Annotated in this window: 99 protein-coding genes, 4 tRNA genes, 3 pseudogenes and 1 riboswitch (2 of these 107 only partly in view); of the genes and pseudogenes, 49 read left to right on the top strand and 57 right to left on the bottom strand. The window is 63.8% G+C overall.

Features of this window, described 5'->3' with window-relative positions:
• The 5 genes from HU738_RS00780 to HU738_RS00760 form a co-directional block, all read right to left on the bottom strand.
• A protein-coding gene (locus tag HU738_RS00780; protein WP_186602065.1) for an ABC transporter ATP-binding protein crosses the window boundary here: on the bottom strand, positions 1-323 show its start. It extends 1,510 nt beyond the left edge of the window; 323 of the gene's 1,833 nt are visible here — the first part of the coding sequence; the start codon lies at positions 321-323; the stop codon falls past the left edge of the window.
• The gene (locus HU738_RS00775; RefSeq protein WP_186602067.1) at positions 316-948 is read right to left on the bottom strand and encodes a DsbA family protein; all 633 of its coding nucleotides are present in this window, start codon (positions 946-948) and stop codon (positions 316-318) included. Before HU738_RS00775 ends, HU738_RS00780 begins: the two co-directional genes overlap by 8 nt.
• A gap of 3 nt (positions 949-951) precedes the next feature.
• On the bottom strand, positions 952-1,884 hold the full coding sequence (trhO, locus tag HU738_RS00770) for an oxygen-dependent tRNA uridine(34) hydroxylase TrhO (protein WP_176507389.1): 933 nt from the start codon (positions 1,882-1,884) through the stop codon (positions 952-954).
• 109 nt (positions 1,885-1,993) lie between these two features.
• A complete protein-coding gene (locus HU738_RS00765) occupies positions 1,994-2,290 on the bottom strand; it encodes a BolA family protein (protein WP_176507390.1) in 297 nt (98 codons plus the stop codon).
• Between the two features lie 10 nt (positions 2,291-2,300).
• Positions 2,301-2,825, bottom strand: a complete 525-nt coding sequence (locus HU738_RS00760; protein WP_027918170.1) for a DUF2059 domain-containing protein — start codon at positions 2,823-2,825, stop codon at positions 2,301-2,303.
• A gap of 152 nt (positions 2,826-2,977) precedes the next feature.
• Between HU738_RS00760 and HU738_RS00755 the strand changes: the two genes are divergently transcribed.
• Complete coding sequence (locus tag HU738_RS00755) at positions 2,978-4,372, top strand: class II fumarate hydratase (RefSeq protein WP_186602068.1); 1,395 nt, start codon at positions 2,978-2,980, stop codon at positions 4,370-4,372.
• A 71-nt stretch (positions 4,373-4,443) separates the two neighbouring features.
• On the opposite strand, the gene HU738_RS00750 is transcribed toward HU738_RS00755, so the two are convergent.
• On the bottom strand, positions 4,444-5,397 hold the full coding sequence (locus tag HU738_RS00750) for a DMT family transporter (RefSeq protein ID WP_186602070.1): 954 nt from the start codon (positions 5,395-5,397) through the stop codon (positions 4,444-4,446).
• A gap of 117 nt (positions 5,398-5,514) precedes the next feature.
• Positions 5,515-7,008: a polyphosphate:AMP phosphotransferase gene (gene pap, locus HU738_RS00745; RefSeq protein WP_099814765.1), complete on the bottom strand. Its 1,494-nt coding sequence runs from the start codon at positions 7,006-7,008 to the stop codon at positions 5,515-5,517.
• Positions 7,009-7,114: 106 nt separating this feature from the next.
• On the opposite strand from pap, the gene mnmC reads away from it, so the two are divergent.
• From mnmC to HU738_RS00720, 5 genes are all read left to right on the top strand, one after another.
• Positions 7,115-9,082: a bifunctional tRNA (5-methylaminomethyl-2-thiouridine)(34)-methyltransferase MnmC2/FAD-dependent 5-carboxymethylaminomethyl-2-thiouridine(34) oxidoreductase MnmC1 gene (gene mnmC / locus HU738_RS00740; RefSeq protein WP_186602072.1), complete on the top strand. Its 1,968-nt coding sequence runs from the start codon at positions 7,115-7,117 to the stop codon at positions 9,080-9,082.
• 230 nt (positions 9,083-9,312) lie between these two features.
• Entirely contained in the window at positions 9,313-11,100 is a 1,788-nt protein-coding gene (locus HU738_RS00735) for an N-acetylglutaminylglutamine amidotransferase (protein ID WP_176507165.1), read from the top strand.
• Positions 11,101-11,103: 3 nt separating this feature from the next.
• Positions 11,104-12,849, top strand: a complete 1,746-nt coding sequence (ngg, locus tag HU738_RS00730) for an N-acetylglutaminylglutamine synthetase (protein WP_186602074.1) — start codon at positions 11,104-11,106, stop codon at positions 12,847-12,849.
• 122 nt (positions 12,850-12,971) lie between these two features.
• Complete coding sequence (locus HU738_RS00725; RefSeq protein WP_186602075.1) at positions 12,972-14,156, top strand: osmoprotectant NAGGN system M42 family peptidase; 1,185 nt, start codon at positions 12,972-12,974, stop codon at positions 14,154-14,156.
• Between the two features lie 55 nt (positions 14,157-14,211).
• Positions 14,212-14,439 carry a YheU family protein gene (locus tag HU738_RS00720; RefSeq protein ID WP_054886405.1) on the top strand — a complete coding sequence of 76 codons (228 nt, stop codon included), beginning with the start codon at positions 14,212-14,214 and terminating at the stop codon, positions 14,437-14,439.
• A 153-nt stretch (positions 14,440-14,592) separates the two neighbouring features.
• Here HU738_RS00720 and csrA read toward each other — a convergent pair whose 3' ends face one another.
• Together csrA and HU738_RS00710 are read right to left on the bottom strand one after the other, a co-directional pair.
• Positions 14,593-14,775, bottom strand: a complete 183-nt coding sequence (csrA, locus tag HU738_RS00715) for a carbon storage regulator CsrA (protein ID WP_099814771.1) — start codon at positions 14,773-14,775, stop codon at positions 14,593-14,595.
• Between the two features lie 128 nt (positions 14,776-14,903).
• Positions 14,904-15,713 carry an SDR family oxidoreductase gene (locus tag HU738_RS00710; RefSeq protein WP_186602077.1) on the bottom strand — a complete coding sequence of 270 codons (810 nt, stop codon included), beginning with the start codon at positions 15,711-15,713 and terminating at the stop codon, positions 14,904-14,906.
• A 250-nt stretch (positions 15,714-15,963) separates the two neighbouring features.
• Between HU738_RS00710 and HU738_RS00705 the strand changes: the two genes are divergently transcribed.
• Entirely contained in the window at positions 15,964-16,116 is a 153-nt protein-coding gene (locus tag HU738_RS00705; protein WP_012271016.1) for a DUF3309 family protein, read from the top strand.
• 53 nt (positions 16,117-16,169) lie between these two features.
• Here HU738_RS00705 and HU738_RS00700 read toward each other — a convergent pair whose 3' ends face one another.
• The 3 genes from HU738_RS00700 to HU738_RS00690 all read right to left on the bottom strand — a co-directional run bounded on the left by HU738_RS00700 (position 16,170) and on the right by HU738_RS00690 (position 19,273).
• Positions 16,170-17,834, bottom strand: a complete 1,665-nt coding sequence (locus tag HU738_RS00700) for a cation acetate symporter (RefSeq protein WP_054886408.1) — start codon at positions 17,832-17,834, stop codon at positions 16,170-16,172.
• Entirely contained in the window at positions 17,831-18,142 is a 312-nt protein-coding gene (locus tag HU738_RS00695; RefSeq protein WP_054886409.1) for a DUF485 domain-containing protein, read from the bottom strand. The genes HU738_RS00700 and HU738_RS00695 overlap by 4 nt, the downstream gene beginning before the upstream one ends.
• Positions 18,143-18,412: 270 nt before the next feature.
• Positions 18,413-19,273, bottom strand: a complete 861-nt coding sequence (locus tag HU738_RS00690; protein WP_186602079.1) for a glycine betaine ABC transporter substrate-binding protein — start codon at positions 19,271-19,273, stop codon at positions 18,413-18,415.
• Positions 19,274-19,469: 196 nt separating this feature from the next.
• Between HU738_RS00690 and HU738_RS00685 the strand changes: the two genes are divergently transcribed.
• A complete protein-coding gene (locus tag HU738_RS00685; RefSeq protein WP_186602081.1) occupies positions 19,470-21,035 on the top strand; it encodes a glycoside hydrolase family 17 protein in 1,566 nt (521 codons plus the stop codon).
• A 27-nt stretch (positions 21,036-21,062) separates the two neighbouring features.
• Here the strand turns inward: HU738_RS00685 and HU738_RS00680 are convergent, their stop codons facing one another.
• Positions 21,063-21,428 carry a hypothetical protein gene (locus HU738_RS00680; RefSeq protein ID WP_186602083.1) on the bottom strand — a complete coding sequence of 122 codons (366 nt, stop codon included), beginning with the start codon at positions 21,426-21,428 and terminating at the stop codon, positions 21,063-21,065.
• 189 nt (positions 21,429-21,617) lie between these two features.
• Between HU738_RS00680 and HU738_RS00675 the strand changes: the two genes are divergently transcribed.
• The gene (locus HU738_RS00675; RefSeq protein WP_176507172.1) at positions 21,618-22,916 is read left to right on the top strand and encodes an alpha/beta fold hydrolase family protein; all 1,299 of its coding nucleotides are present in this window, start codon (positions 21,618-21,620) and stop codon (positions 22,914-22,916) included.
• A 76-nt stretch (positions 22,917-22,992) separates the two neighbouring features.
• The gene (locus HU738_RS00670; RefSeq protein ID WP_371870300.1) at positions 22,993-23,736 is read left to right on the top strand and encodes an MlaA family lipoprotein; all 744 of its coding nucleotides are present in this window, start codon (positions 22,993-22,995) and stop codon (positions 23,734-23,736) included.
• Between the two features lie 109 nt (positions 23,737-23,845).
• On the opposite strand, the gene HU738_RS00665 is transcribed toward HU738_RS00670, so the two are convergent.
• A complete protein-coding gene (locus HU738_RS00665; protein WP_176507174.1) occupies positions 23,846-24,994 on the bottom strand; it encodes a patatin-like phospholipase family protein in 1,149 nt (382 codons plus the stop codon).
• 84 nt (positions 24,995-25,078) lie between these two features.
• Positions 25,079-26,014: a lipid A biosynthesis lauroyl acyltransferase gene (locus tag HU738_RS00660; protein ID WP_176507175.1), complete on the bottom strand. Its 936-nt coding sequence runs from the start codon at positions 26,012-26,014 to the stop codon at positions 25,079-25,081.
• Between the two features lie 111 nt (positions 26,015-26,125).
• Between HU738_RS00660 and minC the strand changes: the two genes are divergently transcribed.
• From minC to HU738_RS00625, 7 genes are all read left to right on the top strand, one after another.
• Positions 26,126-26,890, top strand: coding sequence for a septum site-determining protein MinC (gene minC / locus HU738_RS00655; protein ID WP_176507176.1), 765 nt, complete (start codon positions 26,126-26,128; stop codon positions 26,888-26,890).
• Between the two features lie 100 nt (positions 26,891-26,990).
• Positions 26,991-27,803 carry a septum site-determining protein MinD gene (gene minD, locus HU738_RS00650; protein WP_054886417.1) on the top strand — a complete coding sequence of 271 codons (813 nt, stop codon included), beginning with the start codon at positions 26,991-26,993 and terminating at the stop codon, positions 27,801-27,803.
• Positions 27,804-27,806: 3 nt separating this feature from the next.
• Positions 27,807-28,061 (top strand): cell division topological specificity factor MinE, encoded by a 255-nt coding sequence (gene minE, locus HU738_RS00645; RefSeq protein WP_003252572.1) that lies wholly within the window; start codon positions 27,807-27,809, stop codon positions 28,059-28,061.
• Positions 28,062-28,145: 84 nt separating this feature from the next.
• On the top strand, positions 28,146-28,781 hold the full coding sequence (locus HU738_RS00640) for an RluA family pseudouridine synthase (RefSeq protein ID WP_019472567.1): 636 nt from the start codon (positions 28,146-28,148) through the stop codon (positions 28,779-28,781).
• 44 nt (positions 28,782-28,825) lie between these two features.
• Complete coding sequence (locus HU738_RS00635) at positions 28,826-30,115, top strand: M18 family aminopeptidase (RefSeq protein ID WP_176507177.1); 1,290 nt, start codon at positions 28,826-28,828, stop codon at positions 30,113-30,115.
• A 200-nt stretch (positions 30,116-30,315) separates the two neighbouring features.
• On the top strand, positions 30,316-30,483 hold the full coding sequence (locus HU738_RS00630) for a hypothetical protein (protein WP_165837385.1): 168 nt from the start codon (positions 30,316-30,318) through the stop codon (positions 30,481-30,483).
• 44 nt (positions 30,484-30,527) lie between these two features.
• A complete protein-coding gene (locus HU738_RS00625) occupies positions 30,528-32,681 on the top strand; it encodes a mechanosensitive ion channel family protein (protein WP_186602085.1) in 2,154 nt (717 codons plus the stop codon).
• Positions 32,682-32,685: 4 nt separating this feature from the next.
• On the opposite strand, the gene HU738_RS00620 is transcribed toward HU738_RS00625, so the two are convergent.
• Positions 32,686-33,399, bottom strand: a complete 714-nt coding sequence (locus HU738_RS00620; protein ID WP_186602087.1) for a UTRA domain-containing protein — start codon at positions 33,397-33,399, stop codon at positions 32,686-32,688.
• 318 nt (positions 33,400-33,717) lie between these two features.
• Between HU738_RS00620 and HU738_RS00615 the strand changes: the two genes are divergently transcribed.
• The 6 genes from HU738_RS00615 (at position 33,718) to HU738_RS00590 (ending at position 39,019) form a co-directional block, all read left to right on the top strand.
• On the top strand, positions 33,718-34,782 hold the full coding sequence (locus tag HU738_RS00615; protein WP_186602089.1) for an ABC transporter substrate-binding protein: 1,065 nt from the start codon (positions 33,718-33,720) through the stop codon (positions 34,780-34,782).
• Between the two features lie 160 nt (positions 34,783-34,942).
• Positions 34,943-35,749 carry an alkaline phosphatase family protein gene (locus HU738_RS00610; RefSeq protein ID WP_054886423.1) on the top strand — a complete coding sequence of 269 codons (807 nt, stop codon included), beginning with the start codon at positions 34,943-34,945 and terminating at the stop codon, positions 35,747-35,749.
• Positions 35,746-36,576, top strand: a complete 831-nt coding sequence (locus HU738_RS00605) for an ABC transporter permease (RefSeq protein WP_186602091.1) — start codon at positions 35,746-35,748, stop codon at positions 36,574-36,576. Before HU738_RS00610 ends, HU738_RS00605 begins: the two co-directional genes overlap by 4 nt.
• The gene (locus tag HU738_RS00600; RefSeq protein WP_054886425.1) at positions 36,566-37,360 is read left to right on the top strand and encodes an ABC transporter permease; all 795 of its coding nucleotides are present in this window, start codon (positions 36,566-36,568) and stop codon (positions 37,358-37,360) included. Before HU738_RS00605 ends, HU738_RS00600 begins: the two co-directional genes overlap by 11 nt.
• Position 37,361: 1 nt before the next feature.
• The gene (locus HU738_RS00595) at positions 37,362-38,351 is read left to right on the top strand and encodes an ABC transporter ATP-binding protein (RefSeq protein ID WP_176507182.1); all 990 of its coding nucleotides are present in this window, start codon (positions 37,362-37,364) and stop codon (positions 38,349-38,351) included.
• A gap of 14 nt (positions 38,352-38,365) precedes the next feature.
• Positions 38,366-39,019: an HAD family hydrolase gene (locus tag HU738_RS00590; RefSeq protein WP_186602093.1), complete on the top strand. Its 654-nt coding sequence runs from the start codon at positions 38,366-38,368 to the stop codon at positions 39,017-39,019.
• Between the two features lie 61 nt (positions 39,020-39,080).
• On the opposite strand, the gene HU738_RS00585 is transcribed toward HU738_RS00590, so the two are convergent.
• A complete protein-coding gene (locus HU738_RS00585) occupies positions 39,081-40,043 on the bottom strand; it encodes an NAD(P)H-quinone oxidoreductase (protein WP_186602095.1) in 963 nt (320 codons plus the stop codon).
• Positions 40,044-40,187: 144 nt separating this feature from the next.
• Between HU738_RS00585 and HU738_RS00580 the strand changes: the two genes are divergently transcribed.
• Together HU738_RS00580 and HU738_RS00575 are read left to right on the top strand one after the other, a co-directional pair.
• The gene (locus HU738_RS00580; RefSeq protein ID WP_186602097.1) at positions 40,188-42,269 is read left to right on the top strand and encodes a carboxy terminal-processing peptidase; all 2,082 of its coding nucleotides are present in this window, start codon (positions 40,188-40,190) and stop codon (positions 42,267-42,269) included.
• Positions 42,270-42,382: 113 nt separating this feature from the next.
• Positions 42,383-43,381, top strand: coding sequence for an EAL domain-containing protein (locus tag HU738_RS00575; RefSeq protein WP_186602099.1), 999 nt, complete (start codon positions 42,383-42,385; stop codon positions 43,379-43,381).
• Here the strand turns inward: HU738_RS00575 and HU738_RS00570 are convergent.
• The 6 genes from HU738_RS00570 to HU738_RS00545 form a co-directional block, all read right to left on the bottom strand.
• A complete protein-coding gene (locus HU738_RS00570; RefSeq protein ID WP_176507187.1) occupies positions 43,363-43,731 on the bottom strand; it encodes a hypothetical protein in 369 nt (122 codons plus the stop codon). The two genes, HU738_RS00575 and HU738_RS00570, sit on opposite strands and share 19 nt — an antisense overlap.
• Positions 43,728-44,066: a helix-turn-helix domain-containing protein gene (locus HU738_RS00565; protein WP_186602101.1), complete on the bottom strand. Its 339-nt coding sequence runs from the start codon at positions 44,064-44,066 to the stop codon at positions 43,728-43,730. The genes HU738_RS00570 and HU738_RS00565 overlap by 4 nt, the downstream gene beginning before the upstream one ends.
• A gap of 101 nt (positions 44,067-44,167) precedes the next feature.
• Positions 44,168-44,608 (bottom strand): YkvA family protein, encoded by a 441-nt coding sequence (locus HU738_RS00560; RefSeq protein WP_054886433.1) that lies wholly within the window; start codon positions 44,606-44,608, stop codon positions 44,168-44,170.
• A 279-nt stretch (positions 44,609-44,887) separates the two neighbouring features.
• On the bottom strand, positions 44,888-45,643 hold the full coding sequence (gene bamJ / locus HU738_RS00555; protein WP_027918134.1) for a BamJ family beta-barrel-assembly machinery protein: 756 nt from the start codon (positions 45,641-45,643) through the stop codon (positions 44,888-44,890).
• Positions 45,644-45,959: 316 nt separating this feature from the next.
• Positions 45,960-46,892: a pca operon transcription factor PcaQ gene (gene pcaQ / locus HU738_RS00550; RefSeq protein ID WP_186602103.1), complete on the bottom strand. Its 933-nt coding sequence runs from the start codon at positions 46,890-46,892 to the stop codon at positions 45,960-45,962.
• A 10-nt stretch (positions 46,893-46,902) separates the two neighbouring features.
• On the bottom strand, positions 46,903-47,832 hold the full coding sequence (locus HU738_RS00545) for a helix-turn-helix transcriptional regulator (protein ID WP_186602104.1): 930 nt from the start codon (positions 47,830-47,832) through the stop codon (positions 46,903-46,905).
• Positions 47,833-48,126: 294 nt separating this feature from the next.
• Here HU738_RS00545 and HU738_RS00540 point away from each other — a divergent pair, with 294 nt between their 5' ends.
• The 10 genes and pseudogenes from HU738_RS00540 to HU738_RS00495 all read left to right on the top strand — a co-directional run bounded on the left by HU738_RS00540 (position 48,127) and on the right by HU738_RS00495 (position 60,357).
• Positions 48,127-49,467: an MFS transporter gene (locus tag HU738_RS00540; protein WP_186602105.1), complete on the top strand. Its 1,341-nt coding sequence runs from the start codon at positions 48,127-48,129 to the stop codon at positions 49,465-49,467.
• Between the two features lie 220 nt (positions 49,468-49,687).
• Complete coding sequence (locus tag HU738_RS00535) at positions 49,688-50,398, top strand: fumarylacetoacetate hydrolase family protein (protein ID WP_186602106.1); 711 nt, start codon at positions 49,688-49,690, stop codon at positions 50,396-50,398.
• Between the two features lie 17 nt (positions 50,399-50,415).
• A complete protein-coding gene (locus tag HU738_RS00530) occupies positions 50,416-51,174 on the top strand; it encodes an SDR family oxidoreductase (RefSeq protein ID WP_176507193.1) in 759 nt (252 codons plus the stop codon).
• Between the two features lie 24 nt (positions 51,175-51,198).
• Entirely contained in the window at positions 51,199-52,149 is a 951-nt protein-coding gene (locus HU738_RS00525) for a 2-hydroxyacid dehydrogenase (protein WP_186602107.1), read from the top strand.
• A 260-nt stretch (positions 52,150-52,409) separates the two neighbouring features.
• Complete coding sequence (locus HU738_RS00520) at positions 52,410-53,072, top strand: DotU family type IV/VI secretion system protein (protein ID WP_186602108.1); 663 nt, start codon at positions 52,410-52,412, stop codon at positions 53,070-53,072.
• A gap of 19 nt (positions 53,073-53,091) precedes the next feature.
• Positions 53,092-55,177: pseudogene (locus tag HU738_RS00515) on the top strand (type VI secretion system Vgr family protein).
• Complete coding sequence (locus HU738_RS00510; protein ID WP_186602109.1) at positions 55,174-56,088, top strand: hypothetical protein; 915 nt, start codon at positions 55,174-55,176, stop codon at positions 56,086-56,088. Before HU738_RS00515 ends, HU738_RS00510 begins: the two are co-directional and overlap by 4 nt.
• The gene (locus tag HU738_RS00505; RefSeq protein ID WP_186602111.1) at positions 56,085-59,273 is read left to right on the top strand and encodes a T6SS effector BTH_I2691 family protein; all 3,189 of its coding nucleotides are present in this window, start codon (positions 56,085-56,087) and stop codon (positions 59,271-59,273) included. The genes HU738_RS00510 and HU738_RS00505 overlap by 4 nt, the downstream gene beginning before the upstream one ends.
• The gene (locus HU738_RS25890) at positions 59,273-60,103 is read left to right on the top strand and encodes a DUF6708 domain-containing protein (RefSeq protein WP_225923367.1); all 831 of its coding nucleotides are present in this window, start codon (positions 59,273-59,275) and stop codon (positions 60,101-60,103) included. Before HU738_RS00505 ends, HU738_RS25890 begins: the two co-directional genes overlap by 1 nt.
• Positions 60,100-60,357 carry a PAAR domain-containing protein gene (locus HU738_RS00495; RefSeq protein WP_176507199.1) on the top strand — a complete coding sequence of 86 codons (258 nt, stop codon included), beginning with the start codon at positions 60,100-60,102 and terminating at the stop codon, positions 60,355-60,357. The genes HU738_RS25890 and HU738_RS00495 overlap by 4 nt, the downstream gene beginning before the upstream one ends.
• Positions 60,358-60,404: 47 nt before the next feature.
• On the opposite strand, the gene nirD is transcribed toward HU738_RS00495, so the two are convergent.
• The 3 genes from nirD to HU738_RS00480 form a co-directional block, all read right to left on the bottom strand.
• Positions 60,405-60,767 carry a nitrite reductase small subunit NirD gene (gene nirD, locus HU738_RS00490; RefSeq protein ID WP_186602113.1) on the bottom strand — a complete coding sequence of 121 codons (363 nt, stop codon included), beginning with the start codon at positions 60,765-60,767 and terminating at the stop codon, positions 60,405-60,407.
• Entirely contained in the window at positions 60,767-63,316 is a 2,550-nt protein-coding gene (nirB, locus tag HU738_RS00485) for a nitrite reductase large subunit NirB (protein ID WP_186602115.1), read from the bottom strand. Before nirB ends, nirD begins: the two co-directional genes overlap by 1 nt.
• 306 nt (positions 63,317-63,622) lie before the next feature.
• The gene (locus tag HU738_RS00480) at positions 63,623-67,423 is read right to left on the bottom strand and encodes a bifunctional nitrate reductase/sulfite reductase flavoprotein subunit alpha (protein ID WP_186602117.1); all 3,801 of its coding nucleotides are present in this window, start codon (positions 67,421-67,423) and stop codon (positions 63,623-63,625) included.
• 358 nt (positions 67,424-67,781) lie between these two features.
• Between HU738_RS00480 and map the strand changes: the two genes are divergently transcribed.
• Complete coding sequence (gene map, locus HU738_RS00475; RefSeq protein ID WP_176507203.1) at positions 67,782-68,558, top strand: type I methionyl aminopeptidase; 777 nt, start codon at positions 67,782-67,784, stop codon at positions 68,556-68,558.
• Between the two features lie 78 nt (positions 68,559-68,636).
• Here map and HU738_RS00470 read toward each other — a convergent pair.
• From HU738_RS00470 to HU738_RS00455, 4 genes are all read right to left on the bottom strand, one after another.
• Positions 68,637-68,713 (bottom strand) — tRNA-Asp (locus HU738_RS00470).
• A gap of 13 nt (positions 68,714-68,726) precedes the next feature.
• A tRNA-Val gene (locus tag HU738_RS00465) sits at positions 68,727-68,802 on the bottom strand.
• A 169-nt stretch (positions 68,803-68,971) separates the two neighbouring features.
• A tRNA-Asp gene (locus HU738_RS00460) sits at positions 68,972-69,048 on the bottom strand.
• 13 nt (positions 69,049-69,061) lie between these two features.
• A tRNA-Val gene (locus HU738_RS00455) sits at positions 69,062-69,137 on the bottom strand.
• Between the two features lie 216 nt (positions 69,138-69,353).
• Between HU738_RS00455 and rdgC the strand changes: the two genes are divergently transcribed.
• The 3 genes from rdgC to sugE all read left to right on the top strand — a co-directional run bounded on the left by rdgC (position 69,354) and on the right by sugE (position 71,791).
• Entirely contained in the window at positions 69,354-70,274 is a 921-nt protein-coding gene (gene rdgC, locus HU738_RS00450; RefSeq protein WP_099815954.1) for a recombination-associated protein RdgC, read from the top strand.
• 138 nt (positions 70,275-70,412) lie between these two features.
• A complete protein-coding gene (locus HU738_RS00445; protein WP_186602118.1) occupies positions 70,413-71,378 on the top strand; it encodes a bile acid:sodium symporter family protein in 966 nt (321 codons plus the stop codon).
• A gap of 95 nt (positions 71,379-71,473) precedes the next feature.
• Positions 71,474-71,791, top strand: coding sequence for a quaternary ammonium compound efflux SMR transporter SugE (gene sugE / locus HU738_RS00440; RefSeq protein WP_054887036.1), 318 nt, complete (start codon positions 71,474-71,476; stop codon positions 71,789-71,791).
• A 9-nt stretch (positions 71,792-71,800) separates the two neighbouring features.
• Here the strand turns inward: sugE and HU738_RS00435 are convergent, their stop codons facing one another.
• Positions 71,801-73,678, bottom strand: coding sequence for an MFS transporter (locus HU738_RS00435; protein WP_186602119.1), 1,878 nt, complete (start codon positions 73,676-73,678; stop codon positions 71,801-71,803).
• A 159-nt stretch (positions 73,679-73,837) separates the two neighbouring features.
• Here HU738_RS00435 and bglX point away from each other — a divergent pair, with 159 nt between their 5' ends.
• The 3 genes and pseudogenes from bglX to HU738_RS26235 all read left to right on the top strand — a co-directional run bounded on the left by bglX (position 73,838) and on the right by HU738_RS26235 (position 78,236).
• Positions 73,838-76,141 (top strand): beta-glucosidase BglX, encoded by a 2,304-nt coding sequence (gene bglX, locus HU738_RS00430; RefSeq protein ID WP_186602120.1) that lies wholly within the window; start codon positions 73,838-73,840, stop codon positions 76,139-76,141.
• A 175-nt stretch (positions 76,142-76,316) separates the two neighbouring features.
• A pseudogene (locus HU738_RS26240) lies at positions 76,317-77,381 on the top strand (methyl-accepting chemotaxis protein); the annotation flags it as partial.
• Positions 77,373-78,236 carry a methyl-accepting chemotaxis protein gene (locus tag HU738_RS26235; RefSeq protein ID WP_371870323.1) on the top strand — a complete coding sequence of 288 codons (864 nt, stop codon included), beginning with the start codon at positions 77,373-77,375 and terminating at the stop codon, positions 78,234-78,236. The pseudogene HU738_RS26240 and the gene HU738_RS26235, both read left to right, overlap by 9 nt.
• Positions 78,237-78,351: 115 nt before the next feature.
• Here the strand turns inward: HU738_RS26235 and HU738_RS00420 are convergent, their stop codons facing one another.
• From HU738_RS00420 to HU738_RS00410, 3 genes are all read right to left on the bottom strand, one after another.
• The gene (locus HU738_RS00420; RefSeq protein ID WP_186602126.1) at positions 78,352-79,185 is read right to left on the bottom strand and encodes an amidohydrolase family protein; all 834 of its coding nucleotides are present in this window, start codon (positions 79,183-79,185) and stop codon (positions 78,352-78,354) included.
• A 21-nt stretch (positions 79,186-79,206) separates the two neighbouring features.
• The gene (locus HU738_RS00415; RefSeq protein WP_176509491.1) at positions 79,207-80,481 is read right to left on the bottom strand and encodes an MFS transporter; all 1,275 of its coding nucleotides are present in this window, start codon (positions 80,479-80,481) and stop codon (positions 79,207-79,209) included.
• Between the two features lie 139 nt (positions 80,482-80,620).
• A complete protein-coding gene (locus HU738_RS00410) occupies positions 80,621-81,352 on the bottom strand; it encodes a GntR family transcriptional regulator (protein ID WP_176509492.1) in 732 nt (243 codons plus the stop codon).
• Between the two features lie 153 nt (positions 81,353-81,505).
• Here HU738_RS00410 and HU738_RS00405 point away from each other — a divergent pair, with 153 nt between their 5' ends.
• Positions 81,506-82,684, top strand: coding sequence for an MFS transporter (locus HU738_RS00405; protein ID WP_186602128.1), 1,179 nt, complete (start codon positions 81,506-81,508; stop codon positions 82,682-82,684).
• A gap of 216 nt (positions 82,685-82,900) precedes the next feature.
• Positions 82,901-86,377: a hybrid sensor histidine kinase/response regulator gene (locus HU738_RS00400; protein ID WP_186602129.1), complete on the top strand. Its 3,477-nt coding sequence runs from the start codon at positions 82,901-82,903 to the stop codon at positions 86,375-86,377.
• Here HU738_RS00400 and HU738_RS00395 read toward each other — a convergent pair.
• Both HU738_RS00395 and HU738_RS00390 read right to left on the bottom strand, forming a co-directional pair.
• The gene (locus HU738_RS00395) at positions 86,349-87,722 is read right to left on the bottom strand and encodes a DNA recombination protein RmuC (protein ID WP_186602233.1); all 1,374 of its coding nucleotides are present in this window, start codon (positions 87,720-87,722) and stop codon (positions 86,349-86,351) included. The two genes, HU738_RS00400 and HU738_RS00395, sit on opposite strands and share 29 nt — an antisense overlap.
• 172 nt (positions 87,723-87,894) lie before the next feature.
• Positions 87,895-88,236 (bottom strand): annotated as a pseudogene (locus HU738_RS00390) (sel1 repeat family protein); the annotation flags it as partial.
• A 954-nt stretch (positions 88,237-89,190) separates the two neighbouring features.
• On the opposite strand from HU738_RS00390, the gene HU738_RS00385 reads away from it, so the two are divergent.
• The 3 genes from HU738_RS00385 to HU738_RS00375 all read left to right on the top strand — a co-directional run bounded on the left by HU738_RS00385 (position 89,191) and on the right by HU738_RS00375 (position 91,558).
• Positions 89,191-89,415 carry a hypothetical protein gene (locus HU738_RS00385; protein ID WP_054887044.1) on the top strand — a complete coding sequence of 75 codons (225 nt, stop codon included), beginning with the start codon at positions 89,191-89,193 and terminating at the stop codon, positions 89,413-89,415.
• Positions 89,416-89,663: 248 nt separating this feature from the next.
• Positions 89,664-90,146, top strand: a complete 483-nt coding sequence (locus HU738_RS00380) for a hypothetical protein (protein ID WP_186602130.1) — start codon at positions 89,664-89,666, stop codon at positions 90,144-90,146.
• A gap of 146 nt (positions 90,147-90,292) precedes the next feature.
• A complete protein-coding gene (locus HU738_RS00375) occupies positions 90,293-91,558 on the top strand; it encodes an OmpP1/FadL family transporter (RefSeq protein ID WP_176509875.1) in 1,266 nt (421 codons plus the stop codon).
• Positions 91,559-91,722: 164 nt separating this feature from the next.
• On the opposite strand, the gene HU738_RS00370 is transcribed toward HU738_RS00375, so the two are convergent.
• From HU738_RS00370 to cobO, 15 genes are all read right to left on the bottom strand, one after another.
• Positions 91,723-92,274 carry a glutathione peroxidase gene (locus HU738_RS00370; protein WP_186602131.1) on the bottom strand — a complete coding sequence of 184 codons (552 nt, stop codon included), beginning with the start codon at positions 92,272-92,274 and terminating at the stop codon, positions 91,723-91,725.
• Positions 92,275-92,320: 46 nt separating this feature from the next.
• Entirely contained in the window at positions 92,321-92,443 is a 123-nt protein-coding gene (locus HU738_RS26095) for a hypothetical protein (RefSeq protein ID WP_264082567.1), read from the bottom strand.
• Entirely contained in the window at positions 92,440-93,642 is a 1,203-nt protein-coding gene (locus tag HU738_RS00365) for an MFS transporter (protein WP_186602132.1), read from the bottom strand. Before HU738_RS00365 ends, HU738_RS26095 begins: the two co-directional genes overlap by 4 nt.
• Positions 93,643-93,705: 63 nt before the next feature.
• Positions 93,706-94,110 carry a MarR family winged helix-turn-helix transcriptional regulator gene (locus HU738_RS00360; protein WP_186602133.1) on the bottom strand — a complete coding sequence of 135 codons (405 nt, stop codon included), beginning with the start codon at positions 94,108-94,110 and terminating at the stop codon, positions 93,706-93,708.
• A 42-nt stretch (positions 94,111-94,152) separates the two neighbouring features.
• The gene (locus HU738_RS00355) at positions 94,153-95,265 is read right to left on the bottom strand and encodes a glycoside hydrolase family 5 protein (protein WP_367616151.1); all 1,113 of its coding nucleotides are present in this window, start codon (positions 95,263-95,265) and stop codon (positions 94,153-94,155) included.
• Positions 95,266-95,477: 212 nt separating this feature from the next.
• Positions 95,478-96,206, bottom strand: a complete 729-nt coding sequence (locus HU738_RS00350) for an adenosylcobinamide-GDP ribazoletransferase (RefSeq protein ID WP_186602135.1) — start codon at positions 96,204-96,206, stop codon at positions 95,478-95,480.
• A gap of 1 nt (position 96,207) precedes the next feature.
• Positions 96,208-96,765, bottom strand: coding sequence for a histidine phosphatase family protein (locus HU738_RS00345; protein ID WP_186602136.1), 558 nt, complete (start codon positions 96,763-96,765; stop codon positions 96,208-96,210).
• Positions 96,762-97,817, bottom strand: a complete 1,056-nt coding sequence (gene cobT / locus HU738_RS00340; RefSeq protein WP_186602138.1) for a nicotinate-nucleotide--dimethylbenzimidazole phosphoribosyltransferase — start codon at positions 97,815-97,817, stop codon at positions 96,762-96,764. The genes HU738_RS00345 and cobT overlap by 4 nt, the downstream gene beginning before the upstream one ends.
• Positions 97,814-98,335 carry a bifunctional adenosylcobinamide kinase/adenosylcobinamide-phosphate guanylyltransferase gene (gene cobU, locus HU738_RS00335; RefSeq protein ID WP_186602140.1) on the bottom strand — a complete coding sequence of 174 codons (522 nt, stop codon included), beginning with the start codon at positions 98,333-98,335 and terminating at the stop codon, positions 97,814-97,816. Before cobU ends, cobT begins: the two co-directional genes overlap by 4 nt.
• A 1-nt stretch (position 98,336) precedes the next feature.
• Positions 98,337-99,791 (bottom strand): cobyric acid synthase, encoded by a 1,455-nt coding sequence (locus HU738_RS00330; protein ID WP_186602142.1) that lies wholly within the window; start codon positions 99,789-99,791, stop codon positions 98,337-98,339.
• Positions 99,788-100,780, bottom strand: a complete 993-nt coding sequence (cobD, locus tag HU738_RS00325; RefSeq protein ID WP_186602144.1) for a threonine-phosphate decarboxylase CobD — start codon at positions 100,778-100,780, stop codon at positions 99,788-99,790. Before cobD ends, HU738_RS00330 begins: the two co-directional genes overlap by 4 nt.
• Complete coding sequence (cbiB, locus tag HU738_RS00320; RefSeq protein ID WP_186602146.1) at positions 100,773-101,681, bottom strand: adenosylcobinamide-phosphate synthase CbiB; 909 nt, start codon at positions 101,679-101,681, stop codon at positions 100,773-100,775. The genes cobD and cbiB overlap by 8 nt, the downstream gene beginning before the upstream one ends.
• Entirely contained in the window at positions 101,678-102,328 is a 651-nt protein-coding gene (gene bluB, locus HU738_RS00315) for a 5,6-dimethylbenzimidazole synthase (protein ID WP_176509888.1), read from the bottom strand. The genes cbiB and bluB overlap by 4 nt, the downstream gene beginning before the upstream one ends.
• Positions 102,325-103,620 (bottom strand): cobyrinic acid a,c-diamide synthase CobB, encoded by a 1,296-nt coding sequence (locus HU738_RS00310; protein ID WP_176509889.1) that lies wholly within the window; start codon positions 103,618-103,620, stop codon positions 102,325-102,327. Before HU738_RS00310 ends, bluB begins: the two co-directional genes overlap by 4 nt.
• Positions 103,617-104,228: a cob(I)yrinic acid a,c-diamide adenosyltransferase gene (gene cobO / locus HU738_RS00305; protein ID WP_054885546.1), complete on the bottom strand. Its 612-nt coding sequence runs from the start codon at positions 104,226-104,228 to the stop codon at positions 103,617-103,619. Before cobO ends, HU738_RS00310 begins: the two co-directional genes overlap by 4 nt.
• 118 nt (positions 104,229-104,346) lie before the next feature.
• Positions 104,347-104,565, bottom strand: a riboswitch (cobalamin riboswitch).
• A gap of 166 nt (positions 104,566-104,731) precedes the next feature.
• Here cobO and HU738_RS00300 point away from each other — a divergent pair.
• On the top strand, positions 104,732-105,310 hold the full coding sequence (locus tag HU738_RS00300; RefSeq protein ID WP_186602148.1) for a hypothetical protein: 579 nt from the start codon (positions 104,732-104,734) through the stop codon (positions 105,308-105,310).
• Positions 105,311-105,386: 76 nt separating this feature from the next.
• On the opposite strand, the gene HU738_RS00295 is transcribed toward HU738_RS00300, so the two are convergent.
• From HU738_RS00295 to HU738_RS00270, 6 genes are all read right to left on the bottom strand, one after another.
• The gene (locus tag HU738_RS00295) at positions 105,387-107,936 is read right to left on the bottom strand and encodes a dermonecrotic toxin domain-containing protein (RefSeq protein WP_186602150.1); all 2,550 of its coding nucleotides are present in this window, start codon (positions 107,934-107,936) and stop codon (positions 105,387-105,389) included.
• Positions 107,937-108,032: 96 nt separating this feature from the next.
• Entirely contained in the window at positions 108,033-108,566 is a 534-nt protein-coding gene (locus HU738_RS00290; RefSeq protein WP_176509892.1) for a C40 family peptidase, read from the bottom strand.
• 136 nt (positions 108,567-108,702) lie between these two features.
• Complete coding sequence (locus HU738_RS00285) at positions 108,703-109,341, bottom strand: C40 family peptidase (RefSeq protein WP_186602152.1); 639 nt, start codon at positions 109,339-109,341, stop codon at positions 108,703-108,705.
• Positions 109,342-109,468: 127 nt separating this feature from the next.
• Positions 109,469-110,176, bottom strand: a complete 708-nt coding sequence (hda, locus tag HU738_RS00280; protein WP_008092169.1) for a DnaA regulatory inactivator Hda — start codon at positions 110,174-110,176, stop codon at positions 109,469-109,471.
• Between the two features lie 153 nt (positions 110,177-110,329).
• Positions 110,330-111,403 carry an AI-2E family transporter gene (locus tag HU738_RS00275; RefSeq protein ID WP_054885550.1) on the bottom strand — a complete coding sequence of 358 codons (1,074 nt, stop codon included), beginning with the start codon at positions 111,401-111,403 and terminating at the stop codon, positions 110,330-110,332.
• 12 nt (positions 111,404-111,415) lie between these two features.
• Positions 111,416-112,486, bottom strand: coding sequence for a DUF2066 domain-containing protein (locus tag HU738_RS00270; protein ID WP_186602154.1), 1,071 nt, complete (start codon positions 112,484-112,486; stop codon positions 111,416-111,418).
• Positions 112,487-112,741: 255 nt separating this feature from the next.
• Between HU738_RS00270 and purM the strand changes: the two genes are divergently transcribed.
• Positions 112,742-113,736, top strand: partial view of a phosphoribosylformylglycinamidine cyclo-ligase gene (gene purM, locus HU738_RS00265; protein WP_186602155.1) — the 5' portion only. The gene runs 64 nt beyond the window's last position; only the first 995 of its 1,059 coding nucleotides appear in the window; its start codon is at positions 112,742-112,744; the stop codon falls past the right edge of the window.

Raw genomic sequence — 113,736 nt, 5'->3', positions numbered from 1 at the left:
AGCGCCGCCAGGCGCAGGCACAACGTGGCCACCAGCATCAGGCCGATGTAGCCGGCCGCCACTTGCCAGGCGCTCGGCAGCAGCTGGTTCATCCATTTCAGCGCGGCGTCGCCGTGGCCCAGCAGCACTTCGTCGACCAGCAACGGCAACAGCAATGGGATCGGCACGGCACAGCAGGCTGCCAGTACGGCGACCAGGTTGGCGGCCCAGAGGTTTTTCTTGTGATGCAGGGCCAGGCGACGGATTTCCGCCCAGCTCAGGCGATCGGACACAGCGGCGGGCTTCCCTGGCACAGGGTCGGGCGACCCTGGCAGATCAAGCACAGACGGCCTGCTGTAGCCAGCGGCCAAGCAGCGGTTGCAGGCTGGCCAGCGGCTGGTAGCCGTTGGTCAGCAACGCCAGCTGGCCGTTGCGCTCAGCCAGCAGGGTGGGGAAGCCGGCGATGCCAAGGTCCTGCACCCAGCTGAAGTCGGCGCTGGTGGCGGCGCGAATATCATGGCTAGTGAACTGCTGGGCGAAGCGCTCGCGGTCGAAGCCGGCCTGTTCGGCCAGTTCGACCAGTTGCGGGGCACGCGTGACATCCACGCCTTGCTCGTAGAAAGCGCGCTGGATCAGCCCCAGCAGCGGCCAGACACGCTCGGCATCCAGCTCGCGGGCCGTGACCAGGGCGCGGCAGGCAGGCTCGGTGTCGTAGACAAAGCCGTCAGGCATGGCGCCGTCGAAACGGAACGGTTGCCCGGTGGCCTCGGCCACCGCCTGCCAGTGCTCGAGGATGTACTTGCGGGTCGAGCCATCCAGCGCGCTGCCGCCCGTGCGCAGGCCGCCCGGCACCAGGCGGGTACTGACGCCCGCCTCGGCGGCCTGTGCGATCAGGGCCGCAGCCACAGGTGCGAAACCCCAGCACCAGGAGCACATCGGGTCCATCACATAGATCAGGCGGGCGGTCATGGTTCAAGCCTCGGCTTTGTAGTTGTAACCAATCGGGTGCGGCAGGTTGCGGGCCTTGGCCAGCTCGATCTGCTTCTGCCGATCGATGGCGCTGCGGCGGGTCTTTTCGCTCAGGGTGTCCCAGCAATGCGGGCAGCTCACGCCTGGCGAATAGTGCTCCGACTCGCGGTCCTTGGCATCGACCGGGTGGCGGCAGGCATGGCACTGATCGTACTCGCCCTCGCTCAGGTCATGGCGCACCGTGACGCGGTTGTCGAAAACGAAGCAGTCGCCGTCCCAGAGGCTCTCTTCCTGAGGCACTTCCTCGAAGTATTTCAGGATGCCACCCTTAAGATGATAGACCTCCTCGAAGCCTTCACCGAGCATGTAGCTGGAGGCTTTTTCGCAACGGATGCCGCCGGTGCAGAACATCGCGACCTTCTTGTGCTTGCTAGGGTCGAAGTTGGCCTTGATGTACTCGGGGAACTCGCGGAAGGTCTCGGTCTTCGGGTCGATGGCGCCCTTGAAGGTGCCGATGGCCACTTCGTAGTCGTTGCGGGTGTCGATCAGCAGCACTTCCGGGTCGCTGATCAGGGCGTTCCAGTCCTTGGGCTCGACATAGGTGCCGACGGCCTGGTTCGGGTCGACACCCGGCACGCCGAGGGTGACGATCTCTTTCTTGAGCTTGACCTTGGTACGGTAGAACGGCTGCTCGTCGCAGTAGGATTCCTTGTGGTCGACATCGGCCAGGCGCGGGTCGTTGCGCAGCCAGGCGAGCAAGCCGTCGATGCCCTCGCGAGTGGCCGAAACGGTGCCGTTGATGCCTTCGTGGGCCAGCAGCAAGGTGCCTTTGACGCCGTTGTCGAGCATGGTCTTGAGCAGCGGCTCACGCAGCTCGACGTAATCTTCCAGGGTGACGAACTTGTACAGCGCCGCCACGACGATAGCTTGGGACATGAAATCGGTTCTCCAGGTGGTCACCCTCGTAAGGGGCGGACCGGAATGACAAATAAAAACGCGCCGGCAAGCGGCGCGTTGTGCAGTCTAACAGAATGCCGGAAAGGATTCAGTGCCCGCCGCCAGCACACACCGGCGAGGCAGGTGCCACACCCACCTTGGCCCACTCCTCGGCCGTGTAGGTGTGAATCGCCAGGGCGTGGATCTCGCCCATCAGCTCACCCATGGTGGCGTAGACCTTCTGGTGGCGCTTGACGCTGTTGAGCCCGGCGAACTGCTCGCTGACGATCACCGCCTTGTAGTGGGTTTCCTGGCCACGGCTGTGCATGTGGCTTTCGTTGTGCACTTCAAGGTGTTGCGGGGCCAGCGCGGCCAGTTGCTGCTCGATGCGGTGCTGCATGCTCATCGGGTGTTACTCACTTCTTGGCCGGGGCGGCGGCCTTGCCAGCGTTCGGGTCCAGCTCCTTGGTCATGTCGTCGAGCAGCTTGTTGACCACAGGTACCGCCGGTTCCAGGCTGGTCTGGGTCAGCTGGGCCGACTGCTGGGTGACCTTGGGCATTTCACGCAGGACTTTCTTGCCCAGCGGCGACTCGTAGAACTTGACCAGGTCCTTGAGCTCTTGCTCGGTGAAGGTCTGGGTGTACAGGTCGACCATCTTCGGTTTCAGCTTGTTCCAGCCGATGGCGTTGTCCAGGGCAGCGTTGGCCTTGGCCTGGTAGCTCTCGAGCACCGGCTGCTTGGAGGCCGGGGCCTTGGTCTGGGCGAAACGCTGGGCGAACATCTGCTGGACCTGCATGTACACCGGAGTGCCCAGCTTGTCGGCATTGGCCAGGGTCAGGAATTTCTCGGCGGCAGCATTGTGGCTGGCGGTGGCAGCGAGTACCTGGCCGCTGGCACAGGCCAGGGCGACGGCAGCACAGAGGACACGGAGACGGGTCATTGCATTTCCTTCAGGAGGGGAGGCGGTACCTCAGAGTAGAGCATTCTGCTCCCGCAGGGGCGCAGCGCTCAAGTGGCACGACGAGCGAATGAACCGCTCGCACGCATGAGGGCCTAAACTGCTGATTCTGACTGACAAGGAGTGAACGCAGCATGAGCCGTATCGAGACAGACAGCCTGGGGCCGGTCGAAGTTCCTGAGGACGCCTACTGGGGCGCGCAGACCCAGCGCTCGCTGATCAACTTTGCCATTGGCAAGGAACGCATGCCGCTCGCGGTGCTGCACGCCCTGGCACTGATCAAGAAAGCCGCCGCGCGGGTCAACGACCGCAACGGCGACCTGCCCGCCGACATCGCCCGGCTGATCGAACAAGCCGCCGACGAAGTGCTCGATGGCGAGCATGACGACCAGTTCCCGCTGGTCGTCTGGCAGACCGGCAGCGGCACCCAGAGCAACATGAACGTCAACGAGGTGATCGCCGGGCGCGCCAACGAGCTGGCCGGCAAAGGCCGCGGCGGCAAGGCGCCAGTCCACCCCAACGATCACGTCAACCGCTCGCAGAGTTCCAACGACTGCTTCCCCACCGCCATGCACATCGCCGCCGCCCAGGCGGTACACGACAAGCTGCTGCCGGCGATCACCGAGCTGTCGTCGGGCCTGGCCGAGCTGTCGGCGCGCCACAGCAAGCTGGTCAAGACCGGCCGCACGCACATGATGGATGCCACACCGATCACCTTTGGCCAAGAGGTGTCGGCCTTCGTCGCCCAGCTCGACTACGCCCAGCGCGCCATCCGCGCCACCTTGCCGGCGGTGTGCGAGCTGGCGCAGGGCGGCACCGCCGTCGGCACCGGGCTGAACGCTCCGCATGGTTTTGCCGAGGCCGTGGCCGCCGAGCTGGCCGCCCTCTCCGGCCTGCCCTTTGTCACCGCGCCGAACAAGTTCGCCGCCCTCGCCGGCCATGAGCCGCTGACCAGCCTGGCCGGTGCGCTGAAGACCCTGGCAGTGGCGCTGATGAAGATCGCCAACGACCTGCGCCTGCTCGGTTCCGGCCCGCGGGCCGGGCTGGCCGAAGTGCGCCTGCCGGCCAACGAGCCGGGCAGCTCGATCATGCCCGGCAAGGTCAACCCGACCCAGTGCGAGGCGCTGTCGATGCTGGCCTGCCAGGTATTGGGCAACGACGCGGCAATCGGCTTTGCCGCCAGCCAGGGTCACCTGCAACTGAACGTGTTCAAGCCGGTGATCATCCACAACCTGCTGCAATCGATCGAGCTGCTGGCCGATGGCTGCCGCAACTTCCAGCAGCATTGCGTGGCCGGAATCGAGCCGGATGCCGAACAGATGGCGGCGCATCTGGAACGTGGCCTGATGCTGGTGACGGCGCTGAACCCGCACATTGGCTATGACAAGGCGGCGGAGATAGCCAAGAAGGCCTACAGCGAGGGCAAGACCTTGCGTGAGGCGGCGCTGGAGTTGAAGTACCTGACCAACGAGCAGTTCGACCAGTGGGTCAGGCCGGAGCACATGCTTGCGCCTGGCGGCAAGGGCTGAATGATGTATACCCTGTGCCGGCCTCTTCGCGCTTGAACCCGCGAAGAGGCCGGCACAGGCAACCCTTCATTTCAAACCAGGCGTGCCCTTCTGGCGCGCCACCCGGCCACCAGCGAAGGCCCCAGCGCCACCAGGCTCGACCCCGCCACCACCGTCACCGCGCCGATATAGCCCAGGGTATTGATGTCTTCGGCGTGCACATACTCAGGCCACACCACGGCAGCCAGCGCCACCGCGACAAAGGTCACCAGCGGTGTCAGCGCCAGCGTGGCGCTCACCCGTGACGCCTCCCAATGCGCCAACGCCTCGGCAAACGCGCCATAGGCCACCAGGGTATTCAGGCAACAGGCCAGCAACAGCCACCCCTGCACCGGGCTCAATTGCAGCGCCTCCAGCGGATGCACCCAGGGCGTCAACAGGGCCGCACAACTCAGGTAGATGACCATCATCACCTGCTGCGAATGCCACACCGTCAGCAGCTGCTTCTGGCTCAGGGCATAGAATACCCAGATGCTGGTGGCCAGGAGAATGGTCAGCACACCCGTGGTGTAGCTGCCCAGCGAGGTCAGCAGCTCTTCCAGGCGCTGGTTGAAGAACAGGCCGAAACCGCCCAGCAGCACCAGCAGGCCAATGCCCTGCCCCAGGCTGAAGCGCTCCTTGAACACAAACACACTGGCCACCAGCAACAACACCGGGCCGATCTGCACCACCAGCTGGGCAGTGCCCGGGCTCAGCAGGTTCAGGCCGATCAGGTACAGCACATAGTTGCCCATCAGCCCGAACACGGCGACCACGATCAGGGCCTTGCCCTTGGGCGGCAGCTTGCGCAGCGACGGCAGGCGCCGCTGGGCGGCCAGCCAGGCGAACAGCACGCCGCCGGAAACCAGCAGGCGATACCAGGTGACGGTCATCGGGTCGACCACCTGCAGCACCTGCTTGAGCTTGATCGGCAGGATGCCCCAGAGCAGCGCGGTCAGCAGTGCCAGAAACAGGCCGTAGCCCCAACGGCCGGAAGTTGTGTGCATACAGTCCTCGAATGTGCCCTTGGTGGGGGTAACCGAATTCTAAGGGCTTGGAGCACCGAGCCGGAGGAAAATGCCGGGAAATAAATTCATCGGGTCATTCCTCGGCGGCATGCCTGGCTATTTCTTGTCCTTGGCGAAAGCTGCCTCCAGGGCTTGGTTGATCGTGCGCAGCACCTTCACCCGCGCCCAGCGCTTGTCGTTGGCTTCGACCAGCGTCCACGGTGCGATCTCGCTGCTGGTGCGGTCGACCATGTCGCCAACGGCCTGGGTGTAATCGTCCCACTTGTCGCGGTTGCGCCAGTCGTCCTCGGTGATCTTGTAGCGCTTGAACGGGATCTGCTCGCGCTCCTCGAAGCGCTCCAGCTGGGTCTGCTGGTCGATCGCCAGCCAGAACTTGACCACCACCACGCCGGCATTGACCAATTGCTCTTCGAAGTCATTGATCTCGCTGTAGGCACGCATCCAGTCGGCCGGCGTGCAGAAGCCCTCCACCCGCTCCACCAGCACCCGGCCGTACCAGGACCGGTCGAAGATGGTGAACTTGCCGCGCGCCGGGATGTGCCGCCAGAACCGCCACAGGTAAGGCTGCGCACGCTCTTCTTCGGTGGGCGCGGCAATCGGCACGATGCGGTACTGGCGCGGGTCCAGCGCGGCCGCCACGCGGCGGATGGCGCCGCCCTTGCCGGCGGCATCGTTGCCTTCGAACACCGCCACCAGGGCATGCCGGCGCATGCGCTTGTCGCGCAGCAGGCCGGCCAGGCGGGCTTGTTCGGTGACCAACTGCTCCTGGTAGTCTTGCTTGTCCAGGCGCACGCTCAGGTCCAGGGCACCGAGCAGGCTGCGCTGATCGATGCTCCGGCCCAGCGGAGCGACGTTGCCCTGGTGCTTGCCCTTGGGGTTGTTGGCCAGCGCCGCCTGCAGGCTTTCCAGCAGGATGCGCCCCACCGCCAGGCTGCGGTAGTTCGGGTCGACGCCTTCGACGATATGCCACGGCGCGTAATCGCGGCTGGTGCGGCGCAACACGCGTTCGCCGAAACGCACGAAACGGTCGTAGGTTTCCGATTGCTGCCAGTCCAGCGGGCTGATCTTCCAGCTGTGCAACGGGTCGTCCTTGAGCGATTTCAGGCGCGCCTTCATCTGCTTCTTGGACAGGTGGAACCAGAACTTGATGATCAGTGCGCCTTCGTCGCAGAGCATCTGCTCAAGCCGTTCGGCACCGGTGATGGCCTGGTCGAGCACGGCGTCCTTGAACTGGCCATGGACCCGCCCCTGCAGCATCTGGCTGTACCAGTTGCCGAAGAACACACCCATCCGCCCTTTGGGTGGCAACGCTCGCCAGTAACGCCAGGCCGGTGGCCGGGCCAGTTCTTCATCGGTCTGCTGGTCGAAGGTGAGCACGTCGATCATGCGCGGGTCCATCCACTCGTTGAGCAGCTTGACCGTTTCGCCCTTGCCGGCGCCTTCGATGCCATTGATCAGCACGATCACCGGGAACCGCGCCTGCTGTTTGAGTTCGTATTGCGCCTCAAGCAGCGCTTCGCGCAAGGCAGGCACTTCTGCGTCGTAGGTTTCCTTGTCGATGCTGTGACCGATTTCTGCGGATTCGAACATGCACTGGCTCCTTCATTGGATAAGCAAGACTAGCGGATTTGCGTAGCGCCTGCGCAAACCCGGCAGATGACATAAAATCCGCACATCCGCTGCAACCGAGCCAACCATGTCCACCCTCCTCCAGCATGCCCAGATCGACTGGGACGACCAGGGCCGCCCCCACTCGCGGCAGTACGACGACGTCTATTTCTCCAAGAATGAAGGCACCGACGAAACCCGCTACGTATTCCTCGAACAGACGCGCCTGGCGCAGCGCTTTGCCGCCCTGGCCCCACACGCTTGCCTGGTGATCGGCGAGACCGGCTTCGGCACCGGCATGAACTTCTTCTGCGCCTGGCAGCTGTTCACCGAACAGGCCCATGCCGATGCACGCCTGCATTTCATCAGCGTCGAGAAGTACCCGCTCGGCCGCGACGACATGGCTCGCGCCGCGCGCTTGTGGCCGGAGATGGCGGCCTTCACCGAGCCTTTCCTGGCGCAGTACGTGGCAGTGCACCCGGGCTTCCAGCAGTTCAGTTTCGACAACGGCCGGGTCACCCTGACCCTGTTGATCGGCGACGTACTGGAGCAACTGCCGCAGCTCGACGCCAGCATCGACGTGTGGTTTCTCGACGGCTTCGCCCCCGCGAAGAACCCTGACATGTGGACCCCCGAGCTGTTCGGCCAATTGGCAAGGCTGGCCCACCCCGGCACCGCGCTGGGCACCTTCACCACCACCGGTTGGGTACGCCGCGGGTTGATCGATGCGGGCTTCACCATGAAGAAGATCCCAGGCATCGGCAAGAAGTGGGAGGTGATGAGTGGCGAATACACCGGCCATCCATCGCCGGCCATCGCCACGCCCTGGTACGCCCGCCCTGCGCCTGTGGCAGGCCCGCGCCAGGCACTGGTGATCGGTGCCGGCCTGGCGGGCAGCGCCAGCGCCGCCAGCCTGGCCGCACGCGGCTGGCAGGTCACGGTGCTGGAACGCCACGCGGCGCCCGCGCAGGAGGCTTCGGGCAACCCGCAGGGTGTGCTGTACCTGAAGTTGTCCGCCCATGGCACCGCCTTGTCGCAGATGATCCTGGCCGGTTTCGGCTTTACCCGGCGCCAGCTCGAACGGTTGCAGCGTGGCCGCGATTGGGACGCCTGCGGTGTGCTGCAGCTGGCCTTCGACAGCCAGGAAGGCGAGCGCCAGGCCAAGCTTGCCGAGGCCTTCGACAGCAGCCTGCTGCGGGCGCTGGAGCAGGCTGATGCCGAAGCGATTGCCGGGGTGGCGCTGCCTGCGGGCGGCCTGTTCTACCCCGAGGGTGGCTGGGTTCACCCGCCTGCCTTGTGCCAGGCGCAGTTGCAGCACCCGAACATTCGCGTTCAACTCCATCAAGATGTGGTCGAGCTGCGCAAGGCCGACGGCCTGTGGCAGGCCTGGGATGGGGAGCGTTTGCTGGCCAGCGCGCCGCTGGTGGTGCTGGCCGGGGCCGCCGATGTGCGCCGCTTCGCGCCTTGCGCGCAATTGCCGCTCAAGCGCATTCGCGGGCAGATCACGCGCCTGCCCGCCACTGAAGCCAGCCGTGCCTTGCGCACCGTGGTGTGTGCCGATGGCTACGTCGCACCGCCCCGGGGTGATGAGCACACCCTGGGCGCCAGTTTCGACTTCCACAATGATGACCTGACACCGACCGTTGCCGAGCACCAAGGCAACCTGGCGTTGCTGGATGAGATTTCCAGCGACCTGGCCGCACGGCTGGGCGCGGAGGCACTCGACGCCGAGCAACTGCAGGGCCGGGCAGCGTTTCGCTGCACCAGTCCGGATTACCTGCCGATAGTCGGCCCGGTCGCCGACCCTGAAGTGTTTGCCCAGGCGTATGCCGTGCTCGGCAAAGATGCGCGACAGGTACCAGAGGTGGCGTGCCCGTGGCTGGATGGGCTGTATGTGAACAGTGGGCATGGCTCGCGAGGGTTGATCACCGCGCCGTTGAGTGGCGAGCTGATTGCGGCCTGGGCCAGTGGCGAACCGCTGCCGTTGCCACGGGCGGTGGCTGAGGCCTGCCACCCGAACCGGTTCATGCTGCGCCGGCTGATTCGCGGGAAGTGAGGGGCGGGCTGGGGGCGTATGGCGATGGATTTGCAGCGCCTGTGAGATCGAGCGCCGCGCGGGCGGCGCTCGATCTCACAGGCGACACAAATTTATCGGCACACACTTCAGGCCTCACCCCCGCTTATAACAGATCGATCTAAAACTCCCACAAACCGCACAGGTCAGTTCCTTACAGGGTGCCCTAATCCGGGGCACTCATTCCCCAACGGAAAAACCGGTAAGGACCTATGTGCGGATTAGCAGGAGAGTTGCGTTTCACCCCCATCGACCAGGCCCCTCGCCCAGCCGACCTGGCTGCGGTAGAGCGCATAACCCACCACCTGGCGCCCCGTGGCCCCGACGCCTGGGGCTTCCATAGCCAGGGCCCGATCGCCCTCGGCCACCGCCGCCTGAAGATCATGGACCTGTCCGACGGTTCGGCACAGCCGATGGTCGACAATACCCTGGGCCTGTCACTGGCCTTCAACGGCGCCATCTACAACTTCCCCGAGCTGCGCCAGGAATTGCAGGCGCTGGGCTACAGCTTCTGGTCCGACGGCGACACCGAGGTGCTGCTCAAGGGCTACCACGCCTGGGGCGCGGCCTTGCTGCCCAAGCTCAACGGCATGTTCGCCCTGGCCATCTGGGAGCGCGACAACCAGCGCCTGTTCCTGGCCCGCGACCGCCTGGGCGTCAAGCCGCTGTACCTGTCGCGCAACGGCGAGCGCCTGCGCTTCGCCTCGACACTGCCGGCGCTGCTCAAGGGGGGCGATATCGATCCGATGATCGACCCGGTGGCGCTCAACCACTACCTCAACTTCCACGCCGTGGTGCCCGCGCCGCGCACGTTGCTGGCCAATGTGCAGAAGCTCGAACCCGGCACCTGGATGCGCATCGACCGTCACGGCGAAGTCGAGCGCCAGACCTGGTGGCAGTTGCACTATGGCCCCAACCCGGACGAGCGCGACCTCGACCTGGAAGGCTGGACCACCCGCGTGCTCGACGCCACCCGCGACGCCGTGGCCATCCGCCAGCGCGCCGCCGTGGACGTCGGCGTACTGCTGTCTGGCGGTGTCGATTCCAGCCTGCTGGTCGGCCTGCTGCGGGAGGTCGGCGTGGACGACCTGTCGACCTTCTCCATCGGCTTCGAGGATGCCGGCGGCGAGCGCGGTGACGAGTTCCAGTATTCCGACCTGATCGCCAAGCACTACGGCACCCGCCACCACCAGCTGCGCATCGCCGAGCACGAGGTCATCGAGCAGTTGCCGGCGGCCTTCCGTGCCATGAGCGAACCGATGGTCAGCCACGACTGTATCGCCTTCTACCTGCTGTCGCGGGAAGTGGCCAAGCATTGCAAGGGCGTGCAGAGCGGCCAGGGCGCCGACGAGCTGTTCGCCGGCTACCACTGGTACCCGAAGGTGAACGGTGCCGAGGATGCCTTCGCCGCCTACCGCGACGCCTTCTTCGACCGCAGCCATGACGAGTACCGCGACACGGTCCAGGCCCCATGGCTGCTGGAGACCGACGCGGCCGGCGACTTCGTCCGCGAGCACTTCGCCCGCCCCGGCGCCCCCGAAGCCGTGGACAAGGCATTACGCCTGGACAGTACGGTAATGCTGGTCGATGACCCGGTCAAACGGGTCGACAACATGACCATGGCCTGGGGCCTGGAGGCGCGCACCCCGTTCCTCGACTACCGCCTGGTCGAACTGTCGGCACGCATTCCGGCACGCTTCAAGCTGCCCGACGGCGGCAAGCAGGTGCTCAAGCAAGCCGCGCGGCGGGTGATCCCCCACGAGGTGATCGACCGCAAGAAGGGCTACTTCCCGGTGCCCGGCCTCAAGCACCTGGAAGGCGCAACGCTCGGCTGGGTGCGCGACCTGCTGACCGACCCAAGCCAGGACCGTGGCCTGTTCAACCCGGCCATGCTTGACCGCCTGCTGAGCAATCCGCACGGCCAGCTCACCCCGCTGCGCGGTTCCAAACTGTGGCAGCTGGCGGCCCTGAACCTATGGCTCAGCGAACAAGGAATCTGACCGATGAAAACCCACGAAATCGCCTACGGTCAGCGCCTTCTGCGCGGCCAGGCGCCGTCCTACGAGCGCTTGCAGGCGCGCCTGGCCGGCGACGGCAGCGAGCCCCACGACCAGCCGCGTGTATTGCACTGCGGTTGGGGGCGTCTGCTGATCGGTCATACCTACCCGGACCCAGCCAGCCTGGCCGCCGCCTTGCAGGAGGAGCGCCCCGGCGAGCGCGATATCGCCTTGTACGTGGCCGCCCCCCAGCAGTTGCTGGCCCAGGCACCGCAGCAGCTGTTTCTCGACCCTTCCGACACCTTGCGCCTTTGGTTCACCGATTACCGCCCGGCGCAGCGGGTGTTCCGCGGCTTTCGTGTGCGCCGGGCGCAAAACCCCAGCGACTGGCAGGCGATCAATACCCTGTACCAGGCGCGCGGGATGCTGCCGGTCGACCCCGAGCTGGTCACCCCCCGCCACCTTGGTGGCCCGGTGTACTGGCTGGCCGAGGATGAGGATAGCGGCGCGGTGATCGGTAGTGTCATGGGCCTGAACCACAGCAAGGCGTTCGACGATCCCGAACACGGCAGCAGCCTGTGGTGCCTGGCCGTGGACCCTCAGTGCACCCGTCCGGGGGTTGGCGAGGTGCTGGTGCGCCACCTGGTCGAGCACTTCATGAGCCGGGGCCTGGCCTACCTCGACCTGTCGGTGCTGCACGACAACCACCAGGCCAAGCGGCTGTACGAGAAACTCGGGTTCCGTAACCTGCCGACCTTTGCGGTCAAGCGCAAGAATGGCATCAACCAGCAGCTGTTTCTCGGCCCCGGCCCGGAAGCCGGCCTCAACCCATACGCCCGCATCATCGTCGACGAGGCGTTGCGCCGCGGTATCGAGGTGCAGGTCGACGATGCCGCTGCCGGCCTGTTCACCCTCAGCCTGGGCGGGCGCCGGATCCGCTGCCGCGAGTCGCTGAGTGACCTGACCAGTGCCGTGACCATGACCTTGTGCCAGGACAAACGCCTTACCCAGCATGCCCTGCGCAACGCCGGGCTGCAGGTGCCGGCGCAGCAGCTGGCCGGCAATGCCGACGACAACCTGGCGTTTCTCGACGAGCATGGCGCGGTGGTGGTCAAGCCTGTGGACGGCGAGCAGGGCCAGGGGGTGGCGGTCAATCTCACCAGCATCGAGGAAGTGACACAGGCCGTGGAAAGCGCCCGCCGCTTCGACAGCCGGGTGCTGTTGGAGAGCTTCCATGCCGGCAGCGACCTGCGCATTCTGGTGATCGGCTATGAAGTGGTGGCGGCGGCGATTCGCCACCCGGCCCAGGTGATCGGTGACGGCAAGCACAGCATTGGTCAGCTGATCGAGGCGCAGAGCCGCCGACGCCAGGCGGCGACCGGTGGCGAAAGCCGCATCCCGCTGGACGACGAGACCGAACGCACCCTGCACAGTGCCGGGCACGGCTATGACGACGTGCTGCCCGCCGGCCAGCGCCTGGCGGTGCGTCGCACGGCCAACTTGCATACCGGTGGCACCCTGGAAGACGTCACCGAACGCCTGCACCCGGTGCTGGCAGATGCGGCAGTGCGTGCGGCGCGCGCGCTGGAAATTCCGGTGGTGGGCCTGGACTTCATGGTGCGCGATGCCGAGCAACCGGATTACGTGATCATCGAAGCCAACGAGCGGGCCGGGCTGGCCAATCATGAGCCGCAGCCGACGGCCGAGCGGTTTGTCGATTTGCTGTTCCCGCATAGCCGGCCTTTGGCGTAACACATCAATGCCCTCTTCGCGGGTAAACCCGCTCCCACAGGGGTTTCACACCCCCTGATAGCGTCGCCGTTCCTGCAGGAGCGGCTTCAGCCGCGAAGAGGCACAGGAAACGAGGAATCCCCATGTCCGATCGACTCCCCGAACCCGACCTCGACTACATGAAGCGCGTCCTGCTGGAGATGCTCGCCATCCCCAGCCCGACCGGTTTCACCGATACCATCGTGCGTTACGTGGCCGAACGCCTGGACGAACTGGGCATCCCCTTCGAACTGACCCGCCGCGGCACCATCCGTGCCACCCTCAAGGGCCGGCAAAGCTCGCCCGACCGCGCCGTCTCGGCCCACCTCGACACCATCGGCGCCAGCGTCCGCCAGTTGCAGGACAACGGCCGCCTGGCCCTGGCCCCGGTAGGCTGCTGGTCGAGCCGCTTCGCCGAGGGCAGCCGGGTCAGCGTGTTCACCGACACTGGCGTATTCCGTGGCAGCGTATTGCCGTTGATGGCCAGCGGGCATGCCTTCAACACCGCCATCGACCAGATGCCGATCAGCTGGGAACATGTCGAGGTACGCCTGGATGCTTACTGCACCACCCGCGCCGATTGTGAAACGCTGGGCATTGCCATCGGTGATTTCGTCGCCTTCGACCCACTGCCGGAGTTCACCGAAAGCGGCCACATCAGCGCCCGTCACCTGGACGACAAAGCCGGCGTGGCAGCCCTGCTGGCCGCCCTCAAGGCAGTGGTGGAAAGCGGCCGCCAGCCGCTGATCGACTGCCACCCACTGTTCACCATCACCGAGGAAACCGGCTCCGGTTCCGCCGCTGCCCTGCCCTGGGATGTCAGCGAGTTCGTCGGCATCGACATCGCCCCGGTCGCCCCCGGCCAGGCCTCCAGCGAGCATGCGGTGAGCGTGGCCATGCAGGACTCGTCCGGGCCATACGATTACCACCTGTCACGCCACCTGCTGAAACTGGCCGGCGACCAGGATGTGCCGGTGCGCCGCGACCTGTTCCGCTACTACTTCAGCGATGCCCACTCGGCCGTGACCGCCGGGCATGACATCCGCACCGCGCTGGTGGCGTTCGGCTGCGATGCCACGCATGGCTACGAACGTACCCATATCGACAGCCTGGCTGCGCTCAGCCGCCTGCTTTCGGCCTACCTGCTCAGCCCGCCCGTGTTTGCCAGCGACTCGCAACCGGCCAATGCCTCGCTCGAGCGCTTCAGCCACCAGCTGGAGCACGATGCACAGATGGAGAGCGATACCCGGGTGCCGGCCGTGGACAGCCTGGTAGGAAACAAAGGCTGATGGCCGTGGAATCGCGTAGCATGCAGACCCTCATGAACAAGACTGTGCGCTGCCCATGCTGATCCCCTACGACCAACTGCAAGCCGAAACCCTGACTCGCCTGATCGAAGACTTCGTCACCCGCGACGGTACCGATAACGGCGACGATACCCCGCTGGAGACCCGTGTGCTGCGGGTGCGCCAGGCGTTGGCCAAGGGCCAGGCGTTCATCCTGTTCGACCCGGAGAGCCAGCAGTGCCAGCTGCTGGCCAGGCATGACGTGCCCCGCGAGCTGCTCGAGTGACATCGTGCCTTGTCGCGGGTCCTGTGGGAGCGGCCTTGCGTCGCGAAAGGGCTGCAGAGCAGCCCCAGCAATCTCTGCGTAGTCGCTGATATCCTGGGGCCGCTTTGCGGCCCTTTCGCGACGCAAGGCCGCTCCCACAGAGGCCGGTGCAGGTCAATCAGCCTTGCGCGCCAGCGCAGCCTTGATCCGCCGATAGACTTCGGCCCGGTGCACCGGCACCTTGCGCGGCGCATCCACGCCAAAGCGCACCACGCCATTGCGCGTTTCCACTACCTTGATCCGAATATCATCACCAATGGTGATGACTTCACCGATTTCACGCGTGATCACCAACATGTCCCGGCCCTCTCACAACAGGAAAAGACCGGAGAGTGCTTAGGGATATTCCTCTGGACAATACTTCGCCTGCAATTCAGAGCAAGCCTACGCAGGCAGGTAATTTCTCCTACAGACAATTCCTACAATCAACGCGGCTGCGCCTTGGCCCGCATCTTCACCGCCATGTCCGCCATCTCATCGTACAGCCGCTCCGGCGCCTGGCGTTTGAGCTGCCAAGCCTCGCGCCCGGCCATATGGGGGAGGATCAGGAACTCACCCGCCGCGACTTGCTGGTGGATGTAGTCGGCGATATCCGCCGCGCTGATCGGCGAGCCTTCCAGCAGCTTGCCGACCTGGGCTTTCATCGCCGGGTTGGGCCCACGGAACGAGTCGAGCAGGTTGGTCTGGAAGAACGACGGGCACACGCAGTGCACCGCCACCTCGAGCTGGCGCAGCTCCACCAACAGGCTCTCTGAAAGAGCCAGCACCCCGGCCTTGGCCACGTTGTAGTTGCTCATGCCAGGCCCCTGCATCAGCGCCGCCATGGACGCGACGTTGATGATGCGGCCCTTGCTGCGCTCCAGCTGCGGCAGGAACGCCTTGCACCCCTTGACCACGCCCATCAGGTTGACCGCAATCTGCCAGTCCCAGTCTTCCAGCGACAGCTCGGCGAAGAAGCCGCCCGAGGCAACGCCGGCATTGTTGACGATCACATCGATGCCGCCGAACTTCTCTTCGCAGGCCTGGGCCAGGGCGGTGAGCTGGCTGTAGTCGCGCACGTCGCAACGCTGGACGAAGCCCTCGCCCCCTGCACCCCGTACCAGCGCCAAGGTTTCGCGCAGGCCCGCTTCGTTGACATCGGCCAGCGCCAGGTGCCAGCCCTCACGCGCCCAGCGCAGGGCGATCTCGCGGCCAAGGCCGGAGCCGGCGCCAGTGATCATGATGCGGTTTTGCATGGTGGCACGCCTTGTTCTGACAGGTTGTGCAGCGAGTCTAATCAAGGCTTCGGCCGGAGGCAGGATCCATCAGGATAGTGAATGGCCGGGCATGACTGTGTAGTCGGTGCCGGCCTCTTCGCAGCTTTAGCCGCGAAGAGGCCGCTACAGGCAATACACAAATGGAATCTTTCACAAGCGGCAACAGTCCGAATTTACAAGAGGCCAGCAGTCCGAGGCCCTTGACCCTCAACCACGCAAGGACTCCGTCATGACCACGATTCTCATCATCATCCTGATCCTTCTGCTGATTGGTGGCTTACCGGTCTTCCCGCACTCGCGCAGCTGGGGCTACGGCCCGTCCGGTATCGTTGGCGTGGTGCTGGTGATTCTGCTGGTGCTATTGCTGCTAGGCATGATCTAGCCGCAGCCCATGAAAAAACCGCGCCAAGGCGCGGTTTTTTCATGGCCGGTGGATCAGTGCGAAACCGCGCCGGAAGCGCCCAGGCCGGTCTGCGAACGAACGAACTGCGGGAAGAACTTGGCACGTTCGTCATCCGCTGCCTTGGACTTGTCGGTGATCGAGAAGAACCAGATCCCGATGAAGGCGATGATCATCGAGAACAGCGCCGGGTATTCATACGGGTAGATGGCTTTCTCATGGCCGAGGATCTGCACCCAGATGGTCGGGCCAAGGATCATCAGCGTCACCGCGCTCACCAGGCCCAGCCAGCCGCCGATCATGGCGCCGCGGGTGGTCAGCTTCTTCCAGTACATCGAGAGCAGCAGTACCGGGAAGTTGCAGCTGGCGGCAATGGAAAACGCCAGGCCGACCATGAAGGCGATGTTCTGCTTCTCGAACAGGATGCCCAGGCCGATCGCCAGCACGCCAAGGGCGATGGTGGTGATCTTCGACACGCGGATCTCGTCCTTGTCGTTGGCCTTGCCCTTGCGCCAGACGCTGGCATAAAGGTCGTGGGAAACCGCCGAGGCACCGGCCAGGGTCAGGCCGGCAACCACCGCCAGGATGGTGGCGAAGGCCACGGCCGAGATGAAGCCGAGGAACACGCTGCCGCCCACGGCATCGGCCAGGTGCACCGCCGCCATGTTGTTGCCGCCGATCAGGGCGCCAGCGGCGTCCTTGAAGTCCGGATTGGTGCTGACCAGCAGGATCGCGCCAAAGCCGATGATGAAGGTCAGGATGTAGAAGTAGCCGATGAAGCCGGTGGCGTACAGCACGCTCTTGCGGGCTTCCTTGGCGTCACTGACGGTGAAGAAGCGCATCAGGATGTGCGGCAGGCCAGCGGTACCGAACATCAGCGCCAGGCCCAGGGAGAACGCCGAGATCGGGTCTTTTACCAGGCCGCCCGGGCTCATGATCGCCTCGCCCTTGGCGTGCACCTTGATCGCTTCGGAGAACAGCGTGTTGAAGTCGAAGCCGACGTGTTTCATCACCATCAGCGCCATGAAGCTGGCACCGGACAGCAGCAACACGGCCTTGATGATCTGCACCCAGGTGGTGGCCAGCATGCCGCCGAACAGCACATACAGGCACATCAGGATACCCACCAGGATCACCGCGACGTGGTAATCCAGGCCAAACAGCAGCTCGATCAACTTGCCCGCGCCGACCATCTGCGCGATCAGGTAGAACGCCACTACCACCAGCGAACCGGAGGCCGACAGCGTGCGGATCTCCTTTTGCCCGAGGCGATACGAGGCAACGTCGGCGAAGGTGTACTTGCCGAGGTTGCGCAGGCGTTCGGCAATCAGGAAGAGGATGATCGGCCAGCCGACCAGGAAGCCGATCGAGTAGATCAGGCCATCGTAGCCTGAGGTGAACACCAGGGCCGAAATACCCAGGAACGAGGCCGCCGACATGTAGTCGCCGGCAATCGCCAGGCCGTTCTGGAAGCCGGTGATCTTGCCACCGGCGGCGTAGTAGTCAGCCGCCGACTTGTTGCGCTTGGAGGCCCAGTAGGTGATCCCGAGGGTGAAGGCGACGAAGGCCACGAACATGGCGATCGCGGGGACGTTCAGCGGTTGTTTCTGCACCTCGCCGGTCAGGGCATCGGCGGCCCACACGGCGGGTGCGAAGGCTCCGCAGGCCATGATGGCCAGGGCTTTGGCGTGGCGAATCATTGTTGCGCCTCCTTCAGGATGGCCTTGTTCAGCTCATCGAATTCACCGTTGGCGCGGCGCACGTAGATGGCGGTCAGGACGAATGCCGAAACGATCAGGCCGACGCCCAGGGGAATGCCCCAGGTAATCGACGAGCCAGGGCTGAGCTTGGTACCCAGAATCTGTGGACCGTAGGCGATCAGGAGGATGAAGGCGCAGTAGAGGCCAAGCATGATCGCCGAGAGAATCCAGGCGAACCGTTCACGTTTGCTGACCAGCTCCTTGAAGCGCGGGCTGTTTTGTATCGAGAGGTAAATGCTGTCGTTCATTGTTTTTGTCCTAGCAGCACAGGTAGGGGATGGAACCCACACCCTTACTTTATGCAGCTGTTGGACGCCAACCAGACGACCTTAGTCTTAGATGCAACGGTGTTTTACCGATTGCGTAACAACGTGACGGCCCATCGCGGATAAATCCGCTCCTGCCGGGCCCCTGAACTGCGCCCCTGCGGTTGGATTCTTGTCCAACCAATGGGGCGCAACTCACCCTGTAGGAGCGGATTTATCCGCGATCAATCAAAACTGGCCCAGAAGGATTGTTTACTTGCCAGTCCAGTCCTTCACCCGGTCCGGGTGCTTGGCCACCCAGTCCTTGGCCGCTGCCTCAGGCTTGGCGCCTTCCTGAATCGCCAGCATCACCTCGCCGATCTCATCCTTGGACTGCCACTGGAATTTCTTCAGGAACTCCGCGACTTCCGGCGCCTTGGTCGCCAGTTCCTTGCTGCCGATGCTGTTCACGGTCTCAGCCGCGCCATATACGCCTTTCGGGTCTTCGAGGAATTTCAGCTTCCACTTGGCGAACATCCAGTGCGGCACCCAGCCAGTCACTGCAATCGACTGCTGCTTGGCATACGCGCGGCCCAGTTCGGCGGTCATGGCCGCGCCGGAGCTGGCCTGCAACTTGTAGCCGGTCAGGTCGTAGTCCTTGATGGCCTGGTCGGTCTTGAGCATCACCCCCGAACCTGCATCGATACCGACGATCTTCTGCTTGAAGCTGGTATCGGTCTTGAGGTCGGCAATGCTCACGGCCTTGACGTACTCGGGGACGATCAGGCCGATCTTGGCATCCTTGAAGTTCGGGCCGTAGTCGACCACGTTGTCCTTGTTCTTGGTCCAGTACTCACCGTGCGTGACCGGCAGCCAGGCCGAGAGCATGGCGTCGAGCTTGCCGGTGGCCACACCCTGCCACATGATGCCGGTGGCCACGGCCTGCAGCTTCACGTCGTAACCGAGTTTCTGCTTGATCACTTCTGCGGCGACGTTGGTGGTCGCCACGCTGTCAGCCCAACCATCCACGTAACCAATGCTGACTTCTTTGGCCATGGCCTGTGCAGCGCTCATGGCCAATACCAGGGCGGTACCCACCCCCAGGAAACGGCGCATTCTTGTAAAAGTAGCCATCAAAGCATCCCCTCGTCAGGTCTTGGAGATTGCATCATCTTCCTGCAACAAAGCGCGACCTGCTCCCACTGCGACCTGTACCACACCATAGGCGACAGCACTGTGCCATTAGCGGCATCAAGCTACAGCGCCCTGCGCGATCCTTGCATGCCAAAGGTTTGGCGTCAGGCTACTATCTAACGTTTTGCGCCTGACGATGGACCGCCCGATGCCTGATGCCTCCCGCTTGCTGCCGTTGTACCTGCTCGCCTGCCTGCTCGCCCTGCTCGGGCTGGGAGCGCTCTGGTACGGGCTGGGCAAGCCGGTGCAGTTGCCCGACGCGGCCAGCCCCACGCATAAATTGCAATGTGCGTCGTACACCCCGTTCGACAAGGATCAGTCGCCCTTCGACCAGCCTTTCCGCCTGCGCCCGGCGCGCATGGATGCCGACCTGGCGTTGCTCGCCGAGCGATTCCAGTGCATCCGCACCTATTCGATGACCGGCCTTGAGGCAATCCCGGCGCTGGCGCGCAAGCATGGGCTGAAGGTCATGCTCGGCGCCTGGGTCAACGCCAACCCGGTCGACACCAACAAGGAAGTGGACGCGCTGATTGCCGCCGCCAATGCCAACCCGGACGTGGTCAGCGCAGTCATCGTCGGCAACGAGGCGCTGTTGCGCAAGGAAGTGACCGGCGAGCAGCTGGCCGCGCTGATCGCAAAGGTGAAAAGCCAGGTCAGGGTGCCGGTGACCTATGCCGATGTCTGGGAGTTCTGGTTGCAGCACCCTCAAGTGGCGCCGGCCGTGGACTTCCTGACCATCCACCTGCTGCCCTACTGGGAAGACGACCCACGCGGCATCGACGATGCCCTGGCCCATGTTGCCGACGTGCGCCAGGTGTTCGGCAACCGTTTCGCGCCCAAGGACATCTTCATCGGCGAAACCGGGTGGCCCAGCGAAGGTCGCCAACGCGAGACCGCGGTGCCCAGCCGGGCCAACGAGGCGCGTTTCATCCGTGGTTTCGTCAGCATGGCCGAGGCCAATGGCTGGCACTACAACCTGATCGAAGCCTTCGACCAGCCGTGGAAGCGCGCCAGTGAAGGCGCCGTGGGCGGCTATTGGGGGCTGTACGATGCCGACCGGCAGGACAAAGGCGTGCTCGAAGGGCCGGTCAGCAACTTGCATTACTGGCCGCAGTGGTTGCTGGCGAGCGCGCTGTTGATGGCGGCCACGCTGCTGATGGCCGGGCGCCCCGCGACACCGCTGGCAGCCCTGCTGTTGCCGGTGCTGGCCGCGTTCGCTGCGGGCTGCCTGGGCTTGTGGGGCGAGTTGATGCGCACCCATGCGCGGTTTGCCGGGGAATGGGTGTGGGCGGTGGTGCTTGCCGGGTTGAACCTGCTGGTGCTGATGCATGCGGCCCTTGCCCTCGCCCGCCGCGACGGCTGGCGTCGGCGGCTGTTCGACGCTATGCAGGCTCGGGCGGGTTGGCTGTTGCTCGCGGCCGGTTTTGCAGCGGCGGTGAGCATGCTGGCGATGGTGTTCGACCCGCGCTACCGCAGCTTCCCCAGCGTGGCGCTGGCATTGCCGGCGCTGGTGTACCTGCTGAGGCCGGTGGCGGCGCGGCGAGCGGAGGTGGCGTTGCTGGCCTTCATCGTCGGCGCCGGGGTGTTGCCGCAGCTGTATCGGGAAGGGTTGGAGAACCAGCAGGCCTGGGGCTGGGCGGTGGTCAGTGTGTTGATGACTGCAGCCTTGTGGCGGAGCTTGCGGATTACCAGCAAGCACTGAGTTTTTGTGGGAGCGGCCTTGCAGCACCTAGGCGGCAGGTTGCCGGACCAGGCGCAACCCGGCCAGCACCACCACGAACACCGCAATGCTGGCGGTATACAGCACCAGGGCAGGAATGCCGAAGAACAGCGCCAGCACCGCCAGCCACCACCCGGCACGCCGGGCAACCCACTGCGCCAGCAAGGCCAGCGCCAGCCCGGCCCAGGCCAACACCTGGAAATGAATGCCCAGCCCCAGCAGCGAACGCACCTGGCATTGCCAGTGGTCGCCCGGCGTCGAGCACAGCCCCACCCACTGGCCATCTTCCATCAGCCCATAGCGCACGCCATAACTGGCGGCGAGCCAGATGGCCAGAAACATCAGCAATAGAGCGCCCGGCAGCGATCGAGACATCCCGTTCTCCAATAGCGGTAATCGAAATCATCCATGATCGCCCAAGCCCTGTTGTAAGGCAAAATCACAACCCTGCAGCTATGTTGCAGATAACAAGCACACCAAAGGCCACCGCGCTCGGCAACTTTGCCCAGGCAACCGTGGTCCTAGCCTGCGTACCGCACGACCTTGATCTTTCTGGGGGAATACATGCTTCGATCTTGGCGCCTCGCCGCCCTACTTGGCGGCCTGCTCATGGCTGCGGCCGCTTCGGCGCGGGATATCGACGCCGCCAGCTACGGCTACCCCTTGACCAACCCGTTCGAGGCGACCATCGCCACTACGCCGCCGGAGCAGCGCCCGACCCTGCCCAGCGACGATGACATCGACCAGTCCGACTACAGCCTGAACCTGCGCCCGGAGCGCGAGTTCTCCCTGCCCGACAACTTCTGGGCAGTGAAGAAGCTCAAGTACCGCCTGGCACGCCAGGACCACGAGGCGCCGCTGATCTTTCTCATCGCCGGTACCGGTGCGCCCTACTCCAGCAGCATCAACGAATACCTCAAGAAGTTGTTCTACCAGGCCGGTTACCACGTGGTGCAGCTGTCGTCGCCGACCAGCTACGACTTCATGAGCGCCGCCTCGCGCTTCGCCACCCCCGGGGTCAGCCAGGAGGACGCCGAGGACTTGTACCGGGTGATGCAGGCCGTGCGTGCCCAACACCCGCGCCTGCCGGTCAGCGAGTACTACCTGACCGGCTACAGCCTGGGCGCGCTGGACGCTGCCTTCGTCAGCCACCTCGACGAAACCCGCCGCAGTTTCAACTTCAAGCGCGTGCTGCTGCTCAACCCGCCGGTCAATCTGTACACCTCGATCAACAACCTGGACAAACTGGTGCAGACCCAGGTCAAGGGCATCGACCGCAGCACGACCTTCTACGAACTGATGCTGGCAAAGCTCACCCGCTACTTCCAGGACAAGGGCTACATCGACCTCAACGACGCCCTGCTGTACGACTTCCAGCAGTCGAAACAGCACCTGTCCAATGAACAGATGGCCATGCTCATCGGCACCTCGTTCCGCTTCTCGGCGGCCGACATCGCCTTTACTTCCGACCTGATCAACCGCCGCGGCCTGATCATTCCTCCGAAGTTCCCGATCACCGAGGGCAGCAGCCTGACGCCGTTCTTCAAACGGGCGCTGCAATGCGACTTCGACTGCTACATGACCGAACAGGTGATCCCGATGTGGCGCGCGCGTACCGATGGCAACAGCATCCTGCAGCTGGTCAACCAGGTCAGCCTGTATGCGCTGGAAGACTACCTGCGCAACAGCGACAAGATCGCCGTGATGCACAATGCCGACGACGTCATCCTCGGCCCCGGTGATATCGGCTTCCTGCGCAAGGTGTTCGGCGATCGCCTGACCCTTTACCCCCATGGCGGCCATTGCGGCAACCTCAATTACCGCGTCAACAGCGACGCCATGCTGGAGTTCTTCCGTGGCTAACCAATTCCTCCTCGCCACCGCGCTGCTCGTCGCCGCCGGCAATGCCCTGGCAGCCGAAACCGCACCACGGGCCAGCGTGGTCGAAGCCGACCCGCAAGTCACCCAGGCGCCGCTGACACCAGAGGCCGACGGTTTCATCGACCCGCTGCGCGAATTGAAATTCAACCCAGGGCTGGACCAGCGCGAATTCGAGCGCTCGACCCTGGAAGCGCTGAACGTGTACGACCCGCTGGAGTCGGTGAACCGGCGCATCTACCACTTCAACTACCGCCTTGACCAATGGGTGCTGCTGCCGCTGGTCAGCGGTTACCAGTACGTCACGCCCAGCTTCGTGCGCACTGGGGTGAGCAACTTCTTCAACAACCTGGGTGACATACCGAACCTGTTCAACAGCGTGCTGCAGCTCAAGGCCAAACGCTCGGCGGAGATCACCGCGCGGCTGATGTTCAACACCATCATCGGCGTGGGCGGCTTGTGGGACCCGGCCACCAGCATGGGCCTGCCGCGCCAGAGCGAGGACTTTGGCCAGACCCTGGGGTTCTATGGCGTGCCGGAGGGGCCGTACCTGATGCTGCCGGTGCTCGGCCCGTCAAACCTGCGCGACACGACCGGACTGGTGGTGGACTATGCCGGCGAGCAGGCGGTCAATTACCTGAACGTGGCCGAAGCCAGCGAGCATCACCCGGAGATCTTTGCCTTGCGCGTGGTGGACAAGCGCTACACCACCAAATTCCGTTATGGGCAGCTCAACTCGCCGTTCGAGTATGAGAAGGTGCGTTATGTGTACACCCAGGCGCGCAAGCTGCAGATAGCCGAGTAAGCAGGCCCGGCCTGTTCGCGGCTGAAGCCGCTCCTGCAGGTACCGTGCTGGTCTCAGGCCTGAGGTAATCCCTGTAGGCTTTAGCTGCGAGAGGCCAGTACCGGCGACATCAAATCCCCAGGAACTGGCACAGTTCGCGCTTCTTGGCCAGGGCATCGCGCCGCCCCAGTTCGATCAGTTCGCTGCAATAACTGGCCTCGAACAGCAGATAGCTCAACACCCCTGCTCCGCTGGTCCGGGTCGCCCCCGGACCGCGCAGGAACAGGCGCAACGCCGCCGGCAACTCGCGCCGGTGCCGCGCCGCAATCTCGTCCAGCGGTTGGCTGGGCGCTACCACCAGCACCTCGATCGGCGCCAGCCCCAGGCGCCGCGCATCCAGGTGCGCCGGCAGCAGCCGGCTGAGGTGGTTGAGCCGCTGCAACAGCTCGATATCGTCCTCCAGGCTGTCGATGAACGTGCTGTTGAGCATGTGCGCGCCAATCTGCGCCAGGCTCGGCTGCTGGCCGCTGAACACGCGCTGGGTCGGCAACGGCGCCGCCGGGCGCTGCGGGTTGCCGCTGACCCCGACCACCAGCACCCGGCTGGCGCCCAGGTGCAGGGCCGGGCTGATCGGTGCCGACTGGCGCACCGCGCCGTCACCGTAGTACTCGTCGCCCAGGCGCACCGGGGCGAACAGCAGCGGGATCGCCGCGCTGGCCAGCAAGTGATCGATGGTCAACGGCGTAGGTACGCCGATGCGGCGGTGGCGCAGCCAGGCATCGATGGTGCCGCGCCCCTGGTAGAAGGTCACCGCCTGGCCGCTTTCGTAACCAAAGGCGGTTACGGCGACCGCCCGCAACTGCTCGGCGGCGATGGAATGGCCGATGCCATCCAGGTCCAGGTGCGATTGCAACAGGCCTCGCAGGGGGCTGCTGTCGAGCAGGGCGACCGGCACCTGCCCGCCCAGGCCCAACAGGCTGTGGCCGACGAAACGGCTGGCCTGGCGCACCACACCGGGCCAGTCGCTGCGGATCACCAGGTGGCTGCGGAAGTTCTGCCAGAAGGCGGTGAGGCGCTGTACGGTGTCGTTGAAACGGCTGGCACCACTGGCCAGGGTGACGGCGTTGATGGCGCCGGCCGAGGTGCCGACGATGACCGGGAACGGATTGTGCGCACCGGGCGGCAGCAGTTCGGCGATACCGGCGAGGACGCCGACCTGATAGGCGGCGCGGGCGCCACCGCCAGAGAGGATCAGACCGGTTACCGGGGATGGCGCCATGGATTCCTTCCTGGATCAGCTGTTTTCAGGCCCGGCCTCTTCGCGGGTTTACCCGCGAAAGGGGCGGCATAGGCAACAAAAGGCCTAGCGTTTTTTCTTGTCGTAAAGCCGCGGTGCACCCTCGGGCCGCGACTTGAAGCGCCGATGCGCCCACAGGTACTGCTCGGGGCATTCGCGCAGCACCCCCTCGACCCACTGGTTGATACGCAGGCAATCGGCTTCTTCGCTCTCGCCGGGGAAGTCTGCCAACGGCGGGTGGATCACCAGACGGTAGCCGCTGCCATCTTCCAGGCGCTTCTGGGTGAACGGAATCACCTGGGCCTTGCCCAGGCGGGCAAACTTGGTGGTCGCGGTGACCGTGGCTGCCGGGATACCGAACAACGGCACGAAGATGCTCTGCTTGGTGCCGTAGTCCTGGTCCGGTGCGTACCAGATCGCCCGGCCCGAGCGCAGCAGCTTGAGCATGCCCCGCACGTCATCACGTTCAACGGCCAGCGAATCGAGGTTGTGTCGCTCACGGCCACTGCGCTGGATGAAGTCGAACAGCGGGTTGCCGTGCTCGCGGTACATGCCGTCGATGGTGTGGGCCTGGCCGAGCAGCGCGGCGCCGATTTCCAGGGTGGTGAAGTGTACCGCCATCAGAATCGCGCCCTGCCCGGCCTGCTGCGCTGCCTGCAGGTGCTCGAGGCCTTCGATGTGGGCCAGGCGTGCCAGGCGGGCCTTGGGCCACCACCAGCTCATGGCCATTTCGAAGAAGGCGATACCGGTCGAGGCGAAGTTGGCCTTGAGCAGGCGCCGCCGTTCGTCGCCGGACAGCTCCGGGAAGCACAGCTCGAGGTTGCGCGCGGCAATGCGCCGGCGCTCGCCGGCCACGCGATACATCAGCGCGCCCAGGGCAGCGCCGAGCCATAGCAGGGCACGGTAGGGCAACTGCACCACCAGCCACAGCAGGCCCAGGCCCAGCCACAGGCCCCAGAATCGCGGGTGGAGGAAATAGGGTCGAAAACGCGGGCGTTCCATTGAAGCTTCCGGCAAGACAAAGGCCGAGCATTCTACATCGGATCGGCACCGGTTGCGGCCAACCGGTCTTATCGTTATAAGTCAGGGCACTTTTTTCGCAACAAGCCGTCTATGCAGACCATGAGCCCAAACCCCACACCCGACACCGCCTCCGTGTTCCAGCTCAAGGGCAGCATGCTCGCCATCACTGTGCTGGAACTGGGGCGCAACGACCTGGAAGCCCTCGACCGCCAGCTGGCGGCGAAAGTGGCCCAGGCACCGAATTTCTTCAGCAACACGCCGCTGGTGCTGGCGCTGGACAAGCTGCCCGCCAACGAAGGGGCAATCGACCTGCCCGGGCTGATGCGTATCTGCCGCCATCATGGCCTGCGTACCCTGGCGATCCGCGCCAACCGCATCGAGGACATCGCGGCGGCGATCGCCATCGACCTGCCGGTACTGCCGCCGTCCGGCGCCCGTGAGCGGCCGCTGGAGCCCGAACCCGAGGTCAAGAAGGCCGAGCCTGCGCCTGCCCCGGCACCAGAGCCTGCGCTTGTGCCAGAGGTGCGCCCGACCCGCATCATCACCGCCCCCGTGCGCGGCGGCCAGCAGATCTATGCCCAGGGTGGCGACCTGGTGGTCACCGCCTCGGTCAGCCCGGGTGCGGAACTTCTCGCCGATGGCAACATCCATGTGTACGGCGCCATGCGCGGCCGCGCCCTGGCAGGGATCAAAGGCAATACCAAGGCGCGTATCTTCTGCCAGCAGATGACCGCTGAAATGGTCTCGATCGCCGGCCAGTACAAAGTGTGCGAAGACCTGCGCCGCGACCCGCTGTGGGGCGCTGGCGTGCAAGTCAGCCTGTCCGGTGACGTGTTGAACATCACCCGTCTTTAACGGATACTTGCCGTCATTTTTAGAGCAACTTTTTCATCTGTTGCCGTTTATTTGCATATTGCTGGGACACCTGTCCCGACTTATTTAGGGGTGAAACACCTTGGCCAAGATTCTCGTCGTTACTTCCGGCAAGGGGGGTGTGGGCAAGACCACCACCAGCGCCGCCATCGGCACCGGCCTCGCACTGCGCGGCCACAAGACTGTCATCGTCGACTTCGACGTGGGCCTGCGTAACCTCGACCTGATCATGGGCTGCGAGCGCCGCGTGGTGTACGACTTCGTCAACGTGGTCAACGGCGAAGCCAACCTGCAGCAGGCCCTGATAAAGGACAAGCGCCTGGAGAACCTGTTCGTGCTGGCCGCCAGCCAGACCCGCGACAAGGACGCGCTGACCCAGGAAGGCGTGGAAAAGGTGCTGATGGAGCTGAAAGAACAGTTCGATTACGTCATCTGCGACTCCCCGGCCGGTATCGAGAAAGGCGCGCACCTGGCGATGTACTTCGCCGACGAAGCCATTGTCGTGACCAACCCTGAAGTGTCCTCGGTGCGTGACTCGGACCGCATGCTGGGCATCCTGTCGAGCAAGTCGCGCCGCTCCGAGAACGGCGAAGAGCCGATCAAGGAACACCTGCTGATCACCCGTTACCACCCCGAGCGCGTGGAAAAGGGCGAAATGCTCAGCATCGCCGACGTCGAAGAGATCCTGGCGATCAAGCTCAAGGGTGTGATCCCCGAGTCGCAGGCCGTGCTCAAGGCCTCCAACCAGGGTATCCCGGTCATCCTCGACGACCAGAGCGATGCCGGCCAGGCATACAGCGACACCGTCGACCGCCTCCTGGGCAAAGAGAAACCCCTGCGTTTCGTCGAAGTGCCGAAGCAAGGATTCTTCGCGCGCCTGTTTGGAGGCAAATAAACCATGAACCTTTTTGACTTCTTTCGTGGCAGACAGAAACAGACCAGCGCGTCGGTAGCGAAAGAGCGTCTACAGATCATCGTGGCGCATGAGCGCGGCCAGCGCAGCGAACCGGACTACCTGCCGGCGCTGCAGAAAGAACTGCTGGAAGTGATCCGCAAATATGTGAACATCGGCAACGATGATGTGCACATCGAGCTGGAAAACCAGGGCAGCTGCTCGATTCTGGAGCTGAACATCACCTTGCCTGATCGCTGATCCATACGCGTCCGGCACAGGCAAAAACCACTGGGGCTGCATTGCAGCCCCAGTGGTTTTTGTCATTTTCACAGAGAACCCGCAATGCCGCTGTCGAACATCCAGATCCTCCATGAAGACGCCGCCATCCTGGTGATCAACAAACCGACCCTCCTGCTGTCGGTCCCCGGCCGCGCCGAGGATAACAAGGACTGCCTGATCACCCGCCTGCAGGAAAACGGCTACCCGGACGCGCTGATCGTGCACCGCCTGGACTGGGAAACCTCTGGCATCATCCTGCTGGCCCGCGATGCCGACAGCCACCGCGAGTTGTCGCGCCAGTTCCATGACCGCGAAACCGAAAAGGCCTACACCGCGTTGTGCTGGGGCCAGCCCGCGCTGGACAGCGGCAGCATCGACCTGCCCCTGCGCTACGACCCGCCAACCAAGCCACGGCATGTGGTGGACCATGAACAGGGCAAACATGCACTGACGTTCTGGCGCATCGTCGAGCGGTGCGGGGATCACTGCCGGGTCGAGCTGACGCCGATCACCGGGCGCTCGCACCAGCTGCGCGTGCACATGCTGTCGATCGGCCATCCGCTGCTGGGCGACCGCCTGTATGCCAACCCCGAGGCGCTGGCGGCCCATGAACGGCTGTGCCTGCATGCCTCGATGTTGAGCTTCACCCATCCGGTCAGCGGTGAGCGATTGAAGTTCGAGTGCCCCGCCCCCTTCTGAAGGTAACTGCGCTAAACTCGCGCCACTGCTGTCTGGAGTGAGTTATGCGCGAAGCACTGAATACCGGCCTGATCGAATTCCTCAAGGCCTCCCCGACGCCCTTCCATGCCACCGCCAGCCTGGCCCAGCGCCTGGAGGCGGCCGGCTACCAGCGCCTGGACGAGCGTGACAGCTGGGCTACGGTGCCCGGTGGCCGTTACTACGTAACCCGCAATGACTCCTCGATCATCGCGATCAAGCTGGGCAAGCAGTCGCCGCTGCACAACGGCATCCGCATGGTCGGCGCGCACACCGACAGCCCTTGCCTGCGGGTCAAGCCGCAGCCTGAGTTGCAGCGCCAGGGCTTCCTGCAGCTGGGCGTGGAAGTGTACGGCGGCGCGCTGCTGGCGCCGTGGTTCGACCGCGACCTGTCGCTGGCCGGGCGCGTCACCTTCCGCCGTGACGGCAAGGTGGAAAGCCAGCTGATCGACTTCAAGCTGCCGATCGCGATCATCCCCAACCTGGCGATCCACCTGAACCGCACCGCCAACGAAGGCTGGCAGATCAATCCGCAGAATGAACTGCCGCCGATTCTCGCCCAGGTGGCCGGTGACGAGCGCATCGACTTCCGCGCCGTGCTCACCGAACAGCTGGCCCGCGAGCACGACCTCAACGCCGACGTGGTGCTGGATTACGAACTGAGCTTCTACGACACTCAGGACGCCGCGCTGATCGGCCTCAATGGCGACTTCATCGCTGGCGCACGCCTGGACAACCTGCTGTCGTGCTATGCCGGCCTTCAGGCGCTGCTCGGCGCCGACAGCGATGAAACCTGCGTGCTGGTGTGCAACGACCATGAAGAAGTCGGCAGCTGCTCGGCCTGTGGCGCCGATGGCCCGATGCTCGAACAGACCCTGCAGCGCCTGCTGCCGGACGGCGATGCCTATGTGCGCACCATCCAGCGCTCGCTGATGGTCTCGGCCGACAACGCCCACGGCGTGCACCCCAACTATGCCGACAAGCACGACGGCAACCACGGGCCCAAGCTCAACGCCGGGCCGGTGATCAAGGTCAACAACAACCAGCGCTACGCCACCAACAGCGAAACCGCCGGGTTCTTCCGGCACCTGTGCATGGCCGAGGAAGTGCCGGTGCAGAGCTTCGTGGTGCGCAGCGACATGGGCTGTGGTTCGACCATCGGGCCGATCGCCGCCAGCCATCTTGGGGTGCGCACGGTGGATATCGGTTTGCCGACCTTTGCCATGCACTCGATCCGCGAGCTGTGTGGCAGCCATGACCTGGCGCATCTGGTGAAGGTACTGTCGGCGTTCTACCGCAGCCGCGAACTGCCTTGAGCCTGATGTAGGCAGGCCTGGCCTCATCGCGGGTAAACCCGCTCCTACAGGGCCTCGACAAGGTTCAAATCCTGTGCGCCCCCTGTAGGAGGGGGCCCGCGAAAAGGCCGGGCCTGAAAACAACTGTCCAGAATCAATCCCCGGTCTGCCCAACCCGCTATGCTTGTTGTATGGCCCCCAAAGCAGAAGGACCGCTGCCCATGTCCCCCTTCCTCTCCCTGTTCGTGCCGGTGTTCCTGTTCCTGATGCTGCTGACCATCGGTTTCAGCATGCGCGAGCGCAATATCGGCGTGCTGATGATGTGGATCGGCACCCTGGGCATCTTTGGCCTCACTTGCTGGACGATCCTGGAGAAACTGCCGACATAAACCTCTACACTCGGTCAATCGTTTGACCTGAGGTAGATTTTCCGGTGCCAGCCTTCCTGCGTTGCCTAGCCCTGCTGCTGTTCATCTTCATGTCCCCGGTCCAGGCGGCGGGCTTGCCCAGCCTGCTGGGGTCCAGCGCCCCCGCCCAGCCCGAAGCCACCGAGCCACTGGGCAAATCGCTGGACGAGGTGATCAAGAATCTCGAAAACGACCAGCAACGCGCCAAGCTGCTGGCCGACCTGAAGAAACTGCGCGACGCCACCAAGCAATCGCAACCCACCGTCGAACAGGGGGTCCTGGGCCTGATCGGCGGCGCGCTGAACGACTTCGAAAAGCAGTTCAGCGGTGACTCCAGCCCGTTCTATCGCTGGTCGCAGGAAATCGAACAGGCCCAGGCCGAACTGGCCGAACTGATCGTGCCGGTGCATCAATGGCCGGCCATCCTGTTCGGCTTTGCCGCGGTCATTGCAGTGTGGAGCCTGCTGGCCTATGCCTTCAACTGGGTCGGCCACCGCGTGCGGGTGCGTTTCGGCCTGACCGAAGAGCTGCCGCAACACCCCCGTACCTGGGACCTGGTGCGCTTCGCCCTGCGCAAGCTGGGCCCGTGGCTGGTGGCCCTGATCTTCACCGTGTACCTGAGCTTTGCCCTGCCGCCGTCACTGGGCAAATCGCTGGCGATGGTGCTGGCCTATGCGCTGGTGGTCGGCACGTGCTTCTCGGCCATCTGCGTGATTGCCTTCTCGCTGCTCGACGGCCCCCATCGCCACCGCGCCCTGCACATCCTGCGCCACCAGGCCTTCCGCCCGCTGTGGCTGATCGGCAGCTTCGCCGCCTTTGGCGAGGCCATGAGCGACCCGCGCATGCTGGTCGCACTCGGTACCCACCTGGCCCACGCGCTGGCGACCCTGGCCAATGTCATCGCGGCGCTGTCGTCCGGCCTGTTCATCCTGCGCTTCCGCCGGCCGATCGCCCACCTGATCCGCAACCAGCCCCTGGCCCGGCGCCTGACCCGACGCACCCTGAGCGACACCATCGAGATCCTCGGCAGCTTCTGGTTCGTGCCGGCACTGATCCTGGTGGCCATTTCGCTGTTCGCCACCTTCATTTCCGCCGGTGACACCAGCACTGCCCTGCGCCAGTCATTGATGTGCACCGTGCTGGTGGTGGTGTGCATGGTGCTCAACGGCCTGGTGCGTCGCCACGCCGCCAACCCCAAACGGGCCAGCAAGCGTCAGGCGGTGTATGCCGAGCGCCTGCGCAACTTCGGCTACCTGCTGGTGCACCTGTTCATCTGGCTGGTGTTCATCGAACTGGGGCTGCGCGTGTGGGGCCTGTCGATGATCGGCTTCGCCGAAGGCGAAGGCCATGAAGTGAGCGTACGGCTGCTGGGCCTGGCCGGTACGCTGATCGTCGCCTGGCTGGTATGGATCCTTGCCGACACCGCCGTACACCATGCCCTGGTCCGTTCGCGCCGGGGCCTGGCCAACGCCCGTGCGCAGACCATGATGCCGCTGATCCGCAACGTGATGTTCGTGGTGATCTTCATCATTGCGGTGATCGTCGCCCTGGCCAACATGGGCATGAACGTCACGCCGCTGCTGGCCGGTGCGGGTGTGATCGGCCTGGCGATCGGTTTCGGCGCGCAGTCGCTGGTGGCCGACCTGATCACCGGCCTGTTCATCATCATCGAAGACTCACTGGCGATCGACGACTACGTCGATGTCGGCGGCCACCTGGGCACGGTCGAGGGCCTGACCATCCGTACCGTACGCCTGCGCGACATCGACGGCATCGTGCACACCATCCCGTTCAGCGAGATCAAGAGCATCAAGAACTACTCCCGTGAGTTCGGCTACGCGATCTTCCGTGTCGCCATCCCGCACAGCATGAACATCGACCAGGCCATCACGCTGATCCGCGAAGTGGGGCAGAAACTGCGCAACGACCCGCTGATGCGCCGCAATATCTGGTCGCCGCTGGAGCTGCAGGGGGTGGAGAGTTTCGAGTCAGGCTCGGCGATCCTGCGGGCACGCTTCAAGACCGCGCCGATCAAGCAGTGGGAAGTGTCGCGGGCGTTCAACCTGGCGCTCAAGCGCCAGCTCGATGAGGCCGGGCTGGACCTGGCCACGCCGCGTCTGTCGGTGCAGGTGGTGACGGCGGGTGGTGGCGGCGTGACCGGGTCAGGCGCCTCCAGCTGAGGCCCTACCCCGCCTGGGCGCGGATGCGAATGGCATCGTGGCGCCAATATTCAAGGTCACAGTCGATCAGGTGCCCATGCTGGTCGCTGTTGACCCGGGTGATATGCAACCCGGGGCTTCCCGTAGAGACCTTGAGGGCAGCAGCCGCTTCCACCGGCAAGGCGGTCGGCAGGATCTCGAAGCACACCTGCCCGTAGCGGATGCCGTAGACCCGCCCGTAGATCTCGGTCAGCGACTGCGCCAGGTCCTGCTCGAGGATCCCGGGAAAATACCTCGGGTTCAGGTAATGCTCGGCATACAGCACCGCCCGCCCATCGATGCGCCGCAACCGGCATATTCGCACCACGCTGGACAGCGCCGGCAGTTGCAGGCGCGCGCAGATCGCCGCCGAAGCCGGCTGCAGACGCGCCGAGAGCAGCTCGGTGCTGGCCTCCCGCCCCTGGTCCCGCACCATCGCATGAAAGTGGCTACGCTCGATCAGGTCGTAGGTCAGGCGTTGCGGCGCGACGAACCAGCCGCGCCGTTCTTCGCGGTAGATCAGGCCCTGGGCTTCCAGCTGCGCCAGCGCCTCGCGCAGGGTGATGCGCGTGGTGGCGAACACCTCGCTGAGCTTGCGTTCGGCCGGCAGCTTGCCGCCCGGTGCCAGCAGGCCGTGCTCGATCTGCTCCTGCAGGGCATGGCAGATGGCTGTTACCGCGCGCGGGGGCGTCGACTGCATCAAAAGGTTACCTATCTGGACTAGTCCAGCCCCATAACGAGGCCTCTGGAGAATAGTGCAAGCCTAGGCAGGGCTGATGAACATCCTGTGACAAAGGCCTCGGCCGGGTACTGCCAGAAACGCGCCAAGCCAGCATATCCGGGGCCATCGGGTGGTCTACGCTGTAGCGTCAAGGCCTGGAACAGGCTTTGCCCTACATCAAACTGTCATGCAAGCGGCCTACCTTGGCTCAAGCTTTGCTGACCTAGACCAACGGTCAGCAAAAACCGCTTCACTCATAACAACGATCGCTAAAGGCACCCACCCAAGGAGCTTCGGATGAAAAAGTTGTTCATGGCGTCACTGCTCGGTTCGGCCATTACCCTGTGCACCTCGGCGATGGCCGCAGGCCCCGACCTCAAGGCCCTGGAAGACGCCGCCCGCAAGGAAGGCAACGTCAACAGCGTGGGCATGCCGGATGCCTGGGCCAACTGGAAGGGCACCTGGGAAGACCTGGCCAGCAAGTACGGCCTCAAGCACAGCGACACGGACATGAGTTCGGCCCAGGAAATCGCCAAGTTCGAAGCCGAGAAGGACAACGCCAGCGCCGACATCGGCGACGTCGGTGCCGCCTTCGGCCCGATCGCCGCCAGCAAGGGCGTGACCCAACCCTACAAGCCAAGCACCTGGGACCAGGTGCCGGAGTGGGCCAAGGACAAGGACGGCCATTGGGCGCTGGCCTATACCGGCACCATCGCCTTCATCATCAACAAGGACTCGGTCAAGGAAGGCGATCGCCCGACCACTTGGCACGACCTGGAAAAAGGCAAGTACAAGGTCGCCATCGGTGACGTCAGCACCGCCGCCCAGGCTGCCAACGGCGTGCTGGCCGCGGCCATCGCCTACAAGGGCGATGAAAGCAACCTGGCCCCGGGCCTGCAGTTGTTTACCAAGCTGGCCCAGCAGAAGCGCCTGTCGCTGGCCAACCCGACCATCCAGACCATCGAGAAGGGCGAGGTCGAGGTTGGCGTGGTCTGGGACTTCAACGGCCTGAGCTACCGCGAGCAGATCGACCCCAAGCGTTTCGAAGTGCTGATCCCATCGGACGGTACGGTGATCTCCGGCTACACCACCATCATCAACAAGTACGCCAAGCACCCGAACGCGGCCAAGCTGGCGCGTGAGTACATCTTCAGCGACGCCGGGCAGATCAACCTGGCCAAGGGCCATGCGCGGCCGATCCGTGCCGAGCACCTGAAACTGCCGGAGGATGTGCAGGCCAAGCTGCTGCCCAACGAGCAATACAAGGCCGCGCAGCCGATCAAGAATGCCGAGGTGTGGGAAGCGACTTCGAAGAAGCTGCCGCAGATGTGGCAGGAGCAAGTGATCATCGAGATGGAATGAAGGGCTAGCTTTTGTAGTGCCTGAACAGGCCCTTTCGCGGCGGTTCGACGCCCCGACAAACTCGCGCCCACAGGAGCAGCAGATCTTCTAGGCATGTGCGATCCCTGTGGGAGCGGGTTTACCCGCGAAGACGCCAATGCGGTTCAAAACTGGAGCAATCATGCAACACAACGTCATCCTGGTCCTGCTCGACGGCCTCAACTACCAGGTCGCGCACCATGCCATGGGCCACCTGCACGCCTACGTCGAGGCCGACCGCGCCGCGCTGTACCGTATGGAATGCGAATTGCCGTCGCTGTCACGGCCGCTGTACGAGTGCATTCTCACCGGCGTGGCACCGATCGACAGCGGCATCGTGCACAACAACGTCAACCGCCTGTCCAACCAGCGCAGCGTGTTCCACTACGCCCGCGAAGCCAACCTGGGGACTGCCGCGGCGGCCTATCACTGGATGAGCGAGCTGTACAACCGCTCGCCCTTCGACCCCCAGCGCGACCGCCACACCCACGCGCCGAAGCTGCCGATCCAGCACGGCCTGTTCTACTGGGACGATCGCTATCCCGACTCACACCTGCTCGCCGACGGCGAATACCTGCGCCGCCGCCATGCGCCGAATTTCCTACTGGTGCATCCGATGAGCATCGACGACGTCGGCCACCGCCATGGCCTGGACAGCAGCCAGTACCGTAATGCCGCGCGCAGCGCCGATATCCTGTTGTCCGACTACCTGCCGCTGTGGCTGGAAGAGGGCTACCAGGTACTGGTCACCGCCGACCATGGCATGAACAACGACCGCTCGCACAACGGCCTGCTGGCCGAAGAGCGTGAAGTACCGCTGTTCGTGTTCGGCGACGCCTTCAGCCTCGACCCGGCCGCCAAACCGCTGCAGACCGAACTGTGCGGGACCATCTGCGAGCTGCTCGGGGCGGCGCACGACAAGTCGGTCTGCCGGGAGTTGCTCAAGTGAACCGTGGCCGCTACCTGGCCCTGCTCTGCCTGCTGCCGTTCGCCGTGTTCTTCGTGATCTTCCAGATCGCCCCGCTGGCCTGGGTGGCGATCAACAGCCTGCAATCGGAAGCAGGCTGGGGCATGGACAACTTCAGCAAGGTGTTCGCCTCGAAGTTCTACCTGCAGGCGCTGCAGCGCAGCCTGGAGATCAGCTTCTGGTCGAGCCTGTTCGGTATCGTCATCGCCACCCTTGGCGCCTATTCGCTGCGCCAGGTCGACTCGAAGCTGCGCGACTTCGTCAGCGCCTTCGCCAACATGACCAGCAACTTCGCCGGGGTGCCGCTGGCCTTCGCCTTCATCATCCTGCTCGGCTTCAACGGCGCGCTGACCCTGCTGCTGAAACGGATCGGCCTGCTGGAGGACTTCAGCATCTACTCCAAGAGCGGGCTGATCCTGGTCTACACCTATTTCCAGATCCCGCTTGGCGTGCTGCTGCTCTACCCCGCCTTCGACGCCCTGCGCGAAGACTGGCGCGAGTCGGCCGCGCTGCTCGGTGCCAGCCACTGGCAGTTCTGGCGGCATATCGGCCTGCCGGTACTGACCCCGGCGCTGCTCGGCACCTTCGTCATCCTGCTGGCCAACGCCCTCGGTGCCTACGCCACCGTGTACGCCCTGACCACCGGCAACTTCAACGTCCTGCCGATCCGCATCGCCGGCCTGGTGGCTGGTGATATCAGCCTCGATCCGAACCTGGCCAGCGCCCTGGCGATGGTGCTGGTGGGGCTGATGACGCTGGTGACGGTGGTTCATCAATGGCTGCTCAAGAGGAGCTACCATGCGCGCTGAAAAAACCTCCGCCGGGCTCTACCATCGGCTGGTGGTGTACCTGCTGTTCCTGATCCTGCTGCTACCGCTGGCCGGCACCCTGCTCTACTCGTTGGCCACCAGCTGGTCGGCAAGCCTGCTGCCCAGCGGCCTGACCTTCAAGTGGTACGTCGCGCTGTGGAGCGAGCCACGCTTCCTGGCCGCGTTCGGCCAGTCGCTGCTGGTGTGCGTGGGCGCGCTGCTGCTGTCGGTGGTGCTGATCCTGCCGCTGTTGTTCGTGGTGCACTACCACTTCCCGAAACTCGACGCACTGATGAACATCCTTATCCTGCTGCCCTTTGCGGTACCGCCGGTGGTGTCGTCGGTGGGCCTGCTGCAGCTGTATGGCAGCGGCCCACTGGCGATGGTCGGCACGCCGTGGATCCTGATCGGCTGCTACTTCACCATCGCCTTGCCGTTCATGTACCGGGCAATCACCAACAACCTGCAGGCAATCAACCTGCGCGACCTGATGGACGCCGCCCAACTGCTCGGCGCCAGCACCTGGCAGGCCGCCCTGCTGGTGGTGCTGCCGAACCTGCGCAAAGGCCTGCTGGTGGCGCTGCTGCTGTCGTTCTCGTTCCTGTTCGGCGAATTCGTGTTCGCCAACCTGCTGGTCGGCACCCGCTATGAGACCTTGCAGGTGTACCTGAATAACATGCGCAACAGCAGTGGCCACTTCAACAGCGCGCTGGTGATCTCCTATTTCGCCTTCGTGCTGGTGCTGACGTGGGTCGCCAACCGCCTGAACAAGGACAAAACCTGACATGAGCTTCGTCAGCGTACAAAACCTGCAAAAAAGCTATGCCGGCAGCCCGGTATTCGAGCACATCGACTGCCAGATCGAACGCGGCGAGTTCGTCACCCTGCTCGGCCCCTCCGGCTGCGGCAAATCCACCCTGTTGCGTTGCATCGCCGGGCTGACCCCGGTAGACGGCGGCAAGATCCTCCTCGACGGCCACGACATCGTGCCGCTAAGCCCGCAGAAGCGCGGCATCGGCATGGTGTTCCAGAGCTATGCGCTGTTCCCCAACATGACCGTGGAGCAGAACGTTGCCTTCGGCCTGCGCATGCAGAAGGTCAAGGCCGATGAAAGCCAGCAGCGCGTGCGCGAAGCACTGGAGCTGGTGGAGCTGGGCAGCTTCGCCGGGCGCTACCCGCATCAACTGTCCGGTGGCCAGTGCCAGCGTGTGGCCCTGGCCCGTTCGCTGGTCACTCGCCCGCGCCTGCTGCTGCTCGACGAACCGTTGTCGGCGCTGGATGCGCGCATCCGCAAACACCTGCGTGAGCAGATCCGCGCGATCCAGCGCGAACTGGGGCTGACCACCATCTTCGTCACCCACGATCAGGAGGAGGCGCTGACGATGTCTGACCGCATTTTCCTGATGAACCAGGGGCGCATCGTCCAGAGCGGCGATGCCGAAACCCTCTACACCGCGCCGGTGGACCTGTTCGCCGCCGGCTTCATCGGCAACTACAACCTGCTCGACGCCGACAGCGCCAGCCGCCTGCTGCAACGGCCGGTGGCCGGTCGCCTGGCGATCCGACCCGAGTCGATCACCCTGGGCCTGGACGGTGAACTGGACGCCGAGGTACGCAGTCACAGCCTGCTCGGCAATGTCATCCGCTACCGGGTAAACGTGCGTGAGGTGGAACTGGTGGTCGACGTGCTCAACCGCTCGCCTGAGGACCTGCATGCCGACGGCCAGCGGGTCTCCCTGTCGATCGACCCCACGGCGTTGCGCGAAGTGGCTTAAGGAGAATCAGCAAGATGGCACTGGCAATTTTCGATCTGGACGAAACCCTGATCCACGGCGACTGTGCGTCGCTGTGGAGCGAACAGATGGCCCGGCTGGGCTGGGTCGACAGCAAGGCGTTCCTGCGCCGCGATCATGAACTGATGGAGGCTTACGGCAAGGGCCACCTGCGCATGGAAGACTACATGGCCTTCAGCCTGGAGCCGATTGCCGGGCGCACGCTGGAAGAGGTCGAGCACCTGGTTGAGCCGTGGGTCGAGGAGGTGATCGAGCCGCTCATCTACGGCGACGCCTGCCGCTGCATTGCCGAGCACCGCCAGCGAGGCGACCGGATCCTGATCATTTCCGCCTCAGGCACGCACCTGGTGGGGCCGATTGCGGCGCGGCTGGGGGTGGATGAGTACCTGGCGATCGAACTGGAGGCAGTGAACGGGGTGTATACCGGCAACACCCATGGGGTGTTGACCTACCGCGAGGGCAAGATCACCCGCCTGCTGGAATGGCTGGATCAGGAGCAGGAGAACCTGGAAGGTGCAAGTTTCTACTCTGATTCGAGGAATGACCTGCCGCTGTTGCTGAAGGTCGATCATCCGCATGCGGTGAACCCGGACGCGGTGTTGCGCGAGCATGCCGAGAAGAATGGCTGGCCGGTGTTGAGCTGGAGCTGAAGCGCTGGGTGGGGCTGTACCGGCCTCTTCGCGGATGAACCCGCGAAGAGGCCAGGCCTGCTTACGCCAGGCTCGGGTCGATGACCATCACCAGCTTGCCGGACACCTGGTTGCTCTCAAGCTCGGCATACGCCGCCTGGGCAAACTCCACCGGGTAGGTATCGACCAGTTGCGGCGACAATCGCCCTTCGGCAAACAGCGGCCACACCTGCTGCTGCAGCTCGCGCAGCAGCTCGGCCTTGAAGCCGTCATCACGGTTGCGCAGGGTCGAGCCGGTGATCTCCAGGCGTTTGCCCAGCACCTGTGCCAGGTCCAGTTCGAACGTGCGCCCGCCCATCAGGCCGATGATCACCCAGCGCCCGTCACGCGCCAGCAGCTTGAGGTTCAGCTCACCGTAGCTGGCACCCACCGGGTCCAGAATCACGTCGAACGGCCCAATGCCTTCCAGCGCGTCGAGGTTCTGGTTACGCACCACGCCACCCGCAGCGCCCAGCGCCTGGCAGTAGTCCAGGCGGTCCTGGGAACCGACACTGACCCAGATCGGGCTGCCAAAGGCCTTGCACAGCTGTATCGCCGCCGAGCCCACACCACTGGCGCCCGCATGCACCAGCACCTTCTCACCGGCCTTCACCTTGCCCAGCTGGAAGATGTTCAGCCACGCCGTGGCATACACCTCCGGCAGTGCCGCCGCTTCATGCAGGCTCAGGCCCTCTGGCACCGGCAACACATGGCGCGCATCGACTACCACTTCTTCCGCCATGGCACCGCTGGCCAGCAGCGCGCAGACGCGGTCGCCCACACGCCAGTCAGCGCCGGCACCGACCTCCTCGATCACCCCGGCGCATTCCAGGCCCATGTATGGGCTCGCGCCTGGCGGCGGTGGATACAGCCCTTTCATCTGCAACAGATCGGCGCGGTTCAGCCCCGCTGCAGCCACGCGAATGCGCACTTGGCCCGCGTCACAGGCCGGGCGTTCGGCCTCGACCCAGGCCACATGTCCGTCAACGCCTTGCAATGCCTTCACAGTGCCTCCATAGTTGATTCACAGACTGAGCCTGAGGAGCCCGCTCCTCAGGCTTTTTTGCAGTATTTGCCCGGCTCTGATGGAACCGGCGAACGGATAAGACGGCCTACTATGCGTGATCAATTGCCTCCACGTCGAATCAGCATGAAGCATTTCCTTCCCAGCACTGCCCTGGCCCTGATGGTTGGCCTGGGCAGCCTCACGCTCGGCGGCAATGCGGCGGCCGCCAACAAGTGGGACAGCCTGCAGCCGGACCGCGACGAAATCGTCGCCAGCCTCAATGTCGTGGAGCTGCTCAAGCGTCACCACTACAGCAAGCCGCCGCTCGATGACGCCCGCTCGGTGATCATCTACGACAGCTACATCAAGCTGCTCGACCCGGCCCGCAGCTACTTCACCGCAGCCGACATCGCTGAATTCGACAAGTGGAAGACGCAGTTCGACGACTTCCTCAAGAGCGGCAACCTCGACCCCGGCTTCACCATCTACAAGCGCTACCTCGACCGCGTCAAGCAGCGCCTGGACTTCGCCCTGGCCGAGCTGGCCAAGGGCGTCGACAAGATCGACTTCACCACCCACGAAACCTTGCTGATCGATCGCAAGGATGCCCCGTGGGAGAAGGACCAGGCCGCACTCGACGAGCTGTGGCGCAAACGCGTCAAGGACGAGGTGCTACGCCAGAAGATCGCCGGCAAGGAGCCGAAGCAGATCCAGGAAACCCTGACCAAGCGCTACAAGAACCAGCTGGCGCGCCTTGACCAGACCCGGGCCGAAGACATTTTCCAGGCCTACATCAATACCTTCGCCCAGTCCTACGACCCGCATACCAACTACCTGTCGCCGGACAACGCCGAGAACTTCGACATCAACATGAGCCTGTCGCTCGAAGGCATCGGCGCGGTACTGCAGAGCGACAACGACCAGGTCAAGATCGTACGCCTGGTGCCGGCAGGCCCGGCCGCCAAGACCAAGCAGGTGGCACCGGCCGACAAGATCATCGGCGTCGCCCAGGGCAACAAGGAGATGGTCGACGTGGTCGGCTGGCGCCTGGACGAGGTGGTCAAGTTGATCCGTGGCCCGAAAGGCTCGGTGGTGCGCCTGGAAGTCATCCCGGCCAGCAATGCGCCAAGCGACCAGACCAGCAAGATCGTCTCGATCACCCGCGAAGCGGTGAAGCTCGAAGAACAGGCCGCGAAGAAGTCGGTGCTCAAGCTCAAGCAGGACGGGCGTGACTACAAGCTCGGCATCATCGAGATCCCGGCCTTTTACCTGGACTTCAAGGCTTACCGCGCCGGTGACCCCGAGTACAAGAGCACCACGCGCGACGTGAAGAAACTGCTCACCGAGCTGCAGAAGGAAAAAGTCGACGGCGTGGTGATCGACCTGCGCAACAATGGCGGTGGCTCGCTGCAGGAAGCCACCGAGCTGACCAGCCTGTTCATCGAGAAAGGTCCGACCGTGCTGGTCCGCAACAGCGACGGCCGCGTCGATGTGCTCGAGGATGAGAACCCGGGCGCCTTCTACAAAGGCCCGATGGCGCTGCTGGTCAACCGCCTGTCAGCCTCGGCCTCGGAGATCTTCGCCGGCGCGATGCAGGACTACCACCGTGCGCTGATCATCGGTGGCCAGACCTTCGGCAAAGGCACCGTGCAGACCATCCAGCCTCTCAACCATGGCGAGCTGAAGCTGACCCTGGCCAAGTTCTACCGCGTTTCCGGGCAGAGCACCCAGCATCAGGGCGTGCTTCCGGACATCGACTACCCATCGATCATCGACACCAAGGAAATCGGCGAAAGCGCCCTGCCGGAAGCCATGCCGTGGGACACCATCCGCCCGGTGGTCAAGCCCGCAGTCGACCCGTTCAAGCCGTTCCTGGCCGACCTCAAGGCCAAACATGACGCTCGCAGCGCCAAGGACGCCGAGTTCACCTACATCCGTGACCGCCTGGCCCTGACCCAGAAGCTGATGGACGAGAAGACCGTCAGCCTCAACGAGCAGGAGCGACGTGCCCGCCACGATGAGGTCGAAGCCAAGCAGCTGGCCATGGAGAACATCCGTCGCAAGGCCAAGGGCGAGGAGCCACTCAAGGAACTGAAGAAAGTCGACGAGGACGCCCTGCCGGAAGAGGATGACAAGACCAAGCCGGAAGATGACGCCTACCTGGCCGAGACCGGTCGCATCCTCATCGACTACCTGAGCGAAAGTACCAAGATGGCCAAGAAGTAACCGACCGATGATGGCAGATTAATGTGATCCGTCATCAAACAGTCATGACACTTTCGTGAAATAGAGGGGCCGGGCATGCAAATGCCCGGCCCTTTCATTTTCAGGATACCGTCATGACCGTCGCCGAACAGCTCAGTGCCTTGAGTGTAATCCTGGCTCAGCGCAGCATTCACAGCTTGTTCCAACCGATCGTCTGCCTCAGCGAACGGCGGGTCTTCGGCCATGAAGCCTTGAGCCGTGGCCCCTCCAACAGCCCGCTGCATTCGCCCTTGAACCTGTTCGCCATCGCCCGCCAGGCCGGTCAACTGACCGAACTGGAGGCCGCGTGCCGTGAAAGCGCGTGCCGACGGTTCAGCGAACAGGGGCTCGACGGTAAGCTGTTTCTCAACATCTCTCCCGAATCGCTGCTCGAACCGCACTATCCTTCCGGGCGCACCCTCAAGCTCCTCGAACAAGTGGGGTTGCCGCCCAGTCGGGTGGTGATCGAGCTTACCGAGCAGACCCCTACCGACGATTTCCAGCTGTTGTCCAACGCCTTGCACCATTATCGCGACATGGGCTTTTCCATCGCCCTGGACGACCTCGGCGCGGGCTATTCGAGCCTGCGCCTGTGGTCGGAGCTGCGCCCGGAGTACGTGAAGATCGACCGCCACTTCATCGATGGCATCCACCGCGATCCGCTCAAGCGCGAATTCGTTGGCTCCATCCTGCAGATTGCCAGGGCCTCCAAGGCGCAAGTGATCGCCGAAGGGATCGAGCTGCCGGAAGAGCTGGCGGTATTGACCGAGATGGGCGTGGACCTGGTCCAGGGTTACCTGATGGGACGGCCGCAGGATTTGGGGGTGCGAGAAGATCAGCCGCTACTGGCTCAAGTGCTGCCGGCGGCCTTGGTCGAACAGCCAACGGTGGGGCTGAATGCCACGCTTGGCCAGGTCATGGATTTGTTTGGCCGCTATGGTGACCTGAAGGAACTGGATATACGGGATGCCGATGGCAACCCTTGCGGCGTGATCCATCGAGATGCTCTGTCTGTGCCGGCCTCCTCGCGGCGGTTCGACGCCCCGAAGAGGCCAGCACAGGGAGTCCACACTGTTCAAGCATGCTCGGGATAACTGTACTCAAACACCCGAACGACCTCGGAGGCATGCCAGGACGCCGCCTCCATGCCATCCACCGGCCCCGCGAAACGCCCCAGGCGCTCCACACACTCGAAAAAGCCGGTGCGCGGCAGACGGCTGGCACCCTGGCTGATCACCAGCGAGCTGCGCAAGGGCTGCTCGGCACGGGCATCGAGCACCGCCAGGTATTCCAGCGCAGCGGTGAGGGTCTGCATGGCCGGGCTGGGCAATTGCAGGCGCTCGATCAGTGCACGGTAGGTGAGCAGGTGGCGTTGACGGCGGGCCAGGTCAAGCTCGTCCAGCAGGTTCTGCCATTGCTGTCGGCTGATCCTGACCTGGCTCATGACGGCTCGCTCCAGCCGGCCACCCCCAGATGCCAGGCCAGGGCGCGGCGAATCGCGGCATCCGGCTGGCGCTCACCCGATTCGATCATGGCCAGGTAAGCCGGGCTGACCCCGACATTACGCGCCAGTTGCTCAGGGGCGATGCCTTTGGCCTGGCGCAGTTGTGCCACGTCGCTGAACGCTGGCAGGCTGGCTGCAGGCGCGCTTTGCTGCGCGGGTTCGGCAACCGCCTCGGCGGGCGCTTCCCCGGCTGCCTTGAGCAAGGCCTGGTACTGCTCCCAGGGCACGACGGCATACTCGGGTTGACCGTCCCGGCTAATAACCTGAATACCCATTACAACCCCCTTACGTAAGGATTACCGCATGTAATCCGTAGGCATAACGCTTATGCCAATTATATTACCAAGCGCGGGAGTCTGTGGGGACTTGCTCGATTTCAGTGCGTATTGCGCTCCAGCCGCAGCGCTTCCGGGGTGTCGGGCAGGCGTTCGACCACCCTTAGGCGCTCAGGCGCCTGGCTGTCGCGCCAGGCCTTGAAGCGCGCCAGCTCATCGGCCACGGTCTTCAGAACCCAGCCGAGCACAGCGATGTCATCGAGAAAACCGACACCCAGAATCCAGTCGGGAATGGCGTCGATGGGGCTGACGAAGTACAGCAGGCCGGCGACGATGGTCACCAGTGCCTTGGGACTGATGGCGCGGTATTCACCCCGCCACCAGGCCAGGCACAGCGACTGCAGCAGCTTGACGTCGTCGCGCAGCTGGCCGATGCGCGGGCCCTTGCGGGCTACTGCGAACAGCAAGGCCGGCAAGCGGCCACGGCTGAGCAGGCGCTCGGCCAGAGGCAGGAAACGGGCGAAATTCCAGGGTGCGCTCATGGAGCCTCCAGCAGGGAAAGGTTATCCACATTTATTGTGGATAACCTTGTGAACAGGGCGAAGTTTGTGACGGCGGGCGCCCACAAGGCAAGGGTCCCGCTCAGATCGGGCGTTTTTTACGCAGCCGTTTCAGATCTGCAAACGATCTGCGTCAGAAGCTTCCGGCTTCTTCACACTGCATTTGCTCGGACAATCGCCGCCGCACGAGGTTCGCCGAATGAGCCCTCACAAACGACAACGCCCCGTCAGGACGGGGCGTTGTGCAAGTACCAGCCGTTGTTACTTGGCAGGTGCTTCGGCCGGGGCTTCAGCTTCGGGTGCTTCGCCACCCTGCAGCTGGGCTGGGTCCTTGATGGCGATCAGTTCCAGGTCGAACACCAGCACCGAGTTGGCCGGGATCAGCGGGCTCGGGCTTTGCGCACCGTAGGCCAGCTCAGCCGGGATGAACAGTTTGTACTTCTCGCCAACGTGCATCAGCTGCAGGCCTTCGACCCAGCCTGGGATCACACCGCTGACGGGCAGGTCGATCGGGCTGCCACGCTCGACCGAGCTGTCGAACACCTTGCCATCGATCAGCTTGCCTTCGTAGTGAACGGTGACCACGTCGGTCGGCTTTGGCTGCGGGCCGTCGGCCTTCTTCACGACTTCATACTGCAGGCCAGAGGCGGTGGTAACCACACCAGGCTTCTTGGCGTTCTCTTCGAGGAATTTCTTGCCAGCACTGGCAGCTTCTTCGCTGGCCTTGGCCAGGCGCTCTTCGGCGCGCTTCTGCAGCGCGGTGAAGGCTTCTACCAGCTCTTCGTCCTTGATGCGTTGCTCTTTCTTGCCGACAGCGTCTTCGATGCCGAGAGCGACCGCTTTCGAATCAAGATCTTCCATGCCTTCCTGCGCCAGGCTCTTGCCCATGTTCAGGCCGATACCGTAGGAGGCTTTCTGTGCCGGAGTTTTCAGCTCGGGGCTGCTGGCTTGTTGATCACAGCCAGCCAGTACCAGGCCTACCAGGGCAACCGCAGCCGCCAGACGATGCTGTTTCATGCTATTTCCTTGTTCATGCGCCATAAGGGCAATCAGGGTAAAGCCGCGAGCTTATCAGGCGGCCATCACCAATGGCTACCGGCATAGGAGCGGGTTTTCGTAAGGAAGTTCAGTAGGTAAAAGCTTCTTCATGGAAGCTTTACAGCCATTTGCCAGTATTGACCCGTTGTGCCGGGTTTTCCTGGTTTTTGTGGCTTTTAATTTCGGTGGGTTCTGAGGGAGGTTGCTGGGGTTGGTCGGGGGGTGGCAGGGGCCTGGATCTGGATGGTGTGATGGCCACCAGGGGCCTGTCACAACAGATTCAGCGCCAGGCAGCTCAAGGATACCGCCCCTCCCGATACTGCTCTGCCAGCTCGCGCAGCACCTCGCAAACCCACTGCCCCGGCAAACTCAGCGGCAAGGCGGCATTGCGGCAGATCCCCACCGACCCGCCCGGTTCGCGCACGCCCAGGTCGAGCTCGGCCAGCTCCCCGCGGCGCAAATCAAGCAGCACCGCATCCATCGGCGCCACCCACAACGCATCGCTACCCAGCAGATAACGCCGGCTCAACGCCAACGACAAGGTCTCCAGGCGCTGCGCCGGCATCTGGATGCCGCACTGCACGAACAGGCTGTCGGCATGCTGGCGAATGGTGGTGCCCGGCGGTGGCAGCACCAAGGGGTACTGCCCGACCCGCTGCCGCTCCACCGGTGCACTTGCCAGCAAAGGATGGCCGGGGCGCACCACCAGGGCCATGGACTCGCTGTACAGGTGCTCGAATGACAGCCCCTGGATCTGTGGGCTTTCGGTCATGCGCCCGACCACCAGTTCCAGCTCGCCCAGGTGCAGTTGCCCAAGCAACTGCGCACTGACCCCGGTGACCACGCTGATCACCATGGCCTCGTGGCGCTGATGCAGGCGACACAGCACTTCGGGCATGAGCAGCCCCTCGACCGTCGACAGCACGCCGATGCGCACCTGCGACGGTGCCCGCGCCTCACCGCGCAAGCTGCTGACGCCATCACGCAGCGCCTGCACGCTAGGCCCGGCGTAACGCATGAATCGCGTGCCAGCCGGGGTCAGCTCGACGCCCTGGCGGCTGCGTTCGAACAGGCGCGCTTCGAGCAGGTCCTCGAGCTCCTTGAGGGTCTTGGAGATCGCCGGCTGGCTGATCGCCAGAATATCCGCCGCCCTGGCCAGGCTGCCCTGCCGGGCAATCTCCAGGAAACACAGCAGGTGACGGTACTTGATACGGGTGTCGAGGTTCATGCCGGCAAGCTTACCGCATCGCCACCTGCGGCGTATCCGGGTCGCGCTGCTGGCGGCGGAACTGCCCTGGCGGCAGGCCATGGATCTGGCGGAAGCGCCGCGAGAAGTAGGCCTCATCGGCAAAGCCACAAAGCCGCGCCACCTCGCCCACCGGGCGGCTGCCATTGAGCAGGTAATTGCGTGCAGTGTGCATGCGCCGCTCCAGCACCAGCTCGCTGAAGGTCTTGCCGATTTCCTTGCGCAGCCAGTGGGTCAGGTAGGTCGGCGACAGGTAGGTGGCGGCGGCGACTTTCTGCAGGTTCAGGTCGGGGTCGTCGATATGCCGGCGCAGATACTCGCTCATGCGGCCCAGTGCGGCGCGGCGGCTGAGCTGCGCGGCATTGCTGTCGGCCAGTTCGCGCAGCGGCTCGGCGTACAGGCCGCAGACCTGGCCGATGAGCTGCAGCAGCAGGCCCTTGAGCATTTCGCGGCTACCAAAGCGGCGATTGGCATCCAACGTGCGCATCCGATCGAGGATCTGCCGCACCTCGGCGAAGTCGGCCTCGTCGAGGCAGAAGTCGAGGTGCTCCTGGAAGCGGAACGGTGACAGCTCCGGCGCCTGCAGGATCGACACCTCTTCCAGGTCCATCGGGTCGCAGGCCAGGTGCGGCAGCAGGAACGTCTGGGAGAAATTGATGACCACGAAGTCGCTGTCGGCCGGATGCGGGATCACATGCACCCGGTGCGGCAGGATGAAGGCCAATGTGTTGCGCTCGAAGGGGCGCTGCACGCTGCCGATGTGCTGCACCGTGTCGCCGCCGAAGTTGACCTGGATCTGGAAGTACTCGTGACGATGCGGCGCGGTCTCGGCGGGGCGACCGCGCTGGTCGCGGATGTAGAAATCCATCAGCTCGCTGCGCTGCTGCATGACGTAGGTCGGGACCTCGCGCTTGGGGGGCATGGGCAATCTCCGAGTTGCGGGGCTTTTAGTTGTACGATGTCCAAACTCTGCAATTCAACCCCTTCTGCAAAAACCTGCGCAACAGCAAATCCACACAACCCGCATAAAACGCGGTATTCAGCAAGAACTCCGGGCAAAACCCTGACAGTGAATTTTCTTGGACAGCACCAACCTAGCCCACCCTCTGTAAAAAAAACGGTCTAAAACCGCCATTGCATTCGATTCGTTGTACGACCACTTTAGAAAAGGGACTGCAGCCCAACCTCTACCAACAACAACAAACGAGGTCGACTCATGTCGAGCACGCCTACCCCTCGCGCCGCGTCGCCATTCGCGCTGGACGCGGCCCCTGCCCAGCGTCTGCCCACCCGCCGCCGCTGGTTCATGCTGTCGCTGTTGTTAGTGGCGACCATCATCAACTATGTCGACCGGGTGAACATCTCCATCGCTGCGCCGTTCATGGCCAAGGACCTGGGCCTGGACAAGGTCGAGATGGGCCTGATCTTCTCCGCCTTCGCCTGGACCTACGCCCTGGCCCTGGTACCGGCCGGTTTCATCGCCGACCGCTTCGGCTCGCGCCTGACCTACGGCGTGTCGCTGATCAGCTGGTCGGCGGTCACCGTGGCCCAGGGCCTGGCCGGCGGCTTTGCCTCACTGTTCGGCCTGCGCCTGGCAGTCGGTGCCATGGAAGCCCCGGCTTTCCCGGCCAACAGCCGCGCGGTCACGGTGTGGTTCCCGGCCCGCGAGCGCGGCATGGCCAGCAGCATCTACGTGTGTGGCCAGTACCTAGGCACCGCACTGTTCACCGGCGCGCTGCTGTGGCTGGCGACCACCTACGACTGGCGCCATGTGTTCTACAGCACCGGCCTGGTCGGCATCCTGTTCGGCGTGGTGTGGCTGTGGCTGTACCGCGACCCGCTGAACTGCAAGCAGGTCAGCCCGCAGGAACTGGCCTACATCGAGCAAGGCGGCGGCCTGGTGAAAAGCAGCCAGGAGCGTACCCGTTTCGACTGGCGCCAGGTTGCCGAGCTGTTCCGCTACCGGCAGATCTGGGCCATTTGCCTGGGCAAGTTCGCCAGCACCTCGGCGCTTTACTTCTTCCTCACCTGGTTCCCCACCTACCTGATCGAAGAGCGCCAGCTGACCTTGATCAAGGTCGGCGTCTTCGCCGTCATGCCGTTCATTGGCGCCACGGTGGGCATCCTCCTCGCGGGGATCGTTTCCGACCTGCTGATCCGCAAGGGTCACTCGCTGTCATTCGCCCGCAAGCTGCCGCTGGTGGTGGGTTCGATGCTGGGCATGTCGATCGTGCTGGTGAACTTCACCGACTCCAATCTGGTGTGCATCGCCATCCTTACCCTGGCGTTCTTCGCCCAGGGCATCGCCTCGGCGTCGTGGGCGGCGGTGTCGGAGGTGGCGCCCAAGGAACTGATCGGCCTGACCGGCGGGATCACCAGCCTGGCGGCGAACATCGGCGGCATCGTCACGCCCATCGTGATTGGCGCGATCGTGCATGCCAGCGGCTCGTTTGCCATGGCGTTCTGGTTCATCGGTGGGGTGGCGTTGATGGGCACCCTTTCGTATTCGCTGCTGCTTGGGAAGCTGTATCGGATCGAGCTGAAGACTGGGGCCTGATCCGAGGAATGCGTCGGTGATACCGGCCGATTCGCGGCTGAAGCCGCTCCTGCAGGGGGTAGCGCCAGGCCTGGGGGCAGCGCTGTACCTGTGGCAGCGGCCTCAGCCGCGAAAGGGGCGGCACAGGTTCCCGGGATAGTCCAAGCCGACCCCGTTTTCGTCCAACTTTGCCGGCCAGCCTCTGCCTTACGCTGGCCACTCCAGCACGGAGGATCCATCCATGACCTACCTGTTCAACCCGCCGCCCATCGTCAGCCTGCCGATCCGCGGCAGCGCTGTGCGCTTCCCGGTCGGCCGGGTGTTCTGCCTGGGCCGCAACTATCCCTGGCCGGAGACCTACGGCCCGGCGCCACAGGAGCCTGTGTTCTTCATGAAACCGGCGAGCAACGTGGTCGAGGCGCAGGGTGAACTGCCCTTCCCACCGCAGACCGATGAGTTCTGCCACGAAATCGAGCTGGTCGCAGCCATCGCCAAGGGCGGCGCCGACATTGCGCCGGGACATGCCCTGGAACATGTGTTCGGCTTTGCTGCCGGCCTCGACATGACCCGTCGCGACCACCAGCGCAGGGCCAAAGCCGAGGGCCTGCCGTGGGAAGGCGCCAAGGTGTTCGATGCCTCGGCACCGATGAGCGCCATCGTCCCTGCCAGCGAATGCGCCTGGCCACTGGACGCATCGCTGTGGTTGCAAGTGAACGGACAGGAGCGCCAGCGTGCCCACCTCAGTCAGCAGACCTGGGCGCTGGCCGAAGTGATCAGCCGGCTGTCCCGCCAGCTACCGCTGCGCCCCGGTGACCTGATCATGACCGGCAGCCCGCCAGGCGTGGCGCCGCTGAACCCGGGCGACACGATCCACGCCGGCATCGATGGCATCGGCGAACTGCACCTGCGCGTCGGCCCTCGCCCTGCCGGGCAAGCCGCCAACGCTGCCTGAATCCACTGGAGTCCTCTATGAGCCAAAACAACAAAGTCGCCCTGGTCACCGGTGCCGGCAGCGGCATCGGCCGCGCTGTCGCCCTCGCCCTGCTGGAAGACGGCTTCAGCCTGATCCTCGCCGGTCGCCGCGCAGAGCCGCTGCAATCGGTAGTTGAGCAAGCGCTGGCAGCCGGTGGTGAAGCCTTGGCCGTACCCACCGACGTACGCGATGAACAGAGCGTCGCACAGCTGTTCGCCACCATCGAAGAGGTACATGGGCGCCTCGATGTGATCTTCAACAACGCGGGCATCAATGCCCCCGCCGTGCCGGTCGACGAGCTGCCGCTGGAGAACTGGCGCAACGTCATCGCCACCAACGTCGACGGGGTGTTCCTGTGCGCCCGTGCCGCCTTCGGCCTGATGCGCCGCCAGCAGCCGCAAGGCGGGCGGATCATCAACAACGGCTCGATCTCGGCGCACACCCCGCGCCCGTTCACGGCGCCCTACACCGCCAGCAAGCACGCGGTGCTCGGCCTGACCAAGGCACTGGCGCTGGATGGCCGCCCGTACAACATCGTCTGCAGCCAGGTGGACATCGGCAATGCCCTGACCGAACTGTCCGAGCGCATGACCCGTGGCGTGCGCCAGGCCAATGGCGAGACCGCCGCCGAGCCGATGCTCGACGTGCGCCATGTGGCCGATGCGGTGCGCTACATCGCCGCGCTGCCCTTGGACGCCAACGTACTGAACATGACCGTGATGGCCAGCAACATGCCGTTCGTTGGCCGTGGCTGATCCCTGTTCCTGATGGAGTGACCGATGAAACCTGAAGTCCTGCAACTGAGCCCGATCCTCATCCCGCACATCCGTGAGCGCCTGGAACAGCTGTTCACCGTGCACCGCTACTACGAGCAGGCTGACAAGGACGCCTATGTCAGCCAGCATGCCGACAACATCCGCGGCGTGATCACCGGTGGCCACACCGGCATCAGCCAGGCGCTGATGGCGCGCCTGCCCAACCTCGAAGTGATCGCGGTCAATGGCGTCGGCACCGACGCGGTGGACCTGCCCTATGCCCGCGACCGTGGCATTCAGGTGACAGCGACCATCGGCGCCCTCACCGAGGATGTCGCCGACCTCGCCATCGGCCTGCTGATCGGCGTGTGCCGTGGCATCTGCACCGGTGACCGCTTCGTCCGCGCCGGCCATTGGGCTACCAGCGCCACGCCACTGGCACCGCTGCCGCTGGCCCGCCAGGTATCGGGCATGCGCGTGGGCATCGTCGGCATGGGCCGGGTCGGCCGCGCCGTGGCGCAGCGGGCGGCGGCGTTCGGTTGCCCGATTCGCTACACCGATCTGCAGGCGCTGGAAGTGCCTTATGGTTTCGAGGCGGATCTGCTGCAACTGGCCAAGGACAGCGATGCGTTGATTCTGGCGGCCGCAGCCGACAAGGGCGAAGCGCTGGTCAACCGTGAGGTGCTCCAGGCGTTGGGCGCCGAGGGGTATCTGATCAACATCGCGCGCGGCAAGCTGGTGGATGAAGCGGCGTTGATCGCGGCGCTGGAGGCCGGCGACATCGCTGGCGCGGCGCTGGATGTGTTTGCCGATGAACCACGGGCGCCCGAGGCCTTGTTCGAACGTGAGGATGTGGTGCTGCAGCCGCATCGCGCCAGTGCCACGGTGCAGACCCGCACGCGCATGGGCGAGATGGTCGTCGCCAGCCTGGTGGATGTGTTTGCCGGGCGTAAGCCGCAGGGGTTGGTGGTCTGATTTGAACCTGCAGTGAGAACGGTGAATGGCAAGCTGACTGCCATTTACCGCTCCACTTTTTGCCGCGCAGACAATTAAGTTGCTTCTGCTCACATGGCTGGAAATTTATTTAAGGAAAAGCCCTACAAGTTTTGAAGAAGAGCCAAGCTCCTCTGAGAATTGATTCCTCGTTAGTGTTCAGGTGCAACCAAGACGCACCTGTTCGCTAACCAACCGTTGGCCGGCATAGCCGCGCAATGACGGGTGAAAGAGGAACTTTCATGCTCCAAAAGTCTGATTCCAACAGCAAGAAAGCGGATACGCCAAGTGTCACTCAAGCAATAAACGAACACAACGCCGCGTCCATTCTCGAGCGCTCTGCATGGAGCGCCAGTCCCTCTTCCCACTCGCCAAGAAGCCAACCCGAATTCGCTGAATTGCCTGAGCGCTACCCGGCCGACCCTGACCTCCAACTGCGCGGCACCTTCCACAATCCGATGATTGATGCGGCGATGCCGCTGTTCGGCCTGGTAATGCGCCTGCGCACGTTGGACGACCTGCCCAACATCCTGGAGGTGCACCAGCAGGTGCGTACCCAGGTCGACCACATCGTCGAGGAAATGCGCCAGCGCGGTTATGAGGCCGCGCAACTGCTGGCTTATTCCTACGCCCTGTGCCTGTACCTGGACGAGGCGCTGAACGCCCTGCTCCGGCAGATCTGCACGCTCATCCGGGAAGTGCGTGGCCCGGTACCGGAACAGGTCTGCGCCCCCCTGGCCAATGTCGCCCCGAGCAACGTCCGCATGCGCCGCCAGTGGCCATGGTGGAGCCCGTTGCTGATCAGTGCCGCAGCCATGGCGGTGGTGTATGGGATTTACAGCTATCGCCTGCAGCTGCTGACCGCCGAAGTGCTGGAGTCGCTCAACCACATCCTGCAGCAATGATTCTGCTTCTGGAGCCTTTATGCCTGGACAATCCGATCTGCGTTACAGCTTCCAGCCCCTGGCGGCTGATATCGAACTCGAAGTGGTGTCATTCAAGCTCGATGAAGCACTCAGTACACCTTTCGAGTTGCACCTGGACTTGATCAGCTTCTACGACGATGTTGACTTCGGCCAACTGCTGGACAAGCCCGCATTGTTCACTATCTGGGACGCAGACCGCCCGGTGCGTTACGTACACGGATTGATCAGCAGCTTTCGCCAGGGCGACAGCGGCTTCCACCGTACCTATTACCGCGCCTTGGTCGAGCCTCAGCTGGCCCGCGCCGGATTGCGCTCGAACTGGCGCATCTTCCAGCAGAAGACCGCGCCGCAGATTCTCGAACTGATGCTCCGGCGCCAAGGCATCCTGCGCTTCGATCTGAGTACCGGCTCGGACCATCAGGCCCGCGAATTCTGCGTCCAGGCTGGCGAGACCGACCTTGAGTTCATCGCCCGTCTCGCGGCAGAGGAAGGCTTCGTCTACAGCTTCGAGCACAGCCCCAGGCAACACAAGCTGCTCATCACCGACCGTTTGTTATCACTGGGCCTGATCAGACAGGGTCCGGTTCAGGCCAAGGGCGAGCACCAAGGCGCCTACGCAGCAGAGGATGCAAGCCGCCCCGCCCCTGTGCTGTACCACGTCAACAGCGGTGGCGACCAGGCACAGCCATGCCTGCGGCGTTTCCACTACAGCGAAAACGTCCGCACTGCACGCCAGGCCCAGCGTGACTACACCTTCGTTCACCCAACCTATCGCCTGGATCAGCACGCCGAGGCCAAGGGCGAAGTGCATCAGTCCATGGACTACGAGCGCTTCGACTTCCCTGGGCGCTACAAGCGCGAAGCAGTCGGCATCCCCTTCACCCAGACCCGTCTTGCCGGCTTGCGCCACGACGCACGCATCGCCGAAGTCAAAGGCGACGACGTGCGCCTGCAACCGGGCCAGGCCTTCACCCTCACCGGCCACCCGCGCGACAACCTCAATGTGCTGTGGCGAGTGATCAGCGCCCACCACGAGGGCAGCCAGTTCACCAGCCTGCAGGAAGGCGCTGCCGAGGCCAAACAGGGCACCCATTACGAGCAGAGTGCCGTGCTGGTCCCCGGCATGGCCGAATGGCGACCGGCCCCCCCTGCCCCGGCCACGCGTGGACGGCCCGCACATGGCGACCGTGGTCGGTCCGCCCGGCGAGGAGATCTTTTGCGACCAGTGGGGTCGGGTCAAGGTCAGCTTCCCCTGGGACCGGGAGAGCAAGGACAACGAGTTCAGCTCCTGCTGGGTACGCGTGTCGCAAGCCTGGGCCGGCGGCAGTTGGGGCTCGATGGCCATCCCGCGGATCGGCCAGGACGTGATCGTCCAGTACGTCAATGGCGACCCCGACCAGCCGATCATCACCGGGCGCACCTACTGCGGTAACCAGCTGCCGCCGTACGACCTGCCAGAACACAAGACACGCATGACCATCAAGAGCCAGACCCACAAGGGTGATGGCTACAACGAGCTGCGTTTCGAGGATGAACTGGGGCGGCAGGAGGTGTTCATCCATGCCGAGCGGGACCAGAACAATGTGGTCAAGCATGACGAGACCACGCGCGTCGGGCGTAACCGCGTCGAGCAGGTCGGCAATGACGAACAGCTGAAAGTGGGTAATGACCTGATACAGGAAACCGGGCGCGACCGCACTCATAGGGTCGGGCGCAGCTGCCAGGTGGACATCGGCAAGGATCTGGTCGAGCAAGTCGAAAATGACCATCGTGAGATCACGGGTGCCAATCACCATATCGCCATCGGCGGGCAGAGCGAGCTGCACATCAAAGGACGACAGCAGATCACCATCGGCGGGGGCGTGAACCAGCAAACCACCCTCTACCAACTGCAGGCCAGTGAACGCATCGAATTCAGAAGCCCCGGTGGCAGCATCGTCCTGGATCAGCAAGGCATCACCTTGAACGGCCTGACACTCACCTTGCTCGGCCCGACCATAGCGGCCATCGAGGGATCGGGAAACACGCTGGACCTGGATCTGCTCGCCAATGACAGCGACAGGTGCGAGGAAACAGGCCGATGAACCGTAAAGCCTTGGTCGAACTCCTCAGCGAACATCATCACACCGGGCAGTACAGCTATGTGCTGCTGGACCCACTGGCAGTCCCGGAAGGTAGCGAGCACTCAGCACTCGCTAGCCTGAAATCGGTATTGGGCGACGGTGCGATGACACGCGTGACTCGGCCCGACCTGCCCCTTGCACCTGGATTGCATCCCGTGCTCGTGTGCCTTGGCTCACCTGGCAGCGTGCCTGACGCCGCGCTGCTGGAGCTGACAGCACAGGCTGCCGAAGGCGACATACATCGACGCAAGCGCCAGGTCTGCGGTTGGCTGCTCAGCGAAGCGCCGCCCGCTGCCATTGCAGCACACCTGACGGCGCTCTGCCGTTTGCCAGAGGCATCCGGAGCGACGGCGATTCACCCTGTTTACGAACCGCTGCGCCTGGAGTTGCTGGCCGCGATGTTCGAGCGTGCGGAGCAGGGACCGTGGTGGCCGATCGAGCGCTGGGTGTTCGTGACCAGTGGCGGCAGCCTGGCGAGCCTGAAAGGTCGGCCCCGCAACCGGCGTGGCCTGCCTGCGGGCGCCATCGGCGTGCAGCAGGACGCCGCGCTGATCGAGGCCGTGTTAGCCGCATGGAGGAAATTGCCTGCGCTTCCCGGTGCCTGCGAGATCCCTCCATTTGCTGCCGTACGGGCAGCCAACCATCTCGATGACGCGCGCGGGCTCGGCTTGAAGGTCGAGCAGGACATTCTGGTAATGGCCCTTCACCTGCTCCGGCTGCACCCGCGCCTGCACACACAGAAAGCCGTGCGCGACATGATCGACATGGCCATCCGTCAGCAACGGCCTCTCGCCGAGATGTTCGCGCACTTTACCGACTCGAGCTGGCAACGCCTGGTTGCAGCCACTCCCCAGCCAGAGGCTTACCCATGAGCATCACTCAAGACATTGCCAATGCAGTCGCCGAAGTCGACTTCCTTCTCACCCCCTGCAAAGCCTGCCAGCGCCAGGGCCTGCCCATCCTCCCCCTGCGCCACGCCGTGGTCCCCGATACCCGACCTGGCAGCGACCCCGCCACGCAAACCCGGAGGGGCCTGCGCACGTTACGCAGTGGTTACCTCTACGTGCTGCTCGACCAGCGCATCTGGCACGCCTACGAAGTCACTGCTCAAGGTCACCTGCGTCGCTTCGATCCCTACGAACCCAATCCGGGCCCGCCAGCGTCGCTGCCCGAGCGCTGCATGCATGAGGACCACGACATCCCCTCGTCCTTCCTTAACATCGACACCGACACTTACGGCACGGCCTGGCTGGCGTTCTCCAGTGATCCCTGGCCGGTCAGCGTGCTGCAGGCTTACAAGAGCGGCCAGTACCCTGCGCATCGCTTCGAGGGCCTGGACCTGATCCAGGCACGCAATAACCCCGAGCTGCTGGGCCTGGCCATGACACCGGACAATCTTCAGGTCGACCGTCAGGTATTCGAATACGCCCAGCAACTGAACGGCCCGTTCGACAGCGCCCATGGCTTCCACAGCCGCTTCCTGCGCAGAACCGCCCTGCGCGGTTATCTGACCAACACCATCGCCAGGCACAAGCTGGAGAACGGCGTGCTGGCGGTGGTGCTCGACGACACCGTCGGCCTGATCCAGGAGTACAACCACCAGCGCCTGAACTGGGTGGCCAAGCGCCAGGCCTGGCGCGAAGATCCGCTGCGCGCCTACCAGCTGCAGACCTCGCAGATCCTGCAAATCATCCGTGCCACCCAGCGCGAATGGGCGGCGCAAGAGGTGCCGACGTTCGAGCCACAGACCGGCGACGGGCAGCCTGTATTCATCGATTCCGAAGTAGAGCGCCAGCGCGTGGTCGAGATGGCCCAGCTAGAAAGCGATAAGAAGCTCGAGGAACGCTATGACGAACCCCGGCGCGCGGCATTCCAAGCAGAGTATGAACAAGAGGAAGCCCGCTTCCAGGCCTACATCGACCGGCATGCCGGCACCTACGCGAAACTGTGCGAAAGCCCGGCATTCGCCCTCATTGAACGCCACGACTACGACGGCCGGGACCGCGAGTCGGGCATCGCCTACAGCAAGACCATGGCTGCCTGCCTGGCTGGTGGCATCACCGAAGCGCTTGCTGCCAGCGCCGAACCGTCCCCGCCAGCACCCGACACCAGTGAAGCGCTGTGGTTGAAGTGGCTACAAGAGCCGAACAGCCCGCCCTATCGGGCGCTCCTGCTCCGCGACGGCCCACTGCTGACAGCATTGTTGCCAAGCTTCTCGCCGACCGAGCCGACCAACTGGAACGACAGCGAGAAGCTCTACAACGCCTTGAGCAAGTTCATTACCAGTGAAGATGCGGGCCTGAAGATGCGTGATTCGCTCAAACAGGCCATCACTGAACTACAGGGCGCAGTCAATGCCGCCAGCCAGCGCCTGCAGGCGCACCTCGATCCTGGCATCCAGCAGGCTGTGCGGCACCTGAACAGCGTCAGCCAGCGGGTTTACAACGGTGTGCACCTCATCGAGTTGCAGGTGCAGATGAAGCTGGGCGAGTACTACGCCTTGCAAAGCGCTCATCTGCGGGAACTGCAGAACAGCGCCAGCCAAAAACTGGCCAAGGCGCGGGAAGGCATGATGTTGTCCCTCGACGAACTACAAGCTGGCGTGCAGAACGGAGCGCGCAAGGTCAAACCGATCATCCAGACCGGGCTGCTGAGCCTGGCCGTGCTCGACCCGAAGGTGGCACATCAGATGATCCCGGTCAGCGTCTGGGTCGAAGGCACGGCGTATGACCTTCATGAGCGCTTGGCCCGGGAAGTGAAGCTGAACATCAACCAACTGAATGACGCCGCAAAGAGGGCGTTGGTGGAAATCAAGGTGGCAGCGGGGACGCTGGAACTGGATGCGCGCAGATCACTGAATGGCATGAAGATCAGTACGGGCCAAGCATCGCAATTGGTACGAGACAGCTTCACCGGACTACGAGGAACGGGAAAAGGCTGGGAGTTGCTGCTTTCTTTGGGCGGACTTTACTTGATGAGCGACAGCTTTGAGAAAAACCTTAAAGCGACGAAAGAGGAAATCAGTCCGAAGTCCAGAGAGGCCCTGATGGCATTATACGGATCCAGCATTGGCACACTCGGTGGTGCTGTAGAGCTTGCCGGGCTGTCAATTCCTCGCAGGATAAACACAAGCAGTACCGCCGCTCTTGGCCGGACAGTTGCGAGAACCGGAGCAGTCATCAGCGCAGTTGCAGGGCTTTTTGAATCTGCCTACTCATTAATGGCAATAAACCTTTCTTATAAGGATGGTGACAACAATGCTAAAACTTGGTACATCATGGCGACAGCTTCAGCAGTAACTGGAGCTCTTACTGGTATCAGAGCCGTATTCAGCCCACTACTAGCAGGGGCGCTAGGCGCCACCATAATTTTTAATCTTCTTACATTTCGCTTCACTAAATTTGCTGAAAAGCAAAAATCAACACGATTAGAACGCTGGGCTAGACGCTGCTATTTTGGGTTCGCTAACGAGTCCCCGCGCGTTCATTGGGACTCACCAAATCATGCTGATATCGCCTTTGCTGAACTGAATGCAGCCACGCTTTCCTTGACGGGCGGACTGACATTAGAAAGCACTAGGAAAGACCCGGCAAGCCCAAAAACAGGAGGGCGCGCAAATGTAGAGTTGCAGCACAGCATAAAATTTCTAGTTACGATCCCCCACTATAACGAGGCTATTTCCAGTTACCACTGGGCCTTGACCTTACACCGCCAAGGAGATGGTAATGCTCCGAACCATGTCGGCGGAGAGGTCGTGATCAATGAACAACACCTACCGCCCGGCATCCCGACAAGGACTTCACTCTATGCCTCAATGAGGCCAATTAAGCCTCCCAGAGCTTCTGACTACATCGCCGACTCAATAATAGTCAGCCCGACTCATCAACATCCGGTCAAATCGGGTGAGAACCCTACTTTGTCATTCGTCGGTAGCATTGCATTGACCCCCGACATTGGCAGACACAACATAATGGCCGCTTCGCTACTAATAACTTACTGGCCAGACAGGAGCATCCCAGAAGCCTATGCCGAAACAGCAGTACAGGAAGAACTTTAATGAGCCAAATTCAACGCCCAGCAGGCTGGAAGTATGATCTAGACGCTACTCATCACCCCAGCCACGTGCAGCTTATCAGTAGCAATACAGAGACGCCACTGGACAATATAGATGAGAACATGCTTGAAATACCAAGACGCTCAGTAAATCTTAGAGGCCCAACCCTAATAATAGGCTCCTTAATACTTCTCGCAACCGCATACGCAGAAGCAGATGCGATTTATTACAGCTTATTTGTAGCAAACAAAACAGATCTCGAATTTATCGCAGCAACATTGGGTGCCAGCATCATCTTATTCGCCATCCTGACACCCTCCATTCGCATGGATATCGGACGACCTTGCAACGAACCCATACGCTTCAACAGACATCGCCGAAAGGTCTATTTCTATCAATACCGATTTGACTTGCTTCACCCTTTCGGTCGTAAAAACTGGGGGGTGAAGCCGGTGGCCTATGACTGGGATGACCTCACCGCCGAGGCTTATCGGATCTACGGGGCCATGGGTTACGGCGGATTAAGAGAGGAGGTGATGCTTTCGGTTCGCAAACCCGGTACTGACGAAGTGATTGATCGAGTTTTCCTTGCCGACGATATTGAAAAAGGCGAGCAGTACTGGGCCATTGCCAGGCTATTCATGCAGCAAGGCCCCGAAGCACTTCCCGACTTTATTCGCACCTCGAAAGAGCATGAAGAATCAACGAATCCTGACGCGTTGGAAAATGTTGCTCTTGGCAACCCGTTTGACCGCCTTGCTCCCAAAGTCCAGTGGCCCACCGAAATGGACCTGGAATCCCGCACCGCCCCCGCCCCAGGAGAACAACCATGAAACCTGTGGTGCTCGTCGGCCACTCCCAAGTCTGCCCGATCCACGGCAAAGGCGTCGTGGAAACCGGCAGCCCCCACTACACCTTCAACGGCAAGGCCGTGGCCAGGGTCGGTGACCGGACGAGTTGCGGGGCAGTGATCGTCAGCGGCTCGGCGGCCTACCAGATCGAAGGCAAGGCCGTGGCGCGCCAGGGTGATCGAACTGACCATGGTGGGTATCTGGAAGAAGGCGATGCTGGCTGGCAACTTGAATGATCTGCCTGGCCATGCATAAAGGGGCGCAAAGCGCCCCCAGCGATTGATCAGGCCACTGCCAGCTCCACCGCCCCACCCTTCAACCGCACCGCCCACACCCGCAGCCGCTGCCCGGCATCTTCCAGGCACGCCCCGCTTACCAGGCTGAAGTGCTGCTTGTACAACGGCGCCGCCACCACCAGCTCCCCCTGCAAGCTACCCACCAACCCACGCCCGATGATGTTGGCTCCCGACCGTGGGTCGCGGTTGTCCACCGCATACAGGCTCTGCTCCAGCTCGGGCAGGTAGAACAGCGCAACCTGTGCCCCATCAAGCCAAACCACCACGCCTGAGTCGGCCACCAGATCATCGGCCTGGCACACCGCTTGCCAGTTCTCCTGGGTTTTCACAGCAGCATCGGACAGGTTCATCAGACAGCCTCCTCGACGGTTGGGATCAGGTGCAGCGGTGCAGCCGGCCGGCGTTGTTCGCGTTCGCGCACGAAGTGCACGTCCGGGTCGGCGCGCTTGTCGTTGACAAAGGTGCGGAAGCGCTTGAGCTTCTCGGGGTCGTTGAGGGCGTTGGCCCATTCGCATTCGTACTGGTCGACCACATGCTGCATCTGCGCCTCCAGCTCGGCGGCCAGGCCCAGGCTGTCGTCGAGGATCACCTGCTTGAGGTAGTCCAGGCCGCCTTCCAGGCTCTCGCGCCAGACCGAGGTGCGCTGCAGCTTGTCGGCGGTGCGGATGTAGAACATCAGCACGCGGTCGATCAGACGCACCAGGGTTTCGTCGTCCAGGTCGGTGGCGAACAGTTCGGCGTGGCGCGGGCGCATGCCGCCGTTGCCGCAGACGTAGAGGTTCCAGCCCTTGTCGGTGGCGATCACGCCGATGTCCTTGCTCTGTGCCTCGGCGCATTCGCGGGTGCAGCCAGAGACCGCAAACTTGAGCTTGTGCGGGCTGCGCAGGCCCTTGTAGCGGTCTTCCAGGCGCAGGGCCATGCCGACGCTGTCCTGCACGCCGTAACGACACCAGGTGCTGCCCACGCAGGATTTCACCGTGCGCGTCGACTTGCCGTAGGCGTGGCCGGTCTCGAAGCCGGCTTCGATCAGCTCGCCCCAGATCAGCGGTAGCTCATGCAGTTGAGCGCCGAACAGGTCGATGCGCTGCCCCCCGGTGATCTTGGTGTAGAGGTCGTACTTTTTCGCCACCTGGCCGATCACGATCAGCTTGTCGGGGGTGATCTCGCCGCCCGGAATGCGCGGCACCACCGAATAGGTGCCGTTCTTCTGCATGTTGGCCATGAAGGTATCGTTGGTGTCCTGCAGCGGCACCAGCGCCGGGTCCATGATCGGCTGGTTCCAGCACGAGGCGAGGATCGAGCCCACTGCCGGCTTGCAGATGTCGCAACCGACATGGCCCTTGCCGTGGCGTTCGAGCAGTTCATTGAAGCTGCGGATGCCCTCGACCCGCACCAGGCCGTAGAGCTCCTGACGGGTGTAGGCGAAGTGTTCGCACAGGCTCTTGTCGACAGTCACGCCACGGGCAGTGAGCTCGTGTTCGAACACCTGCTTGAGCAACGCTGCGCAGCCGCCGCAGCCGGTGGCCGCCTTGGTGCAGCCCTTGACCGCAGCGAGGTCGCCGCAGCCGCTGTCGATGGCCGCACAGACCGCGCCCTTGCTGACGTTGTGGCACGAGCAGATGGTCGCACTGTCGGGCAGTGCGTCGGCGCCGAGCGCAGGCGCACCGCCACTCTGCGGCAGGATCAGCGCTGCCGGGTCGGCCGGCAGGGCGATGCCGTTCTGGGCGTACTGCAGCAGGGCGTCGTAGTAGCTGTTGTCCCCCACCAGCACTGCACCGAGCACGCGCTTGCCACTGGCATCCACCACCAGCCGGCGGTAGGCGTGGTTGGCCTCGTCGATGAAGCGGTAGCTGCGCGAGCCCGGCGTGGCACCGTGGGCATCGCCGATGGAGCCGACATCCACGCCCAGCAGCTTGAGCTTGGTCGACAGGTCGGCACCGGTGAAGGCGCTGGCGGCTTCGCCCATCAGCAGCGCCGCCAGGTTGCGCGCCATGCTGTAGCCCGGCGCGACCAGGCCGAACACGCTGCCATTCCACGAGGCGCATTCGCCGATGGCGAAGATGCGCGGGTCGCTGCTGCGGCAGTGGTTGTCGATCATCACACCGCCGCGTGCGGCGATTTCCAGGCCGCTGGCACGGCCCAGGGCGTCCTGTGGGCGGATGCCGGCGGAAAATACGATCAGGTCGGTTTCCAGGTATTCACCGCCTTCGAAGTTCATGCGATAGCGGTAGGTTTCACCCGTGCTGATCGATTGGGTAGCGCGCGACAGGTGCACAGCAACGCCCAATGCTTCGATCTGCGCCTTGAGTGCGGCGCCGCCCTCGCCGTCCAGCTGCATAGGCATCAGCCGTGGGGCGAATTCCACCACGTGCGCTTCCAGGCCAAGGGACTTCAGCGCATTGGCGGCTTCCAGGCCGAGCAGGCCGCCACCGACCACCACGCCACGACGCGCTTGGCCGGCAGCGGCACGAATGGCATCGAGGTCGTCAAGGGTGCGGTAGACCAGGCGGGCACTGCCGCTTGGGCCTTCGATCGGCGGCACGAACGGGTAGGAGCCGGTGGCCAGGATCAGCTGGTCATAGCCGTAACGGCCCTCGGCAGTCACCACCTCGCAGCGTACGCGGTCGATTTCCAGCACCGCTTCGCCCAGGTGCAGGTGCACGCCGCTTTTGCCGTAATAATCCTGCCCGCACAGGGCCAAAGCCTCGGCACAGCTGCCGGCGAAATACTCCGACAGGTGCACGCGGTCGTAGGCACGTTGGCGTTCTTCGCCGAACACATGAAGCTCGAAGCGCGCGAGGGCGCCGCGTTCGACCAGTTGCTCGACGCAATGGTGGCCGACCATGCCGTTGCCGACGATGACCAGTCGCTCTCGTTGCCTGCTCGCTGTTGCCTTCATAAGCCGATCCTCGATCAAAAAAAAGGCGCCTGGAGCCGAAGCTCCAGGCGCCTTTGCCTGTATTCATCACGGTGGGTGGCCCGGGTTGATCGCCGTTGATCAGTGGGCTTTGTTGTATCAGGGATGAAGCAGGGACTGTGCCAATCCAGCCTTTCTGTGCTGGCCTCTTCGCGGGTGAACCCGCACCCACAAGCGCCTCCACTGCTCTCAAGCACTGCACGGTAGCTGTAGGCGCGGGTTCGCCCACGACGGGGCCAGCGCTGCCAATGCACAGTTCAAGTGCAGCGCTCCCCATGCTGGCGCACCTCAATACACATCGCGCCGATACCGCTTGGCCCTGCCCAAGGCCTCGACATAGGCATTGGCATCCACCCCGCCATGCACGGCAATCACCTCACGCAACGCTGCATCGACATCCTTGGCCATGCGCTGGGCATCACCACAGACATAGAAGTACGCCCCCGCCTCCAGCCATTGCCACAGCTGCGCGCCCTGCTCGAGCATGCGCTGCTGCACATAGATCTTCTCGGCCTGGTCCCGCGAGAACGCCGTGTCCAGGCGCAGATGCCCGCTCGCCTGCCAGGCCTGCAGCTGTACCTGATAGTAGAAATCCGTGGCCGCATATTGCTCGCCGAAGAACAGCCAGTTACCACCTTTCGCACCCCGTGCCTCGCGCTCTTCCAGGAAGGCACGGAATGGTGCGATACCGGTGCCGGGGCCGACCATGATCACCGGCACGCTGTCGTCTTCAGGCAGGCGGAAGTGCTTCGATACCTGCGGGAAGATTTCCACCTTCAATGCCTGAGCCCGGTCCGCAAGGAACGTTGAACACACCCCTTTTCGCTTGCCATAGCGCACGGTGGATACCGTGAGGTGGACCTGGTCCGGATGCGCCAACGGACTGGAACTGATCGAATACAGGCGCGGCTGCAACGGCTTGAGCAGGTCAAGCCAGGTGGCCAACGGCAACTGCTGCGGGAATGCACGCAGCACATCGACCAGCTGCCTGCCCCACAGCCAATGCTGCAGTTCCGCCTTGCACTCGGGTTGCAGCAGGTGCTGCAGCTCGGCGTGATGCGCGCTGAAAACCTGCAGTTGCTGCGGCGTGACCTTGGCAATCTCCAGACGGGTTTCCAGAGCCTCGACCAGTGGCATCAGCGGCTGCTCCTTCAATTTCACCAGCGCCTGGCCATCGAGCTGCGTCAGCGCCAGCAGTTCGTCGACGAGTGCCGGACAGTTGCGCGGCCACACGCCCAAGGCATCGCCGGCGGCGTAGGTGAAACCGCTGCCGGACAGGTCGAACACCAGCTGGCGGGTTTCCTTGTTGGCACCCGGGCCGTTGAGCAGCTGATTTTCCAGCAGCGGGGCCAACCATGGTTGCTGCTTGTTGTAGCTCGCGACTGGCGCCGATTGGCTGACCGGTGGTGGCGCGCTGGCGCAGCCGAGCCCCGCCAGCAGGGCTTCGAGCCAAGCGGCGAAGGCTTCATCGAAATCCGGTTCGCAATCGACCCGCTGCAGCAAGCGGCACCCGCCCAGCTCGGCCAGACGCTGGTCGAGCTTGCGACCAAAGCCACAGAACTGGTCGTAGCTGGAGTCACCCAAGGCCAGCACGGCATAGGGCAGCTCCGCGTAGCAAGCGCCCTCCTCGCCCTGCAGGGCCTGCCAGAACGCCGTGGCACTGTCGGGCGCGTCGCCGTCACCAAAGGTGCTGGTGATCAGCACCGCACTGGCGGCGCCTTGCAGCTGGCTGGGGTTGACCGCGTCCATGCAACTGAGCTCTACCTCCAGGCCAGCACCACGCAGGCGCTCGGCACAACGCTCGGCAAGCGCCTCGCCATTGCCCGTCTGCGAGGCCCACAGCACCTGATGACGCGGCGCGGCGCGGGCCGGCGTAGCGACTGGCTGCGCGAACTGCGCAACATCAGTGTTCAGCTCAAGCGCATCGATGCGCTCGCCGGCGACCCGCGCCAGGGCCACCGCGCAATGTTTGAACGCCGGCTGCAGCGACAGCGGGTCGACTGCATCGCAGGTCACGGCATTGATCGCCAGTTGCTCGCCGATCAGATCGTTCCAGTGGAATGGCGCAAAGCAGTTGCCGGGCATGACCCGGTCACTGATGCGCGCAGGCAACACGGCCTGGCCGCGACGCGAGCGGATGGCGACCAGGTCCTTCTCGGCGATGCCCAGGCGGGCAGCATCATCTGGGTGGATTTCAAGGAAGGGGCCGGGCTCCAGCTTGTTCAGCGCAGGTACCTTGCCGGTCTTGGTCAGGGTATGCCACTGGTGCTGCACGCGGCCGGTGTTGAGCACCAGCGGGTAGACGGCATCGGGCAGTTCGGGCGCCGGCAACCAAGGCCGGGCGAAGAAGCGCGCCTTGCCGCTGGCGGTGGGGAACGCCAGGGCAGGCGCATGGCCTTCGGCATCGCGCAACAGGTGCTGGCTGCTGCCGTCGTTCAGGTAACGCAGCGGGCTGCGGTCAGCTTCGCGACCCGGCGCGCAGGGCCATTGCCGCGGACTGTGGCGCAATTGCCGATAGCCGATGCCGCGCAGGTCGTAGCCGGTCGTCGGGTTCCAGAAGCGCCGGATCTCGTCGTATACCGCCTCGGCGTCGGGGTAATCGAAGGCCTCTGCGTAGCCCATGGCGCAGGCCACCCGGGCGATGATCTGCCAGTCCGCCAGGCTTTGGCCGGGCGCCGGCAGCGCCTGCGGCATCAGCGTCAGGTTACGTTCGCTGTTGATCATCACGCCCTCGCCTTCGGCCCACAGCGCGGCGGGCAGCAGGATATCGGCGTAACGGTTGGTCTCGGTGTCGAGGAAGGCGTCCTGGGTGATCACCAGCTCGGCCTGGCGCAGGCCGTCGATCACCTGCTGGCGGTTGGCGACGCTGGCCACCGGGTTGCTGCAGATCACCCAGCAGGCTTTCACCGCACCGGCCTTCATCTGCTCGAACAGCGCGATCGTGCCCTCACCGCCTTCGCTGCGCAGGCTGCCCGGTTGCAGATGCCATTGCTGCTCGACGAAGGCGCGGTCCGCCGCCACCAGCGCCGAACGCTGGCCCGGCAGGCCCGGGCCCATGTAGCCCATTTCGCGGCCGCCCATGGCATTGGGTTGGCCGGTCAGCGAAAACGGCCCGCTGCCGGGGCGGCAGATGGCGCCGGTGGCCAGGTGCAGGTTACACAAGGCGTTGCTGTGCCAGGTGCCGTGGACGCTCTGGTTGAGGCCCATGGTCCAGCAGCTCATCCACTCACCGGCGGTGCCGATCCATTCTGCTGCCCGGCGGATGTCGGCTTCGCTCAGGCCAGTGATGGCGGCTACGCGCGCCGGGGTGTAATCGTCGAGGAAGGCCGGCAGTTCGTCCCAGCCTTCGGTGTGACGGGCGATGAACGCGGGGTCGGTGTGCCCGTTGTGGTGCAGCAGGTGCAGCAAGCCGTTGAGCAGCGCCATGTCACTGCCGGGGCGCAGTTGCAGGAACAGGTCGGCCTTGTCGGCCGTGGCGGTGCGCCGTGGATCCACCACGATGAGTCTGGCCCCGGCCTTGAGCCGGTCCAGCAGGCGCAGGAACAGCACCGGATGGCAATCAGCCATGTTCGCGCCGATCACCAGGAACACGTCGGCACGTTCGAAATCCTGGTAGCTGCCGGGCGGGCCGTCGGCGCCGAGCGACAGCTTGTAGCCGCTGCCGGCACTGGCCATGCACAGCCGTGAGTTGGACTCGATATGGCGTGTGCGGATAAAGCCCTTGGCCAGCTTGTTGGCCAGGTACTGGGCTTCCAGCGACATCTGCCCGGACACATACAGCGCCACGGCGTCCGCACCGTGTTGGTCGATGATGCCGCGCAGGCGCTCGCCGGCCTGGGCAATGGCCTGGTCCATGCTGCTGCGCGCCGGCTGCTGGCTGCGTTGCTGGCGGACGTAGGCATCCTCCATGCGCCCGGCGGCGGTCAGTGGCAGGTGTGCGGTGAGGCCCTTGGTACACAGGCGGCCGAAGTTGCTTGGGTGCTGCTTGTCGCCACTGATCTTGCTGACCTTGCCATCATCGATGCTCATGACAATGCCACAGCCGACGCCACAGTAGGGGCAGACGCTGCGTACTTCACGGGTGGTCATGGGCGCTCTTCCCCTGTCAGGAACGCAAAAAGGCGCCGGCTGCCCGTGCTTGCAGAGCAAGCGGGGCAACACGGCGCCTTTGTCGTGAATTGTTTGGGCTGTCGACGTTGATAGCCCTGGATGTTGGTCTGTCAGCAATTAGTGGGCCAGCCCTTGTGGGAGCGGCCTTGTGTCGCGAAAGGGCCGCATCGCGGCCCCAGCAATTCAAGCGATACCATCAAAATCCTGGGGCCGCTTCGCGGCCCTTTCGCGACACAAGGCCGCTCCCACAAAAGCCCTGCGCACCACGCGGTGGCAGGGGCGAGGCTCATGGCGCTATGCTGGAGCACTTTCCCGCAAGAGCTACAGCCTGCATTCCATGTCCAAGGTGATCCTCAAGACCCCCGCCCAACTCGCATTGATGCGCAACGCCGGCCAGCTGTTGGCCCGGGTTTTCGCCGAACTCGACAGCTTCATCCGCCCCGGCATCACCACGATGCAGATCAACGACCGCGCCGAGGCATTCATCGTCGATACCCTCAAGGCACGCCCGGCGAGCAAGGGCCAGTACGGCTTCCCCTACTCGCTCAACACCTCGGTGGACCATGTGGTCTGCCATGGCATCCCCAAGGTCGATGAAGTGTTGAAGGAAGGCTCGATCATCAATGTCGACATCACCCTCGAACAGGGCGGTTACATTGCCGACTCGTCGAAGATGTACAGCATCGGGCCAATCAGCGAAGACGCACAGCGGTTGGTCGACATGACCTATGAGGCGCTATGGAAAGGCATCGAACAGGTACGCCCTGGGGCGACGCTGGGTGACATCGGCCATGCCATCCAGGCTCATGCCGAAGCGGCTGGCTACAGCGTGGTACGCGAATACTGCGGCCATGGCATTGGCCAGCAGATGCATGAAGGGCCCGAGGTGCTGCATTTCGGCCTGCGTGGCATGGGCATGAAGTTGCAACCGGGCATGGTGTTCACCATCGAGCCGATGATCAACCAGGGTGGGCGCGGGACGCGGACGCTCAAAGATGGCTGGACGGTGATCACCCGCGACCACTGCCTGTCGGCACAGTGGGAACATACGGTGGCGGTGACTGAGGATGGGGTCGAGGTGCTGACATTACGGGATGAAGAGCGTAGCCGGTAAGCGCTCAAACAAAAAAAGCGACCCTAAGGTCGCTTTTTTGTGGCTTCCGGGTGTTCAGTGGGCCCTGGAAGCGGAATATGGCGCAGCGGACGGGACTCGAACCCGCGACCCCCGGCGTGACAGGCCGGTATTCTAACCGACTGAACTACCGCTGCGCTAATCAACGAGTGGTGGGTGATGACGGGATCGAACCGCCGACCCTCTGCTTGTAAGGCAGATGCTCTCCCGGCTGAGCTAATCACCCATTCGTCTCGGTGAGGCGCGCATTCTACGGATGAACCAGCAGCCTGGCAAGCCATTGAAGCAACTTTTTTGCACAATCAGCCATCGCAAATTTCAGGCACAAAAAAAGCGACCCTAAGGTCGCTTTTTTTGTTACTTCCGGGTGTTCAGTGGGCCCAGGAAGTGGAATATGGCGCAGCGGACGGGACTCGAACCCGCGACCCCCGGCGTGACAGGCCGGTATTCTAACCGACTGAACTACCGCTGCGCTATACATCGAGTGGTGGGTGATGACGGGATCGAACCGCCGACCCTCTGCTTGTAAGGCAGATGCTCTCCCGGCTGAGCTAATCACCCTTCGTCTCGGTGTGGCGCGCATTCTACGGAGGGGCTGCTACCCTGGCAAGCATTTTTTTATTTTTTTTCAAAAAAAACTCCAAGCCTTTCAAAGACCTAGCGCAGCCGGGGCTTTTCCTTCCTTATCGGGTCCTGCTGGCCCTCTGACAGGGTTGGCCTCAGAGCGCTGCTCGGAGAATAATGCCCGCCTTATGCATTAAGGAGAGATTGCCCCCCATGTGGTTCAAGAACCTGCTGTCCTACCGCCTGACCCAGGAAGTACCGTTCGAGCCTGAAGCGCTGGAAGCCGCGCTGGCCACCAAGCCAGCCCGCGCCTGCGCCAGCCAGGAGCTGACCACCTACGGCTTCATCGCGCCGTTCGGCAAGGGTGAAGACGCTCCCCTGGTGCACGTCAGCGGCGAATTCCTGCTGGTTGCCGCGCGCAAGGAAGAACGCATCCTGCCGAGCAGCGTGGTCAACGATGCCGTGAAGGAGAAGGTCGAAGAGATCGAGACCGAGCAAATGCGCAAGGTCTACAAGAAAGAGCGCGACCAGATCAAGGACGAGATCATCCAGGCCTTCCTGCCGCGCGCGTTCATCCGCCGCTCGATGATCTTCGCCGCCATCGCCCCGCGCCTGGGGATGATCCTGGTCAACTCGGCCAGCGCCAAGCGCGCCGAAGACCTGCTGTCGACCCTGCGCGAAGTGATGGGCTCGCTGCCGGTGCGCCCGGTGACCGTGAAGATCGCACCCACTGCGACCATGACCGACTGGGTCAAGTCGCAACAGGCTGCCGAAGGCTTCTACGTGCTGGACGAGTGCGAACTGCGGGACACCGCCGAAGACGGCGGCATCGTGCGCTGCAAGCGCCAGGACCTGACCAGCGAGGAGATCCAGCTGCACCTGAGCACCGGCAAGGTGGTCACCCAGCTGGCCCTGGCCTGGCAGGACAAGCTGTCGTTCGTGCTCGACGACAAGATGGTGATCAAGCGCCTGAAGTTCGAAGAGCTGCTGCAGGAACAGGCCGAACAGGACGGTGGCGAAGAGGCCGCGCAGCAGTTCGATGCCAGCTTCCAGCTGATGATGATGACCTTTGCCGAATTCCTGCCGGCGCTGTTCGAAGTGCTCGGTGGCGAAGAGATTCCGCAAGGGGTCTGATGGTGTTTGAAAAGCCGGTGCTTGCCTGAAAGGCATTTTCTGCCAGCACCGGCCCTTTCGCGGCGGTTCGACGCCTCGATGAACCCGCGAATGGGCCGGTGAAATTCATAGAGCTATAACGAGAAAAGGAATTGCCCCATGCGTGCCCTCGCCGCCCTCAGCCGCTTCGTCGGCAACACTTTCGCCCTGTGGGTGCTGGTGTTCGCCGTGCTGGCCTTCATGGTGCCCCAGTGGTTCATCGCCCTCAAGGTCGCCATCGTGCCACTGCTGGGGCTGGTGATGTTCGGCATGGGCCTGACCCTCAAGCTCGATGACTTCGCCGCCCTCGCCCGCCAGCCCTGGCGTGTGGCCCTGGGCGTGGTCGCGCACTTCGTGATCATGCCGGGCATGGCCTGGCTGCTGTGCCAACTGTTCCACCTGCCGGCGGAAATCGCCGTGGGCGTCATCCTGGTCGGCTGCTGCCCGAGCGGCACGGCGTCGAACGTGATGGTCTGGCTGTCCAAGGGCGACCTGGCGCTGGCGGTGGCGATCGCTGCGGTCACCACCCTGCTCGCCCCCCTGCTGACCCCGGCGCTGATCTGGTTCCTGGCCTCGGCCTGGCTGCCGGTGTCCTTCATGGACATGTTCTGGTCGATCCTGCAGTTGGTGATGCTGCCGATCGTGCTCGGCGTGCTGGCTCAGCGCTTGCTGGGTGCGCGGGTGCAGGCGGCGGTACAGGTGCTGCCACTGGTGTCGGTGGTGAGCATCGTGATGATTGTCTGCGCGGTGGTGGCGGCCAGCCAGGCCAAGATTGCCGAATCGGGGTTGCTGATCATGGCGGTGGTGGTGCTGCACAACACCTTCGGCTACCTGCTGGGCTACCTCACCGGCCGGCTCTGCAACCTGCCGCTGGCCCAGCGCAAGTCGCTGGCGCTGGAGGTGGGCATGCAGAACTCGGGGCTGGGGGCGGCGCTGGCGGCGGCGCACTTCTCGCCGCTGGCGGCGGTGCCGAGCGCGCTGTTCAGCGTCTGGCACAACATCTCCGGGGCGCTGCTTTCGACCTGGTTCCGCAGGGTGGAAGAGCCATCGGCCGCCATTGAAGAGGTTGAGCCAGCCAGGCATTGATGTGTACCCTGATGGCCACGGTGAGGACGACCTCACGACGCACCGCGTGACCATTCCGGGGACGGCCCCATCATTCGCAACGATGGAGCAGCATCATGTCCTGGATCATCCTGTTCTTCGCCGGCCTGTTCGAGGTCGGCTGGGCCGTCGGCCTGAAATACACCGACGGCTTCAGCAAACCGCTCCCGACCGTACTCACCGTCGCCGCCATGGCCATCAGCCTGGGCCTGCTGGGCCTTGCCATGAAGGAACTGCCGCTGGGCACCGCCTATGCCATCTGGACCGGCGTCGGCGCCGTCGGCACGGTGATCGCCGGGATCATCCTGTTCGGCGAGTCGATGGCCCTGGTACGGCTGGTCAGCGTGGCGCTGATCATTACCGGCCTGATCGGCCTGAAAGTCAGCGCCAGCTGATACCTCTGCTCAGCGCAGGCCACCGCGCAAGCGGCTGACCTGCTCACGCAAGGCCTCTGGCTGCGCCGCCTCCACCGGGATGGCGGCGCCTGCCACGATGGTCACCCGCGACCACAGGCGCTTGAAGAAGCCCTTGGCCGGGTCGCGGCTGAAGAAACTCCCCCACAGGCCCTGCAGCGCCAACGGAATCACCGGCACCGGGGTTTCTTCGAGGATGCGGCTGACGCCTCCCTTGAACACGTCGATTTCACCATCACCGGTCAATTTGCCTTCCGGGAAGATACACACCAGCTCACCGTCTGCCAGGTACTCGGCGATACGCGCAAAGGCCCGATCATAGGTGGCCTGGTCTTCGTTGCGCCCGGCAATCGGAATGGCACCCGCCGTGCGGAACACGAAATTGAGCACCGGCAGGTTGTAGATCTTGTAGTACATGACGAAGCGGATCGGCCGACGGATCGCCCCGCCCAGCAGCAGTGCATCGACGAACGACACGTGGTTGCACACCAGCAGCGCAGCGCCTTCATCGGGGATGCGTTCAAGGTCGCGGTGCTGCACGCGGTACATCGAATGGCTGAGCATCCAGATCAGGAAGCGCATGGTGAACTCGGGCACGATCCTGAAGATGTAGGCATTGACCAGCACGTTCAGCAGTGACACCACCAGGAACAGCTGGGGGATGCTCAGCTTGAGCACGCTCAGCAAGACGATGGTGAAGATCGCCGAGACCACCATGAACAGCGCGTTGAGGATGTTGTTGGAGGCGATCACCCGCGCCCGCTGGTCTTCGGCAGTGCGCGCCTGGATCAGCGCGTACAGCGGCACGATGTAGAAGCCGCCGAACACGCCGAGGCCAACGATCGACACCAGGATCCACCAGGCCTGGTGCATGCCCAGCAGCGCCAGCCAGTCGTGCGGCTGGGCGCCGGCCGGTACGTCACCTGAGTGCCACCACCAGAGCAGGCCGAACAAGGTGAGCCCAAACGAGCCGAACGGCACCAGGCCGATTTCCACCTTGCGCCCGCTGAGGCGTTCACACAGTAGCGACCCGACGGCGATACCGACCGAGAACAGGGTCAGCACCAGGGTCACTGCGGTCTCGTCACCGTGCAGCCACTCTTGGGCGTAAGTCGGGATCTGCGTCAGGTAGATGGCGCCGACGAACCAGAACCACGAGTTGCCGACGATCGAGCGCGACACTGCCGGGGTCTGCCCCAGGCCCATGCGCAGGATCACCCACGACTGCTTGAAGATGTTCCAGTCCAGCGCCATCTGCGGCGACGCTGCCGCAGCCCGGGGAATCCAGCGGCTGGCCAGGTAGCCGAGCACGGCGGTGCCGACCACGCCAGCGGCCACCACCGTGGCATAGCTGTCATTGGCCATCATCACCCCGGCGCCAATGGTGCCTACCAGGATGGCGAGGAAGGTGCCCATCTCCACCAGGCCGTTGCCCCCCACCAGCTCCTCTTCACGCAGGGCCTGGGGCAGGATCGAGTATTTCACCGGGCCGAACAGCGCCGAGTGGGTGCCCATGCCGAACAGCGCCACCAACATCAGCGTGAGATGGTTGGTGACGAAGCCGATGGCGCCGATCGCCATGATGACGATCTCGGCCAGCTTGATCGCGCGGATCAGTGCGTCCTTGGCGAACTTCTCGCCGAACTGCCCGCCCAGCGCCGAGAACAGAAAGAACGGCAGGATGAACAGCAGCGCGCAGAGGTTGACCCAGATCGATCGATCGCCGTCGCCCAGGCTGAGCTTGAACAGAATGGCCAGGATCAGCGACTGCTTGAACAGGTTGTCGTTGAAGGCACCCAGTAACTGGGTGACGAAGAACGGCAGGAAACGCCGTTTGCCGAGCAAGGTGAATTGCGAGGGGTGACTCATCGTCCTTGTTCCTGAGTTGAGCCGCAGGCGGCCGTTGCTTGATTAGAAGGCGCACAACGCTCTCCAGGCCACATCATGGCTGTCAACTGACAACTTTGTCAGTAGCAGGCGATGGGTCTTCGGGACAGGCTGGCAGAAAATTTCATGAATAGGGATTTCATGCCTAGCCTGCGCAATTGTCGCCATCCGTTGCTCACCGCGTTGATACTGCCCGTACTGGCCTCGCTGCCCGTTACCAACGCCTCCAGCCTCGCAGCCGCCGACAAGGAACACTTCCTGCAGGACCTGCTTTCGCGCATGAGCCTGGCTGAAAAGGCCGGCCAGTTGCAAACGGACTATGTCGGCAGCGAGGCCAATTCGCGCCAAAGCGTGAAGGCGGTAAGAACCGGCCAGATCGGCGTAATGGTTGCAAATCCCCATACCCCCCGTGCACGCCTGCGCGAAATGCAGGATGCAGCCGTCCAAAGCCGCCTGAAAATCCCGCTGCTTTTTGCCGCAGATGTCGTGCATGGATACAGAACGATTTTTCCCATCGGCCTCGGGCTGGCCTCGAGCTGGGACATGCAAGCCATTGCTGTCAGTGCACGAGTCGCTGCGGTAGAAGCCAGTGCCGATGGGCGGGACATGACATTCGCCCCCATGCTGGATATCACGCGCGATCCTCGCTGGGGCAGGATCTCCGAAAGCCCAGGTGAAGATACCTACCTGGCTTCGCGCATTGCCTCGGTCACCGTTCAAGCACTGCAAGGCCCGATACTCGGGGCGAGCGACAGCATCATGGCCTGCATCAAGCACTTTGCCGCCTATGGCGCCGTCGAAGGTGGTCGCGACTACAACACTGTAGACATGAGCCCGTTGAAGCTCTATCAGGACTACCTGCCGCCCTATCGAGCTGCCATCGAAGCCGGAGCAGGTGCCGTCATGGTTGCGCTGACTGTGCTCAACGGTACCCCGTCGGCCGCCAATAGGGAGATGTTGCGGAACACGCTGCGGCGGGACTGGAACTTCCAGGGGCTGGTGATCAGTGACCATGGCGCGATCGGTGGGCTGATGACGCATGGCACTGCCAGCGACGCGCGCGCCGCCGCACGCATGGCGCTCGATGCCGGCACGCAAGTGGATCTCGGTGATTCCTTGTTCGGCGACCAATTGCCCACGCTGGTGGAGCAAGGGCTGGTCCCCGTGGGGACGCTCGACGCGGCAGTGCGCCAGGTATTGTCTACCAAATATGATCTGGGCCTGTTCGCCAATCCTTACAGAAGGCTGGGGCTGGCGCGCGACGACCCGCACGCCGAAAAGCGCCTTCACCGTGCCCAGGCCAGGGACGTGGCGCGACGAAGCCTGGTCTTGCTGAAGAATCGCAACCAGCTTCTGCCGCTGGAAAAGCAAGGGACTATCGCCCTGATCGGTCCGCTGGCCGACAATCGCATCGATATCCTCGGAAGCTGGCCCGCCAGCGGCCAGCCCGAGCAGGCCGTCAGCCTGCGCGATGGGCTGAAGGCTGCACTGGGGGGCAAGGCCAGGTTGCTGTATGCCGAAGGCGCCAACATCGCTGACGACCCGCAGGTGTTCCAACTGCTCGCTGATAATCAGGTGGCCTTCGACCCACGCAAGCCTGCCGCCATGCTGGCGGAAGCGAATGCCATTGCACGGCAGGCCAATGTCATCGTACTGGCCTTGGGTGAGGCCAGAGGCATGTCCCACGAAACTGCGAGCAAGACTGACCTTGACCTGCCCTTGCAGCAGCGCCAGCTGCTGCAAGCGATGAAGCGGACAGGCAAGCCTCTGGTATTGGTGTTGATGAATGGGCGCCCGCTGACATTGGGCGTCGAAGGAGAGATGGCTGATGCCATTCTTGAAACCTGGTTCAGCGGAACGGAAGGGGGCAATGCCATCGCCGACGTCCTGTTTGGCGATTACAACCCCTCAGGCAGACTGCCAGTGACCTTTCCCCGCAACGTGGGCCAGATCCCGCTCTACTACAATCACTTCAGCACCGGCCGCCCCTTCGATCCGGAGCGACCCACGCCTTATAAATCGTTTTACTTCGATACCGATAACACGCCGCTTTACCCGTTCGGTTTTGGCCTGAGCTACACCCGCTTCGAGCTTTCCCACCCCACGCTGACAAGCCAGCGCCTGTTGCCGGGGCAAACCCTGCGCGCCAGTGTCCAGGTAACCAACACGGGCCCACGCAGTGGCGAGACCGTGGTGCAGCTTTATTTGCGTGACGTCAGTGCAACGGTCAGCCGCCCGTTGAAAGCGCTCAAAGGCTTCCACAAATTGATGCTTGCCCCGGGAGAAAGCCGGACGGTCACCTTCGACATCGATCAATCCATGCTGGCCTTCTACGATCAATCACTACGCCTGGTCACCGAGCCGGGCTGGTTCGAAGTCATGATGGGCCAAGACTCGGAAAACCTCCTTAAGACACGCGTCGAACTGCTGCCTGCACGCAACTGAAGCGCTGTAGCTCCCCTTTTGCGATGCCCGACCGATAGCACAACGCCATTATTTTGATTGAAATTGCTGTTCAGGACTTGTTACATCTGCCGATGATTCATATAGATGACTATATCTGACAGAAGGAACAGACCTCAGGTCTCCTCCAACGCATAAGAAAAGGAGCTCGGCAGTAATGTTTACCTGGTTTGGCGACCTCAGGATCGCCCATAAACTCTTTCTCGGTTTCGGCCTGGTGCTGTGCCTGACACTCGTGCAGTCGCTGATCAGCTGGGACGGCCTCGGCAGCCTGGTACGGCGCAGTGAGGTTGTCAGCGATGTATCGCGCCTCAACGACGCCCTCGGCGACCTGCGCGAAGCGCGCTTGCGCCATGCCATGGCTAACGGCGCACCCGCCGAGAGCAAACAGCTGCAAGTTGCGCTGGACGCGTTCAAGCCGACACTGGCAAAGCTGCGCGAGGTGATGGTCAGGGCGCAGGCCCATGCGCTGATAAATAGTGCCGACCAGGCACTGCAGAGCTACAGCGGCAACCAGGCCGCCAGCTTCCGCTCCTATGAAAAGATGCGCGCGGCACAAAAGGAAATGGGCGTCCTGGCCACCCAGTCGTTCGCCAGCATCGAGCAGATTCGCAATCAGGTACGCGCCTTGCCCGATGCCGAGCAGCGTTTCGTGCGCATCGAGGCCATCAACCAGATACGCGAAAACCTGATCCTGCTGCGCTACCACGTTCGCGGTTATACCGGTAATACCAACGCCGAGACCGAGAAACTGATGAACACCCAGATTGCCACCACGGTGAACGATCTGCCGGGGCTGGTCGCCCGCTTCAATGGCAATTTCCCGCAGCAGTTCCAGCAGCTGGAGCTGCAGGTGCAGGCCTATGCGAAGGCCGTGGAGGCGTTCCGTGGCGAGGTCAGCCACCTGGTGGACTACCGCGCCGCCATGGCCAACGACATCGAGACCCTCAACGGTGTCATCGGCCAACTGCTGGACGACCAGGCGGTGCTGGTCGCCAAAGACAGCCACTTCGCCCGCAGCCTGCAAATTGCCACCACCCTGCTCGCCTTGCTGCTCGGCGCCCTGGCTGCCGTGGTGATTGCCCGGCAGATCAGCCAGCCGCTGCGCCAGGCACTCAAGGCCATGGAGCAGGTCGCTGCCGGTGACCTCGGCGAACAACCAAGCAGCCGCCGCCGCGACGAAGTCGGCCAACTGCAGAACGCCCTGCAGGGCATGACTCGCAACCTGCGCGAGCTGATCGCCCAGGTGCGCGATGGCATTTCGCAGATTGCCAGCGCTACCGAAGAGCTGTCGGCAATCACCGAGCAGACCAGCGCCGGCGCCAGCAACCAGAAGGTCGAAACCGATCAGGTGGCCACGGCCATGCAGGAAATGGCTGCCACCGTGCACGAAGTCGCGCGCAATGCCGGCGAAGCCTCTACCGCCGCCAGTGCCACTGACGAAGAAGCCCGTGAAGGTGACAGCGTGGTCAGCCGCGCCGTGGCCCAGATCAGCCGCCTGGCCAGCCAGGTGGACGCCACTGGCGAAGCCATGGGAGCGCTGCGCACCGAGAGCCAGCGTATCGGCAAGGTCATGGACGTGATCAAGGCCGTGGCCGAACAGACCAACCTGCTGGCGCTCAATGCCGCCATCGAAGCGGCCCGGGCCGGTGAAGCGGGCCGTGGTTTCGCCGTGGTGGCAGATGAAGTGCGCAGCCTGGCACAGCGTACCCAGGCATCGACGCTGGAGATCGAATCGGCGATCGGCAGCCTTGAGCAAGGCACTCGTTCGGTGAGCGAGCTGATGGAGCAGAGCCAGAGCCTCACCGAAAGCAGCGTGGCGCTGGTGCGTGAGGCCGGGGTGGCGTTGGAAGGGATTACCCAGCGTGTGTCGGCGATCCAGCTGATGAACCAGCAGATTGCCGCGGCTTCCGAGCAGCAGAGTGCGGTGGCCGAAGAGATCAGCCGCAGCGTGGTGACAGTGCGGGATATTTCCGAACAGACCGCTGAGGCCAGTCAGCAAACCTCGGCGTCCAGTGTGGAGCTGGCGCGGTTGGGCGGGCAGTTGCAGCAGATGATCAGCCGGTTCCGCTTCTGACCGATAGATGCCCCGCTGCCTGTGAAGATGGCGGGGCATCTTTCGGATTGACCGTGCCTGTGCTGGCCTCTTCGCGGCGGTTCGACGCCTCGAAGAGGCCGGCACAGGCGCTACCTCACGCGAACCCGAACAACGCCTGTGCAGTATCCACGAGCAGCGCCCGGCGCAATTCAGCCGAGCAGCCCAAGGCATCGAACTGCTCGACAACCCTGGTGAAGCTCACAGCAGACTCATGCTGGGTATGCGGCCAGTCACTGCCCCACAGCAGCCGTTCGGGACCGTAGTGGGCCTCAAGCGCACACAGGGCCTGACGTGCAAACGCCAGGTTCTGCTCCGGTGTACCTTCCAGTCGATAGATCCCGGACACCTTGACCCACACCTTGCCCTTGCCGCCCAGCGTCAACAGCTCGGCAAACCCCGGCTGCCCAAGCCCCAGGCGGGCATCGGGCCGACCGAAATGGTCGACCACAATGTTCAGCCCATAAGGCTCCAGGGCCCGCACCAGCGCCGGAATGTCCGCGACATGGCGGTGCAGCTCCAGGTGCCAGCCCTGTTCGCCGATGCGCTCCAGCAGGGGCCGCCATTCAGCCCCCGTCAGGTCTGGCAGGGCCTGGCCCATGAGGTTCAGGCGCACGCCCCTGACCCCGAGCCGATCCATCTCTTGCAAGGTCTCGCGCTCGACGTCCCGGTCAAGCATCACCACCCCGCGCAGTTGCCCCGGCACGGTCTTCAAGGCATCGAGCAGGTAGCGGTTGTCGGTACCCAGGAAGCTGGGCTGTACCAACACGCCATGGCTGAAACCATGGGCCAGCAGCTGGCCCAGGTAATCACCCAGCGGCGCATCGTAGCTGGGCGCGTAACGCCGCTCGCTGGCAAGGTTCAGGCCACGACTGAACACGTGGGCATGGCTGTCGATGGCGGTCAGGTGTGAAACAGGAACGTCGGGCATGGTCATCACAGAACAGTCAGGTTACTTGGCGACAGCGCCAGCCATGGCCGGCGCGGGCGTGGCCTCGAGGTTACGGCCACGGGTCTCCGGCAGGCACAGCGCGGCGAGCATCGCCACGCCGTAGGCGATGCCGGCATCGATACCGATTGCGCTACCCAGCGACATGGATTCGCTCATGTGGCCGACCAGGAACGGGAACACCGCCGACAGCACGCGGCCGAAGTTGTAGCAGAAGCCGACCCCGGCACCGCGCACGTCGGCCGGGTACAGCTCGTTGAAGAACGCCCCCAGGCTGGCAGGGATGCCGGCGGCGAAGAAGCCCAGCGGGAAGCCGAGGAACAGCATCTGGGTATTGCTCAGCGGGAAGAACACATAGGCCTGCACGGTCAGCACGCAGCACAGCGCGAACAGCAGGATGTTCTTGCGACGGCCGATGCGGTCGATCAGCAGGCCGCTGGCCACGCAACCACACCAGAAGGCAAAGATGATCACCGCCAGGTAACCACCGGAGTTCAGTACCGACAGGTTGCGTTCGGTCTTGAGGAAAGTCGGCAGCCAGGTCATGACGGCGTGGTAGCCACCGTGCGCCCCGAGGCCGAGCAGGCCGCCGAGCAGGGTCACGCGCAGCAGCTCCGGGCGGAAGATGCCGGCCATCGACTTGAAGAAGCTGCCCGGGATGGCCTTGTCCTTTTGCAGGCGCTGGAAGCTGTCCGGCTCCGGCACGTTGCGGCGCACCCAGATGATCAGCAGCGATGGCAGCAGGCCGATGAAGAACATTACCCGCCAGGCATACTCAGCCGGTACCAGCGAATAGATCAGGGTGAACAGCCCCACCGCCAGGCCCCAGCCCACGGCCCAGGCGCTCTGCACGGTACCCATGACCTTGCCGCGGTATTTCGGGTTGATGGTCTCGGCCATCAGCACCGCACCGGCCGCCCACTCGCCACCGATGCCGAAGCCCTGCATGGCCTTGACGAACAGCAGCGGATAGAAGCCAGTGACGAACGCCGAGAGGAAGGTAAAGAAGGAGAACCAGAGGATCATCCACTGCAAGGTCCGCACGCGGCCATAACGGTCCGACAGGGTGCCACCGAGCCAACCACCGATCGCCGAGGTCACCAGGGTCAGGCCGCTGATCAGGCCGGCATCGCCCTTGGTCAGGGAGAACGCGGCGATCAGCGCGGGAATGGCCAGGCCGAACATCTGCACTTCCAGCGCATCGAGCGACCAGCCACCGAAACAGGCCCAGAACGTCTTGCGTTCCCGTGAAGTGATCTGGCGATACCAGCTGAACATGGTTGTTATCCTTCTTAGTCGTGTGTGTGACGGCCGGGCGTGCCAAAGCGCTGGCAGGCCCGCGACCGGACAGGCGAAGCCACTGCGCCGTGGCAGAACGGCGCAGACGGGTAACGGGCGAAGCAGCCGGTTTAACGGCTCAGCGAATGTCGACGCGGTAGCGGAAGTGCTGCGCGTGGCCGCGCGAGCGGCGCCATTCCAGCGGTTTGCCAGCGTAATCGCGGGCCAGGCGCTCGATCACCACGACCGGGCTGTTGGCCGGCAGTTGCAACAAGCGGCCATGCACCGCATCGACCGCTTCGGCGGTCAGCGTCTCCTCGGCGTAGGCGACCACCTGGCCGCACAGCTCCTCGTAGATCGGGTAGAGCAGCGGACCTTTGCTATCCAGGTCGACGTCGAGCAGGGGTTGGAAGGTCTGGCGCGGCAGCCAGATTTCCTCGGCAAGCACCGGCTGGGCGCCGAGCAGACGGGTACGGACAATGCGAATGACCTCGGCCTCGGCAACCAGGCCCAAGGCCTGGGCAACCGCCGAAGGGGCCGGCACCGGCTCGATGGAGAGGATGCGGCTTTCCGGCATCAGCCGCTCGCCGTTGGCGCTTTCGAAACGGAAGAAGCGGAACAGCGAAGACTGGAACTGCGGGCGGCGGATGAAGGTGCCGCGGCCCTGCTGACGCTCCAGCACGCCTTCGGCGACCAGCACGTCGACGGCCTTGCGCACGGTGCCGACAGACATGTCGAACTCGTTGGCCAGGGCAGCTTCGGTGGGAATGGCCTCGCCCGGGCGCCAGCGGTTATTGGCGATCTGCTCGATCAGATGATCGCGCAGCTGTTGATAGCGGGGTAGTCGAGCATCACCGGACAGTGGGTGCATGGGTCGGCTCTCGTCTCTTGTTATATAAACATATATATGAATTGGTCGAGAGTATTCCCCCGCGAGGTGCAGGCTGTCAATCCTCCGCTGGTCGCCGCCGCCCGTCTCAATTATCCTCCCAGCATCGAATTACCCCACACCAAGGACGTGGCAATGCTCGCTGCCATGAAAGGCTACCCCGCCAGCGTCCGTCTGCTGCTGGCAACCACCTTCTCGCTGACTGTCGCCCGCGCTATCACCCTGCCCTACCTGGTGGTCTACCTGGCCGACAACTTCCAACTGTCGGTCGGCCAGATCGGCTTGCTGATCGGTGGCGCGCTGATCGTCGCCTCATTGCTGAGCCTGTATGGCGGGCACCTGGTCGACACCGTGCGCAACCACACCCTGGTCAGCGCCAGCACGCTGGTCTTCGCCCTCGCCTTCGTAATCGCCATCGCCAGCCGTTCGGTGTGGCTGTTCTTCAGCTGCCTGGTGCTGATCAACCTGGCCCTGGCGGTGGTCGACATCGCCGCCAAGGCCGGCTTCTGCGCGCTGCTGCCGGTGGAGCAACGGGCCGAGGTGTTCGCCATCAAGTACACCTTGAGCAACGTCGGTTATGCCGTCGGCCCGCTGCTTGGCGTGGCCATGCTGGAGCTGGACGACCATCTGCCTTTCATCGCTTCGGCGCTCACCGGCCTGGGCATGTGCCTGGCCTACTGGCGGCTTGGCGACCGTGGCCTGCAGGCCAGCGCGCAGGTGCCGCCGGGCGCCGGGTTCAGCCAGGTTGCGCTAGGGCTGGCGCGCGACCGTCGACTGGTGTGCTTCACCCTGGGCGGCGTACTGAGCGCAGTTGTCTTCGGCCAGTTCACCGCCTATCTGTCGCAGTACCTGGTGGTGACCAGCAGCGCCAGCGAGGCGGCACGGTTGGTCGGTTATCTGGTCACGACCAACGCGGTGACGGTGATAGCCCTGCAGTACCTGATCGGTCGACGCATCGGTCGCCAGCAGCTTATGCCCTGGCTGCTGGCCGGCATGGCGCTGTTCATCGCCGGGCTGCTCGGCTTTGCCATGGCCGGATCGGTAGTGGCGTGGTGCCTGGCGATGCTGGTGTTCACCCTCGGTGAAATCATCGTCATACCCGCCGAGTACATGTTCATCGACCTGATTGCCCCGGAGCACCTGCGCGGGGTGTATTACGGGGCGCAGAACCTGTCCAACCTCGGGGCGGCGCTGGGGCCGGTAATGGTGGGGTTCGCCCTGGGGCGGTGGTGGCCGGGGGTGATCTTCTACCTGCTGGTGATGTCGGTGATACTGGCGGGCGTCTTCTACTGGCTGGGTACACGTCGGGGTTGATGTTGCCTGCTCCGGCCGCTTCGCGGGTAAACCCGCTCCTAAGAGGGTGCCGCGTCGCTTTCGGCACCTTCGCAGTACCCGCGAATTGGCCAGTGCAGGCAAAAGACGAACCTGCGACGACTCGCCGCTGCGACCATCGTCGGCGCTGACGAACCGCCGCCCGCGTGCCAGACTGATTGATCGGGACCGCGTTATCTTTCTTGCTCCGGAGTTTTCATGTCGTTGTCCAGCGGGCTGATCGCCGTGGTCGCCCTGGCCTATATGGCCGTCATGTTCGCCATCGCCTTCTACGGCGACCGCCGCAGCACGCCGTTGCCGCCGCGCCTGCGTGCCTGGGTGTACAGCCTGTCGCTGGCGGTGTACTGCACCAGCTGGACGTTCTTCGGCGCGGTCGGCCAGGCCGCGGAACAGCTGTGGGCGTTCCTGCCGATCTACCTCGGGCCGATCCTGCTGCTGATTTTCGCGCCGTGGGTGCTGCAGAAGATGGTGCTGATCAGCAAGCAGCAGAACATCACCTCGATCGCTGACTTCATCGCCGCCCGCTATGGCAAGTCGCAGTCCCTGGCCGTGGTGGTGGCGCTGATTTGCCTGGTTGGCGTGCTGCCTTATATCGCCCTGCAGCTCAAGGGCATCGTCCTCGGCGTCAACCTGCTGATCGGCGCCAACGCCGACGCTACAGGCACGCGGGTGCAGGACACCGCGTTGGTGGTGTCGCTGGTGCTGGCGCTGTTCGCCATCGTTTTCGGCACCCGCAGCCTGGACGTCACCGAGCACCACCGCGGCATGGTCCTGGCGATCGCCTTCGAGTCGCTGATCAAGCTGCTGGCATTCCTCGCGGTGGGTGTCTTCGTGGTGTTCAACCTGTATGACGGCTTCGACGACCTGCTCAGCCAGGCGCGCCAGTCGGTGCAACTGGACAGCTATTGGCAGGAAACCATCAACTGGCCGTCGATGGTGGTGCAAACCGCCGTGGCGATGATGGCGATCATCTGCCTGCCACGGCAGTTCCATGTCACCGTGGTGGAGAACATCGAACCCCAGGACATGCGCCTGGCGCGCTGGGTGTTCCCGCTGTACCTGGCCCTGGCCGCGCTGTTCGTGGTGCCGATCGCCCTGGCCGGGCAGATGCTGCTGCCGGGCACGGTGATATCCGACTCCTTCGTCATCAGCCTGCCGCTGGCCGAAGCCCACCCCAGCCTGGCCCTGCTGGCTTTCATCGGCGGTGCTTCGGCCGCTACCGGCATGGTCATCGTCGAGGCGGTAGCGCTGTCGACCATGGTCTCCAACGACATGCTGCTGCCCTGGCTGCTGCGCCGCAACAATGCCGAGCGGCCGTTCGAAGCGTTCCGCCACTGGATGCTGTCGGTACGCCGGGTGACCATCGTGGTGATCCTGCTGCTGGCCTATGTCAGCTACCGCCTGCTCGGTTCCACTGCGAGCCTGGCGACCATCGGCCAGATCGCCTTCGCCGCCGTCACCCAGCTGACCCCGGCCATGCTCGGCGCGCTGTACTGGAAGCAGGCCAACCGCCGTGGCGTGTTCGCCGGCCTGGCAGCGGGCATCTTCCTGTGGTTCTACACCCTGGTGCTGCCGATCATCGCCCATAGCCTGGGCCTGTCGCTGGGGTTGTTCCCGGGCCTGGCCTGGCTGCATGGCAACCCGCTCGACCTGCCGATCAGCCCTTTGACCCAGGGGGTAGTGCTGTCGCTGGCGGGTAACTTCACGCTGTTTGTCTGGGTGTCGATGTTGTCGCGCACCCGCGTGTCTGAACACTGGCAGGCAGGCCGCTTCATCGGCCAGCAGACCAGCGCCCGGCCCAGCAGCAAACCGTTGCTGGCCGTGCAGATCGAAGACCTGCTCACCCTCGCCTCGCGCTTCGTCGGCGAGGAGCGCGCGCGGCAAAGCTTCATCCGCTTCGCCTACCGCCAGGGCAAGGGTTTCAACCCCAACCAGAACGCCGATGGCGACTGGATCGAACACACCGAACGCCTGCTCGCCGGTGTGCTCGGCACCTCCTCGACCCGTGCCGTGGTCAAGGCCGCCATCGAAGGCCGCGACATGCAGCTTGAAGACGTGGTGCGCATCGCCGACGAAGCCAGCGAAGTGCTGCAGTTCAACCGCGCGTTGCTGCAGGGTGCCATCGAAAACATCAACCAGGGCATCAGCGTGGTCGACCAGAACCTGCATCTGGTGGCATGGAACCGCCGTTACCTGGAGCTCTTCAACTATCCCGAGGGGCTGATCAGCGTCGGCCGGCCGATCGCCGACATCATCCGCTACAACGCCGAGCGCGGCCTGTGCGGCCCGGGCGAGGCACAAGTCCATGTGGCACGGCGCCTGCACTGGATGCGCCAAGGCCGCGCCCACTCTTCCGAGCGGTTGTTTCCCAATGGCCGGGTCATCGAGCTGATCGGCAACCCGATGCCCGGTGGTGGCTTTGTCATGAGTTTCACCGACATCACGCCATTCCGCGAAGCCGAACAGGCGTTGCGCGACGCCAACGAACGCCTGGAGCAGCGCGTGGCCGAACGTACTCACGAGCTGTCGCAACTCAACCAGGCACTGTCAGAAGCCAAGAGCCAGGCCGAAGCGGTGAGCAAGTCCAAGACCCGCTTCCTCGCTGCAGTCAGCCATGACCTGATGCAGCCGCTGAACGCTGCGCGACTGTTCTCCGCCGCCCTGTCGCAGCAGGCCGAAGGCATGAACGAAGAGGCCCAGCAGCTGGTGCAGCACATGGACAGCTCGCTGCGCTCGGCCGAAGAGCTGATCAGCGACCTGCTGGACATCTCGCGCCTGGAAAACGGCAAGATCACCCCCGACGCCAAACCCTTCGCCCTCAATGAACTGTTCGACACCCTTGGCGCCGAGTTCAAGGTGCTGGCCGCCGAGAAGGGCCTGGAATTCCGCTTGCGCGGCAGCCGTCTGCGGGTCAACAGCGACATGAAACTGCTGCGCCGGGTGCTGCAGAACTTCCTCACCAATGCCTTGCGCTACGGCAAGAGCCCGATCCTGCTGGGTGCACGCCGCCAGGGCGAGCACCTGTGGCTGGAGGTCTGGGACCGTGGCCCAGGTATCGCCGACGACAAGCTGCAGGTGATTTTCCAGGAATTCAAGCGCCTGGACAGCCACCAGACCCGCGCCGAAAAAGGCCTCGGCCTCGGCCTGGCGATCGCCGACGGCCTGTGCCGGGTGCTTGGCCACACGCTGGAGGTGCGCTCCTGGCCCGGCAAGGGCACGGTGTTCCGCGTCCGTGTACCGATTGCCCATCAGGCCGCAGCGGCGCCGAGCGCCCCGGTAGAAACCGCGAGCCAGCCGCTGGCCGGCTTGCAGGTGCTGTGCGTGGACAACGAAGACAGCATCCTGATCGGCATGAACAGCCTGCTCAGCCGCTGGGGTTGCCAGGTATGGACTGCGCGCAACCGCGCCGAGTGCGAAGCGTTGCTGGCCAAGGGCATGCGCCCGCACCTGGCGTTGGTGGACTTTCACCTGGATGACGGCGAAACCGGCACCGGGCTGATGGGCTGGTTACGTGCGCGCCTGGGCGAGCCGGTGCCCGGCGTGGTGATCAGCGCCGACGGCAGCAAGGAAACCTTGGCCACCGTGCATGCCGCAGGCCTGGACTACCTGGCCAAACCGGTGAAGCCGGCGGCCTTGCGCGCCCTGCTCAATCGCCATCTGAGCCTGGTTCAGTAACCGCCTCGTCGGCCAGCGCTTCGTCTGACAGGGCCCGTTCGAGCAGATCGGCCGGCAGGCTCTTGCTGGCGCGTGCACCGAGCAGCTTGAGCTGTTCGCTGCGGCTGACCAGGTTGCCGCGCCCTTCACACAGTTTGTTGCGAGCTGCGGCGTAGGCCTTGTCGACCTGCTGGAGGCGGTTGCCCAGCTCGTCCAGGTCCTGGATGAACAGCACGAACTTGTCATACAGCCAACCGGCGCGCTCGGCGATCTCTCGGGCGTTCTGGCCCTGGCGCTCCTGTTTCCACAGGCTGTCGATGACCCGCAGGGTGGCCAGTAAAGTGGTCGGGCTGACGATCACGATCTGCCGGTCGAACGCTTCCTGGAACAGGTTGGGTTCGGCCTGCAGCGCCGCCGAGAAAGCGGCCTCGATCGGCACGAACAACAGCACGAAATCCAGGCTGTGCAGGCCTTCGAGGCGATTGTAGTCCTTGCCCGACAGGCCTTTGACGTGGTTACGCAGCGACTGCACGTGCTGCTTGAGGGCAGCCTCGTCGTTGCTGCCGACAAATTGCTGGTAGGCGGTAAGGCTGACCTTGGCGTCGACCACCACCTGCTTGTCACCGGGCAGCATGATCAGCACGTCAGGCTGAAAGCGCTCGCCATCGGCACTCTTCAGGCTGACCTGGGTCTGGTATTCGCGGCCTTTTTCCAGGCCGGCATGTTCCAGCACCCGTTCAAGAATGAGCTCACCCCAGTTACCCTGGGTCTTCTGGCCCTTGAGGGCCTGTGTGAGGTTGGTGGCTTCGTCTGACAGCCGCAGGTTGAGTTGTTGCAGACGCTCCAGCTCCTTGCCCAGCGAGAAGCGCTCGCGGGCCTCCTGCTGGTAGCTTTCCTCGACACGTTTTTCGAACGCCTGGATGCGCTCCTTGAGCGGGTCGAGCAACTGGCCCAGGTGCTGCTGGCTGGTCTGGGCGAAGCGCTGTTCGCGCTCGTCGAAGATTTTCGTGGCCAGGTCGGCAAACTGGGCGCGCAGGGTGTCACGGGCCTCCTGCAGGTCTTCCAGGCGCTGCTGGTGGCTGTCCTGCTGCTCGCGCAGCTCGGCCTCCAGGCGCGCGGTCTGAGCCTCAAGACGACGCAATTCAGCTTCGCGAGTGGCGCGTTCGATGTGCCAGGCGTGGGCCGCATCACGGGCGTTATCGCGATCGATCTGCAGCAGTTCCAGTTCACGGCCCTGGGCGGCCAGCTGGGCCTGCTTGACGGCGTTGGCTTCGCTGAGGTCGCTTACTTCGTCGCGGCTGGCCTCCAGTTGCGCCTGCAGGCCAGCCTGGGCCAACTGCGCACTGTTCAGGCGCTCTTCGAGCAAGGCCTGCTCGCCGTGGCGCGCAGCCTGACGGCGCTGCACGTGCATGACCCACCCAAGGCAAGGCAATGCCCCTGCCACCAAGCCCAGCAGAATGCTGGCCAGATCCACTGCCATGCGTACCCCGATCACACCATTGCGAGTTGTGTGCAGCTTACCAGTCTGCCCGGTCGGGCGCCTGTTTCGCCGCATCGGTCTCGAACAGCCGCGCATACTCCAGCTGCGCCCGCTGGTCCCCGGCCCGTGCCGCCTGACGCAGCAGTTCATGGCCGATGCGACGGTCCCGGGCATTGCCGCAATCACGGCAGAGCATTTGCCCCAACCGGCTCTGCGCCACCACCACACCTTCGCGCGCGGGCTGCTTGAGCAGGTGCCCGGCAATATGCTTGATCTGTGGCTTGTCACCCAGGCTCGGGCTATCGAGCAGCCAGAGGGCCACTTTAAGGGAAAAGCGTCTGGGCGCAGGGGCTGATGAGGCAACAACGGGACTGGCGAGGGGTTTACCGCGAAACTTCATGACCGACAGGGATGGCAACTCGAAGGGCGCGCAACTGTACTCCTTTTTTTTGTGCATGACCTGGCGATTTCCGGCGGATTTCAATTTTTTTTCGATGATTTTTTCTTGACGTTTCCGAGTGGATGACTAGAGGGTCGGCAGGTGCCCATCGATTGTCGGACAGTTCTCTGAGGTGCTGGCACGCCCGTCCTAGAGCAAGCGCTTGGGACAATCCACAGTTCCTGTGGATAACTCGGTGGACAACCCCGCCAATGAGGCCGCGAACCCCCGAGAAATGGGGCTTACGGTCAAACTGACGATTTTTTCACCAGCAAAAATTAGTGTTTTTTTTCATTGACTTAAGGTGCCAGTCAAGTCATTGGCGAGCATGAGAAAGGCTGTTGCCAGCGTGTTACAAGTCATGCCTCGAATGTGTACAAGTGCACTGAAAGCCTGCGTTTGGATGCACGAAATTGGCACATCGGGGCCAGTTGGACGCCGGTTGCCCCCCTTCCCATGAGGCGAAACACACGCCATACTGCGCGGCTCGCCTGAAGAAACACGCAATGCTTGCAAAGGCCGTCTATTTTCGCTAAGGTGCGCTCCGTTAGTACCCAAGCTGAAAGTCAATTCTGGCCAGAAGCGTCCTTGCAGCCCATCGCTCTCCCGAACGATCGCTGCTGAAACCAGGACCGGCCCCCTCGATGATTCACTCGCCAGCCCAGCGCTGTTCAAGCACGAATCAACCGGAAGATTGATCAGGATTCCACCCCGACGGCCTAGAACCTTGGCCCCGGCGTGTTGCCTGCCTTCTGAAGTACCTACCAGTCAGCCCAAGCGCCCACACTTGATTGCGCTCTCTCTGGCTGCCCTGTTCCAGTCAGGTTCGTTCGTCCCTTAATAAAGGCGTCACTGGAACGTTTCTATCATGCACGGATCATAAACCCCGTGTTTAAAGCAGGAACCTCCAATAACATGCAAACTCATCATCAAATTCAGGCTGCCATTGGCACCCTCTCCCAAGCCTTCTCGCCGTTGAAGTGCCTAATCGTTGCCCCACGCAAGGGCAGCTTCAGCTTCACCCTGGTGGACGAGCACGGCATCGCCTGCCACACCGAACGCCTGTACCCTGAACAGTACAGCCACTCGGAACCCCTGCAGGCGGTAATCGCCCGCACCCGTCAGTCGCTCACCGCGTGAGTGGCGAATATCGGGGTATTCACAAGCTGAATGGCGCCTGTCGCAAGCTGCCTGATCGTTCTGGTGCTAATTGCCGCCAGGCATATGGCAGCGTGCGGCAGGCAGCAATCGATTTAAAAACAGCCCTTTACACCACGATTATCACACTACACTTCAACTCGAGCGGTCCCTACCGCTTCCGGCGGGCCTGACCAATCACCAGCTGCCAAGCTCCAGCGCCCGTCGGCCCTTTACTGCTCGAGGGCATCATGGGTATCGCGGCGAATGAATTGTGTCAGTATGTGATCCGACCTACCCTGGTCTATCTGAATCGCCACTGCGCCAGCGCCGAGGCCCTTCTGCTCGGTATCGCGGCCAGCCAGTCGGCACTCGGTTCAGCCTTGCACGATCGCCGTGGCCACGGCCTCTACCGCATTGGCGAAAGCCGTCACCAAGCCATCTGGGATCATTTCCTTGCCCGTGACCCGGAGTTGGCCAGCCTGGTTCGCGGCCTGGCCAGTCAGCACGCCTTTCTCGGCGGACCGCACCTGGAACTCACGGTCAACCTGCGCTACTCCACTGCCATTGCCTGGATGCTCATCGAAGAGCAGTCGACGCCGCTGCCAGCGGCCGATGATTTGCTCGGCCTGGCTCGAATCTGGCGGCAGATTTTCCATCCGCAAGGTCGCCTGCGCGACTTTACCCAAGCTTGGCACTTGTGCGTTGAGCAGAAGTTGCCACAGGCATCTTAGGAAGCGTCCTACACGTTTGTTAGAAAAAATGGAATTTTGGTCGGATTGTCCTACAAAACGGCGCGATCTCCTGTAATTCAGGCTATAGCGCGGCGCGTCATTTGTTGGTAGCTTTTCGCCCCGGAGATCACAAGGAGTTTCTAATAATGAAAAAAGCAATGCTCAAAACCTCCCTCGGCGTAGCCGTTGCCCTGGCATCCAGCCAATTGTTCGCTGCCGGCTTCGCACTTAACGAACAAAGCATCAGCGGCATGGGTACCGGCTTTGCAGGTCGTTCTTCTTCTGCCGAGGACGCCAGCACGGTGTACGGTAACCCTGCAGGCATGTCGCGCCTCAAACGCCAGGAAGTCACCGTGGGCGGAGCCGCTGTAATTGCCAAGACTGACATTTCCGGCCCGGGCAGCCGCCCACTGCCAGGCGAAACCGACGGTGACATGGTGCCTACCGTTGGCGTTCCAATGGGCTACTACGTGAAACCGATCGATGAGCACTGGAGCGTCGGCTTTGGCGTTTACGTGCCATTCGGCCTGGTTACCGATTATGGCAGTGGCGACGCCGCTCGCTATTGGGGCAAGAAGAGCCACGTCGAGGTCATCACCTTCCAACCTACCGTCAGCTACGCCTTCAACGACAAGGTGTCGATCGGTTTCGGCCCGACCATCAACCGCATCAAGGGCGAGCTGGGCTCGAACACCATCAACCCGCGCTCCCCAGGCGTGAACGATGGCGAAGTGAAGATCAAGGGTGACGACACTGCCGTCGGTTACAACATCGGGATCCTGGTGCAGGCCACCGACCGCACCCGCGTCGGCCTGACCTACCACTCCATGGTCGACTACAAACTCGAAGGCGACACCAAGATCAACAACGCCCTGATCGGGCCTTTCAGCGGCAGCAAGTTCGACGCCACGCTGAAGATCAAGACACCTGAGTCTGTGGACTTCTCGGTCACCCATGAACTGGACGACCAGTGGACCCTGTATGCCGGCAGCACCTGGACCCGCTGGAGCCGCCTGGAAAACATCACCGTCAACAACGACGTCCCGGCACCGCTGAGGGCCCAGTTCGGCACCATCACCGAAGAGCAGAACTGGCACGATACCTGGGCTCACGCCATTGGCGCCTCCTACAAGGTAAACAAGGAATGGGTGCTGCGCACCGGCTTCTCTGTCGACCAGTCGCCAACCAACAACACCGACCGCTCGCCGCGCATTCCTACCGGTGATCGCAAGGCGATCAGCATCGGCGCTGGCTGGAGCCCAAGCGACGACATGACCATCGACGTGGCCTACTCCTACCTGTGGGAAGAGGACACCAAGGTCAACCTGGCAAGCCCAACCAAGGGCCGCTACCAGGCCAAGTACGAGAACAGCGCACACGGTATCGGTGCCTCGCTCACCTACCGCTTCTGATTCGTACCGCAGCATGAATAAACCGCCCTCGTGGCGGTTTTTTCATGCCTGCACCTGCCAGCTGTCGCCCAAGGACTCACGCAGGTAATCCATGAAGGCTGGCGTCAGCGCCATGCTGCGGGTGGTGCGGCTGAGCAGGCGCACTTGCAGATGGCGCTCCACCCCTACGGATGCGAGGCTATCGCCTTCTCTATCGCAGCCCTGAAGGCGGGATCATCGGGTTTGGTCAGGCTCGAGAAGTTGCCGATCACCTTGCCCTGACGATCCACCACGTACTTGTAGAAATTCCACTTCGGCGCGCTGCTCTGGCTCGCCAGCTCGGCAAACAGCGGTATCGCATCCTTGCCGCGCACCGCCTGGGTCTTGGTCATGGTGAAGGTCACCCCATAATTGGCGTAACAGACCTTGGCAGTCTTCTCGCTGTCGGCATCTTCCTGCTTGAAGTCGTTGGACGGCACCCCGAGCATTTCCAGCCCCTGCTCGTGGTACGCCTTGTAGGTCGCCTCCAGCCCTTCGAACTGCGGCGCAAACCCGCAGTAACTGGCCGTATTGACCACCACCAGCGGCTTGCCGCCGAAGCGCTGGCACAGGTCGACCTGCCCCTTGCCACGCAACTCAGGCAAACTGCCCTGCAACAGCGCCGGGCAATCGGCAGCCCAGCTGGAACTGGCGGCCAGCAAAGCCAGCAGCGGCATCGTCAACCATTGGGCACGCATGATTCATTCCTCCTGCAAGACAATCCTTGAACTTGCAGGGTAGCGCTTAACAAACGCTCATGCCCAACTGCATCAACGCCATTCCACCCCGCCGCCAGCCCCACCACACCAGCGCCAGCAACAGCGCAGCAGCCGCCAGCGACAGTCCGCGGGCCAGGTAACGGTTCATACCGCCTGCGCCTGCAGGCGGGCGACTGGCCGCTCTCGCACCGGCCAGTTGAGCGCGGCAGCCAGCACACTGAGCAGAATCGAAATCTGCCACACCACGTCATAGCTGCCGGTCTGGTCGTAGACGACGCCCCCCAGCCAGCCACCGAGGAAAGCGCCCAACTGGTGGAACAGGAAGACGATGCCGCCAAGCATCGACAGGTTGCGCACGCCGAATACGGTGGCCACGGTGCCATTGGTCAACGGCACCGTGGACAGCCAGAGCAGCCCCATGGCGATACCGAACAGGTAGGCACTGAACTGAGTCACCGGCACCCACAGGAACAGCGCAATCACCACGGCACGCAGCAGGTACAACGCCGTCAGCAAGCGCGGCTTGGACATGCGCCCGCCCAGCCAGCCAGCGGTGTAGGTCCCCACGATGTTGAACAACCCGACCAGTGCCAGCACCGTGGTGCCGGTGGTCGCCGGCAGGTGCTGGTCGACCAGGTAGGCCGGCAGGTGTACGCCAATGAAGACCACCTGGAAGCCACAGACGAAGAAGCCCAGCGCAAGCAGCCAGAAGCCGGAGTGCGAACACGCCTCGCGCAGGGCCTCGTTCAATGTCTGCTCCGCCCCCTGACTGGCCAGCGGGCGATCACGCAGCAGGCCGACAAAAGGCACGATCAGCGCCACCAGCAAGCCAAGCACCAGCAGCGCCGACGACCAACCCAGCCATTCGATGAGGCCAAGGGTACCGGGAAGCATGGCGAACTGGCCAAAGGAACCGGCAGCACTGGCAATACCCATGGCCATGCTGCGTTTTTCCGCTGGAACGGCGCGGCCGACCACACCGAGGATCACCGAGAAAGAGGTGCCGGACAGGCCGATACCGATCAGCAGGCCCGCGCTGAGCGACAGCGACCAGGCCGAATCGGCGGTACTCATCAACAACAGGCCAGCGGCATAAAGAAAGCCCCCCATGATGACGACCCGCGCCGCACCCAGGCGGTCGGCCAGCGCACCGGCGAACGGCTGCGCCAGGCCCCAGACCAGGTTCTGCAGGGCAATGGCAAAGGCGAACACCCCGCGGCCCCAGCCAAACTCGCCGCTCATCGGAGCCAGGAACAGGCCAAAACCGTGCCGCACACCCAGGGACAGCGCCAGGATAAAGGCCGCCCCCGCAAGTACCCACCCGCTGGTTCGCCACACCGAAGTCATTGTCGTTATCTCCAGCACATCGCAAGGTTGTACGGGTCTATACCCGCTTCTAATCGTGATGACTCAGGCAAGCCGCTCCAGCAAACGTATCAGCTCGTCACGCTGCCCTTCGCCCAACTGCCCGACCAACTTCAACTGCGCCTGCTCCCAGGCAGGATGGGCCGCCCTCAGGCGTGCCGCACCCGCCTCGGTCAGCAATACCACGCGGTTGCGCTGGTCATCGCCATCGGCGAGGGCTACCAGGCCTTCAGCCTCCAGCACGCGCAGGTTGCGACCCAAGGTACTACGCTCCAGGCCCATTGCCTCGGCCAGCGTGGTGATACTCGGGCGATCAAGCCGTTGCAGGTGACGCAGCAGGGAAAACTGGGCGACATTGATGCCGAAGCCGGCAAGGGCCTCGTCGTAATGTCGGCTCACCCCGCGGGCGGCGCGACGCAGATGGGTACAGATGCATTCACTGGTCAACATGGATACGTGTATATACCCGCATCTGGGTGGTTGCAAGAAATTTCAATCTGCCAAGCGTCGCCGGATCGGCTCGAATTCTGCCGTGGCCTTGCGTGCCAAGGGGTCGGGCGTACCGTGCTCGATCGCTTGCCAATATCGCCATGGCACCTTTGCCGATCCCAGCTCGTAGTCCATGCCATCCCAGCTATCTTCGCGGAAGCTGTAGAACGCCCAGTGCAACCGATGCCGGTCCATGACCGAAAGGACATCATCGAGGTACTCACTGCAACCGGGCAGCCGCCGCATGCATCCAAACTCGCCTACCACCAGCCGGGAGCGCGGCAGCCTCATGCGCTCCATCCAGGCCAACGGCAGGTCCAGATACTGACGAACCCGTTCGGCGTCCCATTGCTGAATGTCACCGGCGAACGGCGCTGGGCCGGGATAACTGATCGGGGGCTTGCGCAACAGGTTTGGCGCACTGGTAGCCGAATAGGGTTCATACATGTGCACGCTGTAGAGCACGCGATCATCCTGCAAGGGCGCTTGCCAATAACCGAAAGCGTCGGCACTGGCGTACCAGCCAGCGTCGACCATGATTGGGGTCCTGGCATCCACTTCGCGTATCGCCGCAACCAGTTGCGCGTACAGCGCAGGCAGGTCACGCGCCCCACCCCTCTGCCGTGCGTACCACTGCTGCATGCGCTCAGGCGATGCATGCTCGGCCAGGCCGCCAAGCTTCTCGGGGGCAGGTTCGTTGATCAGGTTGTAGGCGGCAATGGCAGGATGGTCTTCGAGGGCCCGGGCCAGGTCTCGCCAGAAACTGTCCGCTTGCCGGGCGTAACCGTTGCCTTGCCAAAGACGGTCATCGAACTGCCCCTGGTTATTCTGTGACCAGCGCATTCCAGGCAGCGACAGCGGTGCAATGACCACCTTGAGCCCCGCCCTGTGCGCGCGGTCCAGGGTATCGCGAAGTTGCTTGAGATCGGCGGCAGGCAGCTGCTCGTACCGGTCCGCATTGCCCAGGAGGAAGTCACGCTGCGCCGGCTTCCACTTGTCGTAGGACAGCCGTACCCAGCTCGCGCCGTACGCACGCAGTGCATCGAAATAGGCCTGATCCGGTGGCAAGCGATTGAAGCTGTTGCCGCCGTGGCGCGGGGTATTCCAGAAGTCGATCAGGTCGGCCGCCTTGACAGGGGCGCTAGCGGTCACCAGTAACAAGGCCAGCAGGAGTCGTCGCATTGTCCATGCCTTCGCAGTGGAAGAGAAGCCGCGAGGATAGACAGCCGCAGAAAAAGCGTCATTTCCTGAATTTTTTCAGCAGTTTTCCGAAAAATGACGGCACGTTTTATCCGTAAGAAATCTCCCTGAGCTGTGCAGGACTGTTCTCAAATTGCCAAGCCCAGCAGCACAGTCAATTCCACAACCTCCAACAGGGCGCCTGCGGTATCACCCGTGGTCCCACCCAGTCGCCTGCACATCAACCGGCGCAATGCGATGAATACTGCGATCGCCGCCAGCATCGGCAAGATCACACGCGTACCCCCTACCAGCAAACACATCAGCAGACTGGCCAGCAGGACCCACACGGCCGTACGCCGCGGCAAGTGCTCGGCGAGTGCCTGCCCCAGGCCCCCGCGACGCACGTAAGGTGTGCCGAGGAACAATCCGAGCATCGCCGCCCGCCCCACAATCGGCGCCAGCAGCAATGCCATGCCAGCGCCCTGCTCCACCAGTACCCACAGGGCACAGAATTTCAGCAGCAATACCAGCACCAGCGTGACCACGGCTATCGGCCCGCTGCGTGGATCTTTCATGATCTGCAAGGTGCGCTCCCGATCCCCGAAGCCACCAAGCCAGGCATCGGCACTGTCGGCCAGGCCATCCAGGTGCAACGCGCCACTGAGCGACACCCACAGCGTCAGCAACAGCGCCGCGTGCAACGGCGCCGCAGCACCTTGCAGCAGATGGCTGGCCAGCCACAGCAACAGGCCGAACAGCAACCCTACCAGCGGGTAATACAACAACGAACGGCCCATTTCCCGCGGTTCGGGCATCCCCGGCAAACGCACCGGCAGACTGCTCAGAAACTGCAGGGCAATCCAGAACGGCAGCATGTCAAAGCACCTCGAGCATCACGCCATCTGCGTCCACCGCCAGGCGCATCAGGGCGCCATGGCCAACCTCGACCTGCAGCAACTGCTCCCTGGGCAGCCCGCGGGCCCGCGCCAGCAGCAGCCGCATGACGCCGCCATGGGTGACCAGCAGCACGCGCTTTCCGGCATGCTGCTGGCGCAGGCGCTCGACGGCAGCCAGCACACGCTCGGCAAAAGCCACGACAGGCTCCCCTGCGGGCGGCGTGTAGCTGTACGGGTCGGCCCAGAAACGGCCAAGCTCGTCAGCCTGCGTTTGCATGATCTGCAACGCACTGCGCCCTTCCCACTCGCCGAAATGCAGCTCTTGCAAATCGGCTTCGAGCTGAACCGGCATGCCCAGTTGCTCGGCAAAACGCGCACAGCGCTGCAATGGCGAACTGACCAGCACATCCCAGGGGCCAGCGCCTGCCAGCGCTTCGCGCATCTGGCCCCAGCCCTTGTCGGTCAAGGCATCGTCCAGGCTGCCGCGCAGGCCGCCGCCCTGCTCGGTTTCACCGTGGCGCAGCAGGTCGAGGATCATGCCGGGCGGTCCGCCACCGCCGCTTCGGCGAAGGTCGCCATCTGCCCGTGCAGGGCGCAGGCCAGGCGCATCAGTGGCACTGCCAGGGCGGCGCCACTGCCCTCGCCCAGGCGCAGGCCCAGCGCCAGCAATGGTTGGGCCTGCAGCGCCGCGAGCACGGCCTGGTGCCCAGGTTCGGCACCTTGGTGCGCGAACAGCAACCAGTCACGGCTCTGCGGATTGAGGCGCACCGCCAGCAATGCCGCGACGCTGCAGATGAAGCCATCCACCAGCACGGCGATACCTTGCTGGGCGCAGGCCAGGTAGGCACCGGTCAGCGCAGCGATCTCGAAGCCACCGACACAGGCCAGCGCCCGCAGCGGCTCGTCGGCGCGCAGGCCGTGCAGCGCCAAGGCGCGCTCGATCACGTCGGCCTTATGGCGAACACCAGCGCTGTCCAGGCCGGTACCCGGCCCGCTCAACTCATGTGCCGGGCAGGCCAGCAAGGTGCTGGCCAGGGCGGCTGCGGCAGAGGTGTTGCCGATGCCCATCTCGCCGCCGATGAACAGCTGAGCGCCCTTGGCCGCTGCACGCAAGGCGCTGTCACGCCCCGCCTGCAAAGCAGCCTGCAGCTGGGCATCGGTCATCGCCGGCTGGCGGGCGAAGTTGGCGGTGCCGGCGCCCAGGCACAGGTGCAGCACCCCTGGCAGTTCCAGCTCAGGATCGATCGTGCCCAGGTCGACCAGGTCAAGGCTGGCCTGCAGCTGGCGGGCCAGCACGCTGATCGCCGCGCCCCCCCCCACGAAGTTGCGCAGCATCTGCCCGGTGACTGCCTGTGGATAGGCCGAAATGCCCTCTTCGACCACGCCGTGGTCGCCCGCAAAGAGGCTGATGGCGACCTGATCCAGGACAGGCCGCTCGCAGCCTTGCAGGCCAGCCAATTGCACGGCCAGGCCCTCCAGCTGGCCGAGCGAGCCGGCAGGTTTGGTCAGCTGCTGCTGACGGGCGCGGGCCTGGTCCATGGCGGCATTGTCGAGAGGTTGGCAGGCATCACGCCACCAGGCTTGGTTCATAGAGCGGGTCCTTTGAGCATGAGAGGTAGGCCGGCCACGGTCAGTACCACGCGTTGGCAGCGTTCGGCAACGGCCTGGTGCAGCCAGCCGGCCAGGTCGACGTAACGGCGGGTCAGCTCGCCCATGGGCACCACGCCCAGGCCGGTTTCGTTGCTGACCAGGATGATTGTGCCGGGCAGCTGCTCCAGGCAGTCGAGCAGCGCATCGCGCTCCGCGGCGAGCCGCTGCGGATCTTCGAGCATCAGCAGGTTGGTCAGCCACAAGGTCAGGCAGTCCACCAGCAGGCATCGGCCTGCGGCGGCTTCTGCGCGCAGCACGGCAGCCAGGGCCAAGGGTTCTTCGATCAGCCCCCAGTCATCAGGCCGGCGCTGGCGGTGCAGGCGCACGCGCTCGTTCATTTCGCCATCCAGCGGCTCGCTGGTGGCGATGTAGGTAACCGGCAGACCGCAGTTGCCGGCCAGTTGCTCGGCCAGGCGGCTCTTGCCCGAGCGGGCGCCGCCGAGAATCAGGTTGCGCATGTCAGGCGACTCCACAAAGCGTTCGCAGGTGAGCGGTATCCAGGTGCTGTTCAACCAGATCGGCCAGGCGCTCGATGTCACGTTCGCGCAGGGCCTCGTAATCGATGGTCTGCGCATGCTCCAGCCCCGCCCAGCGCAGCAGCGCGGCACACGACTGGCTGCCCTCGAACAGGCCATGCAGGTAGGTGGCGAGGATCTGGCCATCGGCACTCACAGCACCGTCACAACGGCCATCGGCGAGCTGCACCGCCGGCTGCTCCAAGGCAGGCCCGGCAGTGACCCCGGCATGAATTTCATAGCCGGCGACCGGCGCATCTTCAAGGCTCAGGGTCCCGGCAACGTTACGCAGTTGCTTGTCGGCTTCGAGCACCGTCACGTAGTCGAACAGGCCGAGCCCGGGGCTCGAACCGGCGGCGCCCTCCAGGCCGAGCGGGTCCTGTACCTCGCGGCCAAGCATCTGCAGGCCGCCACAGATCCCGATCAGCTTGCCGCCATAGCGCAGGTGGCGCTCGATGGCCTTGTCCCACCCACGCTCGTGCAGTTGCGCCAAGTCGCCACGTACGCTCTTCGAGCCGGGCAGGATGATCAGGTCGGCGGCCGGGATCGGCTGGCCCGGGCCGATGAACTGCAGGTCGACCTGCGGGTGCAGGCGCAGCGGGTCGAAGTCGGTGTGGTTGCTGATGCGCGGCAACACCGGGACGATTACCTTGAGTACGCGCGCCTGCTTGGCGCCCTGACGGATGTCGATGCCATCCTCGGCCTCCAGGTGCAGGTCGGTGACGTAGGGTAGCACGCCCAGCACCGGTTTGCCGGTGCGTTGCTCCAGCCAGTCCAGGCCCGGCTGCAGCAGCGCGATGTCGCCACGGAAGCGGTTGATGACAAAGCCCTTGACCCGCGCCTGCTCGCTCGGTGACAGCAGTTCGAGGGTGCCGACCAGGTGGGCGAACACCCCGCCACGGTTGATGTCGGCCACCAGGATCACCGGGCAGTCGACCGCTTCGGCAAAGCCCATGTTGGCGATGTCGCCGGCACGCAGGTTGATCTCGGCCGGCGACCCAGCCCCCTCGACCATCACCACCGGGTAGGCGTCACTGAGGCGCTGATGCGAAGCCAGCACCGCCTGCATGGCAATGGCTTTGTAGTCGTGATAGGCCACCGCATTCATGCTGGTGACTGCGCGCCCGTGGATGATCACCTGGGCGCCCGTGTCGCTGTTGGGCTTGAGCAGCACCGGGTTCATGTCGGTGTGCGGTGCCAGTCGGCAGGCCTGGGCCTGCACCGCCTGGGCGCGGCCGATTTCGCCGCCGTCGGCGGTCACCGCGCTGTTGAGCGCCATGTTCTGCGGCTTGAACGGCACCACGCCGACGCCCTGGCGCAACAGCCAACGGCACAAGGCGGTAACCAGCGTGCTCTTGCCGGCATCGGAAGTGGTGCCTTGCACCATGAGGGTGGTCATGCCGTTTCCTTCTGGTAATCAGTCAGGGCCTGGGCCAGGCGCTGCTCGTCAGCAGCCGTTGCCGGCAGGCCAAGGCGTACGGCAGCGGGCTGCTCGAACAGGCGCACCAGGATGCCGCGGCGGGCGAGAAAGTCATGCAACTGGGCTGCCTGGGTGCTGCGCACGTACTGAAACAGGTCGCAGCCGCCGCTGGGCGCCAGGCCGCAGCCCTGCAGCAGCGCAGCCAGGCGCTGGCTGGCCAGGGCACAGCGTTCAAGCTGGGCCCGATGCGCCGCATGGTCGGCAAAGCAGGCTTGCGCCAGCACCCGGGTCGGGCCGCTGACGGTCCACGGCCCGAGCCATTCGTCAAGGCGCCGCAACAAGGAGGGTTCAGCCACTACACAGCCCAGCCGCACACCGGCCAGGCCGAAGAACTTGCCGAACGAACGCAGCACGATCAGGCCCGGGCGCTCGGCGCAATCCGCCACGCTGTGTGGCGGTGAGTTGTCCATGAACGCTTCGTCCACCAGCAGCCAGCCACCGCGCTCGGCAAGACGCGCATGCCAGGCCAGCAGCCGTTCGCGCGGCACGAGCCGCCCGGTCGGGTTGTTCGGGTTGACCAGCACCAGCACGTCGAGCTGATCGAGTTGCGCCTCGACCTGGCTTTCCTCCAGCTCGATCAGCTGATGCCCCGCTCGCTGCCAGGCATGCGGGTGCTCGGCGTAGCACGGCGCCAGCACACCAACGCGCCCCAGCGGGCGCAGCAGGGGCAAGGCCTGGATAGCCGCCTGGGAGCCTGCCACCGGCAGCAGGTGCCGCACACCGTAGTAGTGCCGCGCAGCGTCCTCCAGCCCGTCATCGGTCTCCGGCAGGCGTGCCCAGGCTTCTGGCGCAATGGAGGGAATCGGGTAAGGCCAAGGGGCAATGCCGCTGGACAGGTCGAGCCAGTCCTCGCGGGCAATCCCGTATTGCCGCACTGCCCGCAGCAGGCGGCCTCCGTGTTCAAGCATTCAGATAGGCTCCCAGGCAGATCAGCAGTACCCACAACCAGACGCCACGCTGGACCAGGCTCCAGCCGCGCTCGATGGCATCGACATCGGCCATCGGCCCCTCACCCAGGCGCGGGCGCTCGTGCAGTTCGCCGTGGTACACCGCCGGGCCACCCAGTTCGACACCCAGCGCACCGGCACCCGAGGCCATCACCGGCCCGGCATTGGGGCTGTCCCACAGCGGCGCCTGCTTGCGCCAGCAGGCCAGGGCAAGACGCGTCCTGCCCAGCAGTGCGTAGGTCAGCGCCACCAACCTGGCGGGAATGTAGTTCAGCACATCGTCGATGCGCGCGGCGCACCAGCCGAAACGCTCGAAGCGTTCATTGCGGTACCCCCACATCGCATCCAGGGTATTGCTCAAGCGGTACAGCACTACCCCCGGCGCACCGGCCACGACAAACCAGAACAGCGCGGCGAACACCGCATCGCTGCCGTTTTCCAGCACCGACTCGGTGGCCGCCCGCGCCACGGCGGGCTCATCCAGCTCGCGGGTTTCCCGACTGACCAGATAGCCGACACGACGCCGCGCCTCTTCCAGATCACCTTGGCGCAAGGCATTGGCCACCGGCAGCACATGCTCGCCGAGGCTGCGCAAGCCGAGGGCGCAATACAGCGCCAGCACATCCACCAGCCAGCCGATACAGGGCAGCCAGGACAGGATCAGCGCCACCAGGGTCAAGGGCACCACGGCCAGGAACCAGGCGCTCACGCCGTGGCTGCGCCAGCCGCGTCCACCGGCATTCAGGCGGCGTTCCAGGCTCGACGCCAGGTTGCCGAAGCCCACCAGTGGGTGCCGGCGCCTGGGCTCGCCCAGCAGTGCATCGAGGGCCACGCCGGCCACCGTCAGCAAGGCCACGCTCATGGGCGTTCTCCCCATTGGTTCTCGAACAGCATTTCACTCAAAGGGCGTTCCTCGGCCCAGTTTTCCTGGACCAACATGGGCTGTGCGTAGAATTCGCTGACCGGCCCCAGGCACAACACGGCCACCGGCTTGGCGCCCGCAGGCATGCCCAGCAGTGCGGCCAGGGCTTGCGGGTCGAACAGGGACACCCAACCCAACCCCAGGCCCTCGGCGCGGGCGGCCAGCCACAGGTTCTGGATCGCGCAGGCCAGTGAGGCCAGGTCCATTTCCGGCAGGGTACGGCGGCCGAAAATGTGCGGCTCACGGTTATCCATCAAGGCCGCCACCAGCACTTCGGCACAGTCGCTGATGCCCTCGACCTTGAGCTTCATGAAATCATCGGAGCGTTGGCCCAAGGCTTCGGCAGTACGCACCCGCTCCTCTTCGACCAGGCCCTGAATGCGCCCGCGCAGCTCGCGTTGGCTGATGCGGATGAACCGCCAAGGTTGCATCAGGCCGACACTGGGCGCCTGGTGCGCGGCGGCCAGCAGACGGCCGAGCAGCTCAGGCGCGACCGAGCCGCCGGCAAAGTGGCGCATGTCGCGGCGTTCACCGATCGCCCGGTAGATCGCGGCGCGCTCGGCGGCGCTGTAGGCGTGATCAGTCATGGTCGCAACAGCGCCGCCGCCGCATCAGGGTTGGACGGGAAGTAGAAGTGCACGTAGGAGGCGGTCAGGCGGCCCAGCCGATACACCGCTTCGTTGCCGCGCCCGCCGTTGGGGCTCAGGCCGCGGGCGATAGGCTCAAGCCCGGTGCTGGTCAACGAGTGGTGATAGGTGTGCCCGCGCAGGGTACCTTCCGGCAGTTCCACGGCCTGCAGGGCCAGGGCCGCCAAGCGCTTCTGCATGGTCGCCTCGCCAGGCAGCAGGCCGAGCAGCTCGGCACGCTCGCCAGCGACATCGGTCAGCGCCTCGAGCAGATACAGCATGCCGCCGCACTCGGCCAGCAAGGGTTTGCCTTGGGCGTGATGGGCACGGATCGCCTCGCACATCGGCGCATTGGCGGCCAGTGCGTGGTGATGCAGCTCCGGATAACCCCCCGGCAGGTACAGGCTGTCCACTGCCGGCAGTTCACGATCATGCAGGGGCGAGAAAAACGACAGCTGCGCGCCCAGGTCGCGCAACAGATCGAGGTTGGCGCCATAGGTGAAGGCGAACGCTTCGTCACGCGCCACGCCGATGCGCACGCCGCTCAGCGACCCGGCGCACGGCTGCGATACAGGCGCGGCAAACACCACGGGCGGCGGCAAAGCAGCATCGCAGCTGGCGCCGAGCGCTTCGGCAGCCGCATCCAGGCGGGCATCCAGATCGTTCAGTTCGCTGGCCTGGACCAGTCCCAAGTGGCGGCTGGGCAGCTCGATGCCGCGCTCCCGCGACAGGCCGCCATACCAGCGCAGGCCCTCGGTCAGGCTGCCTTCGAGCAGTTGCGCATGGCGCAAGCTACCGACCCGGTTGGCCAGCACACCGGCGAACGGCAGGTCGGCCTGATAACGTGCCAGGCCCAGCGCCAGGGCGCCAAACGTCTGGGCCATGGCCGTGCCGTCGATCACCGCCAGTACCGGCACGCCGAAGTGGCGAGCCAGATCGGCACTCGACGGCGTGCCGTCGAACAGGCCCATCACCCCTTCGATCAGAATCAGGTCGGCCTCTTCTGCGGCTTGCCACAGCAGGCGACGGCTTTCTTCGGCACCGATCATCCACAGGTCGAGCTGGTATACCGGCGCGCCACTGGCCCGCTCCAGGATCATCGGGTCGAGGAAATCCGGGCCGCACTTGAACACCCTGACCTTTCGCCCAAGGTTGCGGTGCAGGCGGGCCAGGGCTGCCGTCACGGTGGTCTTGCCCTGACCGGAGGCAGGTGCTGCGATCAGCACCGCCGGGCAGCTGCGCGTTGCACTCACAGTTCGACGCCCTTCTGCGCGCGAATACCGGCCTGGAACGCATGCTTGAGCATGCCCATCTCGGTAACCGTATCGGCCAGTTCGATCATTTCGGGCTTGGCCGCACGGCCGGTGACAATCACATGCTGCATTGGCGGCCGAGCCTGAATGTCACTCAGCACCTGGTCGAGGTCGAGGTAGCCGTGCTTGAGGGCGATGTTCAGCTCATCGAGCACCACGAACTGCACACCCGGGTCTTGCAGCAGTTGGCGCGAAACCGCCCACGCGGCTTCGGCAGCGGCGATGTCGCGCTGGCGGTCCTGGGTCTCCCAGGTGAAGCCCTCGCCCATCACGTGGTAACGCACCTGCTCGGGGAAGCGGCGGAAGAACAGTTCCTCACCGGTGCTGTTGCGGCCCTTGATGAACTGCACCACGCCGCACTGCATGCCATGGCCCAGCGCGCGCGCGAGCATGCCGAAAGCCGAGCTGCTCTTGCCCTTGCCGTTGCCGGTGAGCACCAGCAGCAGGCCGCATTCATTAGGGGAATTGGCAATGCGCTCGTCGATGACCGCCTTCTTGCGCTGCATGCGCGCCAGGTGGCGTTCGTCGCGTTCGGTGGATTCGCTCATGAAGGGTTCTCCGCAGGCTGTCGCCGCAGCAAAGCGACGACAGGTAATAGGCGGGCAAACGGAGAACGCGCAGGGGCCATGGCCGCAGCCACGGTGCACCGCGCATCACCCTCCGTGATGCCGTTGGCAGTTTCAGGCCGGTCTCCGGGCTCGTGAGCGGGCAATCGGCCCTGGCCTGCGCGCCTTCCCGGGTTCGTACCCAGTGGCCCTGCGCGGCCGCTACTCACCTACCGTTGCGGGGGCAGCGCCGGAATCGCGCCCTGCTGGCGACCACCGGCTTCCCAGTTTCACCCTGCCCAGTCGAGGCTGGCAGGGCACCTGAAACACGCCGCGAAGGTTAGAGGGTTGCACTGGGAGCGTCAATCGAACGGGGCCTTTTACTTCGGCAGAACTGGCCTGGATCAATGGCCGATCCACCGGGTTGTGCCACACTGAGCAGAGTGATATCACATAGCCATCATTTTGCACTGAACACGATCACAACGATAACAGGAGTGCGCAGCATGCAAGGCCAGATCATCAACAACCCTCACCTGGAGTTCCTGCAACCGGTACTGGAGCGCTGGGTCGATTGCATCGACCGCTTCAACCGGTTCAATGGTGATGCCGAAGCCCCCTACTGGCACGGCAGCGCCGCCAACATCGGCATGCTCGCAGCTGCCGCCTGGCAGGCCGAGCTGGCGGCACTGCCGCAGTTTGCCAGCAAGAAACAGCGTGACGAAGGTGACCAGGAGGGGCGCTGCGACCTGTCGATCAGCAGCGCCGACGAGGCGCTCTACCTGAGCGTGAGCCAGCGCTGGCCAAGAATTGCCCGGCTGGACATGGACGCGGCCCTGCAGCAAACCGCCACCCTCGCCCGCCAGGTGGCCTACCCCAGCCAGCTGAAAGCCGGGGCGCTGTTCGTCACCCCGTGGAAGGCGGGCCAGCATGCCAGCCCGGAAGAACTGCAGGACCTGGTCGATGACCTGCAAAAACATACCGCCTGCGCCATCGCCTGGTACTTCCCTTATGCCTATCGCAAGCTGCACAACGAACTGGGCCAGTATTTTCCGGGGGTGGCACTGCTGATGAAGCAGGCCTGAGCTCAACGGCGGATCAGCGCCGGTACAGCATCGGAGACACCGCCCATGGATCGGGAGGATGTCGACCTGATCGCAATCAGCCCGGGAAGAACCGCTCGACCAAGGCGGGTGTACGAAAACGCATGCGGTATTGCGCTTCGTTGAACAGCAACCCGGAACGCAAATCGTACACCGCCCCGCCTGCAGGTTTGTCGGTTTGCTTCAGGGTCACCTTGATGAACCGGTAGTGCTCGCCCCTGACCTCCTCCAGGCCCTCGATGCGGAAATAATGCCCTGGCAGGAACAAACTCTCGGCCTCATCCCAATACAGGGAAAACGCACTGACCGGTGTGGCATCACGGTATTGCCCGGCCGGCAGCTCGAACACCACCGAACTGTCATCGAAGCGTCCTGGCAGGCCGCCTGGCATATTCAGGGACGGCACCGAGGCGAACTCGGCAACCTTGAAAGGGTTTTCGGTGAACGATGTAAGGTCGGTATTGACCAGTACATCGCCGACTCGCAAATGCCCAGCCCTGTAGGAGTCGCCACCGGTGCCGCGGAAGTTGTTGCCACCTCGGTACAGCGTCACCTGGTTATTCTTGGGCAGCAATCCCAGACTGTCCGCCAGGTCCGCGATGTACATGTCTTCATCACCGTACTTGTAAGCCCCCCGACGGAAAACATCATTCACTTGCGATTCATCGCTGGTGTAGTACTCGATCAGGGTATTGAAGTACTCGTTGCCATAGCGGTAGGAATAGTAACGCCTGCCACCGATTATCACGCAGTCCAGGCCCAGCGCATCGTAGTCGGGGGCCCGGCCACGCGCCAACTCAGCCACCGGCCAACGCTCCAGCAGTTTTTTTTGCCGGCGCAATGCCGTGGCCGCCAGTCGCCCAAGCTGTTCGCTATCGCTGACCGTGTAGATGTCCCAGAAGGATGATCGGGTAACGGGCAGGACGCCTTCCTCCTCCGGTGCCATTCCGCCCTGCAAGCTTGGCGGTGCCAGTAGCTCCCACTCGCCAGCCTCGTTCAAGCGCACCGGCCGCAACGCAATGAACGCGAACGGATTGTCTGCGGGCACCACCAGCCAGACCGCCAGTTCGTGGCTGTAGCGCACGCGATAGCTCAGGCCATTGAGCGTGATCCAGCACCTGCCGCCCTGATCGACACGTATGCCACGCAAACGTCCGCTTTGGGTCAGCTCGCCGTCAAGCACGGAATTGCTCTCCTGCCCCTCCGCAGCCAAGCTGGCCGACGTCACCGGTTGCCAGTCATCAAGGCTGAGGTTGTGCTCGTGAGGCGGGGTTTCGTAAGTCAACCAGGCATGCATCGATGCGAAGCCGATGTCCACCATGTTGAATGTCGCATAGATGCTTTCGATCATCGCCGAACGCAACGCCTGCTTGCGATCCTGCTCATCGGTGGCGTGCAGCGCCGCGTCCACATCCAGCCCGACCTTGGCGACAGTGGCCCCTAGCAGCATGAGGGACATCGGCCACCCCAGCGGCGCAAGGCTGCCAAAGACGTTGAGGAACGCCGAGAGGTAGCCCGTGCACATGGCCTTGCGCAAGCCCGCGTTATCTTGCAGAAGCTGGCCGTTGCGGTGCATCTCTGCGCGAGCCTGGTCGCTCAGCCAAGCAAAAAGATCGGTGCCGAGCGAGCGTTTGAACAGTGACAATGCGATCAACCCGGCCTCATCGTCACGGCTGTTGGCGATGCCCAGCAAATGTACGCTGATCAGCTGGTTGACCGACCTGTCCCGAGGGTTGTTGTGGGCCGCCATGACGAACGCTTCCAGGGTTGCCTTGACCTGCAACTGCGCACGTAGCCAGGACGCCAGCGCCTGCTCCGAATCGAACCCCCGCAACGGCTCGTCGGCCCACGGCAAATAGGCGACTACTCGTCCATCAGCCGACTGCATCGTCAGCAGGCAGCCCCTGTCGTCCTCACCGAAGGCATAACGGCTGACGACCAGGCTATTGTCGGTGGATTGGCGCTGGAGCATGGCGAGCGAAGGCATGGCAATGTTGGCCAGCTCCGCCGACACAAGCCTACGCAGACGGTGAGCGTCCTGGGCCGTGATACGCTTGTCGAGCAGGGCAGTGGCTACCTGTCCCAACAGGTTGATCTTGGCCAATACGCGGAAATGCCCGGCGTTGCTCGACCAGAAGCGCTCGACTGCTTCGCGATACAGCACCGCAAGATCCAGCGCCCACAGATCCCTCTGCACATCACTGCCCAACATCGGCACTTCATTGCGCTCATTGTAGGTAGAGGCGTGGGGCCCCTGCAGGTAGAAGCCGCCGCGCTGGTCGAGTTCATCGGCTGCATCCTGGTAGTACAGGTCGAAGCGTTCGAGCACCAACTCGGTCATCAGCATCGATTTCTGCGGTGGACCGCTGTGCTGCCAACCGGTGAAGCTGCGTGCACTGCTGTGTTCGTTGTTGAACTGGTGCCACCAGACCAGCCGTGGCTCCATCCGTTTGCCGGTGTGCTTGTGCAGGATCTGCGCGGCATGGTGGTGTGCCAGCTCGTACAGGTCAGGGAAGTCCGCGAGGATCTGGTCCACCAGGCGCACAAGAGGGCGCGCCTCATCCAGGGTATCCAGGCTGCGGTTCATTCGTTCATTGGGGGTATTCACGGCCCACTCCAAAGCGTTGCTATCGGAGGCGCATACTGGCGACCTCGGGGCAACGTGGAGTGGTAGATGTATGCCGCGCGAGCGGAAAGCGCGAAATCAGCGGTTCTGCGCGAGGCTCCCTTGCGGGATGACCCGCTTGGCCTGCAGGTAGGCTTTGGACCAGTAGCTGTTGGACAGGTAATCCAGGCGTACCGTACCGCCTGTGCGGGGCGCATGCACGAAGCGCCCCTCGCCCACATAGATCCCGGCATGACTGACCTGTGAACCGCCACCGGTGGCGAAGAACACCAGGTCACCCGACTGCAGCGAGTTGATGTCCACAGTGGGCGCGCGCATGACGATCATTTCGCGCGTCGAACGGGGCAGGCTGATGCCCGCCGCATCGCGGTACACATAACCGATCAGGCCGCTGCAGTCGAACCCGGAATCCGGTGTGTTGCCACCCCACCGATACGGTGTACCCACCAGGCCTATCGCACGCATCAACACGTCATCGGCGAGCGGCGAGCCTTCGGGCTGGTTGTAGGTGATCTGTGGCTGTACCACAGGGGCCGGTGCCGGGGCACGGCTGGAGCAGGCGGCCAGCAGTGCCACCAGAGAAAGGAGTGCGAAGCGCGCCATCATCGCCATGGCCAGAACTTCCTGTCTGAAACCGAACGGCCGCAGCCGAAAAGAGTTGAGAAATTAGATTAGACGCTTTCTGTAAATGCGCACGGCGGCGAGCTTTTTCAGCTACGCCGCCGTGGCAGGATATATCATTTTGATATCAGTTGCGCGCGATATTGGTGGTCGGCGCCATGGCCAAGGCACGCTTGGCTTCGATGAAGGTCTTGCTCCAGTAGCGATCACCGAGGCTGTCGATGCGCACACCACCGCTGCGGCGGCTGCTGGAGTGGATGAACTGGTTGTCACCCAGGTAGATGCCGGCATGGCTGACACGCCCACGGCCATTAGTGCTGAAGAACAGCAGGTCGCCTGGCTTGAGCTTGTTGCGAGCCACCTTTGGCGCATCGACGTTGATCATTTCGCGGGTCGAACGCGGCAGGTTCATGCCGGCCTCTTCGCGGAACAGGTAGCCGATGAAACCGCTGCAGTCGAAACCGGAAGCTTCCGAAGTACCGCCGAAGCGGTAGCGGGTGCCGATCAGCGACATGCCGCGCTCGAGGATGCTGTCGGCCAGCACCGGGAGCTGATAGGGCTTGCTGCTGGAGAAGGCCTCCAGGTCATCTTCAGTGGCCTGCTCTTCTTCGCCGAAAACGGACGAAGGCGAAGCTTTGGCCTTGTTGACCGATTGCGAGGCAATCTGGGTGTGATCCTGGGGCTGGGAAGCCGGGCCGTGGGCCGCGCAGCCAAACAACAGGGTCACGAGTGCGAGTGGCACGAGGGGTGCGAAGCGCTTGAGCATGGGCACGACCGTGTCTGTAATCCTTTAGAAGGGTGAAACTATGCCCTCTATCATGGCCATTTGCAAATTTTATCGAAAAAGATGTGACTTTTTCGTTTTGCGCCTCGGAGCCCAGTGTTTACGGGCGTTACCAGCCGAGGGTTTCCTTCAGGAAAGGGATGGTCAGCTTGCGCTGGGCCTGCAGGGAGGCCTGGTCGAGACGTTCGAGCAGGTCGAACAGCGCGCTCATGCTGCGCGTACCGCGAGTGAGGATGAAATGGCCGACCTCGTCGGTCAGGTGCAGACCCCGGCGCGAGGCACGCAATTGCAGGGCGCGCAGTTTGTCTTCATCGGACAGGCCACGCATCTGGAAGACCAGCGCGAGGGTCAGGCGAGACTTGAGGTCTGGCAGCTTGATCGGCAGTTCACGGGGCGAGGCCGAGGCCGCCAGCAGCAGGCGGCGGCCGCTGTCGCGCAGCCGGTTGAACAGGTGGAACATCGCTTCTTCCCAGTCCGCCTTGCCGGCGATCACATGCAGGTCGTCGATGCACACCAGTTCGTATTGGGCCAGGTAATCGAGCAGTTCAACGCCGCGATCGAGCAATTGTGCCAGTGGCAGGTATACCGCCGGTTCGCCGCGTTGCTGGAAGCGATGGGTGGCTGCCTGCAACAGGTGGCTGCGCCCGACGCCCTGCTTGCCCCACAGGTAGATGAGGCTCTCGGTCCAGCCGGCGTCGGCTTCGCACAGCCGCTCGACATAGCCTAACGCCGCAGCATTGGCGCCCGGATAGTAGTTGATGAAGGTGGCGTCATCGCGCAGGCGCACACCCAGGGGCAACTGGATCGGTGGTTTCATGCTCGCGGGCGGTCGGCAGGACCGCAGGGGGCCTTTGGTGAACAATGTGCAAAGTCTATACCCGCATTGCAGGGCGCACAATCATGCAGGCGGATTGCACAAGCAAAATCAACGAGTTGCGCCACTTTGGGGCGACGCAACCAAGGCTGGCGGTCATAGATCCGGGTCGACATCGCCGGCGTACATGTCAGATTCCTTGTACAAGTCGTGCACATGGCGGAGCAGGACCATGATCACCGCCGCCACTGGCAACGCCAGCAACACGCCGGTGAAACCGAACAGTTCGCCACCGGCAAGGATGGCGAAGATCACCGCCACCGGGTGCAGGCCGATACGGTCACCGACCAGCAGCGGCGTGAGTACCATGCCTTCGAGGGCCTGCCCGACCATGAACACGGCGACGATGCCAAGCATCGGATACAGGTCACCGCCAAACTGGAACACACCGGCCACCAACGCTGCGCCGATGCCAATGATGAAGCCCATGTATGGCACGATGGCCGCCAGCCCCGCGAGCATGCCGATCAGCAGGCCCAGTTCCAGCCCGACCAGCATCAGGCCGGCCGAGTAGATGACGCCAAGCGCGAGCATCACCATCAACTGCCCACGAACGAAGGCACCCAGTACCTCATGGCATTCACCGGCCAGGCTGACCACCTGCGGCTCGCGTTGACGCGGCAGCAGGCCGCGCAGCTTGGCCATCATCAAGTCCCAGTCGCGCAACAGGTAGAAGCCCACCACCGGGATCAGCACCATGTTGGCCAACCAGGCGATCAGCGCCAGGCTCGACGCGGTGGCATGGGACAGCAGCATACCGACGATATCGGTGGTCTGGCCCATGTGCGCGCCGATGGCGGCCTTGATCTTGTCGAACTTCCAGAACCCGTCGGCCAGGCCCAGGCGGCCCTGTACCCAGGGCAGCGCCACATGTTCGAGCCAATCGAGCATCTGCGGCGCCAGCTCGTACAGGCGCAGCAGCTGTTTGGCCAGCAGCGGCACCAGCACCAGCAGCAAGGCCATCAGCAGCAAGGTGAAGAGGCCGAACACCACCACCACACCCCAGGTACGCGACAGGCCCACGCGCTCCAGGCGGTCGACCAGAGGGTCGGCCAGGTAGGCCAGCAAGATGCCCACCAGGAACGGAGTGAGGATGTTGTGCAGACTATATAGAAGCACGGCGATCAGTAGCGCAGCACCCCAACCGATCCAGCGACGCACGTCAGTCATCGATAGCGCCCCTTACCAACGGAATCGCAGGCCGTCGAACGGCTTGGCGGCGACGGCTGCGGGCGTGCCGGGCTGGCCAGGTACAGCGCCCGGAGTCGGCGCCGGTGTGGCCGGGGCCGGCGGTGCCTGCTCGGGTGGCACCTCCTGCAACCTGGCCAGGCCCAGCTGGGCACGCAGCTGCTCACGGTTACCACTGACCGCATAGGTCAAGGTACCGCCTTCGGCCAGCTGCAGGCGCGGGCCATAGGGCTCGAGGACACGGCTCAGCTCGGCATAGCGCTGCAGGTTCATGCCTTGCACCTGCAGCTGCAACTGGCTGCTGGCGCCGGGCTTGACCACATAGCGCGGCGCCAGGCGGCTGCTGACCGCCAGCATGACAGCGTCCGCCAGGGCCGCCTGGTCAGCGCCCTCGACATTGCCCTGCTCACGCTGGTCGCCCTGCCACAGCTGCCATTTACCTTGCCATTTGCCATCGGCCTCGTGGGCATGCACCGCCAACATGGCATCGGCGCCGTAGCGCTCGGAGGCTTGTCGCAGCGGGGCCGGGTCAGTGCCTTCGAGCTGCTGGGCATTGGCCACCAGCTGCTCTTGCAGATCGGCCAGCGGCAGCCGCAGCGGCAGGCCGCGGTGCTGGGCTGCCCGGCGCAGCGGCTGGGCACTGGCCTGGCCGTCGCCAACCAGGTTGCTGCCTTCGGCACTATCATTGAGCCACCAGCCGAGGATGGAGGGCCGGTTACTGCCCCACAGCGCCAGCCCGGCCTTGCGCAGGGCCCGTTCGGTGCTGCCGGGGTCGAACTCGACCAACACCGATTCTGGCGGCCCGGCCTCGGTACCGACCTGGTTGATGATCTGTTGCGGGTCTTTGCGCAACGCGGCCAGCGCTGGGCTCTGCACCGCCTTGGCGTCGCCGGTCAGGCGCAGCACCAAGGTATCGAAGGCCTTGGCAGTGGCGGCGGTGCGCGTTTCGGCGCCCTGCCCTTCGAGCGGCTCGCGCACCTGATAGAGCCCGGAGACGGTTTCAGCCTGCGCAGTGATGCAGGCCAGTGCAAGGCACCCTGCTGCCAGATAATTGAAGAGTCGCATGGGGGATTCCTGTCCGATTGCGCTTGAAGCTTGTGGCTTGCAGCTTATACAGAAGGTGGCTCATCAACCACCCGCAGACCTTTTTCAGCAATTTACCGCCCTGCCCGTCGGCCTGAGGATGGCCGCTGCCCGGCAACCCTGATAAAATCGCGCGCCTTCACAGACCACTGACGTTTCAGGCAGCCGCCGCTTCCCAGCCGGCCTTGGCCGTCATGGTCGTTTCTACGAATCCCTCCCTCTTAAAGGCCTGGATCAATGAGCAAGCAACCCTCCCTGAGCTACAAGGACGCCGGTGTAGACATCGACGCCGGCGAAGCACTGGTCGAACGCATCAAGGGCGTGGCAAAACGCACCGCACGCCCTGAAGTCATGGGTGGCCTGGGCGGCTTCGGCGCCCTCTGCGAGATCCCGGCCGGCTACAAGCAGCCGGTGCTGGTCTCCGGCACCGACGGCGTCGGCACCAAGCTGCGCCTGGCACTGAACCTGAACAAGCACGACAGCATCGGCCAGGACCTGGTCGCCATGTGCGTCAACGACCTGGTGGTCTGTGGCGCCGAGCCGCTGTTCTTCCTCGACTACTACGCCACCGGCAAGCTGAACGTCGACGTGGCCGCCACCGTGGTCACCGGCATCGGCGCCGGCTGTGAACTGGCTGGCTGCTCCCTGGTCGGCGGCGAAACCGCCGAAATGCCGGGCATGTACGAAGGCGAAGACTACGACCTGGCAGGCTTCTGTGTCGGCGTGGTGGAAAAGGCCGAGATCATCGACGGCTCCAAGGTTGCCACCGGCGACGCGCTGATCGCCCTGCCGTCTTCCGGCCCACACTCCAACGGCTACTCGTTGATCCGCAAGATCCTCGAAGTGTCCGGCACCGATATCGAGAACACCCAGCTCGACGGCAAGCCGCTGACCGACCTGCTGATGGCGCCGACCCGCATCTATGTCAAGCCACTGCTGCAGCTGATCAAGAACACCGGCGCAGTCAAGGCCATGGCCCACATCACCGGTGGCGGCCTGCTCGACAACATCCCGCGCGTGCTGCCGAAGAACGCCCAGGCCGTGGTTGACGTGGCCAGCTGGCAGCGCCCGGCGGTGTTCGACTTCCTGCAGGAAAAAGGCAACGTCGACGAGCACGAAATGCACCGCGTCCTGAACTGCGGCGTCGGCATGGTCATCTGCGTGGCCCAGGATCAGGTCGACGCAGCCCTGAACGAACTGCGCGCCGCTGGTGAACAGCCTTGGGTCATCGG

The organism is Pseudomonas vlassakiae (genome assembly GCF_014269035.2).
In the GTDB taxonomy this organism is placed as follows: domain Bacteria; phylum Pseudomonadota; class Gammaproteobacteria; order Pseudomonadales; family Pseudomonadaceae; genus Aquipseudomonas; species Aquipseudomonas vlassakiae.
The sequence above is the reverse complement of the archived record's forward strand: the minus strand, read 5'-3'. Positions and strand labels throughout refer to the sequence as shown.

Excerpts from the sequence above, each read along its gene's own strand:
- HU738_RS00445 (WP_186602118.1), top strand. The coding sequence starts at position 70,413 with ATGCGTGCCCTCGCCGCCCTCAGCCGCTTCGTCGGCAACACTTTCGCC.
- HU738_RS00565 (WP_186602101.1), bottom strand. The coding sequence starts at position 44,066 with ATGGGTATTCAGGTTATTAGCCGGGACGGTCAACCCGAGTATGCCGTC.
- HU738_RS00680 (WP_186602083.1), bottom strand. The coding sequence starts at position 21,428 with ATGTCTCGATCGCTGCCGGGCGCTCTATTGCTGATGTTTCTGGCCATC.
- HU738_RS00690 (WP_186602079.1), bottom strand. The coding sequence starts at position 19,273 with ATGGCTACTTTTACAAGAATGCGCCGTTTCCTGGGGGTGGGTACCGCC.
- HU738_RS00575 (WP_186602099.1), top strand. The coding sequence starts at position 42,383 with ATGACCGTCGCCGAACAGCTCAGTGCCTTGAGTGTAATCCTGGCTCAG.
- HU738_RS00330 (WP_186602142.1), bottom strand. The coding sequence starts at position 99,791 with ATGACCACCCTCATGGTGCAAGGCACCACTTCCGATGCCGGCAAGAGC.
- HU738_RS00545 (WP_186602104.1), bottom strand. The coding sequence starts at position 47,832 with ATGCCCCCCAAGCGCGAGGTCCCGACCTACGTCATGCAGCAGCGCAGC.
- hda (WP_008092169.1), bottom strand. The coding sequence starts at position 110,176 with ATGAAACCACCGATCCAGTTGCCCCTGGGTGTGCGCCTGCGCGATGAC.
- mnmC (WP_186602072.1), top strand. The coding sequence starts at position 7,115 with ATGTCCACCCTCCTCCAGCATGCCCAGATCGACTGGGACGACCAGGGC.
- HU738_RS26235 (WP_371870323.1), top strand. The coding sequence starts at position 77,373 with ATGACTCGCAACCTGCGCGAGCTGATCGCCCAGGTGCGCGATGGCATT.
- HU738_RS00285 (WP_186602152.1), bottom strand. The coding sequence starts at position 109,341 with ATGCTCAAGCGCTTCGCACCCCTCGTGCCACTCGCACTCGTGACCCTG.
- bglX (WP_186602120.1), top strand. The coding sequence starts at position 73,838 with ATGCCTAGCCTGCGCAATTGTCGCCATCCGTTGCTCACCGCGTTGATA.
- HU738_RS00610 (WP_054886423.1), top strand. The coding sequence starts at position 34,943 with ATGCAACACAACGTCATCCTGGTCCTGCTCGACGGCCTCAACTACCAG.
- HU738_RS00765 (WP_176507390.1), bottom strand. The coding sequence starts at position 2,290 with ATGAGCATGCAGCACCGCATCGAGCAGCAACTGGCCGCGCTGGCCCCG.
- HU738_RS00505 (WP_186602111.1), top strand. The coding sequence starts at position 56,085 with ATGAGCATCACTCAAGACATTGCCAATGCAGTCGCCGAAGTCGACTTC.
- HU738_RS00570 (WP_176507187.1), bottom strand. The coding sequence starts at position 43,731 with ATGAGCCAGGTCAGGATCAGCCGACAGCAATGGCAGAACCTGCTGGAC.
- HU738_RS00275 (WP_054885550.1), bottom strand. The coding sequence starts at position 111,403 with ATGACTGACGTGCGTCGCTGGATCGGTTGGGGTGCTGCGCTACTGATC.
- nirD (WP_186602113.1), bottom strand. The coding sequence starts at position 60,767 with ATGAACCTGTCCGATGCTGCTGTGAAAACCCAGGAGAACTGGCAAGCG.
- HU738_RS00660 (WP_176507175.1), bottom strand. The coding sequence starts at position 26,014 with ATGGAACGCCCGCGTTTTCGACCCTATTTCCTCCACCCGCGATTCTGG.
- HU738_RS00405 (WP_186602128.1), top strand. The coding sequence starts at position 81,506 with ATGCTCGCTGCCATGAAAGGCTACCCCGCCAGCGTCCGTCTGCTGCTG.
- HU738_RS00685 (WP_186602081.1), top strand. The coding sequence starts at position 19,470 with ATGGACCGCCCGATGCCTGATGCCTCCCGCTTGCTGCCGTTGTACCTG.
- pcaQ (WP_186602103.1), bottom strand. The coding sequence starts at position 46,892 with ATGAACCTCGACACCCGTATCAAGTACCGTCACCTGCTGTGTTTCCTG.
- cobD (WP_186602144.1), bottom strand. The coding sequence starts at position 100,780 with ATGCTTGAACACGGAGGCCGCCTGCTGCGGGCAGTGCGGCAATACGGG.
- HU738_RS00750 (WP_186602070.1), bottom strand. The coding sequence starts at position 5,397 with ATGCACACAACTTCCGGCCGTTGGGGCTACGGCCTGTTTCTGGCACTG.
- HU738_RS00350 (WP_186602135.1), bottom strand. The coding sequence starts at position 96,206 with ATGCTGCCGTTCTGGATTGCCCTGCAGTTTCTGAGCAGTCTGCCGGTG.
- HU738_RS00530 (WP_176507193.1), top strand. The coding sequence starts at position 50,416 with ATGAGCCAAAACAACAAAGTCGCCCTGGTCACCGGTGCCGGCAGCGGC.
- cbiB (WP_186602146.1), bottom strand. The coding sequence starts at position 101,681 with ATGAGCGTGGCCTTGCTGACGGTGGCCGGCGTGGCCCTCGATGCACTG.
- HU738_RS00735 (WP_176507165.1), top strand. The coding sequence starts at position 9,313 with ATGTGCGGATTAGCAGGAGAGTTGCGTTTCACCCCCATCGACCAGGCC.
- HU738_RS00370 (WP_186602131.1), bottom strand. The coding sequence starts at position 92,274 with ATGCGTGCCCAATGGTTGACGATGCCGCTGCTGGCTTTGCTGGCCGCC.
- HU738_RS00400 (WP_186602129.1), top strand. The coding sequence starts at position 82,901 with ATGTCGTTGTCCAGCGGGCTGATCGCCGTGGTCGCCCTGGCCTATATG.
- HU738_RS00755 (WP_186602068.1), top strand. The coding sequence starts at position 2,978 with ATGAGCCGTATCGAGACAGACAGCCTGGGGCCGGTCGAAGTTCCTGAG.
- HU738_RS00375 (WP_176509875.1), top strand. The coding sequence starts at position 90,293 with ATGAAAAAAGCAATGCTCAAAACCTCCCTCGGCGTAGCCGTTGCCCTG.
- HU738_RS00705 (WP_012271016.1), top strand. The coding sequence starts at position 15,964 with ATGACCACGATTCTCATCATCATCCTGATCCTTCTGCTGATTGGTGGC.
- HU738_RS00760 (WP_027918170.1), bottom strand. The coding sequence starts at position 2,825 with ATGACCCGTCTCCGTGTCCTCTGTGCTGCCGTCGCCCTGGCCTGTGCC.
- HU738_RS00700 (WP_054886408.1), bottom strand. The coding sequence starts at position 17,834 with ATGATTCGCCACGCCAAAGCCCTGGCCATCATGGCCTGCGGAGCCTTC.
- HU738_RS00525 (WP_186602107.1), top strand. The coding sequence starts at position 51,199 with ATGAAACCTGAAGTCCTGCAACTGAGCCCGATCCTCATCCCGCACATC.
- map (WP_176507203.1), top strand. The coding sequence starts at position 67,782 with ATGTCCAAGGTGATCCTCAAGACCCCCGCCCAACTCGCATTGATGCGC.
- HU738_RS00560 (WP_054886433.1), bottom strand. The coding sequence starts at position 44,608 with ATGAGCGCACCCTGGAATTTCGCCCGTTTCCTGCCTCTGGCCGAGCGC.
- HU738_RS00725 (WP_186602075.1), top strand. The coding sequence starts at position 12,972 with ATGTCCGATCGACTCCCCGAACCCGACCTCGACTACATGAAGCGCGTC.
- minE (WP_003252572.1), top strand. The coding sequence starts at position 27,807 with ATGAACCTTTTTGACTTCTTTCGTGGCAGACAGAAACAGACCAGCGCG.
- sugE (WP_054887036.1), top strand. The coding sequence starts at position 71,474 with ATGTCCTGGATCATCCTGTTCTTCGCCGGCCTGTTCGAGGTCGGCTGG.
- HU738_RS00365 (WP_186602132.1), bottom strand. The coding sequence starts at position 93,642 with ATGACTTCGGTGTGGCGAACCAGCGGGTGGGTACTTGCGGGGGCGGCC.
- HU738_RS00595 (WP_176507182.1), top strand. The coding sequence starts at position 37,362 with ATGAGCTTCGTCAGCGTACAAAACCTGCAAAAAAGCTATGCCGGCAGC.
- HU738_RS00580 (WP_186602097.1), top strand. The coding sequence starts at position 40,188 with ATGAAGCATTTCCTTCCCAGCACTGCCCTGGCCCTGATGGTTGGCCTG.
- HU738_RS00600 (WP_054886425.1), top strand. The coding sequence starts at position 36,566 with ATGCGCGCTGAAAAAACCTCCGCCGGGCTCTACCATCGGCTGGTGGTG.
- HU738_RS00620 (WP_186602087.1), bottom strand. The coding sequence starts at position 33,399 with ATGCAGTCGACGCCCCCGCGCGCGGTAACAGCCATCTGCCATGCCCTG.
- HU738_RS00695 (WP_054886409.1), bottom strand. The coding sequence starts at position 18,142 with ATGAACGACAGCATTTACCTCTCGATACAAAACAGCCCGCGCTTCAAG.
- HU738_RS00720 (WP_054886405.1), top strand. The coding sequence starts at position 14,212 with ATGCTGATCCCCTACGACCAACTGCAAGCCGAAACCCTGACTCGCCTG.
- HU738_RS00380 (WP_186602130.1), top strand. The coding sequence starts at position 89,664 with ATGGGTATCGCGGCGAATGAATTGTGTCAGTATGTGATCCGACCTACC.
- HU738_RS00495 (WP_176507199.1), top strand. The coding sequence starts at position 60,100 with ATGAAACCTGTGGTGCTCGTCGGCCACTCCCAAGTCTGCCCGATCCAC.
- HU738_RS00630 (WP_165837385.1), top strand. The coding sequence starts at position 30,316 with ATGTCCCCCTTCCTCTCCCTGTTCGTGCCGGTGTTCCTGTTCCTGATG.
- HU738_RS00640 (WP_019472567.1), top strand. The coding sequence starts at position 28,146 with ATGCCGCTGTCGAACATCCAGATCCTCCATGAAGACGCCGCCATCCTG.
- HU738_RS00775 (WP_186602067.1), bottom strand. The coding sequence starts at position 948 with ATGACCGCCCGCCTGATCTATGTGATGGACCCGATGTGCTCCTGGTGC.
- csrA (WP_099814771.1), bottom strand. The coding sequence starts at position 14,775 with ATGTTGGTGATCACGCGTGAAATCGGTGAAGTCATCACCATTGGTGAT.
- HU738_RS00435 (WP_186602119.1), bottom strand. The coding sequence starts at position 73,678 with ATGAGTCACCCCTCGCAATTCACCTTGCTCGGCAAACGGCGTTTCCTG.
- HU738_RS00540 (WP_186602105.1), top strand. The coding sequence starts at position 48,127 with ATGTCGAGCACGCCTACCCCTCGCGCCGCGTCGCCATTCGCGCTGGAC.
- bluB (WP_176509888.1), bottom strand. The coding sequence starts at position 102,328 with ATGACTGATCACGCCTACAGCGCCGCCGAGCGCGCCGCGATCTACCGG.
- HU738_RS00480 (WP_186602117.1), bottom strand. The coding sequence starts at position 67,423 with ATGACCACCCGTGAAGTACGCAGCGTCTGCCCCTACTGTGGCGTCGGC.
- HU738_RS00420 (WP_186602126.1), bottom strand. The coding sequence starts at position 79,185 with ATGCCCGACGTTCCTGTTTCACACCTGACCGCCATCGACAGCCATGCC.
- cobO (WP_054885546.1), bottom strand. The coding sequence starts at position 104,228 with ATGAGCGAATCCACCGAACGCGACGAACGCCACCTGGCGCGCATGCAG.
- HU738_RS00415 (WP_176509491.1), bottom strand. The coding sequence starts at position 80,481 with ATGTTCAGCTGGTATCGCCAGATCACTTCACGGGAACGCAAGACGTTC.
- bamJ (WP_027918134.1), bottom strand. The coding sequence starts at position 45,643 with ATGAAACAGCATCGTCTGGCGGCTGCGGTTGCCCTGGTAGGCCTGGTA.
- HU738_RS00290 (WP_176509892.1), bottom strand. The coding sequence starts at position 108,566 with ATGGCGATGATGGCGCGCTTCGCACTCCTTTCTCTGGTGGCACTGCTG.
- HU738_RS00300 (WP_186602148.1), top strand. The coding sequence starts at position 104,732 with ATGCAAGGCCAGATCATCAACAACCCTCACCTGGAGTTCCTGCAACCG.
- HU738_RS00410 (WP_176509492.1), bottom strand. The coding sequence starts at position 81,352 with ATGCACCCACTGTCCGGTGATGCTCGACTACCCCGCTATCAACAGCTG.
- HU738_RS00615 (WP_186602089.1), top strand. The coding sequence starts at position 33,718 with ATGAAAAAGTTGTTCATGGCGTCACTGCTCGGTTCGGCCATTACCCTG.
- HU738_RS00270 (WP_186602154.1), bottom strand. The coding sequence starts at position 112,486 with ATGCGACTCTTCAATTATCTGGCAGCAGGGTGCCTTGCACTGGCCTGC.
- cobT (WP_186602138.1), bottom strand. The coding sequence starts at position 97,817 with ATGAACCAAGCCTGGTGGCGTGATGCCTGCCAACCTCTCGACAATGCC.
- HU738_RS00385 (WP_054887044.1), top strand. The coding sequence starts at position 89,191 with ATGCAAACTCATCATCAAATTCAGGCTGCCATTGGCACCCTCTCCCAA.
- HU738_RS00535 (WP_186602106.1), top strand. The coding sequence starts at position 49,688 with ATGACCTACCTGTTCAACCCGCCGCCCATCGTCAGCCTGCCGATCCGC.
- HU738_RS00345 (WP_186602136.1), bottom strand. The coding sequence starts at position 96,765 with ATGATCCTCGACCTGCTGCGCCACGGTGAAACCGAGCAGGGCGGCGGC.
- HU738_RS00710 (WP_186602077.1), bottom strand. The coding sequence starts at position 15,713 with ATGCAAAACCGCATCATGATCACTGGCGCCGGCTCCGGCCTTGGCCGC.
- HU738_RS25890 (WP_225923367.1), top strand. The coding sequence starts at position 59,273 with ATGAGCCAAATTCAACGCCCAGCAGGCTGGAAGTATGATCTAGACGCT.
- HU738_RS00360 (WP_186602133.1), bottom strand. The coding sequence starts at position 94,110 with ATGTTGACCAGTGAATGCATCTGTACCCATCTGCGTCGCGCCGCCCGC.
- cobU (WP_186602140.1), bottom strand. The coding sequence starts at position 98,335 with ATGCGCAACCTGATTCTCGGCGGCGCCCGCTCGGGCAAGAGCCGCCTG.
- pap (WP_099814765.1), bottom strand. The coding sequence starts at position 7,008 with ATGTTCGAATCCGCAGAAATCGGTCACAGCATCGACAAGGAAACCTAC.
- trhO (WP_176507389.1), bottom strand. The coding sequence starts at position 1,884 with ATGTCCCAAGCTATCGTCGTGGCGGCGCTGTACAAGTTCGTCACCCTG.
- HU738_RS00520 (WP_186602108.1), top strand. The coding sequence starts at position 52,410 with ATGCTCCAAAAGTCTGATTCCAACAGCAAGAAAGCGGATACGCCAAGT.
- HU738_RS00665 (WP_176507174.1), bottom strand. The coding sequence starts at position 24,994 with ATGGCGCCATCCCCGGTAACCGGTCTGATCCTCTCTGGCGGTGGCGCC.
- HU738_RS00635 (WP_176507177.1), top strand. The coding sequence starts at position 28,826 with ATGCGCGAAGCACTGAATACCGGCCTGATCGAATTCCTCAAGGCCTCC.
- ngg (WP_186602074.1), top strand. The coding sequence starts at position 11,104 with ATGAAAACCCACGAAATCGCCTACGGTCAGCGCCTTCTGCGCGGCCAG.
- HU738_RS00510 (WP_186602109.1), top strand. The coding sequence starts at position 55,174 with ATGAACCGTAAAGCCTTGGTCGAACTCCTCAGCGAACATCATCACACC.
- HU738_RS26095 (WP_264082567.1), bottom strand. The coding sequence starts at position 92,443 with ATGAACCGTTACCTGGCCCGCGGACTGTCGCTGGCGGCTGCTGCGCTG.
- nirB (WP_186602115.1), bottom strand. The coding sequence starts at position 63,316 with ATGAAGGCAACAGCGAGCAGGCAACGAGAGCGACTGGTCATCGTCGGC.
- HU738_RS00675 (WP_176507172.1), top strand. The coding sequence starts at position 21,618 with ATGCTTCGATCTTGGCGCCTCGCCGCCCTACTTGGCGGCCTGCTCATG.
- HU738_RS00590 (WP_186602093.1), top strand. The coding sequence starts at position 38,366 with ATGGCACTGGCAATTTTCGATCTGGACGAAACCCTGATCCACGGCGAC.
- minC (WP_176507176.1), top strand. The coding sequence starts at position 26,126 with ATGCAGACCATGAGCCCAAACCCCACACCCGACACCGCCTCCGTGTTC.
- rdgC (WP_099815954.1), top strand. The coding sequence starts at position 69,354 with ATGTGGTTCAAGAACCTGCTGTCCTACCGCCTGACCCAGGAAGTACCG.